Genomic DNA, 99,538 nt, shown 5'->3' on the forward strand with positions numbered 1-99,538 from the left:
TGTTGGACCAGGCTGGCCAGCGTCACGCGGTCCTCTGTCTGGAGCTGTTGATACCTTCTGGGTGGACTGCTTTGCATCTGCTGACCTTACTCGGTGGCAGGTGTTGCACTTCAGATTTGAATCCGCCCCTCTATTTCTGCACAAGTAGAAAGAGCCCCTTGCTTGAAAACGGGAGTCGATTGCGATTTCCTGGGCGACGACGCCTCGCCAGCGCGTCAGCGATGTATCCATCTGCCAGCTCGCTCCGCTGTTTCGCTTCGCCTAACCGGCCATCAGGCTGATTACCAGTGCGTTCGCAATATCGATGACGAACCCACATACCAAGGGCACCACAATGAACGCCTCGCGTGCCGCACCATGCTCCCGAGTCACCGCCGTCATGTTGGCGATGGCAGTGGCGGTAGATCCCAGCGCAATACCGCCGAAACCCGCGCACACCACGGCGGCTTGGTAATCCTTGCCCATTGCCCGAAAAACAATCAGCAAAACGAATGCGATGACCAAGGCAATCTGCACCAGCATCGCCGCCGTGATGAAGGCGAGCACGGGCTGCAGTTCCCAGAGCCTGAGTCCCATCAGCGCCATGGTCAGAAACAGGCCCAATGACATGTCGGAAACCAGGGCGATGCCTGGCTGCATGCTCGGCCAGTTCCATAAACGTCCGCGCCCACTTGGCCTCATCCAGTCGGCCGCCATGCGCAGGAGAATTCCGGCCAGCAGGCAGCCCACAAAGGCGGGCAGCGTGACGGCGGTACGCGCGACCAAGGCATTGATTCCGTATCCCAACATCAAGGCGAAGTTGAGCCAGAGCAATGCCAGCAGCAGGCCGTAGTAGTCCAGGCGGGCATGCTGCTCATCGCTGTGCAGTGTGCCAATTTCCAGGGCGCTGTCTCCGGAGGCTCGAAGCCGATGCCTGCGCATGAGCAGACTTGCGATCGGGCCACCGATGGTGCAGGCCGCGATCAGGCCGATCATATTCGCCGCCAACCCCAGTTCCTGCGCCTGTGCAATGCCGAGGGTTTCAACGAAGTAGTCGGACCAGGCCAAGGTGGTGCCCACGCCTCCGGTAAGGGAAATCGAACCCACCATCAGCCCGGCGCGCGGATCCAGCCCGAAGGCGCGGGCCGTCTCCATCCCGGCCAGGTTCTGCAGCACCATGAACCCGATGGCCAGCCCCGACAGGATCAGCAAGGGCCGTCCACCATGGCGCAGTGTGCGGGCGTCGGTACTCAGGCCAATAGCGGCAAAGAAGTACAGCAGAAGCGCGTCGCGCGCTTCCAGATCGAAACTGACAACGATCCCCATCCCGTAGTACAGGAGGAAGACAACCAAGGCGCAGGCCAGGCCGCCCACCAGGGATTCCGGGATGCTGTATCGACGCAAGATGCCCGAACGCGCTACCAAGCCCTTGCCAACGAACAACAGCAGAATGGCGAGCGTGAATCCATGGAAGGCATCGATCTTCATCGCACCTTCTCCCTGTCCAGGCCGGACAGCGCATGGTTGGCGGCGATCCACTCTTCATTGGTGGGTTCGATCGCCACGAGGACCTGGCTGTGGTCGGTGGAAATCGTCGCTGCGTGGCTGGCGTTGGCGTCGGTATCCAGGGCAATGCCCAGAAAGCCCAGCGCCGCACAGATGCGCTCGCGAATGAACGCATTGTGTTCACCGACACCCGCCGTGAACACCAACATGTCCAGACCGCCCAGCACGGCGACCAGGGCCCCGATCTCGCGCACGATGCGTCGCACGTAAAGGGCCAGTGCCAAGCGCGCTCGCTCCCCCGTTTCGCCTGCATCGTTCTCGTGCCCGACAATGACGCGCGGCTCGGCCGAGATTCCCGAAACGCCGAGCAGGCCGGACTCGTGATAGAGGACGCGCCCCACTTGCTCTAGTGAGAGCTTCTCGACTTCCATCAGGTAGAGCACCGCACCCGGATCGAGCGCGCCGGTGCGGGTGCCCATCATCAGGCCGTCAAGCGCGGAGAAGCCCATGGTGGTGGCCACGCTTTTGAGTCCTTGCATGGCGCACAGACTGGCGCCACTGCCCAAGTGGGCAACGACGGTGCGCCCGCACGCGGCGTCGCCATGGCGTTCGGGCAAGGCCACTGCCATGTACTCATACGACAGGCCGTGAAACCCGTACCGACGCAGACCGCGCTCCCATGCGGCATAGGGCAACGGCAGGATCTTCTCGACCTGGGGCAAAGTGTGGTGGAAGGCCGTGTCGAAGCAAGCCATCTGTGGCAGATCTGGCTGCTCCCGCAGCAGGATCTCCACGGCTTCGAGCGCGAATGGCTGGTGCAGCGGGGCCAGAGGAATGTAGCCCTTGAGGTCGGCCAGGACATTTGCGTCCAGGCGCACGGGCATGGAGTATTTGCTGCCGCCGTGGACGATACGGTGGGCGACCGTACCTACGTGGCGGCCGTCGAGCCGCCGGCTGACACGATCGCGGATGAGGCGCAGTGCGGCGCGATACGGATGTGCCGTGTCCAGTTCGATCGAGAACGGCGCAACTCCGGTCTCTCCGAAATCCGGGTTGGCGCCGCCGATTCCCTGCACCTTGCCATTCCACAATGCCTGACGCGGCAGTGGCGCGGCCGAGGAATCGAACACCGCAAACTTGATGCTGGATGAACCGCAGTTCAGCACAAGGATCAGTCCGTGTTCGCGGCGCCCGGAGCGGGCCATGGTGACGTCCATCAGGTCGTCCTCTCTGCGCGCCGTCCGCGCGACTTCGCCGAGGTGTGCGGGGGTGTCTGCTGTCTCATCGTCTTCAGACTCAGCGCGCCGTGTAGCCGCCATCGGCGATGAGCTGGGTGCCCACAAGGAAGCTGCTTCCTTCCGACAGCAAAAACGCCACGGCATGGGCGATTTCGTCCGATGTACCCAGACGACCGATCGGATGCAGGTCAACGGCCTTCTGGAGGGCCGATTCATCCAGGAAATCCAGGATGGGCGTACGCACGTAACCGGGATGAATCGAATTGATCCGGATTCCCTTGGACGCATAGGCCAGTCCTGCCGAGCGGGTCAGCCCGGTAACAGCATGCTTGGCTGCGACGTACGCGGGGTTCGCTGCGTCGCCCACCACTCCGAGGATGGAGGAGACGTTGACGATGGCGCCGCCTCCAGAGCGCAGGATGGCGGGAATCTGATGGCGCAGGCCATAGAACACGCCGTTCAGGTTGACATCGATCACCCGGCTCCAGGCGGCAGGGTCCAGTTCCCCCACAGGACTCTGGTCGCCACTGATACCGGCGTTATTGACGGCAAAATGAAGGTCGCCAAACGCATCGACCGCGCAGGCCACGGCAGCCTGGACCTCATCGATGCGTGCCACGTCGGCCACATTGGCCACGGCGTGGCCGCCCTCGGCGTTGATGAGACTGGTGACGCGCTGCGCATTGTCGGCGCTGACGTCCGAGACCACGACATTCAGACCGTTGCTCGCAAGAAGCCGGGCGATGCTCTCGCCAATGCCGGATCCTGCACCGGTGACCAGGGCTACGCGGCCAGAGAATGAATACTGCATGGTGTTTTCTCCAAAGGGGTGGTTAAGTTGCTAACAAGTCCGCTCAAGGGGGCGACAGCCGATAGTGATGGGCCAGCATCAGTGCAATCGCGCATGAGGCGATGCGCGTATCGCGCGAGTCGGCACGGCTGGTCAGAATGACCGGCACCTTGGCTCCAAGGACGATCCCGGCGCTGGCTGCTCCGCCCAGGAAGATCAACTGCTTGGCAAGCATGTTGCCGCTCTCCAGGTCAGGCACGGCGAGGATGTCAGCCTGCCCGGCGACCTCGGAGACGATCCCCTTGGTACGCGCAGCGGCGATGGAGACCGCGTTGTCGAAGGCGAGCGGCCCGTCGAGCAGGCCGCCAGTGATCTGGCCGCGATCAGCCATCTTGCACAGCGCCGCCGCGTCCAGCGTGGCCGTCATCGTCGGGCTCACCGTCTCGACCGCGGCCAGGATCGCGACCTTGGGTTCGCGCACGCCGATTACCTGCGCCAGCTCGATGGCGTTGCGGATGATGTCCGCCTTCTGTTCCAGAGTCGGGGCGATATTGATCGCCGCATCGGTGACGATGAACGGGCGCGGATAGGCCGGTGTCTGTAGCAAAAAGCAATGGCTGACCCGACGCTTGGTGCGCAACCCTGCCGCAGTCGAAACCAGCGCGGACATCAGCTCGTCGGTATGCAGGCTCCCTTTCATCAGGGCTTCGACTTCACCTGTGGCCGCCAGGGCGACGGCTTGCTGCGCGGCGGCGTGGCTGTGGGGTGCGTCCACAATGGCGACGTCGGCCAGATCCAGCCCGGCCTCCGCGGCGACTGCCTCCAGCCGCGCCTGTGGCCCGACCAGCACCGGTTCGATCAGTCCCGCATGGCGTGCTTCGAGCGCAGCGGACAGGCTGGGAGAATCGCAGGGGTGGACGACAGCCACACGAATCGGTTGCAAGTGCGCGACATGCGCCAGCAGGCTTTGCAGGCCTGTGCGGCCCTGCGCATCCGGGTGGATTTCCGGCAACACGGTGCGCGTTCGTTCCAAGCGTTCGGTGGGCGCCACGACCTCTACCTGGCCTTGGAAAACCGCTACCCCCTCCTGGTTGGTGCAGGTGCAGGCCAGCGTGACATGGTGGTTGGCCGTGTCCTTGCTGGTCACCTGCATCCGCACGGTCAGCCTGTCGCCGGGTCGAACGGCCCCGAGGAAGCACAGATTCTGGTTGACATAGCGGGTTCCAGGCCCCGGCAGGCGTGTGCTCAGCACAGCCGAGATCAGGGCGTTTGCACAAATGGCCTCCGTGGTGCCCCGAGCGCTTGAGGACACAGCAGGTTCTGGATCCACATCGCCCGATTGCAGCGCGAACATGTGGATGTCTTGCGACGAAAACGCGCGTTCGAGGCTGGCGCTGTCGCCGATGGCGATCTCGTCGAAGGTTCGGTTGCGCAGAACCTGCAATGCGTCGGCGGCGCCATCGACCGGTGCGGAGGACGTCGTCATTTGCCTTTCCCTCGCCGTGTTTGACTTGTCCGCGGGGCGGCTGGCGTCTTGGACACAGTTTTCTGCGTAGCAGTTTTCTTCTGAGGCGCCTTAGGCTTTGGAGAGGATGTCTTGGAGGTCGTGTTTATGGCCGGAGCGGAGGTGTCACTGGCGGAGCTCGGCATGGCTGGCGCCGCATTCGCATCCTCGACCGCAGCGGATGTGCCACTGGCAGAGCGTGGCATGGCGGTTGTCGACTTCGCGTCCACGACCGTAGCGGAGGTATCAGTGGCGGGACTTATCACGGCGGGCGCCGAAGCCGCCTGCGCCTCGCACGCCGCCCGCTTGAACAGGGTGGAAACCTGCTCCAGTCGGGTTTGCTCGTGTGCGGACAGCACATCACCGCTGCCAATCACCTGCACGATCATTCCCGCTACCTGTCGGATGTCCTCAGGCGCTATGCCGTTGAGCAATCCGGGGATGGCGGACACCATGGCGTCCTCATCGAGCCTCATGAGCAAAGCCTGCCGACGCACGAGGTGGCGGAAAGCCTGCATGTCGAAGTCATTTGTCAAATGAGGGCGCACCAGTTCCTCTGCGTGCCGAAAATGCCGTTCATCGGCCTCCCCACGCGCCGCGAGCACGAAGAACAGCGCCCGTATGGCGGCTTCGGTTATCCCGCCGTTGTGAATATCCGCTTCGAGCCGTGTCAACTCTTGCGCCAGATACTGGCGATGTTCGGGCGTCTCGCTAGGATGGGGTCGCGGCGGCGCATCGTCGTGCAGGCTCTGTCCTGTCATGGCCTGAACCAGCGGCAGGCTGTACAGCATGTCAAAGGCCTGTGCGTAGATTTGGTCGCGGCAATCACGGAATTGATCCAGCATCTGTTCGACGGCGGTGGAAAACTCCGTCTGCAGTTGCAGGAAAGGATTGGCCTCGGAGACGGTCTGGCGATGTTCGCGCACCTGTTGCGCCGCTTCTTGTACAGCGGCGGCCAGCGGGTGCCGATCGGACCACAATTCATAACCCATGCGCAGTGGATGCAGCGGCTCCAGCCACTTCGCCCCCTGATCCGTGACCAGGGCTCGGACCCATGGCTGCACGAAGCTGCGGTAGCAGGCCAGGTTGACCTCGGAGATCCGCGCAGCGGCGGCAAAACGGCGATCGCTCTCGGGATCGGGGCGAACGATCTCACGGATTTCATCGATGTTGCTGCGGCGAATCCGGGTCAGGTAGGCGTCACTGGCTGGTTCGCCTTCCTGGGCGTCGTCGTGATGCTCGTCGATCTGCATGTGGTGGATGCCGGCTGGCAGCACGTCGATGATGTCGATGTTGGCTGCGAACTCCTGGTGCTCTTTGCGCCCGACGCTCCCGGAGACGAAGATGCCCAGATGCCCGATGCTGTCATGGGTGGCGTAGACGATGGTCTGGTCATGTCCCACCACATCCAGGTCGTTGCGGTACAGGTCGGTGATCCAGCCCAGGGCCTGGGGCGGTGGAGTGATGTTGTCCCCATAGGAGCAGAACACCACGATCGGCGAGCGAATATTGCGCAGGTCAATGCGCACGCCATCGGACGTCACCAGTTGGGCCGTACTCAGCTTGTTGCCGATGAACAGGTTGTCGACGATGTACTGCATCTCCACGTCGTTCAGGAAGACGTGGCCGCCCCAGTACTTCTCGAACTGCAGGTGGCGCGGGCCTTCCGTGTCGACCTTGGCGTACAGGTTGTACTGTTTGCTCCACAGCGTATTGGCCGGGTCCAGGTTTTCAAAGTTCTGTACCAGCCAGGCACCGTCGAACCGGCCGGCGCCCAGATCGCTGGTCAATGCCGTCAACCAGCTACCGCCAGTGAGGCCGCCCGCGTAGCGCATCGGGTTATCACCGGCCCAGTAGGACAGCGGCGCGCCGGCTACGATGATCGGCCCGAACAGTTCGGGCCAGACGGCGGCTGCCATCAGGATCTGCCAGCCTGCCTGGCAATTGCCGATGACCGCAGGCTTGCCGCGGCTGTCGGGGTGCAGCTCGCCGACCTTGCGCACGAAGGCCGCTTCGGCGCGCATGACGTCTTCGACGGTCTGGCCGGGAACGGGATCGGGCAGAAAGCCAACGAAGTAGCAGGGATGACCAGCCTTGAGGGCCGCGCCGACCTCGCTATCGGGTTTGAAGCCGCCAATGCCTGGGCCGTGGCCCGCGCGGGGATCGACCACCACGAACGGCCGCTTCTTGGGATCGGCCGGCGCGTCGGCTGGCGGCAGGATGCGTACGAGGCCATAGTTGACCGGCTGCGGAAGGTCCAGCCCGGACATGATGACCTCGGAGGCGAAGTCGAGTACGTTCGGCGTCTGCTCCTGCAAATGCTCCAGGTACTGGTTGCCGCGTTGGCGGCGAACGTCGGCATACAGAATGGATCGCTGCCAGGCATCCACTGCATACTCGGTTGCCATCGCCGATAGTCGCAACGGGTCCCACAGCAACTGCCCCCAAGCGGCCGTTGGTGATGTCGTGGTGTCTTGATTCATGGCGATGGGCACTCCGTCTATGATGAAACTGAAAAATTGAATGAAAAGGGGCCGCAGGCACATCGTCTTGCCGGCCCTTCCTCACTCAGTACATGTGCTGGCCACCATTCATCGACACGTTGCTGCCGGTCATGAACCCCGCAGACTCACTGGCGATGAATGCCACCAGTGCGGCGATTTCCTCAGGCCGTCCCAGACGACCCACGGGAATACCGGCAGTCACTTGCTTGACCACTTCCTCCGACATGCTCGTCACCATCTTCGTATCCAGATACCCCGGCGAGACGGTGTTGACCGTCACGCCTTTGCGCGCCACTTCCTGTGCGAGGGCTTTTGTGAAGCCATGCATGCCGGCTTTTGCGGCGGAGTAGTTGGTCTGGCCGAACTGCCCCTTGGAGCCGTTGATCGAGGAGATGTTGACGATCCTGCCCCAGCCGCGTTCGAGCATGCCGTCGATGAATGGCCGGGTGACGTTGAAAACGGAGTCGAGATTGACCCGCAGGACCGCATCCCAATCGGCGTAGCTCAGCTTGCGGAACGTAGCATCACGCGTGATGCCCGCGTTGTTGACCAGAATGTCGATGTGGTGACCGTCTGCTTGAATGAGGCCGGCCAGCTCCTGGCAGGAGGCATGGTCGGCCACATCCGCGCCGTAGGCGGCGAAGTCGTAACCTTCGCCGGCTTGGGTTTTCAGCCACGCGCCAATGCTGGCATTGCCCGGCGAATGGACGATGAGCACGGTATGGCCCGCATCGTGCAAGGCCCGGGCGATGGCTTCGCCCAGGCCGCCGCTGCCGCCGGTGACCAGTGCAGTGCGTTGCTCAGCCGGCATTGCGACCACCTGTCTTGGCTGGTGCGTCCTTGTCCTGTGCCTTGGCCCACACCGCTCCCCATTGCTTGAAAATATCCTGGAACGGCAATATCGCATCTGCCTGGCCTACGGCCTGCGTGACCGATTTCTGCCAGTCCTGAATGGCTTGCTGCAGGCCTTGAGTGAAGGTGGTCTGATTCTTGATTGCGACTTGCGTTAGTGCCTGCGCGCCACCCATCTGGTGCTGAAACTGACGCCAGAAGGCCTGCGCGGGCAGCGTGGCCAACTCCTGCCAGTTCTGGGCCTTGAGCAGGCTTTCGATCTCAGTGCCGGACTCGGCAATGTTTTCGCTGCCCGCGCGCGTGGCGTTCTCCAGCCATTGCTGGCCGTTTTCCTGCATCAGGCGCTGCAGGCGCAGTTGCAGTTCCAGGTTCGCCTTGAAGAGGTTGAGGGGGATGGTTTCATTGCTCATGGTCAAACTCCTTGCTTGGGTTGAAATGCCCAATCGGGCGGTCAAACGATCAGGCCATCTGGCCGATCGTTTTGCGAAAGCGTGCCAGCGACAGGAAAAACAGCACCGCGCCGATCAAGGCCAGCGCCAGGAAGGGCTGCCACACCGTCTCCAGCCCCGCGCCCCGATAAAGGATGGCCTGGCTCAGTTCCACGAAATGGGTGGTGGGTGCGATCAGCATGATGTTCTGCACTATCTCGGGCATGCTTTCGCGTGGCGTGGTGCCACCCGAGAGCATCTGCAGCGGCATGATGGTCAGCATCATCAACATACCGAACTGCGGCATGTTGCGCGCCAGGGTGGCGATGAAGATGCCCATCGAGGTGGTGGCGAACAGACTGAGCGCTGCACCGGCGAAGAACAGCGCGATGGAGCCCTCGATGGGCACGCCCAGGACGCCGCGCACCATGAGGGTGAGCGACAGGAAGGAGGCGATCAGCACGACCAGGGCCATCGACCAGACCTTGGAGAGCATGATCTGCGCGGGTGTAACCGGCATCACCAGCAGGTGTTCGATGGTGCCGTGCTCGCGCTCGCGGATCAGTGCTGCGCCGGTCAGGATGATGGACAGCAGCGTGATGTGGTTGATGATCTGCACCACCGAGCCGAACCAAGCCTTGTCGAGGGCGGGGTTGAAGCGTGCGCGCAAGGCCAGATCCACGGGTGGCGCGTCGGTGCCGCGGTAACGCTTGACGAACTCATTGACTTCACCGGTGAAGATCTGCTGGATATAGCCACTGCCGGTGAAGGCTTGACTCATTCGGGTGGCATCGACATTGAGCTGCGCGGCGGGCGATCGCCCCGCCAGCACGTCACGCTGGAAGTTGGGCGGAATAACCAGGGCGAAGGTGTACAGCCCCGCGTCCATGCCCGGGTCCACGTCTCTATAGTCGATCATGGCCGGCTGGGTGAACTGCGGGGGGTAGAAGGCCGAGGCAACCCGCTGGGACAGCGCCGAATTATCCTCGTCGACGATGGCGATGGGCGCGTTGTGCAGCGTCTCCGGCATGGACGTGGCCGAGGTGTAGACCGACGCGGTGAACACATAGACGATGAGCACGAGCATCATCGGATCACGCCAAAGGCTCCACAGCTCCTTGACACCGAGGTCGTAGATGTTGGCAACGTTTCTTCTGCGCATCTCAGCGCTCCTGCTTCTTGAGTAGCAAAACGGCCGCACCGAGAATCACCGGAACCGACAGCAGCATCGACCACAACGGCCCCGCCAGATCGGCCAGGCCGAGCGCTTTGCTGAACACGCCACGGCTGATGGAGATCATGTGCGTGGCGGGGTAGATCTCGCCGATGAACTTGCTGGAGCCTTCAAGCGAGGACACGGGATCGATCAGGCCGGCGAACTGGGTGGCCGGAATGATGGTGCCGATCATGGCAAAGAACATGGCGGCGATCTGGCTGCGCGTGACGGCCGAGGCCAGCAGCCCCATGCCTGTCGCGGCGAAGGAGAAGATCAGCGCGGCCAGCGACAGGGTGAAGAAGCTGCCCGTGACCGGCACACCGAAGACGGTGACCGCGAGCAGGCTCATCAGCAGGAAGTTCACCATGGCCAGACCGACATAGGGCAGTTGCTTGCCAAGCAGGAACTCGATGCGCGTGACCGGCGTCACGTAGAGATTGGTGATCGAGCCCGTCTCCTTCTCGCGCACCACCGCCAGCGCGGTCAGCATCGCAGGCAGCATGAGCAGCAACAACGGAATCACCGCCGGCACCATGGCCGGCAGGCTCTTGACATCGGGGTTGTAGCGAAAGCGCGTCTCGACGCTGGCATTGCCGGCTGCGCTGGCGCCGCCACGCTCGCTGGCCTGTGCCAGCAGCCAGTGCTGGTGCATGCCCTGAACGTAGCCCTGGACGGTTTCCGCGCGTTGCGGCATGGCGCCATCGAGCCAGGCGCCGATCTGCACGTTCTGGCCCCGCAACACATCGCGGGCAAAGCCAGCGGGGATTTCGATGGCCAATGACAGTTCGCCGCTGCGCATGCGCCGGTCGAGATCCTCGTAATCGACGATAGGCGGGTGCTCTGTGAAGTAGCGCGAGCCGGCCAGGTTCAGCGTGTAGCTTTGGCTGAGCGTGGTTTGGTCGCGATCGAGCACCGCATAGCTCAGGTCCTCGACGTCCAAGGTGATACCGAAGCCGATCACGAACATCAGCAGCAGCGAACCGCCCAGCGCCAGGGTGGCGCGCACCGGATCGCGCTGCAGTTCCAGTGCTTCGCGCCACAGATAGCTGAGCATGCGGCGCAGGCTGAAGCCTTCAGCGTTGTGCCCGATGTGCTCAGTGTGTGTCGCTGGCGTCTGAATCGCCGTATTGGCGGCCTCGGTGGGGCCGGCGGGAGCGACCGTGCCGCCCTCGGCTTCGATGAGGTAGCCGATGAAGGCCTCTTCGAGGGTTTTAGCGCCGCGCTTCTCGACCAGCTTGGCGGGCACGTCGCTGTCGAGCACCTTGCCCGCATGCATCATTGACATGCGGTCGCAGCGTTCGGCCTCGTTCATGAAGTGGGTGGAAATGAAGACCGTCACCCGGTCGCGACGTGACAGCTCGATGAGCAGCCGCCAGAATGCATCGCGCGCTACTGGATCGACCCCGGAGGTCGGCTCGTCCAGAATCAACAGTTCGGGCTTGTGCACCATGGCGACTGCCAGCGACAGGCGCTGGCGTATGCCCAGAGGCAGGCTGGCCGGCAAGCTGTCGATGACTTCCACCAGGCCGAAGCGCTCCACCATCTCTTCGACGCGGCCCGGAATGTCCTTCGGGGGCACGCTGAACAGCTTGGCGTGCAACTCCAGGTTCTGGCGTACCGTGATTTCGCTGTAGAGCGAGAATGCCTGCGACATGTAGCCGACGCGGCGGCGGGTGTCCAAGTCATGCGGGTCCACCTCATGACCGAACAGCCAGGCTCGTCCCTCGCTCGCCGGCAGTAGCCCGGTGAGCATCTTCATCGTCGTAGACTTGCCGCAGCCGTTGGAGCCGAGGAAGCCGAAGATTTCACCGCGCCGGATGCGGAAGGACACGCTGTCGACGGCGACGAAGTCGCCGAAGCGCATGGTCAGCCCTTTGGCCTCGATGGCGATGTCGTCGGCGCCGTCTTCCGGCAAGGGAGGAATGACCACCGGTTTGTGCCCGCGCTTTTTCTCTTCTGGGAGCAGGCGGATGAACGCCTCTTCCAGGTTCGGGCTGCCTGTTCTTTCCAGCAACTCCTGCGGTGTGCCGGTGGCGAGAACCTTGCCGTCGTCGATGGCGGCGAGCCAGTCGAAGCGCTGCGCCTCGTCCATGTAGGCGGTGGCCACGATCACGCTCATGCCGGGGCGGTCGGCGCGGATGCGTTCGATCAGATCCCAGAACTGTGCGCGCGCCAGCGGATCCACGCCGGTCGTCGGTTCATCGAGAATCAGGAAATCCGGGTCGTGAATCAGCGCGCAGCACAAGCCCAGCTTCTGCTTCATGCCCCCGGAGAGCTTGCCTGCCGGACGTGCCAGGAATTTGAACAGGCCCGTGGCCTGGGTCAGCTCATCGATGCGCTGGCGGCGCTCGGGCGCGTCATGGCCGAACAGCCGCGCGAAGAATTGCAGATTCTCCTCGACCGAGAGCGTCGGATACAGGTTCTTGCCCAACCCCTGCGGCATGTAGGCGATGCGCGGGCACACCAGCTTGCGGTGGGCCTTGCTGGCCATGTCGCCACCGAGCACCTCGACCGTGCCTTCCTGGATGATGCGCACACCGGCCAGCAACGAGAGCAGGCTGGACTTACCCACGCCGTCGGGGCCGATCAGACCGACCATCCGTCCAGCGGGGATGTCCAGGTCAATGCCATCCAAGGCAATGACGTCGCGGTAGCGCAGTCTTACCTGGCGGACACTTGCAACGGTCGCGAGCTGCGCGCTGTGGCTCATACCTTACTCCGGCACACGAACGGAGAGGTTCTGAGGCCACTCGGCCTTGGCGTCGAGCTTGACCCAGGCTACGCCGGGCAGACCGGTCTTGACCTGGTTCAGGTGCTCACGCAGCAGCTCCTGCGAGATCTGTGCGCGCACGCGAAACATCAGCTTTTGTCGCTCACTGGCGGTTTCCACCGTCTTGGGGGTGAACTGCGCTGCGCTGGCGACGAAGGAAACGGTGGCTGGAATCACATACTCGGGCGCGGCATCCAGAATGATGCGAACCTCCGAACCCAGCGCAACGCGGCCGGCCACGGTTTCGGGCAGGAAGAAGGTGATGTACACGTCCGACAGATCAAGGAGGTTCAAGACACGTCCGCCCGCTCCAAGCACCTCGCCGGGTTGCGCGACACGCACCTGAACCCGTCCGTCGCGCGGAGACCGCAGTTCGCTGTCGCGGATGTCGGCTTCGATGCGGCTGATACTGGCCGTAGCGGCGGACACGCTGGACTGCGCGCCGACAAGCTGCGCCCTGGCGGCTTCGACCGCGGCGCGGGCAGCGGCGGCCTGTGCCTTGCTGGCCGCGAGGGTCGCCTGGGCGCCCCGTACGCGCGCCCGGTCATCGTCCAGTTCCTGGATCGAGGCGGCTCCCTCACTCGACAGCGTGCTGGAGCGTGTCAGGCGCCGTTGCGCGGCGTCCAGTTCCGACTCGCGCTGACCAACCAGAGCCAAGGCGGCAGTCACGTCGGCTTCACGCAGCGCCACCTGTGCCTGCGCCGCGGTCACCGAATGCTCAGCCTGCTGACGCATGGCCAGGGCCTCGTCGCGCTGCGCTTCCAGCGTTTCCAGCCGCATCTTGGCCAGTGGCTGGCCGGCTGTGACGAAATCGCCTTCACGCACCAGGATGTCTTCGATGCGGCCGGGAAGCTTGGTGGCCACGTCGATCTCGGTGGCTTCGATGCGGCCATTGCCGTTGACGAATCCTTCGCCCGGGCCGCTGTCGGTAAACCTCGTCCAGCTCCACCAGGCCAGCGCGGCAACAACCGCTGCAGCGAAAGCGACCAGGAGTTTTTTCTTGAGAGAGGGGGAGACAGTCATGGGTTCGGCGTGCCTTAACGGGTTGATGGGGTGGAAGCGGGAGTCGAGGCCGCACCCTGTGCCTCGCCGGCTGCGGCGAGGGTGCCGCCGCCGAGCGCGGCATACAGCGCCACTTGGCTGGACAGCAGCGCGCGGCGCGCCTGTACCAGTTGTTGCTGGGCTCCCAGCAGATCGCGTTGGGCATCCAGCACTTCCAAGAAGGCGGCCGAGCCGTTGTCGTAGCGCAACTTGGCCAGGCGTGCGCGTTCGCTTTGCGCTTCCAGGTTGGCTCTCTGGATCGTCAACTGCTCAGCCAGCCAGTGCTTTGCGCTCAGCGCATCGGCCACCTCGCGGAAGGCCGATTGAATGGTTTTTTCGTATCCGGCGACGGCGATGTCGCGGCGCACTTCGCTCAGCTCCAGATTGGCGCGGCGGCGCCCGCCATCGAAGATGGGCAGCGACAGGGTGGGCATGAAGGTCCAGGCGCGACTGCCGGAATCGAACAAGCCATTCAAGTCGGAGCTGGCCGTGCCGAAGCTGCCGGTCAGCGCAATGCGCGGCAAGAACGCCGCGCGGGCCGCGCCGATGTGGGCATTGCTGGCACGCAATTGGTGTTCGGCGGAAATGATGTCCGGGCGACTGACCAGCAGCTCCGAAGGCAGACCGGCCCGCAGCTCAGCCAGAACCGTCGTTTCATCGAAGGGTGCCTTGGCGGGCAGCGGGCCGGGATCAGCGCCTACCAGCAGTGCCAGGGCGTGCAGTTGCGTGGTGCGAGCTTGCTCAAGCTGCGTCAGCAGCGCCTGAGCTTGGTTCAGCAGGGTCTGGACCTGTGTGAGATCCAGCTTCGAGGTCGAGCCGACTTCGACGCGGCGCCGGAAAATGCGATAGGACTCCTCGCGGGTGGTCACGGTTTGCCGTGCGATCGCCACGCGTTCGTCGATCTCGCGCAGGCCAAGATAGCCGTCTGCCACCTGGGCGATCAGCGCCAAATGGACGGCCTGGCGAGCCGCGTCGGAAGCCAGCCAAGTTTGCAGGGCGGCGTCTTCCAGGTTGCGGATCCGACCCCACAGATCCAGTTCCCAGGTGGTCAAACCCACCTCGGCCCGGTACTCGCCGCCCACCTGCGATCGGCCCGACATGTTCAGGTCGCCAGGGACGCGCGCGCGTCCACCTTGGGCGCCCACGCCCATGGCAGGAAAACGATCCGAGCGCTGAATGCGGAATGTGGCGCTGGCTTCCTCGACGCGCAGCGCGGCCACGCGCAGGTCGCGGTTGTTTTCCAGCGCGGTCTCGATGAGGCGTTGCAGCAGGGGGTCGGTGAAGTACGCCTGCCAGGCAAGCTCTCCCGCGTGGGCGCCGTCGGTGCCTGATCCAAGATGCGCGGGCCAGGCTTCGGGCACGGGCAATGGCGGGGTGTCTGGCGCCGGAGCGAGCGACATGCAGCCGGTCAAGACGACGGCGCTCAGGGCCAACGAGGCAGCGCGCAATCTGAACGCGGGAAACAACGGGGAAGTTGGGAGCATGGTCACGTTCCGTACAGGTATCGGGCTGAAGAGGGTCTGGTCGCAGAGGAGGGAATGGCTGCCACCCCCGCAATGCGGGGTTCGTGGCTGGTGTCCGCAGGCCCTACTTTCTTGCTTGCAAGTGCTGTCAAGCCCACTTCATCTCCTTGTTGATATGTGCATCCCCGTGTTCCCCGGCTGGTTGATAGGGCGCTCTTCCTGTGTCGTAACCCGATGTGCCGGGTTCACTCGCGCCCTGTGTTGATCTGCATTGTGAAATCTGAAAACAAATCCCCTCAGATCTTTGAACAGAGCCTTTGAATGCCACCCAAGAAAGATGACGCGCCAGACAACAAGCGCCGCTACCTGTCCTCTGCCGCCAGGAAAGAGGAAATACTCGACGCGGCCCTGGTCGAATTCGCGGATCGGACATACAACGCAGTGTCGATGGAGCGCCTGGCGGAATGCGCGGGCTTGTCCAAGGCTGGCATCTATGCCCACTTCAAAAGCAAGGAAGAAATTTTTCACGCCTTGCTCGAACGTACGACGAAGCAGATTTGTGATTTCCAGGGCTGGCTCCCGGATGAGGATCTGACGTTGCCAGAGCTGGTAGATGTCTACCTGGATCGCCTGTACGCGACCTTCAGCTCCCCTGCCACGATGTCGATCTACCGGCTGCTTCTGGCCGAAAGCGCCCGAACTCCAGAGCTGGTGCAGCGTTGGCACAACGAAGTTGCGCTCGGGCTGAAAGAGCGGGCGCAGACCATCATCCACCGCAACATACGCCGAGGCGTCATTCGCCCAGGCGTCTTGACCGAACACTTCTTCCCGTTGGCGCTCGCGCCCGCAGTGCTGTGGCTGAGTTCCTCGATGCTGTCCAAGGGCAGTCCTTCCATCTCGCTGGTGCAGTTACGGGATGCGCACCGGCAACTGTTGCTTGAGCTTTTGCAGCCTCAATGAGCGGAGTGATGCACATAGTCCTGCGCGCCCTTGCAGGCTTGGCGATCGGCTTTGTGGTACTGCTGCTGACTGTGTGGGGTGCGCTGGCTCTGTGGCATCAGATGCCGGGACCTTCGGTGGTGCGATGGTTCGTCATTGCCATGTGGTCTACGTTGGGTGTGACCGTTGTCTTGTCGCGGGCGGGCTTGCTTGGGCGGCGCAATCGCAACATCGCCGGATTCGCATTTGTGATCGCAGCCGCCTCCCTGCTCATGTGGTGGGGGACGCTGCAGCCGTCACACCAGCGTGTATGGGCTGACGATGTCGCCCAGTTGCTGGAGGCCAGGATCGACGGCAACCATGTTCACCTGAATAATGTGCGCAACTTCCAGTGGCGCAGCGAAACCGACTACACCCCGCAGTGGGAGAGCCGCACATACGACCTGGATCGTCTGCGCAGCGCCGACTTGGTGCTTTCCTACTGGATGGGGCCGCACATCGCCCACACCCTGGTGTCGTTCGGCTTCGATGGCGGTGAACGCGTGGTGTTCTCGCTGGAAATTCGCAAGGAACGCCATGAGTCCTTCTCGGCGGTAGGAGGATTCTTCCGTCAGTTCGAGCAGGTCCTGGTGGCCGCCGATGAGCGCGACATCGTTCGCACGCGCAGCAATGTGCGAGGCGAGGACGTTTACCTCTATCGCTTGCAGATGAGTCAGGCGAATGTCCGCGCGTTGTTTCTGGAGTACCTGAGCGTGGCCAATGAATTGCAACGCACGCCGCGCTTCTACAACACGTTGACCAGCAACTGCACGACCATCGTATTCGAGCTGGCCCGGGTCATTGCGCCCGCATTGCCAATGGACTATCGCCTGCTGCTGTCTGGATATTTTGCGCGGTACGTCTACGACCTGCATGGATTGACGCCTGGCTATCGTTACGATGAATTGCAGGCACTGGGGCATATCAACGAACGTGCCCTTGCTTCCGATGTGTCAGAGGATGACTTCTCGATGTCGATTCGACAAGGCGTGCCAGGCATCCCTGCCAACGAGGTGAATCCATGAGGTTCCCGCAGGCCTGCCTTCTCATTGCATGCGCCGCTCTTGCTCCGCTGCTGCTGGGGGGCTGCTCGATCCTGCGCGAGTTCGGCCCAGTGGTTGAAGTTCATACGCTACCTGCCAGGGAGGCCATCGAACTCAAGCGCGGCGACATCCTGACACGTGGCAAGCTCAGCGATGCGACTGTCCAGACCATCAGGGTGGCGGCATTGGATGAGCAGGCATGCGCAAAGCCGATCTCCTCGGAGTGCGCGGAGGCCTTGGCTACCGTGACGGGGGTCGCCACGGATAGACGCCTGGCTGCACTGTCCGAACTATGGCTGGCGCAGGCTCAGGCCATGAAGCCCGGCTCAGCGCAGCAAGCCGCCTGGCTTGAGACGATTCGCTATGCCTATGCTTATCTGTTCCTTGGTGACCATACTCCGGGAGAGCGGGCCTTCGAGGATCGCCAGACCCAAGTGCGGGATTGGTATAACTATGCCGTCGAGCATGCGGCCACCGGCATGTTCGAAGTTCGGCAACAAATGCCGACGCAGTTGCCCGACCAGACCAGTTGGAACATTGCAGGCTGGGAACTGAAGCTGGATATGCGCGGCGCGCGCTTACCGGGCAGTACGGCGGTGCCAGCCGAACTCCTGCCAGCCTCGTCCCTGTCTTTCCGTGGATTGCGTAGCCTCTACCGGCGCGACGGCTTTGGCGCCGAGCTTGTGGCGGTCATTCCGGACGAGTCCCTGAGCGCCGCCCCAACTCGGGGTGGTCGCCCAGCGGCAAAACATGATCAGCAACCGCTGCCCTGGAGCGAGATGCCCGCGCCGTCCATGACGGTTCTGCTGCATCCCGACGGAGACAACTTGGACAGCGTGCTGCATGCTCGTACAGCCCGTCTGACGGTGCATGACCCCTATGTGGAATCGGCCATTATGCTGCGCGGCCAACGTGTGCCGCTGGCGGCCAATTTCACGGCCGGCTATGGCGTATGGCTGGCCCGTGCCAATTTCAACCGCCAGTCGCTGCGCAGCCTGCTCGGGCGCGAGGGTGGCATCGACCGCCCGCACGTCTACTTGATGCAGCCCTACGATCCGAACAGGCGGATCATCGTCATGCTGCACGGACTGGCCAGCAGCCCTGAAGCCTGGGTGGAACTCGCCAACGAAATCCTGGGCGATGAGGCCCTGCGCCAGCATTACCAGATCTGGCAGGTCTACTACCCGACCAACATGCCAGTCGCGTTGAACCACGCCATGATTCGCAGGGCGCTCGGGGATACGCTGACGCATTTCGACCCATCCGGCCAAGCGCCGGCGTCGTCCGACCTCGTGCTGGTGGGGCATAGCATGGGCGGGGTCATCGCGCGGTTGATGGTGTCGTCAACCGATCAATCGCTGGTGCAATTGGCTGCGGATCACAGTCGGTTGACGCCGCAGCAGATCAGGCGCATTGATCCCATGTTGCGCTTCGAGCCCTTCCCGAATGTCAGCAGTGCCATCTTCATCGCGGCGCCTCATCGGGGCACATCGGTCGCGGGTGGACGCCTGGGGCGCTGGATGGCGGGATTTATCCGCTTTCCCATTACGGTGCTCGAAGAACTCGCCCATACACTGGCACCCAATGCGGCCGCCAGCAGCCGTGAAAGCCTGGCAACCATTCCCAATAGCGTGAACAATCTCGACGAAAACGATCCGTTCGTGCGTACGGCGGCGGGCTTTCCCATCTCATCCCAGGTGCGCTATCACTCGATCGTGGCCCAAGCCAATTCCGAAGTGGCCCTCGATGATTCCGATGACGGTCTTGTGCCTTATCGCAGCGCACATCTTCCCGGCGCACAGTCCGAGAAAGTCATTATTTCGGGGCACAGCGTGCAACAGAGCGCGGCCGCGATACTGGAGATCCAGCGTATTCTGAGAGAGGACATGGCTCTGCGGGAAGCGCATTTACAGCCATAGACAACTGCCATCTGCTGTGCGCGGCCGAGCTGATTTCGGATTTCGTATGGGCGTAATGCATTCATCTGAATGCGCAAAGAGCATCAGACTTACTGTTGCCCGCTCGACGCTGGCACAGTGGGTCGGTGCGTGCGGCGCGCAACTGCAGCCGATGGTAAAGGCGCTGGATGACGAACTGCGTCGCCACGTGGTGCTGCACGCCCACGAGACGCCGATGCTCAAGCCCAAGCATCTTGGCGACGGCAAGGCGTACCCAACGTGATCCGCCGTCTGGCGGCGACCCAGCCCATGCTCGACAAAATCGTCGGCCACCAACGCCACATCGCTCAGGCCTACGGCATATCGATGGAGCATGCGCGCTGGCTGTTGACCACCGTGGCGTTCCACTGCCTTGCCGTGGCCGACACGGTGTACTCGGTCGCCGAACGGGAACCCGTCGTGGATGCAGACCGTGCGACGGAGGAAGCCGAGATGGAGGCCGAACTCAACAGGGCATGCACGCACTCATTGTTGGCATGCTGGCCTTGATGGATGCTGATGGCCTTTCAGGAGATAGTTGATCGTCGTTCTCGTTTGTGGGGGTTGAATGGAAATCCAGGGATGCCGTAATTGAGGAGCCTGGACGGCGTATCGTTCAGGAACAAACACGCACGGGCGGCCAGGCCCTGCCGTGGCTCGACATGACGGCCTTCCTGCGCGGGGCCATCGACCTTGCGCTAGACAACCATGCCAATGCGCCACGCAGCAATACGCAATGGGTGTTCTTCGACCGTGGCCTGATCGACGCGGCGGCAGCACCCCAGGCACTGGACGGCACTACTATTCTGGACACGATTGCCCAGTCGCATCGCTACCACTCGCGCATCTTTCTGGCCCCGCCGTGGCCTGAAATCTATGTGCAGGACGAAGAACGCCGTCACAGCATGGATGAAGCGCGGGCTGAATTCGAGCGGCTTCAGCGCACCTATCCAGCGCTGGGCTATGCGGTATCGCGGTTGCCCAAGATCAGAGTGGCGCAACGCGCTGACTTTGTGCTGGACACCTTGGCTAGCCGCTAACCTACCAAGGCGAACTCTACCGTATCTCACCGCCACGTAGGACTCCATGCTCAAATCTCTTGCGTAACTCTGAGATAAGGATTGTTGGGTGGTACTGCATCGAACAACCAATTCGCATCGATCAGCAAATACCCATGCAGCTTCCGGGACTTGCGCGGCCCGGTGACTTCACAGATCCAGATGTTCAAGCCGCTGTCGTGCTTTCGATGCAACCCCAGTTTCTCAAAGCGCTTCTGCACCCACTGCCAATCCGGCATCTTGTCCTGCCGTGCCAGCGTGCCGACATGAGGGTGCTCCTGGACGTAGCGCTGGAACACACCTGGGCTGACCAAGTAGGCCGTGTCATTCACGGAATGCACGAGCGCTTTTGCGTCGTTGATGATGAGCCGGCGCGAAGCAATTCCCTGTTTCAGCCACATCATGAAATGTTCGCCTGACGGGGGCGCTGCTGTTAGGGGTGGTTTAGCAGTAGATGGTGGTGGCGAAGGAAGCACTGCGGCAGTCGCTGGCATAGGAGTGCTGGGGTCTGCGGGGTAGCTTCTCTGTGCGACCGGCTCCACATCCTGCTCGGCACCAGGCGAGCCGCTCGTGCTCACCATTGCCAGCATGTCCTCCATGACATCGGACACGGGCTGGGCCTTAGGCGGTGAGGCGGTGACGGTACTACTGCCTTCCCAAGATGGAAGTTTCTGACCGTTCGGGGCTGCCTTCGCCATGGCCGCAGGCGGCATTTTCGGCGCCTCGGCGTCGTTTTCGGCGACTGCCGCGTCGATCGCTACCGTGCCTGCAAAAGGCGTCGGTCGCTCGCCAGATTCCCAGATCAGCGCAGGAGCGAGGCGCAACAGGGTGAACGAGTGGGACCAGCCGGTGGAACTGGTTATGGTCGCGCGCCAAATAGCCTTGCCGTCGGGCGCCGGCTGCAACATGCCGTGATCCTGGAGGACGTTGAACACCGCGGTGTTGTTCGCAGGGATGCCATCGACGCCTTGGGACAGCAGGTGCGCACGCAGTTTGTCCGAGACCGTTTTGCTCACCAGCCACAGGGCATCGTCGGTGAGCCAGCCATCGGAGGCTTCCGGCTGGTTCAGTTTCAACTGTTCCTTGAGCAGGTAGCGCAACCCGTCGAGCAGCTTGCGCTGCAGCGCGTGCTTGGGCGCAGCCATGGCGCGGGCCGGATCGCCGCCCAGCTCCTGGGCCACCGAGGCCCGGTCTGCCTGCACGACAAGTTCGCCCAGTACGCCGGCGTGCTCGTACTGCCCGGCCAGGACGTAGAGCAGTGGTGCCCACAGGGACGGATAGCCGCTGAGCCAGTCCAGGGCCTCACGGTCGAGCAGTTGGTGGTAGAGCAAACCTGTCGCGGCGCTGTGCAGGCGGTACTCGCGATCGTCGCGGTAGCGGAATCGGTATGGCTGGCGCAGCGGGCCGTGCCAAGGGTGCCAGATGCTGCCGTCGGCCAGCTCGACGTGCAGATCGACGGCGATCTTGCCGATGTCGTGCAGCAGCGCGGCGTAGGCGACGGCGGCGGTCCAGGCTTCGGACTGTGCCGCTTGGTCTTCGGGGCTGGCGCCGATGGGCAGCAGATGGGACTGCCGCAGTTTCAGACTGTAGGCGACGATTTCGAGGCCGTGGTCGAGCATGCCGCCCAGATAGGCATGGTGATGCGCCTCGGAGGCCGGGAAGGCCTGGACCAGCTCGGCGTAGCGTTCCAGGGGCGCTCGGTACAGCGTGGCGAATTGCCTGCGCGACAGCGAGGTGCGCTGCCAAATGTGCTCCAGCAGCTTCTGCCGGCGCGGGGTGGCCAGCAGCGATGCGGCCGACTCGGGCCGCATCAACCCTTTCGGGAGGACGGTGGCGGGTGCTGGCGGTGGCGCGCCGGCGACCGGGGGCCGTTTTCGCTGGAACAGGGAGAGCATGCGGGTGTCCTGTGGCGGGCCGACCGGGAGGCCTTTTTGCCTTTTCGAGGTAGGGCCTTTCCCCTTGCACCCCATTCCCTTGCCGTTTCGGCCCTTTGGCCTTTAACCGTTTCGGTATAGCGGGGCCTGGGTTGCGGTTCCAGCGTCAATGTGGAACCCGCACGAATGGATTGCGCGGCGACCAGCCGCTGGCCTCGGCCTATGCTGCGGAGACGCTGTTTTCGCCAGGTAGGTTGCTCTCTAGGCGTCAAAGTTGACAAATGCGACAAAGGCGACTAGAGTAAGTCCTGTCTCAAACCTACCTGGGAGATGACCATGCCCACCGCCATTGAATTCATTGCCGACCGTCTGCCGCGTGTCACCGTGGAGGATGTGCGCCGCTTCGCGGATACCGTCGAAATCCGGGATGCGCCGGCTTTCGCGGCCGAGTTGCAGGCGTTCATTCACGAGCGCGTGGAGGCGGTAAAGCTGCCAGCCAACCTCGAAGGTGAAACGGTGGAGCACGCCTTGAAGCGTAAGACGGCTGCGCTGCGCGCTGAGACGCGCTGGGCGCCGACTGAAACCGACGTCCAGCGAGGCCGCGCCGTGCTGCTGGAAACCTTCAACCAGCCGCACAACCTGCCGCCCGCGGAGTACGCCAAGCTGGCGGACAAGTCGCGCCAGCAGATCTACAAGGACATCCTCGCCCGTCGGCTGCTGGCGCTGAACGTGGGGCCGCGAGGCCAGAAACTGCCCGACTGGCAGCTCGACCCGGTGAAGCAGCAGTTGACCCAAACCGTGCTTCAGGAGGTCGAGGGCATCGACCCTTGGACGATCTACCGCGCACTGTCCGAACCGCTCGAAGGTTTGGGCGGCCGCTCGCCAGTGGATGCGGTGACGCATGGCACGATCGACGACGTGGCCGAGGCCGTGTTCAACGTGCTGGGCGTTCAGGTGCATTGAAGCGAGATCGCCATGAGCCACGAGCTGCCTTCGTTCCTGATCGATGCCGGTGAGCTGCTCCAGCATGTGAGCCGCGTCGTCTATCGGGGCAGCCCGCTGTACTATGGCCGCAGCAGCACCAATCGCTACGATGACCCGGCCCAGGCCTACGGGGTGCTCTACCTGGGGCGCGACCTGCCCACGGCGCTGATGGAGTCGGTGTTTCATAAGCACCAGTGGCTTGCGGACACGAAGCGCTCGATCGCGCTGAAAGAAGTCCAGAGCCGGATGGTGCGCGCAGTGGGCGTGATGGACGACGTGCTTCTGGCCGACCTCACGGCGCCGGGCGTCATGGCGGGCTACTTCGGCCTGAACCTGGAGCAGTTGGCCAGCCGCGACTACACGCACACGCAGCAGGTGTCGGCCCAGGTGCATGCGATGCTTGGAGATGACGGCCAGGTGCTGTTCGACGGGGTGCTCTATCCGTCGCGCAACAACTATCCCGCCAAGAGCATCGCGCTGTTCGAGCGTGCCAGCGCGAAGGTCAGTGTCATCGAGGACATCGATCTCGTTGACCATGTGGACTGGCCGCGTTTCGTTGCTACATACCGCATCGGCGTGGAGCCCGACCCTGGCCCGTTGGAACCGGATGACGAAGCGTCCTGAAGCAGCAAGAGAACACATTGAAGCCCTAAACAGAATGAAATGGACCAAACTGAAATAGGCATCCCTCAGCAGTAGGAGACGACCATGAACACCACGACTCGCACCAGCACCGCAGAACGCCTCGGCCGCGCCTTTGGCCGCGGATGGCGTGCCTACGCGCGCTGTGAACGGCGGGCGTCGAACTGGTTGGTTTCCAAGGGCATGCCGACGGCTGGAGCCACCGCGCTCGTGTGGATGGTTAAGCTGGCTGCGCTCGGGGTGCTGCTGTACACCACCTTCTGGCTGGCCCTGGTGATGGTGTGCGTCATGGTGGTTGCCTGGATGGCCCGCAACACCGACTTGGGCGAGGAGTTGCCCGAGCCAGAGTGGCGAAACGGACCAGCAGGATTCGGCCTATACACCTACGACGGTTTCCGCATTGATCCTCATGTCGAGGACGACTAGCAGCGATCACTTCTTCGACACTGCATTGATCGCAATGCTTCCTCCCCTTCCGCCAGCAGCCTTGGCATCTCCGGTGGCTCCTGCGAGGCCTTGCAACACGTTGCCGGCACGAACGCCCGCCCAAGCCAAGGCCATGATCCAGAACGTAGGCAGTACGATGAACATCGTGCCCGTGACAAACATCAGGAGCATGTCTCCGAAGGCGTTGTTCAGCCCCACCAGCGGGTCGAAGTTGGTGTGCGGCCGATTCCAGCCGAACCCCCAGCCATAGAGCGCATCCAGGATCGTCGAATCGATCCAGCGCGCAAGCTGAAACCAGAAGTCCGTGAAGAAGAGCGCGAACTGCACGACGCTGACGGTAACGACCGTCTTCAGATCGTAGGTGCCTACGACCAGCACAAGCGGGATGCAGATGACCAGCGCCATCTTGAGCAAGGCGAGGACCATGGGCAGAGACTGTCTCACGACGTCCATGGCGGGAAACGCGGCAATCGCGCCGACGGCCATCCCAACGTCTCCCGTGGCCCGCGTCACGATGTTCGGCAAGGTCTTGTCGATCTGGCCGCCATAGTCCGTATAGACGCTACCCTGGTTCAATTTCTGTTGCCGCGGTGACGCGATGGCGCGGATCACCGAGTCGTCCACCTCGGCCCTGCTCAGGAACCCGGCCCAGCCTGCCAGGCGATTCAACAGGTTCGGGTCCACCTGTCCCAGCAGGCGTGCCCGCAGGCCATTTCCGCCATCGGCCCACCACTGCCTGCAGGTCGGGTAGCCGCCACCGCTGCCCACCTGTGCAAGCCCCGCATCGCGGGTGCTGTCGTAGGGCCAGTCGTCGCGCGGCGTGCTTGAGCGGTAGGTGTCGTAGTAGCCGCCCGTGCCCGTGAAAAACCTCGACCCTATCCAGGTCACGTCGTGCATCTGCTGCTCATCAAGCTGAGGGCGCTGCATGAACAATTTGGCCCGCGCAGGCCCATAGCAATCCCGCGAGAAATCCGCTACTTCCTGAGCCAGTACCGGGTCGTCAATGCGGGTCGCGTCGATCTCCATGCGCATCTGCCGCAGGTCCGTGCCGCATGGGATCGCCGCCACCGAGGCGCTCGTGACGGCGCGCGAGAGCGCGTGCATGAAAGCCCACCAGACCGGCACCTTCGCCGACTGGTTGTTGATGGTGCTGAAGGACTGCGACCAGCCGGTATCCGTGGGCTGCGGCACGCTGACCTGGCACTGGGCCGAGCGCGAGCTGTCGTACTGGATGGTGTTGAGGTCCACGTCGATGAACGGGATGCCAGCGAACATCACCACCACGATGGCGACGAAGACCCGGTTCTCGATGCGCGCAGCCGAGAGCACGCCCTTGTTGCCTTCGTCGGCACCTTCCGCACGGGCCTTCAACCACTCCTGCACGATGATGGCGACGAACGGCAGCGCGAATACTCCGCTCGACACCAGCACCGCCCAGATGCCGTTGTTGACGATCCAGGACACCAGCGTCAGGTAGTACTCCAGGTAGTCGGTCGTAAAAAGCGTCATGGCGCGGCTCCCTCTTCAGCTCTGCATCAGCAGGCTGGCTTCCAGCGCCACGATGGCGACGACGCCGGCGATCTCGCTGCGCACCAGGCGTCGCCGCGCTTGCGCGTCTTCCTCGCGGGCCAGCAGCCGGCGGCGCATCCAGACCCAGCCATAGACCGTCGCGCCGTACAGGCACAGCCGCCACACCAGGAAGTAGCCCGCGCTGGCAGCCAGCCACCGCTCCCAGCCGGCAACGCTGCCGACGAGGTAGATGCCGACGAGATTGGCGCCCACGGCCGCGGCGATGATGACCACCGCCAGGAGCAGCGCCTTTGCCGCGCGCCGGCTGAAAAGCCAGCGCGGGCGCAGCCAGGCCGCGTTCATGGCGTGCCTCCCGGGTTGCCCCGCTGCAACCGATCGAGGCGGTCGGGCACCGGGTCGCCTTCGTAGATGCCGCGCGAGCCGGCCGCGCGCGTCCCGTGGCGCTGGATGATGGCCATGGGCGAGTTGTTCGCCAGTTCGCGCCGCAGTTCAAGTTCGGTCTTGAGGTTGCGGATCTCCTGATCGAGCGTGTCGCTCTCGTGGTTCACGGCCTCGACCGCCAACTGGTTGGCCGCCACGTTGGGTTCCTTCTTGCCGGTCAGCAGGGTCCGCTGGAGCAGCAATGCCTTCTCCAGCACGGACGACAACGCGACCTCGGACGCGAGACGTCGCGCCAGCAGGTCTTGGTCTGGCTCGTCGCGCAGCGCCTCGATGACGCCGCGTGTAATGGGCAGCGAGGTGCTGCCGGCTGCATGCAGGTTCTCGAACGTCGTGTTGCGCGTCCCAGAGACCAGTTCCTGCAAGGCCTCCAGCTTGGTCTCGTACTCCTCCTGGATCAGCGGCGTCAGCCCGACGCCAGGCACGGTCTCGGTCTTGGTGCAGGAATCACACGTGCGCTGTACCTGTTCCCCGAGAACCCGCGTCGCCCATTCGGTCGCCTGCTGCGGCGACGTCCAGGTCTGGCAGGACAGGCTCGCGCAACTGGCGGGCGCGATGGAGGACGTGTCAGTCACGCTGCGCCCGTTGACCAGGTTGTAGCCCGCCCGCGTCACGTCACCGACCACCCGGATGGCCGACTGGCCCGCGCCGCCGGCATTGCTGCCGCCCACCCAGGGCACGCCGTCGTTGCCGCGGCGCGTCTCGGCCTGCTCGATCGCCGATACGGCATCCGTGCTCGACACCGCATCGCGCAGCGCCATGCCTTCCGCCATCTGGCTCCATCCGAGCTGGCCGCCCGCCGTCTCGGCCATCTTCTCGGCCATCGCGCGACACGTCAGCTTGGAGCGGTCGAAATCCAGCCTCGCCTGCAGCACACCATTGGTCAGCAGGTTGTACAGCCCCGGATCGGCACGCTGGATGATCAGCGCCGGCAGCGATGCCACGGCACTGGTCGCGCTCTGGATCACGTTGCTCATGATCTGCTGGAACCCATTCGTGATCCCATTGAGCTGATTGCGCAGCGTGGTCTGGATGCTCATGTCGCCGCAGATGAGGTTGCTGTTCCAACCCAGGCCGACCCCGATCGAACGCATGCCAGCGGCGCGGCCCATGGACACCGCACTGCCACCGCCGATCGAGTACATGACCTCATCGCCGATGACGGGGCCGCTGGTCTGGAAGCCGGCCTGCGCCCACGCGAGGCCACAGACCAGGGCGAGCGCGCCGGCTAGCGCCGTGGGGCGCAGCGGGCGGCGAACCTTGGCGGATGGGTTCATCAGTTCAGGACGCTTCATCGCCGTACCCTCAATAGAAATCGACGCTGCCGAGGAACACCTGGCCCCGGCGTTCGCAGCACGCATAGGGCCGCCACAACGCCCAGGCGTAGTCGCCTTGTTGGGCCTGTGTCAGGAAGCCGTTGCGCGGGAAGACCGTGCAGGACGAGGACAGGACGGGCGTGAGTTCCTGCCACTTGCCGGTCGAGGCATCGCCCTCCATCAGCGCGCCGGCCGGCCAGTAGCCATCGCGGGAGTTGGCGAGCAGCGGCTGATAGACGTGGATCTGCCCGCGGCGCGTGACCACATCGCCGGCCCGTTGGGCCACCACGGCACCGGCCTTGTGGTCGTCCGTCTGGTGCAGGAAGCCGCCGCGCGGATAGACGTTGCCCCAGAGGTTCAGGGTCGAGCGCGCGCCGACCTCGCGCATGCCCGGGATCAATGCCTCCGGGTACACCATCTCCGGTACGTTGTAGCGCCAGGCCGGCGTGTCCAGCGTACTGAGCAGGTACGGCATGAAGGCCGTGCCTGCGCCCTCGCAGAAATAGCCCGAGGACGAGACGAACTGGTTGAACACCTCGACGCCGGGGTGGCCGATGACGTCCGCGTTCTTGAACTTCGCGAGATTGTTTTCGTGATCTTCATTGGTGGTGCCGTCCCCGCCGGCCTGGGCCGAAGGGTTGGGCGTGCTCATGGCGCGCACTTCGACCCAGGGGTTCTCGCCGGTGTTCGAGTAGGACGAAACCACCGCATCGGGGATGTAGTGCCTGACCTTGACGGACGTGCGCACCGTGCAGCCGGTCCAGGTGCAGTAGAGCCAGTAGCAGATACCCACCACCCGGTACTCCAGGCAATCGGGCGAAGCCACTGAACCCACGATGGTCGCCGTGTTCAGGGCGTAGCTGCCCGTGGCGCTGAGCAGCAGCACGGAGGTGACGGCAGCCCGCATGCGGCGCAGAAGGTCGAATGAGCGGATCACGGTTCGGCCCTCCGGTGCTGTTCGATGCGCGCGATGGCGCGGGCCACGTCAGGCTCGCCATAGACCACGTAGCGCTGATCCACCACGACAGCCGGAATGGTGGTGATGCCCAGGCTCCATGCGTCGGCAACGCCCTGGTATGCGGTGGCGATGCGACGCTGGAGGTCAGCGCCCCCCTGGCTCAGCCGGCGCTTCACGATGGCTGTTGCCTGTCCGGGATCGGCGGGCAGCGCCGCAGAAAGCTCCGCTTCGATCCGGGGCGCTTCATCCAGCTCGATCAGCTGCTCGCCACCCATGGTCCTGACCGGGTGACGGCTGTCGGTGATGACCACCACATCGGCGGCGAAGCTGGCCGGGCTGAACACGGCCAGGGAAGCCGGCAGCGCAACGGCCAGGCCAAGGGTTCGCCAGCCCGATGCGAACCTGGATGAAGATGCTGGCATGTCGAGCGCCCCCAAGAGTTGTCAAGGGCCATAGTCAAACGCCGAACGCCATGCGGCCCCAACAAACAATGCGCATCGCGGACTGCCCGCATACCTGCTTGTCTTGCGCCAATGAAAAGCGGAGGCCGAAGCCTCCGCGTGGATCAAGGAGCCGGTGCCATTGCTACAGCAGGCCGGATTCCGCAAAGGAGAACGGGGCACCCTGGCCGACGATGATGTGGTCCAGTACCCGCACATCGATGAGCGCCAGCGCGGCTTGCAGTTGCTGGGTCAGCATGCGATCCGCGCTGGACGGCTCGGAGACGCCCGAAGGATGCTGGTGGGCGAAGACCACCGCGGCGGCATTCAACTCCAGCACACGCTGCACGACGACACGCGGATAGACCGAAGTCGCGTTGATCGTGCCCCTGAACAGCGGCTCGTAGGCCAGCACCTGGTGCAGGCTGTCCAGGAACACAGCGGCGAATATCTCATTGGGCTCAGCGACCAGTTTCAGACGCAGGTAGTCCCGTACAGCGGCCGGTTGGCTGAGGCACGGTCCAGCTTTGAAGACCCGTCTCTCCAGCAGCACGATGGCTTGCTGGATGATCCAGTCCTCGTGTTGGGCAGCGATGGCGGAAAGCGACTCCAGGCAGGAGTCATTGACGGCGAAAGACATGGCGAACCTCCAGACGGTGAGATCGGAGGGCACTCGCCCTGGGAGGGCAAGCCCTCCTGGGGAACGAACAAGGTGCATCCATCACCGCGGCAGCGGTGATCGTTCGCGGCCAGGATGCGAGGCGAACGGGGTTGTGGTCAGCGCAGCGGACTGCGCCGTAGCCTTGAAGACCGGGGCTACCTGGGCATGTCGCCGACGACGTCGGCAGGCATTTCCGATGTGGGTGTGGCGGCGGGATCGCCGGCCGCGAGCATGTCCATGGCCGACAGCAAGGCATCGCCCTCGATCGGGCCCTGCAGCAGGATCGCCTTGCCGGTTTCGCGATCGTGCAGCCGCAGCGACGGCGTGGCGGTCACGCCGCTGTTCGTGGCTTCCGCAGTTTGGGTACGAATCGCCGCGTCGGGCCGCTCGCTCGCAATGCACTGTTCGATGGCTGGCGTCAGGGCGGGGTGGCGCAGGTCTTCGGGCAAGCCCTGGCCGTCGCTGTGTGTGTGGACATAGACCCACTCGACAGCCTGCCAGAAGGCGGGATGGCCGCCGGCTTCGCCCGCGCATTCCACCAAGCGCGCTTCGGCGGACGCGGCCGGCTCATGCGCGGCCAACGGCAGGTGGTGCCATTGCAAGGCCACGTCCGCATTGCCGGCTACCCAACGCTTGAGGACAGGGAAATAGGACCGGCAGAACGGGCATTCGAGGTCCGCGTAGAGCGTCAGCGTGAAACGACCTGCCGGGTTGCCCATCTGCCAAGGAGGCCCGGCCACCTGCGTCTCGCTGACAGGCGCCGAGGTTTGGGGCGTGGACTCGCCTGGCGAACGGGACACGAGCCAGATCAGCAGCAGCGCAACCAGCACTGCGCCTAACGCCCATGGCCAGCGGGCCCGCCAGCGCCGACGGCGGAACGCCTGGACCTGCATCGGAATGGATGAGCGTTTCTGTTCCATGGCGTTCTCCGGTGCACGGCAGATTCAGGGCAGGGCCAGGGCCGGCGACTCGATGCCGCGTGCCCGGTCGATCTTCTCGGCCACCTTGAAGGCGGCATCCAACTCGCTGACGCCGTGCTGCTGCATGAGCTGGTAGCGCTCGGCCTTCTCTTCGGGTTCGGTCTGCGCGAGCGCGAGATACAGGCTCGGCGGCACGGCGCGGAAGAGCACCTCCATGCTCTTGGAGAGGATGACGCCCTCGGTGAACTTGCCCGCTTCCTTGCGTGCCGAAAGCATCAGCGCCTTCTGCGCCGGCGAGAGTTCGCGGAATCGTGCGATCTTCTCCACCTCGTCCGGCGGCATCGACAGGCAGATCCACCACTCGATCATGTTGAGCATGGGCTCTGCGGCGCGCGGCAGATCGTCGATGTTTTGCGTCGCCAGCCAGAACCAGGCGCCCAACTTGCGCCACATTTTTGTAATTTTCACGACATACGGCGCGAGCAGCGGGTTCTTCGTGATGATGTGGCCTTCGTCGGTCACGTTGATGATCGGGCGGCCGAGATACTGGTCACGCTCCGCGATGTTGTTCACCGTGCTGATGAGGCTGATGTACGCGATCGAGAGCTGCGCGTTGTAGCCCTCACGGGCATAGGTCGCGAGATCCACCAGCGTGATGTCGGCCTCGGGCCACGGCGTGCCGTCGCGGTCGAACATCTCGCCGTCCGTGCCTTGGCAGAACATGTCCATCGCGTCCGCCATCTCCAGCAGCCGCACGCGCCGCATCTCGGGCAACGTCGGGTCCTGGCCGCGGGTGCGCAGCGCATTGCGCACGTCGCGCGTGAGCACCGTGCGCTTCTCGGCCACGCAGTGCTCGGCGGCGTCGAGGATGCACTGGCGGATCAGCGAGCGGTCGGCGCGCGTCATCCTGGCTTCCTCCTTGTCCTCGCCGCCAGTGATCATCAGCCGCGCCGTGATCTCCAGTTCGCCCAGCACGTCGCGCTGTTCGTCCGCCTCCATGGCTGAGGCATCGGGTGGCAGGTCTTCGTCCAGCGCATCGGCATCGAGCGTTTGCACATCGCTGGGCGTTTCGATCAGCCGGCGCGCGTCGGCGAACGGCGCTAGGCTGATGCCCGATCCGGGGGCCAGCTTGACCCGATTCACGGTCAGGCCCAGGCGCCTGGCGAAGTCGCTGAACAAGCCGAAGCTATTGCCGGCTTCCACGATGAAGAGGCGCGGCCGATAAATGGCCGTGACCTGGTTCAGCAGATTGTTGAGCGTGGCCGATTTGCCGGAACCCGTCGGGCCGAACAGGAACAGGTGGGCGTTCATCTGCCGGTCCAGGCGATTGAGCGGATCGAAGGTGATCGGCCCGCCGCCGCGGTTGAACATCGTGATGCCTGGATGCCCCGTACCCTGGGCACGGCCCCACACCGGCGACAGGTTTGCCGCGTGCTGGGCGAACATCAGTTGCGTGTACCACCGGCGCCGATCCTTGCCGGGGTTGTAGCAGCACGGCAGCCAGCGCAGGTAGCTGTTGAGCGGCGCCACCTCATCATCCTCTCGCACCGGCTGCAAACCAGCGTTGAGCATCACGTTCGCCAGGTCCAGGCCGCGCCGATCCAGTTCCGCCTCGTCGCGCCCGCGCAGGTAGAACGCCAGCGTGCCCCGGTAGAGCTTGTGCGCGCTGCCGATCAGCGAGCGGGCTTCATGCACGTCCTTGAGCGTCTGCTCCGACGCCAGCGTCTCGCCCACGGCCTTCTTCGCCAGGTGGTTCAGATCCGATTCCAGGACATCCTGGGGCGTGGCAACCATCGTGAGACAAAGCAAGGTGTCTTCCGGCATCTGGTCGAACAGCGTGTTGATCGCATCGCCCTTGCGGGTCTCGCCGGTTAGATGTCCCGTGCCGGGCGGCATGCGCAGCCGGTCGGTGATCAGCACACGGTGCGGCATGCCGTCGAAGTGCCAGGTGCCGTGCTCCGCGTCCGAACGTGGCTGGCTGAAGAAAAGCCGCTGGCTGAAATCCCGTCCGCTCGCCAGCTCGATCTCACCGTCTTCTGTCTCGTCGGGGTAGCGTGCCAGCGCATAGAAGCGTTCGCGATCCTCGACCCCAGGGCCGAGCAGCGTGGGACGCGGGTTAAACCACCGCAGTAGCCAGTCATGGACGTCGGCCGCGACCATGCGCCGGGCCTGGATGCCGGCGTTCGCCAGCCCGCCACACAGGCGATCACAGACGATGTTCAGCATCTGCTCGGGCGTCTGGCCGCGGCGGCTCGCCTGCCCGGTGGCCCGGCGATAGACGACCATGCGCACGCGCCGCGTCTGGCCGCGCCAACGCAGCCGCGTGACCACCGTGTCCTCGAACAGCCCGCCCGGCTTCGCTACCGCGCGCAGGTGGTGTCCGAAGAAGCGAAGGTAGAACTCGGTGAAAGCCGTATTGCGGGCGCGCGGCTGCACGTAGTCGCGCAGGGTCTGCATGTACTGGTCGAAGCTGGGTTCGTCCTGGGCGTAGAGCTGGAGTACCCAGGGGTTCTCGTCCAGTTCATCGAACGAGTCCTGGAGCGCGTTCTCCAAGGCGTCGCGGGCATGCGCGAGCCAGCCGGGTTCCCGGCCCTCGGTGCCCAGCGGCACCAGCTCGTAGAATGCCGCGACCGATTGCCCGTCTTCCAGCAGCATGGACTTCGAATCGGGCAGGAACTCCACCCAGGGCAGGAATTCCGCGAACGACGGCGCGACGTCGTACAGCGCCTGCTCGTCGGCCACGGTCGCCGGCCTGCGGCCATGGACCGCCGTGCCGGGTTCTGGGATGCCGGCCTGGCGCAAGGCCTCGACGTGGCGTTGCCAGCCCTCCGGCCGCTCGTCATCGCCTGCGCCGGATGCGGCCAGCTTCGGCGCGGCCGACTTGTGCCAGGGGAGTTTCCAGCGCATCAGTAGTCCTCCACGCGCTCGCCCGGCATGGCGTACTGCACGCGCTGGTACAAGGGAAAAACCGTCGTATAGCCCGGCACGGGCACCGGGTCCGTGCCTGCCAGGTGCGGGTACACGTACATCACCAGGTCGGGATTCGGCAGGCGCTGGAACTGGCGATAGACCTCGTTGCGCGCTGTGCGCGTGTAGCGCATCTGCTCGGCGGGCGCGGCCTGTACATCCATCTCGGTCAGCGGCCGGCGCAGGCTCTGGCGCGCGTCGAGCAATTGCCTGCGTGCCACCTGGCCGGCGCCACCGCCGCCGTCACCGGCGTTCTGCTGCCAGATGTCCATCATCGTGCTGTCGCCGTGGGGCAGCAGCTTTTCCTTGCTGGTGGCGCAGCCGCCGAGCACCGCGACGGCAAGGGCCAGCGCCAGGCCCTTATTCAAGTTCGAGAGCATGGCTTTCTCCTGCACGGTGATCGACCTTGCGACCTTCGGGATCGAAATCGATGGCGAGCGGCTTTTCGAGGTGGACGGCGACCTTTGCGCCGGGTTGGACATAGACGGCGGCGAAGGCCTGGCCGTACAACTTGTTCACCCAATCGGCCATGTCCCGAACGCCGCCGGCCAGGATGCGGCCCACGGCTTCGTTGCCCGAGATGCCGACGCTTCCGATGGAGCCATCGGCGCCCACGTAGGACATCTGACCGCTGTCGCTGTCGATGAGCGAGGCGACGCCGGCACCCGCCGCGGTGATCAGCGCCTGTGAGCCGAGGTACTGCTGGGCGTTGCTGCGCCGCTCTCCGCTGACGCAAGGAATGCCATACGGGTCGCTGATCCAGCCCAGGCCCCCACTTTGAGAGTTCTGCTGCTGGTTGTTCTGCTGGTTGCCGTCGCGGTCTTCGGGAATCGTCCGAATGGTCCCGTCATGGAACACAAAGGTGATGCTGCGCACCTGGCCGCGCACGCAAGAGAGCGTCCAGTCGCCCGAGGCCGTGCCGGAAAACACGGCGCCCGCCACGTCGGGAATGTCGATACCGTTTGCCGTGAGATTGTCGGGACCGACCAGGACTTTGAACGGATACGGATCGTTGACCGTACCGTCGATCGGCACGCGGCCGATCAGCGCCGTCATTGCCACCGATCCCATCAGCGTCGAGTTGGTCGGCACCGTATAGACCGGCTTGGCGCTCTTGACGCCTGCGGCGCGGGCGCCCGCGTTCGCCACGGTTTGTGCCGTGGTTTCCAGCGTGCTCTGCGCGGGGCCGAAGCTCGTCGGAAAGCTCATGCCGCCACCCGTGCCGCGACTGCCGTTACGCCCATCAGCGGGCTTCGCGTCGTCCGGCTCGACCCAGCGCACGCCGCCTTCCATGCCTGCCTCGTCGCCGTTACGCAGCCCCAGGCCCACGGGTAGATCGGCGTGGCCGCCGCCGCGCCCGCCGATGCCTTCCAGGCGCCGCTGCAGGTCGGCGAGCAGTCCCTCGGTCTGCTGGCGTTCGCTGGCTGCCTGCTGCTGGTCGCGGCGCAGGTTGGAGCGCTCGGTCTCCAGCGCCGAATTGATGCGCTGGTCGATCGAGTTCTCGCGTTGGCGCAGGCGCTGGTTCTCTTCGCGCTGGGACTTGTTGTCGGACAGCGCCGTCTGCAGTTCGGTGCGCAACTGCTTCACTTGCGCCACGAGCGTCGCCACGGTATCGCGGGGGGTATCGCCCTCGATGCCCAGCGCCTTCATCTCCTCCGGCGTGAGCTTGGCGCCGGCATCCGCAGCGGGCGGCGCCGACGAGCCTCCACCCGAAAACAGCCGGATGGCGACGAACAGCACCAGCAGGGCCACGGGGATCATTAACCACTTCAGGAGTCCGTTACTGCGCATGGCGGGCCTCCTTGTCGTCGGTGGCCTCGGCTTCGGGCTGCGGCAGATGCACGGCTGGGTCGAAGCGGTTGATCGCCGGCAGCAGCGATTGCGCGAGGCCGTGCCCCCGCGTCACCAAGTACAGGACGGTCGTGTCCTCTGGCGTCCCGCGCGGGCCGAGTGCTTCGTGCTGGAAGGTGGCGGTGAGGAAATCGCCCTGCAACACGCGCGGGTCGAGGGTGATCCAGCCGCCGCTGCTATTGGTGAGGCGCACGGCTGTGACCCACTGGTCTTCCAGACGCCACGAGGCGAGCGCAACTGCGCGCACCGGCAGCGTCGGCGCCAGCGTGCCGAGGTCGAGATCGCGGCGCAGGTTCACCCGCATGACGCCCGGCAGCGGCTCCACGGTGCGCAGCGGTGCGTAGAGGTTCTGCGCGGCGAAGCGCGTCAGCACGACCGGAACCGGGGTTTCACGCCGCGCTGCCCGCGCGCCTGCCTGGTCCTGGGCGCGCGCCGGGGCGTCGTCTGCTCCGTCGGCTTGATCGCCATAGCGCGTCGGGGCGCTGTCGCCCTCGACGATGCGCACCGGCTCCAACTCGGCTTCGCCGACCTTGGCCGGCTCGGCCGCGATATCGAGCAGAATCAGCGCGCCCGTGTCGGCATCCTGCAATTGCAGCCGTGTGGGCTCGATCGGCTCGCTCGCGCGCAGGTACACCGCGCCGCCCGCACTCTGCACCCGCAAGCGCTCGCCGACGCCCGCGGGCACGCCCACGCGGACGTTCCGGTTGATAAACACGACGCGCTCCTGCCCGACACGCAGGGGCACGGCCAGGGGCATGCGTTCCCAGCGAAGGATCTCCACGGCCTGGGCAAAAGGAGCCGAGGCGACGGCCAGCAGCCCCAGCAGTGCGAGTACAAGGTGTTTCATGGGGTTTCTCCTTGAGGCGCTTGCGGAGACAGGCCGCCAGGTGCCGGGCGCGACGGCTCCGGTGTGCTGATGCGCTGGGGCGCACCCTCGTAGCAGTCGAGCGCCAGGCCAAACGGATTGCGAGCGGGATCGATGTCCACTCGCGTGACTTTCACGGGGTAGCGCACCAAAGCCCGCTTGACTTGTTCCGCCCCGTAGTACTCGTCTGCGGTGATGTCCAGCGTCACCACCCAGTCGCGGTCGGACACCACGCGCACGCGCGCCGCGGGGTCGTCACCGTAGCCGCGACCGGGGATTTCGTAGATGCCGCGCACGCGCTGACGCAGCTCGCCCGTGGAGCGGCGATAGTCGTAGTCCGCCCGCAGGAAGGCCTGGCAGGATGGGGTGAGGTACGGCGAGAGCGTGTGGAGATTACGCGCATAGTCCTCTTCGCCATTCGTCGGCCAGCGGTTGAGGGTCTGAAACACGTAGAACGTGAACGCATAGACCGATTCGGGCGGCACTTCCCACCACTTGCGGGTACTGCCGGAGCGCAGATCAGGCGGGACGTGGATGGTCAGGTCGCGCGGAGCGCTCCACCAGCCGCCGCCCATGACCAGGGCGACGATGACCAGCGCGCCAGCACCCAGGCGAAGCGTCTTGATGTGCGCCTGCAGATGGGTGATCTCGTTCTTGAAGCGGCTCATCGTGCCCCCCTTGCAGCAGACCTTCGGGTGGTCCAGAAGCCGGAGCGTGAGATCAGCACATGGCCGCCCACCCAGCCCGCCACCAGCGGATAGCGCGTGGCGATGCGCCACTGGAGTTGCCGATACAGCCAGGTGTCGGGACGCCCACGCTTGAGGCGACGCAGGATGCCGCCCCCGATGAACACGCCGAAGGCCACGCCCAGCACGACGAACGTGGGCGCGAGCGCGATCGTGCGGAACACCCAAGACAGCGGCGCACCGACCAGCAGGCCGGCGGCGCCGGACAGGCCGCAGCAGATCCACAGCTCGTCGGCGGTGAGGCCGCGCACGACAACGGGATGGCGGTTGAGCCGGTGCGGAAGGAACGTGACCGTCCCGTCAGCACGGACGTGCTGCTGCTCGGACATACCGGCCTCGCCTTACAGGATGCCGGTGGCTTCGGTGAGCAGCCAGATGCCGATCACGAGCAGCACCGCGCCGATGGCGACCGTGAGGCCGAATTGGCCCCAGGTTTTGCGACCAGTGTGGATTTCCGCGTAGGTGCCGTAGGCGTGGTAGCACACGCCAATGAACATCGACGCCACAACCAGCAGGGCCACGAGCATGATGATGTCGTAGCCGTAGTTCCTGATCGTTTCCATGATGCCGTTGCCCGTGCCGCGGGTCGGGTTCTCCAGTTGCGGCAACCCCTGCGCGAACGACAGCGCGGGCAGCGCGGCGGCGCCCAGAGCCACGGTGGCGCGCTGGACAAAACGGGAAGTGAGGATGCGGTTTTGCATGGTCAGGCCTTTCAGGTCAGGAGAGGAGGAAGAAACTCAGGACGAGGTACATCGCGACGAAGCGGATGCAGACGCCGAGGAACTGGCGCTGGTTGAGGCGGCTCTCGGACCACCCCACGTAGGCCGTTCGGATGGCCCAGACGCCCCAGACGAGCAGGACCGCGAACACGACGCCGACCAAGACGGTCGCCATCGCGGAAGGCGCGATGCCGCTGTTGGCTTGAAATGCCGAGACCTGGGCGCCGTTCATGGCTTGGCCTCCGCGGTCGTCGGCGATGGCTCGACGGCCCGCTCGGTGCGGTAGTCGCCGGCCAGTTCGGCGGGGTCGCGCGGCTGAGCACGCGAAGGAAAGAGGTGCGCCTGGATGCCGGCGCGCACGCGCGCTAGGTCAGCCAGCAGCCGCGGGTAATCGAAGTGGTAGCGCTCGCCCGGCTGGACGGGAGCATGCGCGGCGCTGTCGGCGACGGTGCGCTCCAGCGCGTCGAGTTGGCGCAGCGCCGCGACCAATTCCTGGCGCTGCGCGGGGGGCTCGGCCAACGCCATCGGGGACTGGCCCAGCAGGAGGGCCGTCACGAGAAAAGTGGGCACGCCGCGATGCGCGGCACGCAGCCAGGTTGAAGCCACCATCGCGCCATTCCTGTGTGATCAGCAATGGCTCGATCGTGGAGATCAGGGCTGCTTTAGGCCGCAAACAATAGGAACCCGCGGATGACCGGATTTATGGGAGATATAGACTCCCCGATCGGGAAGTGACTCACTCAATACTCGCAAGCCCTATGTTCCTTCTGACGCTCACAGCACTCGCAGTCTTGGCGCTATTCGCGCCAACGTATTTCTGGCTCCTGTCCGAGCGGTGCTACTACTGGCGACATCCGATCGCATGGGTCTTTGACGATGCGATGGTGCAAGGCATCGAGATGCCTACGGAGGTCCTTCTTTCTCCACTGCCCAACAGCGACTTTTCTTGGCAAGGACAAAGGCGCCAGGCAGAGCAGCTACGCTTGCACTACGGGGTTCGTAAACTGAGTGGGCGCCAGCGCAGTGCGTTGATGTAATTCATGCTGACGCCGTTGGCAGACCCGAAGGGGTTACAGGTACTTCTTGAAACTGCCTGCGGTCAGGCTCACGGCCAGTCCCAGCAAGGCGGCGCTCGGCAGCAGGATCACCAGCGGATGCACCGAGATCGGCAGCGCCAGGTACGTGACCCAGGGCAGCACAGCCAGCGGCATCAGGCTGGCTTTCGCGCGGTGGTAGATGAAGCCCGATTCCCGGCCCGCACCGAAGCGCCGCACGTCCCTCCGCACTAGGCCGTCGATCAGGCCGACGAACGCCGCAGTGAAGATCAGCGGCAACGTGAGCACCAGGACCAGCAGGCGCACAAGGAAGGTCAGCGTCGTGAAGGCTGCGGCGATCAGGTAGCTCTCGGTCCAGACATAGGCCTGGCTGATGTAGTAGCGAAAGTTGCGTGTCTGCCCGTGGCTGGGTGCACGGGCGCGCTCGGCGGTCTGGCTCATGCGCTCCAGCAAGCCCGAGCGCACGAACACCCATTCGTATCCGGTATCCACCAGCTCGTGCGCCGTGCGCCCCGGTTCCTGCACGACCACGCTGCGCGTGAAGTGGTTGGACAGGTGCCCCAACTCGTACTGCAACATCTGCTGGGAGTGTCGCCAGCCCTCGTCCTTCCAGAACAGGTGCATTCCGACGCACTCCACGACAATGGAGAACAGCAGCGAGCCGATCAGCACCCCCAGCAGCCGGAACGGCAAGGTGATGGTGCCGACGATCAGGCCTTGGCGCTGGTTCTGCTCCCGCTGCGCGGTCGAGGCGGCATCCTTCATGGCGAGGCCTCATTGCCGGCGCTGTCGTCGGTGGCCACCGGGCCAGGTTCGGCCGCAGCGGCATCATCCAGCAGGTCGTCGGGCAAGGCCCCGTCCTGCAACGCCGGGGAACTGGTGAACTCCCACCACTGCGTGGCCTCGCTGTAGCTCTGGCGCATGTAGCCCGCCAGTTGTTGCAGATCCTGCGGCATGACCTCATCGGGGTCCGGTGCCGGCAGCGGCATGCGAACCTTCCAAAGCTGGCCGCCCTGCAACAATGCGAAACATTGGCCCTTGGGTAAGGCGACGACGTGCGACGGCTCGATCATCGGCACGCTGGACATGCTGATGCGGTCCTGCGTGTTGCTGGTGAAGTCCGTCGCGCCGCGGATGTCCGAGCTGTCGGTCGCGCCGGAGACGATGGTGGTCGTATAGACCTCGACCTTCGGCAATTGCCGGGTCAGCAGTTCGGCGGTGGCCGTCTCCCTGACCCTCAGCATGAACAGATTGTTGAAATTGCCAATCACTTGACCCGCTTTGGCGCGGTTCCCGATACGGGCCTCGATGTCCGAAAGCGTCTGCGTGTACGCGGTGACCTGCAGACCGGCGCCGCCGCCTTTGTTGATCAGCGGCACGAACTCGTCACCCATCAGTTCATTGAATTCATCCGCGTGGACGTTGATCGGCACGCGCGTGCCAGCCGATGCGCCCGGCAGGCCGTCATCGATCCCGTGCTTGTAGATATGGCCTGCCACCGAAACGAGATCGCTGAACATCGAGTTGCCGACCGCTGCGGCGACCTCGGCATCGGATAGCGCGTCCAGGCCCACATAGACGACTGCGCGCTTTCGGATGACCTGCATCCAATCGAAGATCGGGCGCGGGTCGGCCAGGTCGGAATAGTTCGGGGCCAGGAGCTGCGCGATCTTGCCGCTCGTGAGCTTTTCCAGCAGAGGCAAGAGGCTGGCGACGATCTTGTCGAAATACGTCTTGTCGTACCGCACGGCAGAGCGCAAACCGTCCAGCACAGGGTCGTAGTTGCGGGCTTGTGACAGGTACTGCTCCAGCGCCACCACGCGCTTCTCGCGCCCAATCATGTTGCGCGGGATGTTCTTCTCGTTGAGCTTGGCCTCGATCTGGACGATCACCTCCCAGGCTTTGGGCTCGGTCTTGGCGAAGTAGTGCTGGGCGTACTCGATGAACAGCGCGTCGATGTTGATGACGTGCCGCTGGATCAGCATGTAGTCCGGGCGCTGCCCCAGTTCCACCAAGGCGCGGGCAATGATGTTGACGAAGCGCCACGCGAATTCCCTGAAGGCTGCGCTGTTGCCTTCGCCGGAGAGCTGCCCCGCGATGCGGGTGGCGACTTCCGAGATGCGACCGAATCGGCCTACGGCGTTGTAGCGTGCCGAAATGTCCGGCCACCCCAAATGGAAGACATAGAACTCGCCTTCGCGGCCCGCGCGCTTGGCCTCGACATACATCCGCTTCAGGAGATCAGCATCTCCTTTGGGGTCGATGACGATCACGACCTCGTGTTCGCCCGCGGCGTTCCTCCGGCGGATGTCTTGAGTGACGAAGAGTTCGGCCAAACGTGTTTTGCCCACCCTTGTCGTTCCCAAAACCAAGGAGTGGCCCACGCGCTCACCCAGCGGCAGGCTGACGTCCACCTCGTCGGGTTCGATGCCGTGCAGGCGCGGCAGGCCGCCCACTGGCGGCAGCGGCCGCACCGGATTGAAAGGCACGTCCCAGCCGGTGAGTTTCGATAGCCGGGACAGCGGGAACGGCGCGAACTCCAGCCGTTCCTCCAGGCGCCGGGCCAGCCGATAGGCCGGCGTCGGCTCGACGTAGCGCCGAAACTCTGGCCGGTACGTCTGCATGAGCCTATGGGTGTGTTTCTGCTCCCACAGAAAGCCGCGTCCCACAAACAGACGTTGCTGGCTGACCGGCACGTCCTTGCTGGTCATCACGTAGCGCGGCAGGCGACGGATGTTGCGCCGGTAGCGCAGGATGACGCGGGCATCGCGGTAGCGGATCGCGCCATAGGCTCCGAACGCCAGCGCGCTGCCGACACCCATGGCGGGGCTCAGCGCGAGCGACCACGGGGCCACCAGGGACAGAAACGCGGCGCCTGCACACGCCGCGACGGTATATAGCTCCACCGCTGGGCGAAGCAGAACCTCGACCGGCTGTTTCCCCGACATGGCTTCATTGCTCGATGCCGGTGGCCGTGACTAGCGCCGGGTAGTGCCGCAGGCCCAAGCGCTCGGCCAAGTCGTCGCCGGACACGGGTGCGAGGGGGACGCCGGGCACCCGTGTGCGCAGCCGCGCCAGGCCCTGAACGGTCTCGACGTTGACCACCAGACCGACCGCGCCGCGCTCGCGCAATGAGGCTGCATGGCGGTGCAACCAGGCCTGGGAAGCCTCGTCGTCGCCCACGACCACGAAGGGACGCAGGCCCGGGGCTTCGATCACCCGCCGCGTGACGGTGCCGGGCGTGAGCTTGGTGCTGCGCACCGGCAGCATCGCGGCCTCGTCCGCCGGCGTGGCCGGGATCTGAGGCGTCGGGATCGGCGACCGGGCCGGAGCGTTGGCGCGCGGCTGGAGGTTCAGGGATTCGTAGTACGGTAGCGCCGACGTGCCGCCACGGTCTTCGACCACGATCAGCGGCTCGCCGGCACGCGAGACCAGCGGCAGACCCGCCAGCAGCACGAGCAGGCCCTTTGCCGCGAGATGGGCCAGATGGGATTTCGTCATGGGGAGGTCTCCTGGCGCGCGGCGAGGACCGCGGCGGTTGCGCGCGCGCCCTGCACGCGCGCGAGGTGGCGGGACACGCTGCGCCGATAGCGGGCGGCGGGCTCGCCACCCGCGGGGCGGTGGTAACGGCCGATCGCCACCAGCCAGTCCTCGCCGGGGGTGTGCTGTTCTTTCAGGATCTCGGCGGCGATGGCGAGATTGCGGTACGGGTCGAGCAGATCGCATGCGCTGGCGTAGCGCTGCTGGTGGTAGCCGAGGTTGATCTGGCCCAGACCCGCGTCGATGCGCGTGTTCGGCGTGGAGCGCATGGCCTGCTGCAAACCGGCGCAGGCGTCGGCGCGGGTCGCATAGCGGCGCGATTGGCCGGCGACGTTGAGGGACCACGGCCACGGGACGATGCGCTCGTTGCGCCGGATGCCGCTCTCCTGCAAGGCCACGGCGTAGAGCACCGTCGAGGGAATGCCCGCGCGCTGGGCGGCAAGCTGGTAGGCCGGTGGCGGAACCTCCTGCGCCTGGGCGGCGCAGGCGCAGAGGCCAGCAGCGAGCACCAGAGCGCGCAACGGCGCCGTCAGGGTTGGCGCTGCCATTGGCCGTTCACTTCGCGCACGACCGCAGGCAAATCGCCGGGCAGGCCCAGCGACAGCCAGCGGCCGCCGTCGTGGTTGAGCGTGATGCTGCCGCTACGCACCCGTGCCGCGTCGATCTGTGCGCGCTTGGCCCAGTCGCGGATGCGCGCGTCGTCCTGGCGGCTGCCGACCATGTACAGGTCGAACTCGGTACCCGAGGATTGCAGGCGCTGCACGAGCTGTCCGCAGGCCACGCAGCCGTCCTTGACGAACACTGCCATGCGGCCGCTGCCGCGCACTGCGCCGGCGCTGGGCTTGTCGTCAGGCAGGTTCACCCGTTGCATGTCGGGGTTCAGGCGCTGCCAGGCTTCGTCATAGGCACGTTGATAGGCAAGCAGCTTCTCGACGCGGCGCGCTTCGATTTGCACCTGCAGTTCTGCGTAGCGCCGCCGTTCCTCGTCGGTGCGGGCCTCGATACCCAGGGCGGACAGCGGGTCCAAGTTGGGCGAGTAGATGCCTAGCGGCCCGTCCATCAACTCGCGATAGCGCGTCCATTCCTGCGGTTGCAGGCCCCACCCGCTTGCTACCTGGTCGCCCGGGGTTCGGGTGACCAGCGGACGCTCCTGGCTCTGCGCATTGCGGGCCGGGGCGGTGGCCGGCTGCTGCGCCCAGGCGGGCAACTGGGCGGATGCCAGCAGGAGCGCGGAAAGGATGATCGACGGCTTCATGTGGTGTGCTCCGGTCAGGGAATCGCCACGCGACGGGTCTGGTCGCCGGCCTGGAACACGGCGGTGTTGCCCTCAATCGCCTGTAAGCGCCACGGGCCGAGCGCATCACCTGGCAGCAGCACCTGAAGCTGGTCGGGCGTGAAGTCCGCGCTGCTCGGCGCGACGGACACGCTGCGCTGGCCAGCGCGCAATTCGGCGCCGACGACGCGGAACGGAAGCGGCGGCGGTTCGGGCTTGGCGGCGGCCTTGCCCGATGCGCGCGGCTGGGCGGGTGCGGCGGCGCGCGGAACGGGCGCAGCGGTCTGGCGCGCCTTGATCTGCTCGACCTCCGCGCGCAGCGCCTGAAGGTCGTCGGCAGCGGCATAGCCGCTCAGCGTTTTCTCAACCTGGGCTGCGCGTGCTTCCAAGACTTGGCGGGTGTCTTTGAGGTCTGCCGCCGTTGCGACGGCCGGACGCTGCTGGATGGCCTCGATCGACTCGACCAGGCCCGCCGACCGGGCTTCCAGGCGTTGCAGGCGGGAATCGAGCCGTTCCTGGTCGGCCTGGTCGTTCATGGTCTGGTAGCCCAAGGCTACGAAGACGCTGAGGCCGATCAGCCAGAGCCATAGAAGGCTCTGCACCACCACGGCGGCGGCCGGGCGCCGGGAAGCCTGCGGGGCGTTCATGGCTGGCCTCCCGAAACCGAAGGCTCCAGCGGGAACGTCTGCACCGCCTCGGCGGCGGGTGGCTCGGATGCGGGTTCGATAGCCGCGCTGTCGCCGGGGCGCTCGAAGCAAATCTGCCGTGCGCGATCATCCGCGTGCAGTTCCCAGGCCGGGCCAGCCAGTGTGAGCAGCGCATCGCGCAAGGTCATGGGGCCGAGGTGCAGGTGCGCCGCCGGCAGCGGCAGCGCATACAGCTCGATTACCGCGTGCGCCGTCTGGCACAGGCCGTAACCGCTGCGCTTGAGTACATGCCGCAGCCCATCGCCGACGGTGGCGCGGGCATCTTCGGGCATGGATACGTCGATGGTCTGCAACAGCAGGTCCCGCTGCGCCGCCGTGGGCGCTAGCTCGACCAGCGTGTAGCGACCGTAGCGCACAACGGGGATGTACTCGGGCGTCTCGGGTTCGGGCGCGGCCGAGACTTCCTCGATGGCATCAGGCGCGGGCGGCGCAGTCGTCGTCGCGCAGCCGCCAGCCAGCACCGACCAGAGCAGGCCGAGGACTCCCGCCAGCAGGCGGCGTTCGGGATGGTGAAACCAAGGTGGAGAGGGGCACATAAGCTCGGCGTCCTGAAACATCGAGCCCTCACCATCGCCGCTAAGGCCGGGGGCAGCAGCAAACAATGCGAACCACGCTGCGTCCGATTTGCCGACATAAAAAAACAGCCACGTCCACGGAAACCGTGGGCGTGGCTGCTAGGTGGGAACAACAGAAAGCCGGCGGCGCTAGGCCGGCGATGGCGTAGGGATCAGGCGGCGACCAGTTGTCGGGCCAGGGCGACTTCGACGGAATCACCGTCCTGATTGAGCACATCCAGCCCGGATTCGGGCACATCGCCCGAGGTGGACTGCGAGACCATGATCTTCTTGGCCATCAGCTCAAGGCAGGTCATCTGCGAGGAGCCGGCGTAGCCGAGGTAGATCACGCGCACGGACAGCTTCTGCCCGATACGCCAGGAGCGGCGTGCTGCCTGTTGGAGCGAGTACACGTTGTAGCCCGACTGCATGAACACGATCGTCGGAAACTCCAACAGGTCCAATCCCGTCTTGACAAGCTCGGGGTTGGTGATGAGCACGTCGATGCCACGGTCCAGCTGCTCGGCGATCCAGTCCTCGCGGCGGCTGGCGTCCACGCTCGCGCGCAGCACCGCCACCTTGAAGCCTTCCTGCTCCAGCAGCACCTTCAGGCGCGACGTGGTGTCGCGCGTGCCGGTATAGACCGTGTAGGCCAGGACCTTGCGGCCCTGCGCCTTCTCCTCTTTGCAGATGTCGATCAGCTCGCGCTCTTTCGGCGTCACCTCGAACTCGTTGAACTGAGCCGGAACGAACGCCAACGTGTTGCGCGTGCGTGGATGCACCACGGTCTCCGACCGGAAGCAGCAATCCGGCCAGGCCAGCAGCACGTTGAGGACCACGCCCAGCAGGGTCGTATCGCGTCGCGCCAGAGCCTGTTTCAACTCCGCGGTCAGCCGACCCGCCAGGTCGCGGTAGGCCGCGGCTTGCGCCGTGTCCATTGCGACTTCACGGAACTCTTCGTCATACGGCGGAAGCACGTTGCCGCCGATGTCTCTGAGCTTCAGGAAGATCGTGAACGGCAGGATGCAGCGCAACACGCCCTTGGGGCCGAAGCCTGGGGCCTTGACCGTTCTGACACTGACTTTCGTGCCTTTCGCGGTCTTGTGCGCCGTGCCGGTGCTCTCGGAATAAATGTCCTTCAAGACCCCGTGATCGCGCATGAACGCCATCGCGGCCGAGGTCATGCTGCCGCTCGTGGTCGGGCGGTAGCCGTCTTCGATCATCCGCCCGGGAAGGGCTCGGAACAGCAGGTAGAACAGATCGTCGCCGTAGCCGCCCATCAACGTGCCTGTCAGCAACAAGGTCTTGCGAGCCTTCGCTGCCAGCACGCCCATGGCCTGGCCCTGGGCGCTGCCGCCGTTCTTGTACTCGTGCGCCTCGTCGGCGATGAGCAGGTCGAACATGCCTTGCGGCAGGTAGCGCTTGATGAATTCGGACGGCTGATAGCCGCCCTCGCCAAAGCCGAACTCCATGTTGGCCATCGCACGTTCCATGCGCGTGGCTTGACGGTCGGAAAATACCAGCTCGCCGCTGCCGTCCATGAGGTTGATGAACTCATGCACGTTGTCTCCCAACATGGAGGCGAGGAAACCATCACCGAAGCGTTTCATGAGCTTCTGCGCGGTGACTTCGCCGATCGTCGGGATGCGCTTCAAGGCTTTGAGAACGGCCGAGGACTGATCGCTGCCGGACAGACTTCTCGGGCGGATCAGCGTCCACAGGGGCGCGGCGCAATGGCTGCACTTCCTGCGATACTCCTCGGCTTCGAGCGCGACTGGGTTGACCGGCTCGCCGTCGAGGTCGGTGATGACCGTGCCGCAGTCAGGGCACGCTGCCACGTCGCCATGGCGGGTGCGTCGCGTGGTGAAGACGGGCTTCCAGTGGAATCCCATCCGCATCCTGACGCGCCCCAGGACAAAGAACTCCTGGCCTGTGGGCTGCACACCCAACTGCTCGCGCAGCTTGATGAGCTTGACCAGCGTGTCCGGGCCGTTGAGCACCCAGACCTTTGCGCCCGCCACCGTCTCCTGGATCTCGCGCCGCCACTTGTAAACCAAATGGGGTGGCGAGAGAACTAAGGTTCGGCGGTAGCCTTCGGCGTTGAGGACTGCGGCCGTGGCAATACCGACGGTCGTCTTGCCGCAGCCCATTTCGCCATTGACGATCGCGGCGCGTTCGCCACGGTCGATCAGCAGCTCTGCGGCGGCATGGACGACTTCGGCCTGAGCTTGGAACAGCTTGCGCTTGAGGCTGGCGACGACGAGTTGGCGATGCGCCTGCGGTTGGCCGGCATAGACCGGTGGGTTGGCGCGGTTGAGCGAGTCGAGCAGTTCGTCGCCGAACTCACCAACGAAATCCTGAAGGCTCAGGGTCAGAGGGGATGATTCCGCATCGAGCAGTTCGCCCTGCACGGGCGTCGCGTCAGCGGCAGTGGTGTCGAGATCGAGGGACATGGTGATGCTCCAAAGAAAAATGGGGCATGCACCACCCCCAACAGGGCAATGGCATGCCCCAGGGTGGGAAGATCAATCGGCACACGGCCGACGGTGGATGGAAAACGCAGGCGCTGGCGGCCTACTGGTGAAACGTGCTCAGTCTTCGGACGGCAGCACGATGGATGTGAGATGGCGTTCCGCATCGGTGACGATGCGAATGCACAGCGCACGATGAATCACGTAGTGCGATTCCAGCAAAGCACCCGATTGAAGTGCGATGCCGTTGGCTTGCCACTGCCTGTCGCTGACGTCACCCCAGTCGCCACGGACATGGCGACGGAAGTACGGAATCGGGTCAAGACGACCGGCGCGGACCAGGCGGTCGATACCTTCGCTGAGGATGAGTGCACCTACCGGAAACAGCAGGTCCTGGCAGTAGGTTTCGATATGTCGGGATGCCATGGAGTCCTCCTTGATGGATTCATTGAGCCACGACGCCCCTAGCGGAGTGAAGTGGCTCCGTCAGGTGACTGGGATGACGATGGGTGACTTCAGATCATGTCGCGCTCTTCGGGAAGCTGGACCACCGTGGTCTGGTGGTCTTCGCTGGTCTTGACGATCAGAACCAGCTCGGGCGTGATCCGGTAATAGGAGATCATCAGGTTGTCCTGTTGGAGTGCGACGTCGTTGGCCTGGCGGGTGGCTTTGTCGATCTCGCCCCAGTCACCGCGTACATGGCGCTGGACATAGGTCAAGGGGTCGATCAGGCCTTTGCGGGCCAACCAATGCACCTTCTCGCTCAACTTCAGCGAGCCCGGTGCGAACAACGGTTGCTTCTGCGGCGCGGGCCGCTTGAACAGATTTGGGAACATGGTGTTTCTCCTTCGATGTGGTACAGCAGGACAGCAGCGCGTCCGGTGGATTAACGAATGGTCAAGACGTCGCCCCGTGTCGGGGAGCCAGGCGTCATGTCCCACGCGCGGATGACAGGTACGAACTTGTCGGTGAGGATGCGGGTCTCGGCGATGGAGCCGTCTTCGCGTTCGGTGAATTCCCGCTGGAGCGTCTTGTCCTTGTGGGTGTCACCTTTGACGACGAGCACGCGCCCCGTCTTGGAGCGCACAACCCCCGAGATCGCGCCTGCGGCCAGAGCCAGGGCGAGATGCCAGTGGGACAAGGCCCGCGCCGGTGGACGCAGCGACTGCTGCGCGGCCCCCAGGTGCGTGTCCCGCGACGGCCAGAGGCCTTGCAGCCTGCCAACCTCGTCGGCGAACTGCTTGGGCTCCATCGTCACGCGGAAGAAATGCTCCGGCTCGGCCGGACTGGCGGGGACGATGTACGGCAGGAACGGCCATTCGCTCGGCAGTTCGTCGGCTTCGATCTCGCCTTGCCCAACCTGCAGCAGCAGATTGCGCACGGCCTTGACGCCATCCGAGGCCTGCTCGCGCTGGCGCACCCGCCGGCCGAAGATCACCACTTGCTTGAACTGCGTCTCCACCGCTCGGTAGATGCGCAGGTCGGTGTAGTGGCGCGTCAGCCAGCCGACCAGCTCCGCGTCGAGCACGTAGCCGGGGACGATGAAGACCAGCACGCCGCCGTATTGCAGCAACGACAAACTGCGCTGGTAGAACAGTTTTTCGAGGCGGGCACGACCCTGGCCCTGATAGCCGATGTTGCCGTTGACGTCCTTGGACAGGTCGCCATACGGCGGGTTGAGCCAGAGCAGTCCGAACGACTGCTTGGAGACCATCGTGTCCATCAGGTCCGCGTGCAGGCAGTGATCGACCAGGCCGCGGGCATGGCGTGCCCGCTCCGCGTCGAACTCGACGGCGAACGCCTTGGCCTGCTCGCGCCCGAGGGCGTGGGCGGCTTCGGCGATCGCCACGCCTTCGCCGGCGCAGGGATCGAGGATGCACATCGGCCCGTCGCTGGGCATCAGTGCGTTGAGGGCTCTTTCGAGCGTGGGTTCATCAGTCGGGAAATACCCGTTCTTCACGAAATTGCGGGCAAGCCGCGGGAACATGAGGGCCATGGAAGTCTCCTGGTTGGCGGGGATGAAAGACGGAAGCACGCCAAGGCGTGCCTCCGAGGGTGGGTCAGGCCGCTACCACTTCCGGCGTCCAGATCTTGGCCGGGTATGGATAGGCGGTGAGCACGTCACTGCGGATCAGAGAGCCCAGCGCCAGGGTCAGCGTCGGCACGTCGATGGCGAGCCGATGGCCTTCCAGCGGCCCGAGGGCGAACGGAAGGCGGCCCAGCATCTCGCGGCTTTGCAGCAGTTCCAGCACGGTCTCGCGCCAGTGGTCGAGCAGCGGCAACGGGCACGTGTCCCGTACCAGCGTCCACAGGCGGTCGAGCCGGTGGGCGCTGTCGCGTGGCAGCAATGCCAGCGCGCTGGCGTTGGCCTTGTCGGGCTTGACGCAGCGCCGGTCGAACAGCCACACGTTGGACAGCGAACCGAACAGCGTTCGCCGGTAGGCGCGCGTGATGCGCTTTTCCAGGCGATCGACGTTGCCGATGAACACCGGGACGCTGCCGCCTTGGTCGGTGATGACGTGAAACTGGTCCAGTCCCTGCTCGTCGCGCCCGAGGGTCAGGCGAGCGAGGAACTGCTGGACGGCGGTGTCCCGCGCCCAGATCGACAGGAAGATCAGGTTGCCCTGGTCGTCGCCGACGCAGGCGTCGGCCATCACATCCGGGCATTCGTCGATGCGGTACAGCGTGGTGGAAGAAGTGTGTGCGGGCATGGTGGTGTCCTCGGATGAACGGGAACAGCACCGCCCGCTGGGGCAAGTGCTGCCCCTGGGGGTGGAAGAAAACCGCTCAGTCCGGCTCGAACTGCCGGGTGTGCGGGTTGAAGTGAAGCGCCTCGTCCACCGCGGTGATCGGCGTGAAGCCGTCCAGGTAGATGTTGTTGAGGTACTGGTCGCGGTAGGTCAGTGCCTGCCGCGCCTGTTCCTCGGTGAGGCCGTTGCTGATGAAGTACTCCAGCATCTCCTCGTCGGAGGACACTTCGTCGTTGGACAAACTCCCTTCAACGAGTGCCAGCAGCGAGGGGGAGAGCGCAGCCAGGATCAGGTCCATGTCGGTTCCTCCTGGCTCAGACCATCAGCGTTGCGGCGGGTGCCGTGACAGCCGTGGGTGTGCGTCGCCGAGCGTGGTAGGCGCGAACGCCTGCACGCCATTCGGCAGACTGCTCCGGTGCAAGGTCCAGATAGGACAGCGGGCACGAGTAGTAGTACGGGTGCATGGACTCGTCCAGCGGCTTGTAACCCCACTGGGCGCCGTTGCGTTCAAGCAGATCGCAGCGGATGTAGCGCAGGGACTGGCCGGGCGCAAGATCACGATGCACGCCTTCGACTTTGGCGGTCATTTCGACCACGGACCACAGCACGTTGCCGCGCAGTGTGTGGGCGATGACCTTCGCGCTTGCGCGCTCGGTCTCTTGCGGTGCGGTCAGTTCCGCGATCAGCTCGGACCGCGATTGGTGAGAGAAATACCAGCCCATGAGAGGCCTCCTGAAAAAGTAGAGCCGGAGGCCTCCCCCGCGGGGAAGAACCCCCAGCGAGTGGTGGAATGCCGCGTGTGCGGCGATCAAACCCAGTGCGGCCTATGAACCGCATCCGGCCGGGCAGCAGCCCAGTTCGATGCCATGCGAGCAATAGCCGTTTGCGGCATTCCAGTCCTGGGTTTCCTGCCGTTCGGCAGGCGTTGCGTAATCCCATTCCTGAGCTGCGATTTCTAGCGCTTGAACGCGCTGGTCATCCGGCAATCGGCTGGCGTGCGTGTCGATCTCCGAACTGAAGAGCGTCACGTAGTGGTCGTAGGACAGGCCGCAGCCACGCTGGGCGTGTTCAGCAGCCGTCCTGCAAAGAGCCCGCCACACGGTTTCATCCAGCGTTGAACGGGGGGTATCGCAAGCGATGGTGGACATGATGAAGACCTCCAGAAGAAAGCCGGGGCCTCCCCCGCATGGGGAAGGAACCCCGGCGGGTGGATGAAGAACACCGCGGATGCGGCGTCTGCGATCACGCAGGTTGCAGTTCGGCCTGGCGGCTCCATTCCTGCGTCTTGAAGTCCAGCGCGTAGCCCAGTTCGCCCAGGCGGGCGATCTGTGTGCGCAGGGCGCGGCGGTCGATGGTTGAATCCAATTTCACGGACTCGCCCAGCGGCCACAGCAGGCCGAACAGCGCGGCGTCGCCGTCTTCGATGCTGCCAGGGGCAGCGGTCGCGGCGGGCGGTGGCGCATCCACGCCGAAGGGCGTGGTATCGACCAGCGGGTCAGCGGACGCCTGTACGGGTGCAGGTTTGGCGGGCCTGGACGTTCTGGCGGGCTTGGCCGGCGTTGCCGCAGGCTGCGCCCCCAGCTCTTCATCGAGTGGATCGACGTCCTGGGTGGCGAAGCTGCGGGCTTCGTCGCGGCTCAGTTTGTCGATGCCGTTGAGCGTCATTCCGTCCAGGTTGGCGCGGATCTCGAACCGCATGCCGTCGCCGACCGGATAGGACTTCGGAAAGATGTAGCGGATGATGAATTCCCCGTCGTATTTTCCTTCGGGGTACTGCTCCAGCTCCGCATCCTTGACCGCGAACTTGCCGATGGGGGTGACAAGGCGGCCAACGGTGAACGGGCCGTTCTTGCCGCGTATGGTGCGCAGCGTGAGCTGGCCCGGAACAATGATGGGCGATACCGATTGCTCGGGCGCCGATGTGGTTGCCATGTTGGTTCTCCTGATGACGAATAGCGGGCCGCCGACGGCGCCCGGTGGATGAGAGGAAATGGACCTCACCCGAGCTGGGCGAGGTCCGCTTGGCATCACGCCTTGAGCTGGCGCATGCCTTCGGCCAGCAGCCACAACGCCCGGTTCAGGCGCAGGTTCTGGTCGATTCCTTGCACCGGACGGGTGCGTTGATTGCGGCCATTGGCCGAGCGTCCATTCAGTCCCCCTTTGACGAGGTTCTCCTGGACGCGGTTGAAGACGGCCCACAGGTCGTTCTTGCGATCGTCCCAGCGCCTGGGCGCCAGAAGTTGGCTCTCCGTGACAGGGGTGGACTTGGCCGGGTCGTCGTACTTGAGTGCGAGCGCGGAATTCGCAAAGATTTCCGCTTCGCCCTCATCGAGGGTGATGGTGCGCATCGCATCGCGCGCGTCCTGCACGCGCTCGAAGCCTTCGAGAACCTCGTAGGCGCCTTCGATCACCTGGCTTGCCACGTCGCCCTTGTGAGGAACGCGGATGTCGGCGGTGGTGTCACCGCAGACCAGGCCGTTGTGGCAGACGAACCGGAACATGCCGGCAAGCATCTGGTAGCTGCTCGTGCCGTCGTGGCTGTTGAGCAGGATGATCTCGTTCGCCTCATCGCCGTTGATCTGGCTTGCATGGCGAAGTCGGATGAGATGCTTGGTGTACTCGCGCCGATCCTCGTTGCGCACGCGCGTCTGGCACACCATGAAGGGCTCGAAACCCTCCTGGCGCAACCTGGTCAGCACGACCGAGGTCGGTATGTAGGCATACCGATCGGACCGGCTCCCATGTGGAGCGTCGGCAAAGATCGAGGGAACAACGGCACGAATACGGTCGTCCGAGAGTGGGCGATCGGAGCGCAGGATCGGGGATTGCGGAGCAAAACGGGATGCCAGAGACATGGCTGATCTCCTTTGAGAAATGCGGTAACCGCGCGGTCGTGTGACCACGCGGGACTCGGGGGATGAAAAGACGCAAGCACCTTTGGCGTCTTGGGGACGCGGCGGATGCTGGGGAGGAGAAGCGACAAGGCCCCATGAGGGGCCATGCCGGATCAAAACGAAGCGACCAAGGCCGGCTCCTGCTCCTCGACTTCACCCTCGGGCTCGCGCTCGGCGGACTCGACGGGTAGGTCGGAAACGGCGTCGGCGGCAGTGTCGATGGCGTTGTCGGCTTCGGGCGCGGGTGCGTCCTCCACCGTTGGCGCCTCGGCTTGCGCTTGGCTCATCGGATAGACCTGGGTGCCATCGATCTTGATCAGACCGATGTGGATCAGCGTCGACTCCAGGCTTGCGGCCGGTGCCCCAGCGTGCTCGCCCTTGGTACGGATGTACGGATCGATCTTCATATCGTTGAGACGGAAGGCGATCAGCACCTTGCGATCCCCTTCGATGGCCTGCACGCATCGGCGAACCAGATGCTCGGCCCCGGGGGTGGCGACGATCGTGTCGAAGTACCGATATTCCGGTTCATCGACAGGTCCGGCCAATGCGGCGATGGAGCACGACAGGAACGGATCGCCATCCTTGGGGGTGACGTCCTTCGGACGGTTGAGGTAGCCGATGCCACGGGTAATCAGCTCATGCTGCTCGATTGAAGCCAGTTCGGCCCGCTCGATCGGCTCGGCCTTGAGCAGTCGCGCCTTGAGGGACGCGGCGGCCTTGCCCTGGTTTTCGCCCTTGTCGCGGATGTACGCATCGCCCCAGAGGTCGCCAAGGCGGAAGCGCACCAGCGGGCGCTGCTTGGGATCGTCAACGCCGATGTAGCGCTGAACGAGCTTCTTGGCCTCGGCACCCGAGACCTTGACATCGAAGTAGCGGTAGCTGGGGTCCCTGGCGGGGCCGACCAATGCGGCGATGGTGCATGCCAGGAAGGGCTGCGCACGGCGGCCGCCCCTGACGGGCACTTCACGGACACGCTGGATGTAGCCGATGCCCGATGTGTGGAGGTCGAAATACGATTTCTCGTTGGACGTGGTGTTCATGGTGAATCTCCATTGGGAAAAGCGGAGACACACCGAGCCCACGCATGCGGGGAAAGGTGCGTAACCCCGCGGTGGGTTGATAAGGCGAAAGCATCCACCACCAGAGACTGGTGGCCGCTCGCGTATGGATGCGGTGCGAGCTGGCTCGGTCACGCAGTGGAAACTGCGCCGCAACCTCGAAGACCGATGGTTGCCTGGCATGTCGCTGACAACGTCAGCAGGCATGGGGTCAGCATGGGCGGCCCTTGCGCGCGCGGCAGCAATCAATTGGCATCCGGGTGTTTCCCTTTGTCCACGCAGCCCGGTTCAGCGCAAAAGAAAGCCCCCGGTGCGGGGGCTGCGAGGGGCGAGCGTCAGTTGCCGCTCTATGCGGGAGGAACCACCTCCAGTGACAAATGTGTGGCGGTGGCCGACAGCATCAGGTCGTCTGCGGTGTGCAGAATGCGCGTGAATACGCCGTCCTTCGGGTCGAAGTACTCCGCGAAGTCGTCGCCGCCCAGTTCGGCGCGCGCCAGTTCCCACCAGTCGTCGAACGGGTCGGTATCCGGGTTGCAGCCGACGGCATAGGCCAGCAGCTTCACACGCCCATCCGGGCGTCGCTCTCCCTGCTCGGCGAGGAAGTACACGCCCTGGTCCTTGACCAGGATGACGCGGCATTGACCAGCGATCGCCTCGGTCAGCACAGGCCGCAGGTCGGAGCCTTTGAATCGCAGTGACATGGTTGAAATCTCCTGTGTGGAATAGAGAAAAGGCCCTCCACCCGGATGGATAGAGAGCCTGTGGGGCACATGGCCAATGGGCTGAAACGACGTGAGGGAGCCTCGTGTCAGCCGAAGAACCCCCAGGATTCGGTTCCCAGGGTCATGCCGGTACCGCCTGGCGCTGCCGGGTAGCCTTGGCGTCGATCACGCTCACATCGATCACGCTCACATCGATCAGGCGCCAACGTCCGTCGTCGACGAGTCGCTCCAGCACTTCGCCGAGCATGTCGAAATACACCTCGTCATGCCGATCGAGCAAATCGCCGTCGCGGTGTAGCTCCACCACATAGGTGTCGCCGCCTCGCTCGTACAGCACCGTCACCCGGCCCTCGAACTTCGCGGTCGAGACCGTAAAGCTGATCGCAGGAGGTGTCTCGACGATCTTGGAAGGCTTGGGATCGACCCAGGTGAAGTCCCGGGCTCCCGCATCGACCAGCATGTGGGTGATGCGCCGGAAGCCATCGGGCGCCGGCATTTCCTCCAACTGCTGGATGAGCTGGCCCAGTTCCATGCACTGCGGCTCGGGGATGGGCAGCTTGGCCGGCGCAGAGCCGAGGATGTGCGTCTTGACGGTGTAGGGAACCCCGTCGGACGTCATCTCGGTGCGCTCTTCCGGGGTGTCCGCGCGCAGCCCATCGAAACGGCGCCGTGCGTAGGGTTGGACATGCACCTTGGCACCTTCGTCGGGGACGGTGGTCACCAGCTTGGAATCGAGCACAGCGAATTCGCTGGGCTTGAGCTTGACGACGATGGCGTCGTCAGTGATTGCGACTACCTTCCCGTCGAAGGACTGGGGGTCGATGGCGAAGCCCCATGTCGAAGACTGCGGCTGATCGTCGAACACGCGGTACTTGAACGACCGCACGTTGCGGGGCACGTGGCCTGCGACAAGCGAAGGCATCATGGATTTGATGAGGGAACGGTCCATGGAGAATCTCCTTGAGAAAGAAACAAGGGATTCCCCGCCCGCAAGGGAGAGGTCCCTTGTGGGTGGCGTGGATGGACGCGGTACGTCCGTGGAAAACATCGACCAGCACGGTTTCCCGTGCTTGCAGCCTTGAAGGTCTCGGCTGCCTGGGCATGTGTCGGCAACGCCGACGAACATGGGGGAAGAATGGCCCGGGAGTAAGCGGCCCGCCCGCAGGAAACGGCACCCCGCCGTACCCGCTTTACAGCGCTCCGGGCAAGAAAAAGCCCCTCGAAAGGGGCTGGAGATGTCAGGCTTCGTACACGAAGTAGTGTTCGCGCTGACGCGGGAAAAACACGTGCTTCCACGTGTCGCCGCTTGTGTTGCCACCGTCGAACACGACCATTTCGTAGTCGTCAATGTCGGTGTCCGCCAGATCGGCGCTGTCGATATGGCGCATGTGCAGCGTGCCGCTCATGCGCTCGAACACCAGAATCTGGCCGATGGCGTCGTTCTGGCTCATGGCGTTAACGCAGGCTCCAAGCTGATTCTCGAAGTCAGGCGTAGGCGAGATGAGATCGGGGAACATGAGATTGCTCCTATGGAATTGAACCGGCCCAGCTCCTGGTGGGAGGCGGGCTGGCATGTGGGGGATAAAGGGGAAGGCTTGCGCGTCGCGCGTCTGCTAGATCTCGGCCAGTGGCAGGCCCAGTAGCGCGGGTGCGTCAGCATCTAGGATGAGGATGCGTACATCGGCCTGGCCGGCCAATTCAAGGATGTTCGCCAGGTCGTCAGGCATGCCCTTGTCCCGGTGCTCCTGCCGAAGCTGCTCCGCACTGATGCCCTCGGCATACTCCAGGTTCTTGTCTGTCCAGGGCGTGGAAATCAGCTTGACGCCGATCGCCGGGCTGTATGGAACCCGGAAGGCGATGAACAGAAAGGCCTCCGGCGTCGCAAGGTCCGCTAGGCTGGCCAGGTACTGGCCGGTTTCCTGGCTGATGTGCGCGCTGCTGATTTCCCAGCATCGGCTGTAATAGCCGGTCTCGAAACTCAACCGCTGCACCACGTCTCGCGCGGCCTCGGCCGAATAGGTATCACCGACGTGGACCGGGCGACCGTCCAGGTCGTCGCCATGGATGGCATAAACCACCGCACCCACCACGCCTTCGCCGCTGACGCCTTCAATGGCATCGCATTCGGCCATCAGTTCGGCACTGACAGGCACAGTGCCATTCCTGACCACCGCGAAGTCGCTGGTGACGATGCAGGGGGAAGAAACCAGCTCCTCCTCGGAGAGGTGCTGTTGGCTCGCGTGGATGTTTCGCCACACATGCGGGCTTCCGTCTTCGTAGCTGATGCACAGCGTTCGGACGATTTTCAGATTCCAGTAGCCGCGTACAAAGGGGTTGGGATTCTGGGTCATAGGATTTCTCCAGATTGAATAATGGAGCCAATCCCCGCCACCGGGAACTGGACCCCGGTGGGTTGAAAGTCGAAAAAGCGTCAGGCGGCACTGATCGATGGCTTTGGACCAATCGGCGCTGGCTGACGGAGGGAAAATTGAGGGACATGGCCTGGTGGGCGCATGTCCCTCATGGGGTGGCGAACGACAAGGTGGTGATATTCCGGAAGCCGGCTCACCAACCGCTGTAGTTCACCAGCAGGTCGGCGATGACCTTGCGGCGTTGCAGATCGAGACCGTCGAAGTCCGACAGTCCTTGGAAGTGGCAGCGCTTGAGCATGGCACCGCCCTCGCGCGCGTTGTAGAAGCTGAACATGGCGGACAGGAACATGCGTTCTCCGCTGCTCAGGACGCCGAGAGCGTCGTTGGCACGCAGCATGTCGGGACGCAGATCCCACTTGCTCTTGGCCTGGTTCAGGCCTTCGCGTGTGCCGTCGCCAAACCATTGCGGGCCAGCGATCTCGACACCGCGCTTCCAGGCCTCGAAGAAGGCTTGGGGCGCGGCGGCGAAATGCTGCTCTTCCCACATGATCTGATCGACGACTTCCTGTGGCAAAAGCTGGTTCATGACGTGATTCCTCCAGTTGGATCAGGGCGTGGCGAGCTGGGACCAGCCGCCTCTTTCGAGGGCACGTTGAGCCGCGACATAGCTGCGGAAGTACTCGCTGGATTCCCGCGAAACGGGACCTTCGGTATCGTGCGTGCCGATGTAGTGGCCGGCGGCGCTATGCAGGACTTCGAGCGGCAGGAACTTGCCGCAATGGATCAAGGCCAACTGGCCGAAAGAGGCTTGCTGGGACATGGATGGGCTCCTTGGAGAAGCGGGGGCCTTGTCCCTCACGGGATGGCAGCTCCCGCATGCGGTTGAGAAAAAGCATCGGCGTCACGAGGACGCGCGTCCGCAGACTCGATGCGATAGCGGACTGGCGGGTGGCGCGGAGAGAATCCGCGGCAGCCTGGAAACCCTGGCTGCTGGCATGGTGCTGACGGATCAGCGACACATGCACGCAGCTTCGTGAGCGAGTCGAGCCACGTCAGCCGGAAATCGGCACCTGCTACAGCCCCTATTGGCGAACGTGGAAAAAAGAAAGCCCCGCAGCAAGTGCGGGGCTATCAGGACGGGCAGGCGATGCTGGATCAGCGAGGCTTGTCGCCCAGCACATGCTGCTTCCATAGGGCGAATGCTTCATCCGGTGCTAGCTCTGCAAGGATGACGATGGGCTGGCCCTGACGGGCGCGCAGCGATGCGAAATACGCCGGCCTGTCTGCGATGGCCTTGAGCTTGATGCCCTTGAGGAACAGCAGCTTGCCGTCTTTGATGAACAGCACCTTGTTGCCGACGTCGCGGTTGAATGCGGTGCGCAGCTTGCGCTCGGCGTACATGGCACCGGCCAGTTGATCGACGAGGAAGTCCAACGTAATGTCGATGATCAGCGGCTCTTCGTCCTCTCGTTCGAGGTCGAGCGAGGCCGGCGGAAGGCTCCTGGTGAATTCCTCCGCCTGGGCCAGAAGCGCGATCTGGCCTTGTAGCGCACGCACGAATGTCGATCCGCCATGTCCGTCGTTGCGGGCCTCGGCAATGGGAATGCCGTCGAATTCGACAATGGCGGTGAAGCACAGCGTTTCCTCGCTGGCGAAATCGGCCACCTTGAGATTATTCAGCGTGATGCGGTCTTGTTGGGTAATGGTTTCCATGGGAAGTCCTGAGTATCGACCGGGTGACGACACGCCCCTGACGGGACGCGGCATTCGTCCCGTGGGTTGGAGAAAGGAGGCATCGATGCCCCGGTGGGCAGCGTTCGCCGGTGGATGCCGGGGCGAACTGGCGGGTGGCGCGGGTGGAACCCACGGCAGCCTGGACACCCTGGCTGCTGGCTGCTGCCGACACGTCGGCAATGCAGAAGGAAGAATGGCGTGGCCGGTTGGCTGCGTCGTGCATCAATCCGATGCGCTCGATCCCGTCTTTTGCAGGCACTGCACCAGCCGCTGACCCAGCCACGCGACGCAGGGCACGGCCATGGAATTGCCGATCGCCTTGTAGCGCGGGGCGTCTGCGGCGGGCTTGCCGCGATAAGGGACCAGGGTGTAGTTGTCGGACATGCCTTGCAGACGTTCGCATTCCACGGGCATCAACCGCCGCACCCGCCACTGCGACCAATCCCCCGGGCCGGGTTCATTCCAGTCGTAGCGGAAATGCGCCTCGCAGTCGGGAGCCAGCACATAGGGCTTGTTCGCGCCGCCGTCGCAAGTGCGCAACGCCGCCGCGACGCCGCCGCCAAGCTCGGCGGCAAGACCCTGCCGACCCCGCAGGGCAATGCAGGCCACCGTCGGCACCCCATAGCCCGGCTTGCCGTTGGACAGGACGGTGCAAGCCACCTGCCCATGGCCCGACTCGAAGCGCACTTCGCCGCGATTGTTCTGCGCGAAGGCGATAGCCGGCACGACACCGGCGTTCGCATGGCTGTTGCGATGCCCACCAGCACGTAGCGTCGGCGTCAGATCCATCGTGGCATCCGCGCCGCTGCCCTGGGCGGTGAAGGCGATGATCGGCACACCTTTGCCCGTACCGTCCTCGCTGCTGCCCTTGCCGCCGTTGGCGGTGTCGAGGGTGTGGCTGATGCTGCCGGCGAACGACTGCACCATGAACGTCTCCGTGCGGATGTCATGCTTGGGGCCAGCCGCCATCAGGCATGCAGCCACATCGACAGGGCCGATGCCTCCGCTGAATCCGAACGTCGTCGTGACCTTGCCGTAGGGCTGCTTCAGTCCAGCAAATCCTGCGTATCCGCCTGCTGCTTCAGTACCAGATCCAGCAACACGGGCAGCTTCTTGCCACGGCGCGCTGCCCGCAGAAGAATCCCCGTGCAGGCCTGCGCGCTCAAAAAGTACTTCGACGGGATCGAGGCCATCTCCACCACTTGCCACAAGAAACACACGCTTGCGGCGTTGGGCGACGCCGAAATATTGAGCGTCGAGCACGCGCCAGGCGATGCGGCGCCGGGGTCCAGACACACAACCTGCGTGCGCCCATTTTTGCCCTGGCGGTTCGAGCGCACGGCTTTCTCCGGCCAGTGCTCCCAGGAAATGCCCGAAGGCGTTGCTGCGGTCGTTGAGGACGCCGGGGACGTTTTCCCAGACGAGCGTGGCCGACGTGCGGCCGTCTTGGTAGCGGGTTTGGTCGATGGCATTAGCTAACTCCACATAAGCAAGGGTCAAGGCTCCGCGCGGGTCATCCAGTCCCCTGCGTGCACCGGCAACGCTGAACGACTGGCACGGCGTGCCGCCGACCAGGATGTCGGGGGCCGGCACAGTGCCGGCGCGAACCTGGTGGGCGATCGAGGTCATGTCGCCCAGGTTGGGCACGCGCGGATAGTGGTGGGCGAGCACGGCGCTCGGGAACGGTTCGATCTCGGCGAACCACGCGGCTTCGAGGCCGAGCGGCTGCCATGCCAGGCTCACTGCCTCGATGCCGCTGCACACACTGCCGTACAGCAGCGGCGCGCAAGGTTGAGGGTGCATGTCGTCTCTCCTGTTCGTGTGGCCCAGGCCAATGGCCGGACCGGGACGTTGATGGGCAGGAGAAAGGCGCCGAAGGCCCTGCGGCCTTCGGCTCGGGAGGAAAGAGGAACCACCCGTGGGCTGATTGGCAGGCCCGGTCGTCGCTAGAACCGTCTGCTCTCAGCAATCACACCCGACCCATGTCGTGGCTGGGGCCGGCATCGTCTGGCGCACATCCGCGCACAAAGGGAGCCCGTTTTTGCACCGGCGGGCACCGGCACCGATTACCGCTGACCACGAAGGGTCTCCCGGTGGCTCGTGTAGGCTGGCAAGCCACCGGGAGACCCTTCGCAGAGGGCGGAAGAAACGCAGATCAACAGAACGCGCGTGGTGCGGCTCGCGGAGAAGCTACCTTCAGGTCCCGCGGCCGGGGACGGCCAGGCGGGACGCGCACACGGATCAAGAAGGCGTTGCGCGCTGGGCGTCCCGCAGGGCATGCGGGACACGGGCCACGCCGCCGAAGGCGGGCACGGCTCACGGGGAACGGGGTCGGTCAGGAGCCTTTGCGGCCGCTACGGCGCGGGCGCGAGGCGCCGCGCTTGGAGCTGCCGGATTCGACCGGCAGCGTGCCTTTGCAGTCCGGGTAGCGGCTGCATGACCAGAACGGGCCGCTCTTGCCGCTGCGCTGGCGCGTGGGTGCGCCGCACTGCGGGCATGCCGGCCCTTGGGGAACCTTGATGGACAGGGACGCGCTGCCGTACTGCGCGATCAATTGCGAAATCCATGCGGCCTGCTTGCCGATGAACACGTCCAAGGTGAGCTGGCCGGCTTCGATCATGTCGAGCGCCTGTTCCCAGATGGCGGTGGTGCCAGGGTCGGCAATCGCCGCAGGCACGGCATCGATCAAGGTGAAAGCCGCGTCCGAGGCGCGGATGGCGCGCCCCTTCTTCACAAGGTAGCCGCGGGCGATCAGGCCGCCGATGATGTTGGCCCGCGTCGCTTCGGTGCCGATGCCAACCGTATCCTTGAGCTTCTGCTTCAGGCGGGGATCGGACACCAGCTTGGCGACGCCTTTCATGGACTTGACCAACTCGCCTTGCGTGTACGGTTTGGGCGGCAGCGTCTTGAGTGCCTTCAGATCGAGGTCGGCCACCTGGCATGCCAGGCCCTCGCGCAGCGCCGGTAGCACCTGGGCGCGGGCCGCAGTGTCGCTCTCGCCATCAGCGTCGTCGGTCTGCGGCTCGGTCAGTACCTGGCGCCAGCCCGGGATGACAACCTGCTTGCCGGTAGCCGCCAGATTCTGCCCGCCGCATGACAGCTTGGCCACGGTGCGGTCGAACTCGTGGTGAGGGAGGAACTGCGCCAGGTAATGCGACCGGATGAGCCTGTACACGGCCAGTTCCTTGTCACTCATGGCGGAGAGGTTCGCCGGTTCAAGCGTCGGAATGATGCCGTGGTGGGCCGTGACCTTGCCATCGTTCCAGGCGCGCGAGCGCTGCGAACGGTCGAGCTGGCCCATGATCGGGTGCAGCGAGGGATCGGTTTTGAGCAGGCTGTCGAGAACGGTGGGCACTTCGGCAAACATGCTCTCGGGCAGATAGCCGGAATCCGAGCGCGGGTACGTCGTGGCCTTATGCGTCTCGTACAGGGCTTGGGCGATCTCCAAGGTTTCCTGCACGTCCAGCCCAAGTTGCTTGGAACACACTTCCTGCAAGGTGCCCAGGTCGAACGGCAGCGGCGGGCCTTCGCGCACGCGCTCGGTCTCGACCGATACGACCTGGGCGCTGCCGGCGGCGCGGATCTGCTGCATGGCCTGCTGTGCGACCGGCTGCTGCAGGCAGTGGCCTGCGTCGTCGGTGCAGGCATCGGGTGGCACCCATTGCGCGTTGAAAGCCTGGACACCTGCGGACAGGGACACGACGATGGCCCAGTACGGCACGGACACGAAGGCTGCGATCTCGCGGTCGCGGTCCACGACGAGCTTGAGCGTCGGGGTCTGGACGCGGCCGACTGACAGCACGCCGTCGTAGCCGGCCTGCCGCCCCAGCACCGTGAACAACCTACTGAGGTTCATGCCCACCAGCCAATCCGCACGAGATCGCGCCAGCGCCGAGTGGTACATCGGCAGCGTCTCGGCCGAGGACCGCAGCTTGCCGAGGGCGGCGCGGATCGACGCATCGTTCAGCGCCGACAACCACAGCCGCTCGATTGGCCCGCGGTAGCCGCACAGGTCGATGATTTCGCGAGCGATCAACTCGCCCTCGCGGTCGGCATCGGTGGCGATGACTAGTTGGGTCGCCTTCGCCAGGAGCGCTTTGACGACCTTGAATTGCGTGGCGGTCTTCGGTTTGACCTCGACCCGCCAATGCTGGGGAATGATGGGCAACTGCTCGATGGACCAGCGCTTCAACTGTTCGTCGTAGGCTTCCGGTGCTGCAGCCTCTACGAGATGGCCGATGCACCAGGTGACCGTGACGCCGGAACCGTTGAGGCAGCCTTCACCGCGTTGCGTGGCGCCAAGAATCCGGCCAATGTCTTTGCCCTGGGAGGGCTTCTCGCACAAGAACAGCCGCATATCCGTCCATCCGATTCCCGTGGTTCATGAGTTGCTGGAATCGAGGATGCCGAGCACCACTGAGGGCAGCAGCAAACAAGCCGCATGCGGTGGCGACCGCTTTCACGGGATGAAATGGCGTGTGCGGGGACGACGCGTGGCCGGAAGTGTGCGGGTCGGGAGCCGCGATTTCCGGGAGCGCGTGGAACTCGGTGGACGTTGGTGGAGCTATCCCCTGGGGATAATTCGCAGCGCATGGAGGGCGGCGAAGCACTGCAGCAGCCGCCCTCCATGTAGGGTCACTTCCTGCGCTTCGTTTCCTTCGGTGCCGCTGGTTCCTGGGTGGCCTGGGGCTTCGGCTCTGCCTCCTGTGGCTTCGGGCTGAGGGTCACGGACTCGATGCGGTACGGCAGGATGCCGACACTGCGCGCGTTGACCTGCCAAGTCTCACGCGGCTGATCTTCGTTGTCCGTCCAGGGGTCGCGCTCCATGCGGCCGACGACCAGCACCCGCATGCCCTTCTGGTAGAGCTGCTGCCAGCGGTCGGCGTCGTGGTGCCAGAGTTCCACCGGCGCCCAGAAGCCGCCGCGGTCCTCGAACTCGCCGCCTTTGGTGGGAACGGGGTTGTCGAAGTACACGTTCAGCCGGAGCAACCGGCGAGGATCGTCGTTGCCGTTGGGGAATTCGCGGTACTCGGGAGGCGAGCCGATGTTGCCCTCGCCGATGAATTGTGTGCTCATGTTGATATCTCCGTGGTGGTTGAAATACCCGTGCCTGGTTGGACTCGGGCGCGTGCTCGGCTGGCTGGCGCAATCACCGATCACGCACTGCGACAGGAACGGACGCGAGCCGGCGCAGGTAGGTGTTGTCCGCCTGCGCGGCCTTGCTGGCGCATTCCTGTGCTTGCCTGCCCAGGGTGTGCAGCAGGCTGATCTGCATGTTCAGCGTGATGCGCTGCAATTCGATTGTGTGCAGGTCGTGCAGCAGGTTGACCGGCGTGCTGGGGCTGGCGATCAGTTGCCGCCACAGGGCCACGCCCATGGCCGATCGATCATGCTTGCGCCAGCGAAGAAAGGCCGTGCCTGCGCCAGTGGTCTGCTGGGCCAGCTCGACGGGAAGCAGGTGGAAGGGATGCCCGCACGCCTGTGGCAGCACCTGTCGCTGCGCCAGGGCAATCAACTCGTCGCGCATGGCGAAGCACTGGCTGGCCCAGGTCTCGAAGTCCCCCTTACCTTTAAAAGGCTTTAAAAGGCCTTTTAGAGAGGCCGCGTGTTCCAGCCGCATGAAGGCTGGCTGTTCCAGACCACGGAAGTAGCGAGGTTCGCGGTTCGGGTCGCTCATGCCTGTTCGTCCTCGCCGGTGCTGGCCTCGGCCGGATCGGCGGCAGTGCCTTCGTCGCTGGGAGGTGCGGCTGCGGAAGCGCTATCACTGCGCTGTTGTAGGCCGCGGCGCACGACGGGCGGCGCAAACTTCGAGCGGCGAGTGCCTTCGAGCACGTCCTGCGGCAGGTCGCCGAACTTCTCCAGCGCCGCCCGCGCTGCGGCGTTCTTGGCCGCGAAGTCGTCGCGGGTGCATCCCGAGTAGCGGTACTGCTGGGCCAGGCTGAACAGGCTGCGCAGCGTGTGGGCACCTTCGTTGAGCCAGCGCTCCAATGTCGAGCGATCGATCAGCGCGGTGTGATGGGCGAGGATCAGCTTGCGGGCGATGTCGTCATAGTCGGCCAGGAGATAGACCGCGGCAAAGCCAAGTTGCGCGTTCACGAACAAGGGGAGCTTCACCGGTTGCACGTTGAGGTTCTCGCCCAGGCTCAACGCCGCAGGCACGCCGGCCAATGCCTGGTCCACCTGCTCGCGCAGCGATTGCAACGTGGTCTTGGCCTGGTCGAGCTTTTCCTCGATGCGCAACATCCACCAGTCGCTGTAGGGGTCGTCCTGCTCCGAGCCGCGCTTCATCTTGTTCATCACGGCGATGTAGCCGTTCAGGCCGACGATGCCGGGTCGCCCTTCGGTGGCGGCGCGGCCATGCCAGATGCGCGAGGCGTGGTGGGTGTGAAGCGTCAGCGACATCGCGCTGCGCAAAGAGCCGAGATTGAGTTGCAAAGGTTCGTTGGTTGCCATGGTGTCCGCTCGCTTGGGAAAAGGAGCGGTCAGGATCGGCATGCAGCGGAAGGCAGTCAGTCAACAAACCGAAATGAACTGGTCCCCGGTTGTCGTGGTGGTGGCGGCCCGCAATGCGAGCTATCCCCAGGGGATAGCTCCATCAAACGCCACAGAGCGCTGCTCGCGCAGATGGTGGGTGCGCTCAGGAACCGGACGCTACTGCAGCACCGTGGACAGAAGCACCCAGCCTGTGTCTTTCGGTGTTACGCCTTGCATCACATCTATCCCCAGGGGATAGCTCTACTGACGGCCACGGGCGTCTGCTTCACGCCCTTGTCGCTCGTCGCGCTCAGCTACTGCGCAGAAGGTCGCGCAGCCGGTCGATGTGCTGCCGGGCTACCTCGGGCGGAACTACATTGCGCGGTGGCTCAGGCGGTGCATCTCGTGCAGGGGCAGGTGGCGGTGCTGACCCAGCTTGCCTGGCCCATGCGTTGAACTCGCCACGGATGGCACGTTGGATGATGCCGAACAGGTAGCCTGCCGGGTTGCGGATGGTGCTGCCACGACAGCGATCCGCCCATTCGTCCAGCACTGCCTGGCGTAGCGGGGCATCGACCTGCTGCAATGCCACCATGGCGCCGGCCTGCTGCTCTTCCTTCAAGTTGAGGAAGCGATCAGGCAGACGAACTCCCGGCATTGCGCGCACCTGCCCACGCTCACGCGCGGTAGTACGTACTTCATTAATACGACTACTACGTACAGTACGGTCCTGCTTCGGATTCCGAAGAGCGCCGTCTGACGCGGGTTTCGGCCCTGCTTCGGAATCCGAAGAGGGCTGATCAGAATTCCGAAGAAGGCTCGGCGCCCCTTCTTCGGAATCGTGAACCGTGTCCTCCTGTGGATAACTCTCCTGCGACCCGATGCCCTGGCTTGCGAGGCGTTCGGCAAGGACCTGCAGCCGCGAGGGCAGCATGCGGCCAGACAGCAACGGGTCTTCGGCGATCTCCTTGAGCGTGTGCAAGCCCACGACCTGAACGGCCCTCGCCGAATGGCCCAGGGTGTGGCTGACGAGCTGCAAGTAGTCCGGGTCGAGCTGCATCGCCTCGAACGGGGTCAGGGGCTCGTCGTGCAGGACGTAGAGGTTGCCGAGGATGCGTCCGCTCTTGGGGTCGCGCCTGCGGCGCACGAGACTCAACCAGCGCGTCAGGCGCAACAGCGTCAGCGCCCGTGCCACGGTCTCGTGGGAGGCTTGTCCGGCGCAGGGCGTTGACGCGAGCCACGGGCGAAGTTGCTCATACGTCGGAAACGCAGTGACGCCATCCTCGTTGAGCATCATCCGGAAGACTTGCCAGGCATTGCGTTCAAGTGGCGTCAGGCGTCGGTCGAGGAACAGCCGTCGCGGCACGCTCTCGTGCCGATTGCCACTGAACAGAAAACCGTCGCCAGTTGCGGGCACAGGAGACGTTGCGGATGCGGGAGCCGGCTCGGGCGCGGGCGGGCGAGGTTTCGGCGCAAGGTCGTTCAGTGCGCTGTCGAACAGATCAGCGAGGGCGACGGGGCCTTGGCGTGGTGCTCGTGGTGCAGCGTCGTCCACGGCCATGATTCAACCCAGTCCCTGATCGATCCAGTTCTTGATCGCAGCCCAGACCACCGACAGCGGCAGCTCCATGCCTTCGGCGAGGTCCATTGCCGCATCAAGAACCGAGGTCTCATCCTCCAGCTCGACGTTCCTGCTGCTGGTCACGGCCTTCCAGCGCCGCCACAGCTCGGTGTCCTGCTCCTCGTCCAGAACCGGATGGCGCCCCTTGCGTTTGGGCAGGCCGAGAACTTCGCGCCGAAGTGCGACTTCCTGATGTGTCAGCCCGTAGAAGCGGCTCACCATTTCGGTACTGGCACCCAGGCGCAGCATGCGATCGACGGTGGCGATCTCCTTCTCCACGTCCTGCGCCTGTTTGAGCAATCGCCGGAGCACTTCCCGGTTCACCGAGACAGAGCACCAGGAGACGTTGGCATTGGCCAGCACGCTGATCAGCGCCGGATGCTTGAGCGCATCCAGCTCTTCCTCGCCGAACCCCATCGCCTTGCAGCGACGCAGTTGCCCGTTGCGTAGGTCGTAGAGTGCCTGCGCGATGACGGCCTGGTTGAGTGGGTTCGGTGCGGACATGCAGGCCTCCCTCGCTCAGATCCCAGGACCGACAGCGCCGGCTTCCAGATCCAGCAGGCGCCGGGCCAGCCGCAGCAGACGAAACAGCTTGACCAGCGCGGTGTCGCTCAATCGCCGGGCCCCGCCGTCACGACGTTGACCCTGGCCGTGCAACAGCGCTGGCAGGTCTGTGATGAGTTGCCCGCTGTCCAAGCCGACGCCGGCTGGCTGCTGACCGGCCAGGGAAACCAGTAGTGCGAGCACGGCGCGTGCGAGCGGCGACGAAGCCTGGGCTGGGGCACGACACGTGAACCCGATGCCATCAGAACGATCCTCGACACACGCGTCCAGGTCGGCCTCGCCCGCGATCTCGCGCGCGAACTGCGCGATGTGGATGCGCAGGCGGTCGGGTGTGTCGAGGCCAGGGTCGATATACCAGATGTCCGAGATGGGATAGAGGCCACCGGCCTGCACGGGAATCGACTGCAAGACGTTGGCCGAGAAGTCGGGCGGCAGCGCATCGCCCAACTGGTCGGCGACCATGCGCTGGATGGACTGGAGCCGCTCCGTCGTGGGTGCCGGAGAGATGATGTGCTCGTCAAGCAGACCGCCATTCGCTGCCGCAGGGCTGGCTGCGGATGCCTCGCTCGGGGCCCCATCGTCCCGGGGCCTTGTCGGCGCGTCGGCAGAGTGGCCCGCAGAAGGTGCAGTTGTAGTGGGGGGCGGTGCCGGTTCGATCGGCGGCCGTGCGATGGCCCCAGGCTCGGGCAATGCCGGCGGCGCCGATGGCGGGGTTGGGTCGCTGACCAGGGCGCGGTGGCGGCTCTCGGATTCGGTCAGGTCCAAGGCGAGCACGTCGTAGTCGATGCCCAGCAGCTCGGACATCTGACCGATCAACTCGTCCTGCACACGCGGCGGCGAGAACTCGTCGGGCTGGACATCAAATTGCGACAGCGCCTCCAGAAAGAAGCTGTCGAAGTCCAGCGGCAGGGAGCGGCCTTTGGCATAGTGCTCCCACGTGCGTTCGCTGGCTTTGCGCATGACCGACAGCCGCTCGACCTGGTGGCGGCCGAGGCCCCCGTATAGGACGGTCGGGATCGCGGGCAGCAGGTAGCGCACCGCGTCAGCCATGCGGCTGATGTGCGACTGCTGGACTGGGAAGCCGTCGGCGGCCAGGCGGCGGGCCAGCTCGGACTGGCTCAGGGTGGTGCCGCTTTCAGCTTCATAGAACTCGCGGGCTTTCTCGACGCCCAGGGCGCGCTCGATGAACGTGAGGCCGCCGCGTAGTTCGTTCTCGGCGAGGTGCCCGGTCAGGGCGACGATCTCTCCGCGCGCAGGCCACGGCCGGAACAGGCACGATATGCGGAAGAAGCGTTCGTCCTTGGTCTCCGCCCAGAGTTCACGCAGGATCGCCAGCCTGGTGTTGCCGCCGTTGCGGATGATGTAGTGCGCCTCGCCAGGACGGCGTGTGATCGCTGGCGCCGCGTCCAGGCCGCGCTCTCGGATGGAGGCCTTGATTTCATCGTAGGCCGAGTTGCGCTTTTTGCGGGGGTCGTGGTCGTAGGGCCGCAACTGGTCCAGCGTCACGACCATCGGCGTGTCGGCGATCGGGTCGCTCAAGGCCGTGGCCGATGGCCCACTGCGCTCGAACCCGGCGGCAAGCAGCTTGCCGGCCATGTCCTGGGAGGTCATCTCAGCCATGACCACATCCCTCGGCGTTGACGGCCCGGGCCATGCGGGCCTCGCGCTCGGCGCGGCGGATCTGTGCACGGGCGTTGAGATCCGCCCGGTAGTCGCTCGCTGTTGAGCTGGTGTAGATGGTGGCGCAGCCGGCCTTGGTGAACTTGAGGTGTCCGCCACGTGTGCGCTTGACGTGCCAACCTTCGCTCACAGCAAACTCGATCAGGGCGCGCAGCCGCTTGTGGCCACGGGCCAATTCATGTGCGTTCGCCATGCGACCTCCCGGTTTCAATAGAACGTGGAGGACGGCCGGAAACGTGGGCAAATCTGTCTTGCCATTGAGGGAACAATTCGCCAGCGAGCGCGCGCATGGTGTCGAGCGCGGCGGGCGCAACTCTGCCCGGCGGCTGGCGATGCTCGACGCGATGCACCGGCAGGCCGCGGGTTGCGGCGCGCGGATAGGCCTCGATGGCCGGCACGTCGGTGCCCAGCACGCATATGCCGGCATGGTCCTGGAACAGGTCGCGCAGCGCCTGCTGGATCATCCGTGCATTCGCGGACACGGGGTGGACGCGATTGATGAGCAGGTGCAGGGATGGCGGTTCGATGCCGAGGTGCCGGTATGGCGCGATGTCCTCCAGCAACTGCATGGTGCCGCGTCGCAGTTCGCGGGCAGCGAGAATTTCCGGGGTCACGGGCGACAGCGCCAGGTCAGAGGCGAGCACCGCCATCTCCAACAGCACCGAGCGTGCACCCTGGGTGTCGATCAGCACCAGGTCATAAAGCGGCGCCAGCGCCGGCAGCAGGTGCCGCAGTCTCAGGCGTCCGTCTGGCGCGTGCAGTAGCAACGTGTTCAGTTCACCCCGGTGATCGTTCGAGAGCACCAGGTCCAGGCCCGCGATGATGGTGCGGGACACCAACTGATCGAGGGCGCGTTCGTTGAACGCCAGCAACTCATAGATACCGCCGGCAGCGCGGTGTGCCAGCTCGTAATAGGACGACAAGGTCGGCTGCACGTCGAGATCGAGCAGCAGCACACGCAGCCCCGCGTCCGCGGCGAGGCCGCCGAGGTTGGCGGCCGTAGTCGTCTTGCCTACGCCGCCTTTCGTTGAAATGATGGATACGACCTGCATGGCGCTCTCCGTTTGGCGATGGGAAAATCGAGGGGGAGCGGGTCAGGTCCGGTTGTTGAGGCGTTCGGCGATCCACTGGTCGATCTCGACCGAATCCCAGCCCACGGCGCGCACGCCCAGGCGCAACGCCTGCGGAAACTGGCGCTTCTTCATCAGGTTGTAGATGTGGGCGCGTTTGAAGCCGGACTTCGCTTCAACTTCATCGAGCCGCAGGATGCGGCGCTCGTGCGGTGGCAGTACAGGTATTTGCGACATGGCGGTCACTCCTGAACGCTCAGTGGCGTTTGTTGGCGTGACCTCTATTCAATAGACATGGCTGCGGAAAAACATTGCAAATGCAATCTCCGCGACTGCACATACAAGATGGAAGAATTCACGCGGCTGCGCTACGGACATTCTTCCTGGCATTGGCGAACTTGCCGTTCAAGGTTCGCTCCGTGATGCCCATGGTGCCGCCATAGTGGGCGAGCAATGCGGTGACGATGGCCTCCTGCGTCTTGAAGCTGGAGTACGGCACGCCGGATGGGGATTGGCTCAGCATCAGCGTCAGCATGCCGCCGATGATGTTCAGGTATGTAGTTTCCGCCCGATCACTGATCACGCACTGCTTGGGAGCCAGCAGTACGGCGGACTGCTTTAGCAAGACTTCGTGTTGCTGTTGCAGTTCGCGCATCTCGCGTCGGCTATGGTCCAGCGCGGCCTGCAGAGCCAGCCGTTCCAGCAGGATTGCCTGTCCTGTTTCGATGGTGATGAAGGGATGCACCATGCGCTCGCCCCGACTGAACAGAAATCCCGGCCGATGCTCGGGATAGTGGGTGCGCATCCACCGCTTCAGATCGACATGGCGGACGGTCAGATCGGGTGAACTCACCAGATCTGGGTCATTAAGCGTGATCCCGTTCTTGCCGAAGGGCAGTTCGGCGTTGAGGATACCGTCGTAGATGCGTTCCGAGTACAGCCGACACTCGTTCCATCGCGGGCAGTCCAACATCTGCGGCAGACAACGCGGTGATGCGATCGATGCGACGATCACCGCCTCGTACCGCAACAACCCAGCCCACCGTATGGCAGCTTCGATGGGACGATAGAACACCTTTGATAGTGGTGGCTCCTTGTGCATGTTTTCGTCTCCTTTCGGAAGCGCTACGTCACCGGCTCCTTTCTTGCCCCGCCAAGGGGCTGTTGTGTCGTTATGCCTGTGGTTGATGCCTGGGGCGATGCCCTGGAACATGGACAGAAGAGATCATGGCACCCGTCACAGGTGGTTCTCTCTTGCTCGATGTGCAAGAATTGACCAGTTGCCGGCCCGTCGAGTAACAAGGAAGAAGCACGCTCGACAATGGCGCTCACGGTGCCAGCGTCATGGGGTGCGTCAAGCCCATCAAGACCGATTCGATATGGTCTGATATCCCCACGGTTTCACAAGGCGCACGGGATTGCATCCGCTGCTCCACGTCTAGAGGGACTTGGAGAAATCCGCGCATGTCATGCTTGTTTCGGCATCCTGATATATCGACATAGCATCTACGGGCTAAGCCACGCGGCTGGCTTCCACTGTGGGACAGCCGTCCTCGCATCGCTTCTCGGGATGCATTTCAGTTCCATCAAGCAGGCGGGGCGCTTACGACGCCCACAGCCAGCGACGGGGGCTATGTCGGCTTTGTCCAGCGCAGGTCGAATACCCAGGTCCTCTTCCGCTCGTCCCTTTTTTAGTGCGCTGACTTGGCGACGTCCAAGGTGATCTCGCCGTTCTGTTAAGAAGTGGACTTTGCCTGCCATGCTCGTGGTAAAATACCGAAGGTTTTATTGGAATTCCGTTCCTGTGCGCTCGGACTGGGTTCTAGCTTTTTAATTCAATACTTTGGTCTGACCATGACCCGTACTGCTTCGACCAACATCGCTCTGTGGTGGCGCTTCCAATAGGAAGCGGCATGTCGTTGCGGTCTTGACCGCACCTTGCCGCCGTACCGGCAGGCAAGGTTTCAAGAAGGCTTCCCGGCACGGCGGCTCCAAGATTTGAGGAGATTGCCCGATGCCCTTAGCATCCCAACCCCGTCGTCGAACTGATGCCCCGCGCGCTGCGCCGCCGTGGGGTACAAGCTTGCCCGTCTTGTCTGCGCACTTGTCCCAGCCATGCCGGCGCAAACGCTTCCTCGGCACACCGCGTTGGCGCACTCTGCGGCTTCACTCAAAACCCGTTGCTACCCTGTGCCAGCACTTGCGTGCGCTTCCTCCATCGCAATCGATCGCCGATGTGTGTAATGAAGTGTGTAATGGGGTCCGTGTGTAATGAAAATATTCAATAAAATCAAGGACTTAAAATCATGAGACTCCTGATGGTCGACAACTACGACTCCTTCACCTTCAACATCGTCCAGTATTTCGGTGAACTGGGCGCCGACGTCGAGGTGTTCCGCAACGACGAGATCACGCTGGAGGGCATCACCGAGCGCGCGCCCGACCGCCTGGTGATCTCGCCCGGCCCCTGCTCGCCGGCCGAAGCCGGCATTTCGGTGGCGGCCATCCGGCACTTTGCCGGCAAGCTGCCCATTTTGGGCGTGTGCCTGGGGCACCAGAGCATTGGCGCGGCTTTTGGTGGCGACATCGTGCGCGCGCAGCAGCTCATGCACGGCAAAACCAGCGTCATCACCACCACACAAGAAGGCGTGTTTGCTGGCTTACCCGCGCAGTTCACCGTCAACCGCTACCACTCGCTGGCCATCCGGCGCGACACTTGCCCAGACGTGCTCAAGGTCACGGCCTGGACCGACGACGGCGAAATCATGGGTGTGCGCCACACCGAACTCGACATCGAGGGCGTGCAGTTCCACCCCGAATCCATCCTCACCGAGCACGGTCACGCCATGCTCAAGAACTTTCTGGAGCGCGCATGAAAACCGTCGATCTCAGGAGCGACACCGTCACCCAGCCCACCGCTGCGATGAGTGAGGCCATGATGGCCGCGCCCTTGGGCGATGACGTGTTTGGTGACGACCCCAGTGTCAACGCGCTGCAGGACCACATCGCCGCCATCACCGGCAAGGCCGCCGCGCTGTTCATGCCCACGGGCACACAGAGCAACCTTTGCGGCATCCTGGCCCACTGTGGTCGGGGCGACGAATACATCGTCGGCCAATTGGCCCACACCTACCGCTACGAAGGCGGTGGTGCGGCGGTGTTTGGCAGCGTGCAGCCGCAACCTTTGGCGCAAGACGCGGGCGGCCAAATGGCCTTGGCCGACATCGCCGCCGCCATCAAACCCAACGACCCCCACTTTGCGCAGACCCGGCTGCTGTGCCTGGAGAACACTTGGAACGGCCAGCCCATGCCGGACAGCTACCTGGCGGCCGCCACCCAGCTGGCGCGTGAGCGGGGACTGGCCACCCACCTGGACGGCGCCCGGGTGTTCAACGCCGCTGTGGCCACCGCAGCACCGGGTCAGTCGGCACGTGCCCGCGTGCGGCAGATCGCAGACCACTTCGACAGCCTGTCGGTTTGCTTCAGCAAGGGCCTGGGTGCGCCGGTCGGCTCGGCCCTGTGTGGCTCGCGCGAGTTGATTGCCCGCGCGCTGCGTGTGCGCAAGATGGCGGGTGGCGGCATGCGCCAGGCGGGGTTGCTGGCAGCCGCCGCCCACCATGCGCTGGACCACCACGTGGACCGACTGGCCGATGACCATGCGCTGGCCCAGCGCCTGGCCGACGGTTTGCGCGGCATCGATGGCCTGAGCGTGCGATCGGCGCAGACCAACATCGTGTTTGTGGACGTGGCCGATGGACGTGGCCCGGCCTTGCTGGAGCACCTCAAGGTCCGCGGCGTGCTGGCCACCGGCCTGATTGGCCTGCGTTTTGTCACCCACCTGGATGTGGATGCCGCCAGCATAGACCATGCCATCGAAGTGGTGCGGGGCTTTTTTGCCGGCGCCGGCCCATCCACCGCCCACGCGCAAACGCCGAGCGGCGTGTACTGAGCGCCCATCGCCATTTCCCATGCCAGACACGTCCCAATTGCTTTTGTTCATTGCGGCCGGCTGGCTGCTCAACCTCACGCCCGGGCCCGATGTGTTGTGCATCGTCAGCCATTCGCTGCGCAATGGCGCCCGCGCGGGCGTCGTGGCCGGCCTCGGCGTCACCGCCGGCTGCTTCGTTCACATCTTTGCCGCCGCGCTGGGGGTGGGGGCGCTGATCGCGGCTTCGGCCACGGCATTCACGGTGCTCAAGTGGGTGGGCGCGGCCTACCTGTTTTACGTCGGCGCCAAGCTCTTGCTGTCGCGCGGTGGTGGCAGTCCGCTGGGCGCTGCTGTGGCCACCGGTGCCGTGCCGCAGGCGCCTGCCGATCTGTGGCGCGTGTTCCGCGACGGTTTTTTCACCAACGCGCTCAACCCCAAGGTGGCGCTGTTTTTCCTGGCCTTTGTGCCGCAGTTCATCGCCCCCGGCACCACCCACACCACCTGGGTTTTCCTGGCGCTGGGCGTGTTGTTCAACGTCAACGCCATCCCGGTCAACGTCGGGTGGGCGCTCGTCGCGGCCTGGACAGCACGTCGAGCCACCGCAGTGCAACGCAGCCTGGCGGTGCTGGACCGTGTGGCTGGCGCCCTGTTCATCGCGTTTGGGCTCAAGCTGGCTTTGTCCAGCCGCCCTTGATCCTTTTTTCTTCTCTCACATTGGAGACCGCCATGCCCATCACCCCACAGGAAGCGCTGCAGCGCACCATCGAACACCGCGAAATTTTCCATGACGAGATGCTCAAGATCATGCGCATGATCATGAGCGGTGAATGTTCGCCTGTCATGATGGCTGCGCTCATCACCGGCTTGCGTGTGAAGAAAGAAACCATCGGCGAGATCACCGCCGCCGCGCAGGTGATGCGCGAATTTGCCACCCAGGTGCACGTGGCCGACAAGCGCCACCTGGTGGACATCGTGGGCACCGGCGGCGATGGCTCGCACACTTTCAACATTTCCACCTGCTCGATGTTTGTGGCGGCGGCGGCGGGCGCCAAGGTCAGCAAACACGGCAACCGGGGCGTGTCCAGCAAGTCGGGCAGCGCCGATGTGCTGGAGAGCCTGGGCGTGCACATCAATCTCTCGCCCGAGGCCATTGCCCAGTGCATCGCCGAGGTGGGCATCGGCTTCATGTTCGCGCCCAACCACCACCCGGCCATGAAAAACGTGGCGCCGGTGCGCCGCGAGCTGGGCATCAAGACCATCTTCAACATCCTGGGCCCGCTCACCAACCCGGCCAGCGCGCCCAACATCCTGATGGGCGTGTTCCACCCCGACCTGGTGGGCATCCAGGTGCGCGCGATGCAGCGCCTCGGCGCTGAGCACGCGGTGGTGGTCTATGGCCGCGACGGCATGGACGAGGTGTCGCTGGGCGCGGCCACGCTGGTGGGTGAGCTCAAGAACGGCGAGATCCGGGAGTACGAGATCCATCCCGAGGATTTCGGCATGACCATGGCCAGCAACCGATCCATCAAGGTGGAGACGCCCGACCAGTCGCGCGACATGCTGCTGGGCGTGTTGGGTGGCGAGCCCGGCCCGGCGCGCGACATCGTGCTGCTCAACGCCGGTGTGGCGCTGTACGCGGCCAACGTGGCGGCCGACATCCAGGCCGGCATCGCGCTGGCGCGCACCGCCATCGACAGCGGCGCGGCCAAGGCGCGGCTGGAACAACTGGTCGTCAAGACCCACGCATTGAAAGCCTGAACACCATGTCCGACATTCTTGAAAAAATCGTCGCCGTCAAGCGCGAGGAAATCGCCGCCGCCCAGCGCAAGAAGCCGCTGGAGATGGTGCGCGCCGACGCCGAGAGCCGCCTGCTCACGCGCGATTTCGAAGGCGCCCTGCGCACCAAGATCGCCAAAGGCCTGCCGGCCGTGATCGCCGAAATCAAGAAGGCCAGCCCCAGCAAAGGGGTGATTCGCGAGGACTTCATTCCTGCCGACATCGCCCAGAGCTATGCCGAACACGGTGCGGCCTGCCTGTCGGTGTTGACCGACCGCGACTTCTTCCAAGGCAGCCCGGATTACCTCAAGCAAGCCCGCGCCAGTTGTGACCTGCCGGTACTGCGCAAGGACTTCATGGTGGACGCCTACCAAGTCTACGAGGCCCGGGTGATGGGGGCCGACTGCATCTTGCTGATCGCCGCTTGCCTGGACGACAAGCAAATGGCGGAGCTGGAAGCCCTGGCCCATTCGCTGGGCATGGCGGTGCTGGTGGAGGTGCACGACGGCGCCGAGCTGGAGCGGGCGCTCAAGCTCAAGACCCGGCTGCTGGGCATCAACAACCGCAACCTGCGCACCTTTGAGGTGTCGCTCAGCAACACGCTGGACCTGCTGCCGCGCGTGCCGGCGGACCGGCTGCTGATCACCGAGTCGGGCATCTTGACAGGCGCCGACGTGAAGACCATGCGCGATGCCGGCGTGCACGCCTTCCTGGTGGGCGAGGCCTTCATGCGCGCCCCCGATCCGGGCGCTGCCTTGGCCGACGTTTTCCAGATGAAGGCCTGAGCGTGGGGCAATCCGAGCTGTTTGAGCAGCCCGCTGTGGCGCTCGACCGCTTGTTGGCCTGGGCGCCAGAGGCGTGGGCGTTGGCGCCCGACTGGCGCCCGGTCACCGAGGTGTTTTTTGCCAACGCCGCCGGACAGGCGTTGGGGCGGTACCTGACGGCTCGGCTGGACGCGGGCGCCGTCATCTATCCGCCTCAGCCGTTGAGGGCGCTGGCGCTCACTTCGCTGGACGACACCAAGGTGGTCATCCTCGGTCAAGATCCCTACCACGGTCCGGGGCAGGCCGAAGGGCTGGCATTCTCGGTGGCTGCCGGTGTTCGCTTGCCGCCCTCGTTGCGCAACATCTACAAGGAAATGGCCCGCGAGGCTGGCCAGCCCTTTGTGCCGCCTGTGCACGGTTCGTTGCTGCATTGGGCGCAGCAGGGCGTGTTGTTGCTCAACACCTGTTTGACGGTGGAGCAGGGCGCAGCCGGCAGCCACGCCGGCCAAGGCTGGGAGGTGCTGACCGACACCCTGATCGACCGGCTCAATGGCCACGAGCGGCGCAAGGTGTTTTTGTTGTGGGGTGCCCATGCGCAGGCCAAGGCGGCCCGCATCGACGCCACACGCCACCACGTGTTGTGTGCCAACCACCCGTCGCCCCTGTCGGCCTTGCGCCCGCCTGTGCCCTTCATTGGCTGCGGGCATTTCGCCGAAACCAACCGATTTCTGACCGAGGCTGGCGAACGCCCTGTGCAATGGTTGCCCGAAAGCCTAAAAACCGTGGCATAATCTATGGCTTGCCGTGGAGGGGTGGCCGAGTGGTTAAAGGCAGCAGACTGTAAATCTGCCCGCTTATGCGTACGCTGGTTCGAATCCAGCCTCCTCCACCATCAGTATTTCGGTGCGCGATGGCGCTAGAGCGATTTTGGGAAGTGGTGCTTGTGCTGTGTGCGCAAGCTCGGCGGGAGTAGTTCAATGGTAGAACCCCAGCCTTCCAAGCTGATGACGCGGGTTCGATTCCCGTCTCCCGCTCCAGTGTTGTCACGTGTCTGACGCGTTGGTGTGTGCAAATATGCGGTCGATGTGACTGTATTGCCCTTGTGGCTCAGTGGTAGAGCACTCCCTTGGTAAGGGAGAGGTCGCGGGTCCGATTCCCGCCAAGGGCACCAAGAATACCGTTGTAAGTTTTGTATTTCGGCATTTTTTGAACCGGAGCTGAAAAATGGCAAAAGAGAAATTCGAGCGGACCAAGCCGCACGTGAACGTTGGCACCATTGGTCACGTTGACCACGGCAAGACCACCCTGACCGCCGCCATCACCACCGTGCTGGCAGCCAAGTTCGGTGGCGCGGCCAAGGCCTACGACCAGATCGACGCGGCTCCGGAAGAAAAGGCCCGTGGCATCACCATCAACACCGCCCACGTTGAGTACGAAACGGCCAACCGCCACTACGCTCACGTGGACTGCCCCGGCCACGCCGACTACGTCAAGAACATGATCACCGGTGCCGCCCAGATGGACGGCGCCATTCTGGTGTGCTCGGCCGCTGACGGCCCGATGCCCCAGACCCGCGAACACATCCTGCTGGCCCGCCAGGTGGGCGTGCCTTACATCATCGTGTTCCTGAACAAGTGCGACATGGTGGACGACGCCGAGCTGCTGGAGCTGGTCGAAATGGAAGTGCGCGAGCTGCTCTCCAAGTACGACTTCCCTGGCGACGACACCCCCATCGTGCAAGGTTCGGCCAAACTGGCGCTGGAAGGCGACAAGGGCCCCCTGGGCGAAGAAGCCATCATGAAGCTGGCCGACGCGCTGGACACCTACATCCCCACGCCTGAGCGCGCTGTGGACGGTGCCTTCCTGATGCCTGTGGAGGACGTGTTCTCCATCTCGGGTCGCGGCACCGTGGTGACCGGCCGTATCGAGCGTGGCGTGGTCAAGGTCGGCGAAGAAATCGAAATCGTCGGTATCGCCGACACCCAGAAGACCACCTGCACCGGCGTGGAAATGTTCCGCAAGCTGCTGGACCAGGGTCAGGCTGGCGACAACGTCGGCATCCTGCTGCGCGGCACCAAGCGCGAAGACGTGCAGCGCGGTCAAGTGCTGTGCAAGCCCGGCTCCATCAAGCCGCACACCCACTTCACCGGTGAGGTGTACGTGCTGTCCAAGGACGAAGGTGGCCGTCACACCCCGTTCTTCAACAACTACCGTCCGCAGTTCTATTTCCGCACCACCGACGTGACCGGCTCCATCGAGCTGCCCGAAGGCAAGGAAATGGTGATGCCTGGCGACAACGTGTCGATCACCGTCAAGCTGATCGCCCCGATCGCCATGGAAGAAGGTCTGCGCTTCGCCATCCGCGAAGGCGGCCGCACCGTGGGCGCCGGCGTGGTGGCCAAGATCATTGCCTAAGGAGAGTCCGCATGTCTTCCAAGCAAAAGATCCGCATCCGCCTCAAGGCTTTCGATTACAAGCTGATCGACACCTCGGCCGCTGAAATCGTGGACACCGCCAAGCGCACCGGCGCCATCGTCAAGGGCCCCGTGCCCCTGCCGACGCGCATGAAGCGTTTCGACATCCTGCGTTCGCCGCACGTCAACAAGACGTCGCGCGACCAGCTGGAAATCCGCACTCACCAGCGCCTGATGGACATTGTCGACCCGACCGACAAGACCGTTGACGCACTGATGAAGCTGGACCTGCCGGCTGGCGTGGACGTCGAGATCAAGCTGCAGTGATGTGGCTTTGCAAGCTCTGCTGAAACGCAGGGCTTGCAGAAATCCAGTTCGCGGGCTATACTCGCGGGCTTTCCCGGGGTTTACCCTGGGGAGTGTGATTTGGATGTGCACCAACGGCCGCGTCAAAACGTGCGGTTGGTAGCGTCATAAACCGTGCTTGGTGTCTTAGGGCGCCAAACACACCATCAGCCCCGGCAGTCATGAGATGGCCGGGTCTTGAACATCAGCCCCGGCCAATTGAAGTCGGGAACGGAGAAAACGATGAGTCTTAGCAACTCCCTCGGGTTGTTGGGTCGCAAGGTGGGCATGATGCGCCTGTTCAACGAGGATGGGGACGCTGTTCCTGTCACCGTGCTGGACGTGTCAAACAACCGCGTGGCACAAGTCAAAACCCAAGCCAACGACGGCTACGATGCGCTGCAGGTCACCTTTGGTGCCCGCCGCGCTTCGCGCGTGACCAAGCCTGCGGCTGGTCACCTGGCCAAAGCCGGTGTCGAAGCCGGTGAAATCCTCAAAGAATTCCGTGTCGCTGCCGACGTGGCTGCCCAGTACCCCGCGGGTGCTGTGGTGCCTGCAACGGCTGTGTTTGCCGTGGGCCAAAAGGTCGATGTGCAAGGCACCTCGATCGGTAAAGGCTTTGCCGGCACCATCAAGCGTCACAACTTCAGCTCGCAGCGCGCGTCGCACGGCAACAGCCGTTCGCACAACGTGCCTGGCTCCATCTCCATGGCGCAAGACCCCGGTCGCGTGTTCCCTGGCAAGAAGATGACCGGCCATATGGGCGATGAGACCGTGACCGTGCAAAACCTGGACGTGGTTCGCATCGACGAAGCCCGCCAGTTGCTGCTGGTCCGTGGCGCTGTCCCCGGCTCCGACGGCGGTTTTGTGACCGTCCGCCCGGCCATCAAGGCCAAAACCAACAAGGGAGCGAACTGATGCAAGTCGAACTCCTGAACGAACAAGGCCAGGCCGCGTCCAAAGTGGACGTGCCCGAGACCGTGTTTGGTCGTGACTACAACGAGTCGCTGATCCACCAGCTGGTGGTGCAGTACCAGGCCAACGCGCGCCAGGGTACCCGTGCCCAGAAGGACCGCGAGCAGGTCAAGCACTCGACCAAGAAGCCGTTCAAGCAAAAGGGCACGGGCCGCGCTCGCGCCGGTATGACGTCCTCGCCGCTGTGGCGCGGGGGTGGTCGCACCTTCCCGAACAGCCCCGACGAAAACTTCACCCAGAAGCTCAACAAGAAGATGTACCGCGCCGGCATGGCGTCCATCTTCTCGCAGCTGGTGCGTGAAGGCCGTCTGGCCGTGGTCGATTCCATCAAGCTGGACTCGCCCAAGACCAAGCCCCTGGCTGCCAAGTTCAAGGCCATGAACCTGCAATCGGTTCTGGTCATCGCCGACGAAGTCGATGAGAACCTGTACCTGGCTTCGCGCAACCTGCCCAACGTGCTGGTTGTCGAGCCGCGTTACGCCGATCCGGTGTCGCTGGTTCACTACAAGAAAGTGATCGTGACCAAGGCCGCCATCGACAAGCTCAAGGAGATGTTCGCATGAGCACGACCTCTTTTGATGAAGGGCGCCTGATGCAGGTGCTGGTGGCACCGATCGTGTCCGAAAAAGCGACCCTGGCCGCCGAGAAATCGAACGCCATCCTGTTCAAGGTGCTGCGCGATGCGACCAAGCCCGAGATCAAGGCCGCTGTGGAAATGATGTTCAAGGTCAAGGTCGACGCCGTTGCCGTTCTGAACCAGAAGGGCAAAACCAAGCGTTTCGGCAAGACCGTGGGTCGCCGCGACCACGTGCGCAAGGCCTATGTGACCTTGGCCGCTGGTCAGGAACTCAACTTTGGTGGGGAGGGCGTCTGATCATGGCCGTCGTCAAACTCAAGCCGACATCGCCCGGTCGCCGTGGCGTCGTCAAAGTCACGCGTGATCACCTGCACAAGGGTGACGGTTACGCGCCGCTGCTGGAACCTCAGTTCCAGAAGGCCGGCCGCAACAACAACGGTCACATCACCGTGCGTCACCGTGGCGGTGGCAACAAGCACCACTACCGCGTGGTCGATTTCGTGCGCAACAAGGACGGCATTCCGGCCAAGGTTGAGCGCATCGAATACGACCCGAACCGCACGGCCCACATCGCTCTGGTGTGCTACGCCGACGGCGAGCGCCGCTACATCATCGCCCCGCGTGGCGTTGAAGTCGGTGCAACGTTGTTGAGCGGCTCGGAAGCGCCGATTCGCGTGGGCAACACCCTGCCGATCCGCAACATCCCCGTGGGTTCGACCATCCACTGCATCGAGCTGCAAATCGGCAAGGGCGCACAAATCGCCCGCTCCGCTGGCGCCTCGGCTGTGTTGCTGGCCCGCGAAGGCATCTACGCCCAGGTGCGCATGCGCTCGGGTGAAGTGCGCAAGGTCCACGTGGACTGCCGCGCCACCATTGGTGAAGTCTCCAACACCGAGCACAGCCTGCGTCAGCTGGGCAAGGCCGGTGTCAAGCGTCACATGGGCATTCGCCCGACCGTTCGCGGTGTCGCGATGAACCCGATCGACCACCCGCACGGTGGTGGTGAAGGCCGCACCGGTACCGGCATGCCGCCGGTGGATCCGTGGGGCAACCTCACCAAGGGTTACCGCACCCGCAACAACCGCCGCACACAGTCCATGATTGTGTCGCGTCGCAAGAGCAAATAAGGAGTGACGAGATGACCCGTTCTCTCAAGAAAGGTCCCTTTGTTGACCATCACCTGATGGCCAAAGTGGAAAAGGCTGTGTCCACGAAGGACAAGAAGCCCGTCAAAACCTGGTCGCGTCGCTCCATGATCTTGCCCGAGTTCATCGGCCTGACCATTGCCGTTCACAACGGCAAGCAGCACGTGCCGGTGTACATCACGGACCAGATGGTGGGCCACAAACTCGGCGAATTCTCGCTGACGCGCACCTTCAAGGGCCACCCTGGCGACAAAAAAGCCAAGAAGTAAGGATCAACCATGACTACTGAAACCCGCTGTGTCGTCCGCGGCGTGCGCCTGTCGGTGGACAAGGGCCGTCTGGTGGCTGACCTGATTCGTGGCAAGAAGGTCGACCAGGCCCTCAACATCCTGACGTTCACGCAGAAAAAAGCTGCTGGCATCGTCAAGAAGGCCCTGGAATCCGCCATCGCCAACGCCGAACACAATGACGGCGCCGACATCGACGAGCTGAAGGTCACGACCATCCACGTCGAACAAGGCACCACGCTCAAGCGTTTCTCGGCCCGCGCCAAAGGCCGTGGCAACCGCATCAGCAAACCCACCTGTCACATCTATGTGACGGTTGGCAACTGAAGAGGTCACTGGAACTATGGGACAAAAAATCAACCCCACAGGCTTCCGCCTGGCCGTTTCGCGCAACTGGGCAAGCCGCTGGTACGCGAGCAACCGTGACTTCGCCGGCATGCTGGCCGAAGACATCAAGGTGCGCGAGTACCTCAAGGGCAAGCTGAAGAACGCCGCTGTGTCGCGCGTCATCATCGAGCGTCCCGCCAAGAACGCACGCATCACCATTTACTCGGCACGTCCGGGCGTGGTGATCGGCAAGAAAGGCGAAGACATCGAGAAGCTGAAGAAGGACCTGAGCGCCAAGCTGGGCGTGCCGGTCGCGGTCAACATCGAAGAAGTGCGCAAGCCTGAAATCGATGCCAAGCTGATCGCCGACAGCATCACGCAGCAGCTCGAAAAGCGCATCATGTTCCGCCGCGCCATGAAGCGTGCGATGCAGAACGCCATGCGTCTGGGTGCCCAAGGCATCAAGATCATGTCGTCCGGCCGCCTGAACGGCGCCGAAATCGCCCGTTGCGAGTGGTACCGCGAAGGCCGCGTGCCTCTCCATACCCTGCGCGCCGACATCGACTACGGCACGTCCGAAGCAGAAACCACCTACGGCATCATCGGTGTCAAGGTGTGGGTCTACAAGGGCGACACCCTGGGCCGCAACGACGCCCCTTCGCTGGACAGCACCCCGCGTCCTGAAGAAGAGCGCCGCCCGCGTGGTCCGCGCCGTGACGGTGCCCGTCCTGGCTCTGACCGCCCCGGCCGTGGCGCACCGCGTCGCACCGGTGCCCCTGCCGATGGCAGCGACAAACCCGCCGAAGCCGCTGCTGGCGAGGCACGACCCGCCGTTAAGCGCGTTCGCAAAGACGCACCCGCAGGGGCACCTGCGGACGGCAAAGGAGAATAAACATGCTGCAACCTGCACGTCGCAAGTACCGCAAGGAGCAAAAAGGCCGTAACACCGGCGTTGCCACCACTGGCAACTCCGTGGCCTTTGGCGACTTCGGTCTCAAATCCACCGACCGCGGCCGTTTGACCGCGCGCCAGATCGAATCCGCTCGTCGCGCCATTTCGCGTCACGTCAAGCGTGGTGGCCGCATCTGGATCCGCGTGTTCCCGGACAAGCCGATCTCCAACAAGCCTGCCGAAGTCCGTATGGGCAACGGCAAGGGTTCGGTCGAGTACTACGTGGCTGAAATCCAGCCCGGCAAGGTGCTTTACGAAATCGTGGGTGTGCCCGAAGAGCTGGCCCGTGAAGCGTTCAAACTGGCAGCCGCCAAGCTGCCCCTGCGCACCACGTTCGTGACGCGCATGATTGGCCAGTGATCAGGAGAACACAGATGAAAACTGCTGAACTGCGCCAAAAAGACGTTGCCGGCCTGCAAGCCGAGGTGAAGGAGCTGCAAAAGGCCCACTTCAACCTGCGCATGCAAAAAGCCACGCAGCAACTGAGCAACACGAGCACCCTGCGCAGCACCCGCCGCGCCATCGCACGTGCCAAGACCATTCTTGCTGAAAAGCAAGCCGCCAAGTAAGGAGTGACCATGACGGAAGCTAAAACATCCCTCAAGCGCACCTTGATTGGCAAGGTGGTGAGCGACAAGCGCGCCAAGACCGTGACGGTGTTGGTCGAGCGTCGCGTGAAGCACGAGCTGTATGACAAGATCGTCGCCAAGTCGAGCAAGTACCACGCGCACGACGAAAAGGGCGAGTACAAGACGGGCGACGTGATCGAGATCACCGAAAGCCGTCCGCTGTCCAAGACCAAGAACTGGGTCGCCACGCGCCTGGTTCAAAAGGCCGGTCTGGTTTAAGCCCACAGGTTTTCACCTATTGGGCTGCACCCAGCAGCAACTCAAAAAACGACCGACAATCTCGGTCGTTTTTTGTTTTTGGGCCTGCACCAATGCGGCGCCCTGGGACAGAGTCAACCCGGCCACAGGCCATTCACCCCGAGGAGCATTCTCATGATTCAGGTAGGCGACAAACTTCCCGCAGCAACGCTGATGGAGTACGTGGAAGTCGAAGGCAATGGCTGCAGCATCGGCCCCAACCCGGTGGACGTGGCCAAGGCCACCGCTGGCAAAACCATCGCCCTGTTTGCACTGCCCGGCGCCTTTACGCCCACTTGTTCGGCCAAACACGTGCCCGGTTATGTGGAGCAATTCGACGCGTTCAAAGCCGCGGGTGTGGACGAAATCTGGTGCGTGAGCGTGAACGACGCCTTTGTGATGGGTGCCTGGGCGCGCGACCAGAAGACCGGCGACAAGGTTCGCATGCTCGGCGATGGTGACGCGGCGTTTGCCAAGGCCACCGGTCTGACGCTCGACCTGACGGGCAAGGGCCTGGGGTTGCGCAGCAACCGCTATTCGATGCTGGTGAAAGACGGCGTGGTCAAAACCCTCAACATTGAAGGCCCGGGCAAGTTCGAGGTGAGCGACGCCGCGACTTTGTTGGCGCAGGCCAAAGCCGCCTGATTTCGGGTCAGCACAACCTTGCGGCCGCGTGCCCCCTGGGGTCACGCGGCCGTTTCATTTGAGGTCGGCTTTGAGGTAGTGCGCCCCGGCCAGGGGGTTGTGGTAGTAGGGTGCCACCTCCGTGAAGCCCAGCTCCAGGTAGAGCGCGCGGGCGGCTTCCATGTCGTCGAGGGTGTCCAGCAGGATGTGGTCGTACCCGGCCTGGCGCGCGAGCATGAGGGTGCGTTCGGCCAGTTGCCTGCCCAAGCCAAAACCCCGGAACATGCGGCGCACATACAGGCGCTTCATTTCACAGGCATTGGGGTAGTCGCTGCCCAGCAGGGGCCGGAAAGCGCAGCAGCCGGCGGGCTCACCATCCACCTGTGCCACCAACAGCCCACCCAGGGGCTCCGCGTAGTCGCCTGGCAGGCCGGCAAGCTCTTGATCAAAGTTCTGAAAACACAGATCGATGCCCAGGCTTTGCTGGTACTCAAGAAACAGCATGCGCGCAATGACCAGGTCGGACGGCGTCTGCGCGGGCTCGATCTGCGTCTGGGAGGCGGTCGGCTCAGACATGGCACGACTATACGACAGCACAAAGAGGCAGCGTCAGCCCGCGCCCAGACCGTGAACCAGGTAGGCCACAGTGGACGCCAACAGCGCCAGCACCGCGCCGAGCCAACGCTGCGCAGCCCCGTCGCGGGTAGCGGGTGAGGGCAGCGGGGCGGCTTTGTCACCATGCAACATGGGGCCGATCAAGTCTTGTCGTTTGCCAAACTGGTAAACCAGGATGGCCACCACGTGCAGCGCGACCAGGCCAAGCACCAGCCATTGGCCCAATGCCTTGTGGAAGTCGGTCGCCTGGCTCACCGTGCTGCCATCCACAAAACGCACCAAGGGGCCAAAAAAAGCGATCTCGTCGTCGCTCATGAGGCCGGTACCGACCTGAAGTGACAAGGCAGCGAGGAGCGCAAAAACGGACAGCGCACCCAGTGGCGAATGCCCCATCTGGTGCTCGGCAGGGGCCTGGCCACGCAGGTAACGCCAGAGTGCGCGCGGGCCGTAGACAAAGTTGCTGAAACGCGACCAATGGCCGCCGACGAAGCCCCACAACACGCGGAACAGCAGCAAGGCCAGCACCACATGACCCAGGCGGAGGTGCCAGACCATCCAGTTGCCACCGACCTTGGCCGTGACCACCATGCCGATGACGGCGGCTGCAAGAAGCCAGTGAAACGCCCGGGTGGGCAAGTCCCAGACACGAACAGTGTGCATTCCCGTGCTCCTTTGTTGAGGTGCAGACCGCGCTCAGCGGAACCAATAATTGACGGATATGATCATCGCAGAGGTCAAGCTTGTTGACACGTCCTCTGCCACCCTCCCACCGCCTGAAGGAAAACCATGAAACTTGCCGTCACCACCGCGCTGGCCGCCGCCACCTTGGCCGTCTCGCTGCCTGCCGCCGCCCAGTTCCAAAAGCCCGAAGACGCGGTGAAATACCGCCAGAGCGCCTTGTCGCTCATGGGCACCCATTTTTCGCGGCTGGGCGCAATGGCCAATGGCCGTGTGCCGTTTGACGCGAAGGTGGCGCAAGACAACGCCGCGTTGGTGGAGACGTTGAGCAAGTTGCCTTGGGCCGGGTTCACGCCCGACACGGAAAAGCTCCGAACCAAGGCCAAAGCCGACGTCTGGAAAGACGGGGCCAAGTTCAAGCAGGCTCAGGACAACATGATGTCCGAAGTGGCCAAACTCAACACCGTGGCCAAAACCGGCAACCTCGACCAGATCAAGGCCGCCTTTGGCAACGCAGCGGGCTCTTGCAAAGCCTGTCACGACGCCTTCCGGGAGTGAGCATCAAGCCTGCGCCAGCAGTTTTTCAACCAGCTGGTGCAGAGCGTCAAACTCGGGCTCGCCCACATACCGTTTGACGATGTTGCCCTGTTTGTCCACCAGGTAGGTGGTGGGCGTGAGCTTCACGTCCCCCCAGGCCTTCGCCACTTCACCGGTGTTGTCCAGTGCCACTTTGAAGGGCAACTGGCGGGTTTGCGCGAAGTTGTTGACCCATTGTGGCGGGTCGTAGCTCATGGCAACCGCCACGGTCTCGAAGCCACGGTCTTTGAACTTGTTGTGTGTGGCCACCAGGCTGGGCATTTCCTTCACACAGGTCACGCAGGTGGTGGCCCAGAAATTCACCAGCACCACTTTGCCCTTGAAGCTGGCGGTGTCCACCGTGTTGCCATCGAGCAGCACAAAACGCGAGGCCGGCGCTTGCTCCTGCGTTCCGCAACCCGCCATGCCCAACAAGCCCAGCGACATGCCCGCCCACGCGGTGGAGGCAACAAAACGGCGGCGGGATGGCGGGCGACGGTTCATGGTGGAGGCAGGAGCGGGGCGGAGGGACAAACGGAACGCGGGGCAACACACGTGTGGCGCTTACCCGCAGGGAAATGGATGCCGATGGGGCGGGAAAGTTCAGCGCAAGGCTAACATGCCACTTTTTGCCCGCAAAGCGGGCGCCTGCTTCACGGAGTGTCATGCGCGGTTCGAGTTTCTGCCTGGGTTGTCTGACCTTGTGCCTGGTGGCGTGCAGCCCCACGTTCAACTGGCGCGATGTGTCGCTGGCCGGTGCGCCGCTGCGGGCGCAACTGCCCTGCAAGCCCGAGCGCGCCGAACGCCAAGTGCCCCTGACCGCCGCCGGCACAACGCTGCACCTCTTGAGCTGCGAAACCGGGGGACTCACGTTTGCCCTGGCCTGGGCCACGCTGGCGCCGCAGGACAACCCATCGGCGGTCTTGGACAGTTGGCAACTCGCGGGCTGGGCCCGTTTGCGCCAGACGCAGGCCGCCGCCGACACGCCCCCGGCTGGCTGGACGGCCTGGCCGATGCCGCTGGCGGGCGCACAAACCCTGCGGGGCTGGCAAGGACAGGGGCTGGACCACGAAGGCCGCACCGTGTCGGCCCGACAGGTGTACTTCGCTCACGGGGCGGTGGTGTACCAAGCGGCGGTCTACGGCTCCAGCAACGACCCAAGCGTTGTGGCCCCGTTTTTTGAGGCTTTGCGCCTGCCCAGTACGCCATGAGTGCACCATCGACCGCATCGGACAAAGGCAGCTTGCCCATCGCCACGGCGGTGCTGGTGTTCCTGTCGTTTGCGCTGGCTTACTTTTTATCTGCCCTGGTGCGGGCGATCACGGCCACCCTGTCGCCGACGCTGAGCGCCGAATTCGCCCTGCAATCCAGCGACCTGGGCCTGTTGGCCGGGGGGTATTTTTTGGGCTTTGCGCTCACGCAACTGCCCCTGGGCAACTGGTTGGATCGCTTCGGGCCCAAACGCGTCATCCTCGGCTTCCTGTCCTTGGCCGTGCTGGGGGTCATCGCGTTTGCGCTGGCGGGGCAGTTTGCCACCCTGCTGGCGGCGCGGGTGCTCACCGGCATGGGCGTCAGCGCGTGTCTGATGGCGCCCCTGACCGGCTTTCGCCGTTGGCTGACGCCCGCCGCCCAGCTGCGTGCCAATGCGTGGATGCTCATGACTGGGTCGCTGGGCATGCTGGCCTCCACCTTGCCGGTGCAATGGCTGATGCCGGTGGTCGGCTGGCGTGGGCTGTTCTGGGGGTTGGCGGTGCTGATTGCGTTGGCCATGTTGGTGCTGGCCTGGGCCGTGCCCCGCTGGGACACCGCCGAGGCCCATGAGGCGGACGGACACGCGCCCGCGCCGCCGGGGTATGGCGCCATCTGGCGCAACCGGTTTTTCCAGCGCATGACACCGATCGGCTTTTTCTGCTATGGCGGCATGGTGGCGGTCCAGACGCTGTGGGCGGGGCCTTGGATGGTCCGGGTGTCGGGCTTCAGCGCTGCGCAGGCCGCGCAAGGTCTGTTTTGGATCAACGCCTTCATGCTGGTCACATTCTGGGTGTGGGGGTTGGTCAACCCGGCGCTGGTCAGGCGGGGGCTGAGCGCGCCGCGCCTCATGGCCTTGGGCATGCCGCTGAGTTTTGTGGTGCTGCTGGCCAACATCGTGCTGGCCGAAGGCGTGGGCTGGCTGGGCTGGGCGCTGTACTGCGTCAGCTGCACCTTTGTCACGTTGTCGCAGCCGGCCGTCGCGTTGGCTTTTGTGCCTGCGCTGGCCGGGCGGGCGTTGTCGGCTTACAACTTGGTCATCTTCAGCGGTGTGTTTGTGGTGCAGTGGGGCATTGGGCTGTTGGTGGATGCTTTTGCGCAGGCGGGTTGGTCGGTGACGGCGTCCTTCCAGGGCGCTTTTGTGGTGTACCTGGTTTGCTGCGTCTTGTCCTACCTTTACTTCTTGGCGGTCAAGGCAGAAGGGCGTGCGCCCACCCCCGTGCGTCAACCCCTGGGCCAAGCCCGATAAACTGCGTGCCATGAACGGCATCCTCATCATCGCCCACGCGCCGCTGGCTTCGGCATTGCGCAAATGTGTGCTGCATGTGTTTCCCGATGCCGCCGACGCCGTGAGCGCGCTGGACGTCATGCCCAATGTGCCGCCTGAAGAGTCGCTGGCGCAGGCCCGCATGCTGATGGCCCAGCTCGGCACCCCGCAAACCCTGGTGGTGACCGACGTGTTTGGCGCCACCCCCTGCAACGTGGCCAGCAAGCTGGTGGACGGCATACGCTCGCGGCTCATCGCCGGGGCCAACCTGCCCATGCTGCTGCGCACGGTGTCCTACCGCCACGAATCCCTGGAGGCGTTGGTGACGCGAGCCGTGGCCGGTGCCACGCAGGGCGTCATCCAGGTGGCCATCACCGCGCCGCACCACCAAGTCAGACGACAAACCCATGATCAAGACCACCGCGACCATCAGCAATAAGCTCGGCCTGCACGCCCGGGCCTCGGCCAAACTCACCAAGCTGGCCGGCAGTTTTCCCTGTGAGGTCTGGATGTCGCGCGGCGACCGCCGCGTCAACGCCAAAAGCATCATGGGCGTGATGATGCTGGCCGCCGGCATCGGAACGCAGGTCGAAGTCGAAACGTCGGGCGCCCAGGAGCAGGAAGCCATGGACGCAATTCTTGCGTTGATCAACGACAAGTTCGGAGAAGGCGAGTGACGTTTTCTGTCCACGGCCAGGCGGTTTCGCGCGGCATCGCCATCGGGCGGGCGGTGCTGGTGGCGTCCAGCCGGGTGGACGTGGCGCACTACTTCGTCACGGCCGAGCAGGTCGAGCGTGAGATCGAGCGGGTGCGCGCGGCCCGCAATGTGGTGGTGGACGAGATCACCCGCATCCGCGAAGGGCTGATCGAAACCGGCACCAAAGAGGCACACCACGAACTGGTGGCCCTGCTCGAAGTGCACCTCATGCTGCTCATGGACGAGCAGCTCACGGCCGGCGTCAAACACTGGATCGTGGAGCGGCATTACAACGGTGAGTGGGCGCTCACCACGCAACTGGAGGTGATCGGGCGCCAGTTTGACGAAATGGAAGACCCGTACCTGCGTGAGCGCAAGGCCGACCTGGAGCAGGTGGTCGAGCGCATCCTGCGGCAGATGCGGGGCGAGGGCTCACCGGTGGCCGCACCGCCGCCAGCGGCCCGGCGCAGCTCGCAGCAGGAGTTGTTGCTGGACGACACCCTGGACGTTCCGCTGGTGCTGGTGGCGCACGATTTGTCGCCGGCCGACATGCTGCAGTTCAAGCAGAGCGTGTTCGCGGGTTTCATCACCGACGTGGGCGGCAAAACCTCGCACACCGCCATCGTCGCGCGCAGCATGGACATCCCGGCGGTGGTGGGTGCGCGCAGCGCCAGCCAACTCATCCAGCAGGACGACTGGGTCATCATCGACGGCGATGCGGGTGTGGTGGTGGTCGATCCCTCGCCCATCGTGCTGGCCGAGTACGGCTACAAACAGCGCCAGGGTGAGGTCGAACGCGAACGCCTGAGCCGGCTGCGGCACACGCCGGCGGTCACGCTGGACGGTCAGAAGATCGAGCTGCTGGCCAACATCGAACAACCGTCGGACACGGCCACCGCGCTGGCCGCAGGTGCGGTGGGCGTGGGGTTGTTCCGCAGCGAGTTCTTGTTCATGGGCCGCAACGGCCACCTGCCCGACGAAGACGAACAGTACCTGGCCTACAAAGCAGCGGTGGAAGGCATGCACGGCCTGCCCGTCACCATCCGCACCGTGGACGTGGGCGCCGACAAGCCGCTGGACCACATCCGCCGCGCCGACGACCACCTCAACCCCGCCCTGGGCCTGCGCGCCATCCGCTGGAGCCTGTCTGAGCCGGCCATGTTCCTGGCGCAACTGCGTGCCATCCTGCGCGCGGCGGCCCACGGGCAGGTGCACATCCTCATTCCCATGCTGGCGCATGCGCACGAAATCCGGCTCACCCTGGCTTTGGTGCAAAAAGCGCGCGAACAGCTGGATGCACAAGGTGTGGTGTACGGCCCGGTGCAACTGGGCGCCATGATCGAGGTGCCGGCGGCTGCCCTCACCGTGCCCATGTTCCTCAAACACTTCGATTTTTTGTCGGTGGGCACCAACGACCTCATCCAGTACACCCTGGCCATCGACCGGGTGGACGAGGCCGTCGCCCACCTCTATGACCCGCTGCACCCGGCGGTGCTGCAGTTGTTGTCGCGCACCATTGCCGAAGGCCGCGCGCAGGGCAAGCCCGTGAGTGTGTGTGGCGAAATGGCGGGCGACGTGACCATGACGCGGCTGTTGCTCGGCATGGGCTTGCGCAGCTTTTCCATGCACCCGTCGCAGGTGCTGGCCGTCAAGCAGCAGATTTTGCGCAGCGACACGCGCAAGCTTGAAGCCTGGGCGCAGCGCCTGCTGGCCAGCGACGAGCCGTCCGAGCTCCTGAACGAATAAGGGCTGCCCTCAGCCCTTGGCCCGGGTGCCCACGATGGCCGCGCCCACGATCAGCACCGCCGCCGCCAGCACATGCAGACCCGGCGTTTCGCCCCGGGCGGTGAGCAGCAACAGCGTGGACAGCAGTGGCGTGATGAACGACAGCAGCCCGATCTTGCGGGCATCACCGCGCTTGAGGGCTGCGTCCCACAGGAAAAACGCCGCGCCCAGCGGGCCCAGGCCCAGCACCACCAGACGGGCGAGATCGCCTCCTGTCAGCGTCACCGGCGGTTCCAGCCACACATGGCAGGCCAACGACAACAACCCGGACACCAGCGCAAAACTGCCAATGGCCGCCGTGGGAAAAGCCGCCACCCGTTGTGTCAGCAACGAGTAGCTGGCCCAGATGAAGGCCGAGCCCAGCGCCAGCACGTAGCCCCACTGCAGACCACCGCCCTGCAGCGCATCCACCTTGCCGCCCACGATGGCCAGCGCCGCGCCGGCAAAACCCACCAGCGCCGCCACCACGTGCACCACCCGCAGGCCCACGCCGGGCAAAAACACCGGCGCCAGCACCACCATGCCCAGCGGCCAGAGGTAGTTGACCAGGTTGGCCTCCACCGGCGGCGCGTGGCGCAGCGCCAGGAACAGCAGAAAGTGGAAGCCGAACAGGCCATAGACGCCCAGGGCCAAGGTGGGCAAGGGCACCCGCCATTGACGCCAGTCAAAGCGCGACAGCGGCAAGGCGATGACACTGCCCACCAACAAGGCGAGGCCGGTCAAGAGAAAGGGGGGGAGGTGGGTCAGCGAGGCACCCAAAGCGGCCAACGTGCCCCACAAAACGATGGCCCCCAGGGCCAGCAGGTATGCGTGCATGGGGCGGGAGCTTAACCGGTCGCTTTGCAAATTCTTGTTACACTGAATTTCACATGTCGTGCCGCCGGTGCGTGTGTCAAAATTGTCACTTTATGTTCGTGCCTGCTCAATGATGGGGTGGGCATCAGGCTCGCACGCATGAAGCTTCCGGAAAATTCGATGTTGTCTGACGATCCGATCCTGGAAACCGCCGCCGAGGCGCCCAGGGATGACGCCTTGCTCGCCTGCCTGCTGCTGGTGGCCCGCACCCATGGCGAGTCGCTCACGGCCGACGGGGCGGTGGCCGGGCTGCCGCTGGAAGGTGGCAGGCTGACCCCCTCGCTGTTCGAGCGGGCTGCGGCCCGTGCCGGCCTGAGCAGCCGGGTGGTGGCGCGGCCGTTGCGTGATTTGCAGCCGGCCCTCTTGCCGGCCGTCGTTTTGCTGCAGGACGAACGCGCCTGTGTGGTGCTGGCCTGGTCCGACGACCGAACGCACCTCAAAGTCGCCTACCCCGAACTGGCCGACGCGCCGGTGGACGTGCCGCTGGACGATTTGCAGGCGCAGTACATGGGCGTCACCATTTACGCCCGACCCAAGCTGCGCTTCGATGCGCGCACGCCCGTGGTGCGGGAGGGGCGCAGCGGCCACTGGTTCTGGGGCGTGATCGCCGAAAACCGCGCGCTCTACCGCGACGTGCTGCTGGCCGCGTTTCTGGCCAACACCTTTGCGCTGGCCATGCCGCTGTTCACCATGAACGTGTACGACCGCGTGGTGCCCAACAACGCCATCGACACCCTGTGGGTGTTGTCCATTGGCCTGGTGCTGGTGTTGATCGGTGATCTGGTGCTGCGCATCATGCGCAGCAAATTCGTGGACTTGGCCAGCAGCCGGGCCGATGTGAAGCTGTCGGCCTTCATCATGGAGCGGGTGCTGGGCACCCGCATGGAGCAGCGCCCTGCCTCGGCAGGCTCGTTTGCCTCCAACCTGCGCGCTTTCGAATCGGTGCGCGACTTCATCGGCTCGGCCACGGTGGTGGCTTTCATCGACCTGCCGTTTGCGCTGATCTTTTTTGTGGTCATCGGCTGGATCGCCTGGCCCATGCTCATCCCGCTGGTGCTGGGCGCGCTGGTGATGCTGTTGTACGCCCTGGCGGTGCAGGGCCGCATGCACGAGCTGGCCGAAACCACCTACCGCGCGGGCGCCCAGCGCAACGCCACGTTGATCGAGGGTCTGGTGGGTTTTGAGACCGTCAAGGCCCTGGCGGCCGAAGCGCCCATCCAGCGCAAATGGGAAAAAAGCGCTGCGTTGCTGGCCCGTGTGGGCGCGCAGTTGCGCCTGCTCTCCAGCAGCGCCAGCTACAGCTCGGCCTTTGTGCAGCAGGCCATCAACCTGGCCATCGTGGTGTTGGGTGTCTACCTGATCAGCGAGCGCGCCCTCACCATGGGCGGTCTGATCGCATGCACCATGCTGGCGTCGCGCGCCATGCAGCCGGTGGGTCAGGTGGCGGGCCTGCTGGTGCAATACCACACGGCCGCCACGGCGCTCACCTCGCTCAACGAGATGATGAAGAAGGACGTGGAGCGACCCGAAGGCAGCACCTTCATCAGCCGGGGCAGCCTCAAAGGGGCGATCGAGTTCCGCGACGTCGCCTTCACCTACCCCAACCAAACCGCACCCTCGCTGCGTGGCATCAACCTGCGCATCAAGCCGGGTGAAAAAGTGGCCATCCTGGGGCGCATCGGTTCGGGCAAAACCACGCTGGAAAAGTTGATCCTGGGCCTGTATCAGCCCAGCAGCGGCGCCGTGCTGGTGGACGGCATCGACCTGCGCCAGCTCGACCCGGCCGAGCTGCGCCGCCAGATCGGCTACGTGCAGCAAGACGTCATGCTGTTTTATGGCAGCCTGCGCGACAACCTCACCATGGGGGCGCCTCTGGCCGATGACGCGGCGGTGGTGAAAGCCGCCGAAATCGCCGGCCTGCTGGGCTTGGTGAACGCCCACCCGCAAGGGTTTGACATGGTGGTGGGCGAGCGCGGCGAGTCGCTCTCTGGCGGGCAGCGCCAGAGCGTGGCCATTGCGCGCGCCGTGATCAACGACCCACCCATTTTGCTGCTGGACGAGCCCACCGCATCGATGGACCATTCCAGCGAAGAAGAGCTGAAAAAGCGCCTGCGCGAGTTTGCGGCATCCAAAACCGTGTTGTTGGTCAGCCACCGCACGTCCCTGCTCGATCTGGTCGACCGCATCATCGTGATGGACGGTGGGCGCATCGTGGCCGATGGACCGAAAGAGCAGGTCATCACGGCGCTCCGGCAAGGCCGCATCGGAAAGGCTTGAGCATGTCTGAAATGGGCGAAAAAGGCTTTGAACGCCTGGGCAAACTGGGCGCCGCTGGTGGCAAGGTGGGCAACCCGGTGTTTGGTGGCGTCATCAAGCGGCTGGCACCACGCAACGACAACGTCGAGGTGCGCGACTGGGCCGGCGATGCCGACTGGGCGCAGCTGCAACAAGAGCCGCTGCGGGCGCGCCTGCTGCTGCGGGTGGCGGCCACGGTGCTGGTGTTGCTGATCGTCTGGGCGGCATTCGCCCAGGTGGACGAGGTCACCCGGGGCGAGGCCAAGGTGGTGCCCACCAGCCAGGTGCAAATCCTGCAAAGTGTGGACGGCGGTGTGGTGGAAAGCCTCAATGTGCGCGAAGGCGATTTGGTGGACGTGGGGCAGGTGCTGCTGCGCGTGGATTCCACGCGTTTCGAGTCCAGCGCCAGGGAGAGCCAGTCCACCCGCCAGTCCTTGCAGGCCAAGGCCCTGCGTCTGGAAGCGCTGACACGCAACACCAGCTTCAACCCGCCGGCCGACCTGGTCAAACAGGTGCCCGACATCGTGGCCCAGGAGCGCATGCTGTTCGAGTCCAGCCGCTCCGAAATGGCGGCCCAGTTGTCCATCGCACAAAACCAGCTGACACAGCGCCAGAACGAGTTGCGTGAGGTGCAGGCGCGGCGCGAGCAGGCCGATCGGGGGCTGGAGTTGACGCAGAAGGAACTCAACGCCACCAAGCCCATGGTGGCCACGGGGGCGGTGTCCGAGGTGGAAATCCTGCGCCTGGAGCGCGAAACCGCCCGCCTGCGTGGCGACCGCGACCAGGCCGCTGCGCAAATCTCGCGTGTGCAGGCGGCCATCCAAGAGGCGCAGCGCCGCATAGAAGAGGTGCAGCTCACCCGGCGCAACCAGTTCAGCGCCGAGTTGTCCGAGACCATGAGCCGCCTGTCGGCGCTGCGCGAAGGCGGGGCCGCGCTGGACGACAAGGTCAAGTACGCCGAGATCAAGTCGCCCGTGCGCGGCACCGTCAAGCGGCTGCTGGTCAACACCGTGGGCGGCGTGCTGCAGCCCGGCAAAGAGGTGGTCGAGATCGTGCCGCTGGACGACGCGCTCATTCTGGAAGCGCTGATCGCTCCGAAGGACATCGCTTTTCTGCGTCCCGGCCAGATGGCCATGGTCAAGTTCACGGCCTACGACTTCGCGATTTACGGCGGCCTGGAGGCCGACGTGGTCAGCATCGGCGCCGACTCGGTGGTCAACGACAAGGGCGAGGCGCACTACGTCGTTCGCGTCAAGACGCGCAAGCCCAGCCTGGGCGAGAACCTGCCCATCATCCCGGGCATGGTGGCGCAGGTGGACGTCATGACCGGCAAAAAAACCATCCTCTCCTACCTGTTCAAGCCGGTGTTGCGCGCCAAGGCCAACGCCCTGTCGGAGCGCTGAGCCAGACCGCGCCCCACCATGGAAAACCGCACATGAGCACATCGCACTTTTTGTCGAACGCCCAAACCCAGCCGCCGGTGCTCCCGACGGACCGATGGCAACAGGCTTTTCCGCTGGGCCAGTGGGGCGACTGGAGCAAGATCAGCCAATACAGCCAGGCGGGTGACGTGGTGTGGATCAGCACCGCCTACCCGTTGTGGCTCGACGTCATTGCCCAACTGCTGCAGGCCGAACCCAAGCGCCTGGTGGTCGCCCTGAGCGCCGCACCCGACCAGACCGAAGGCCTGCGCGCCATCAACGCCGGTGCCCGCGGCTACTGCCACCTCTACGCCGTGCCCGAGCTGCTGCAAGAGGTGGCACGCGTGGTGCAGCAGGGCGGCCTGTGGGTGGGGCCCGAGCTGGTTGATCGCATCGTCGCAGCCACCCGCGACCTGCTGGCCCGCTCATCGGCGGCCGATCAGATCCCCGCGCCCGACCTCTCCGCCTTGTCCGCGCGCGAAGCCGAGGTGGCGCACGCCGTGGCGGCGGGCAAATCCAACCGCGAAGTGGCCGAACAACTGTTCATTTCCGAGCGCACCGTCAAGGCCCACCTGGGCGCGGTGTTTGAAAAACTCGGTGTGCGCGACCGCCTGCAACTCGCCCTGCGCTTGTCTGGCCGGGCGGCCACCCGCGCAGCCCCCAAACCGCTTTGAGGCCGCTTTGTCATGATGCACATCCAGCGCGACGCCCGAGGCGACATCATTGGCCTGCTCCAGCGACCGCTGACTGAACCCGAAGCCGCCAGCGGCCAATGGCTGCCCGCCGACCCCGCCGACCCCGCCGTGGCCATCTTCGCCCGCCGCCTGGCCGAGGCCGCCGATCACAACCCCCTGGCGCTGACCGACGCCGAACTCGCCCGGGTCACCGAAGACCTCATCGACGTCCTCATCGACCGCGCTGTCATCCAGTTCACCGACCTGCCCGTGGCCGCACAAAACAAGCTGCTGCAGCGCCGCCAAACCCGCGCCCGCCTGGCCAACCGCCTCGACCTGCTCGGCAGCGACGACATCATCTGAGCCCCAGCCCGCCCGCCGGCCGCCCAGCGCCGGGCGGTGCGCGGTAAAAAGGTCAGAAAAAATTGAAATTTGTACCTTGGTCCAATAGTTAACAAGGGTTAACAAGGCGTAACCTCTCTTCACTGTTTCCAACATTGGAGAGATTTCATGGCACAAGTAGTTTCCATTCGCGGCACCGCCTTCGTGGTGGGCCTGGACGGCCAGACCCGCCCCCTGAAAGTGGGCGACAAGATCCAAAAAGGCGAAACCATCGTCACCAGCGCAGGTGGCGGCGTGGAACTGGCCATGGACGACGGCCGCCCCCTGAGCCTGGGCGCCCAACAAACCGTCAAGATCGACGAATCCGTCACCGCCACCGCCCGACCCACCCCCGCTGAAGGCAGCGTCAGCGGCGGCACCATCGACACCGTGATCCAGGCCCTGGACCGCGGCGATGACCTCACCGAAGAACTCGAAGCCACCGCAGCCGGCCCAGGCGCCGGCGGTGCAGGTGGCGAAGGCAGCGGCTTTGTGCGCCTGCTGCGCATCAGCGAAGGCGTGGACCCGCTGGCGTTTGACTTCGAAACGGGCTTGAACGACATTCCGCCTGGCTTGGAGCCGGCTGCCGAAGTGGTTGCTGCTGTGGAGCCTCCACCCGTGGCGCCCCCGCCCCCGATTGCACCGCCTCCCCCTGTGGCGCCTCCGCCGCCAGTGGCACCGCCGCCTCCAGTGGCGCCCCCGCCACCCGTGGCCCCTCCACCTCCGGTTGCCCCGCCTCCGCCTCCCGTTGAGCCGCCACCGCCCGTGACACCGCCTGCCGTCGAGGCGCCTTTGGCGGTAGTTTTGGAGGAAGAATCTGTGCGCTCGGGTGAGGCTGGCTTCATTGGTAACAATGAAGATGAAGTGCCTGTGCCTTTGAGCAACTCCACTTCAGGCAATCTCTTATCTTCCGTCGGCGGATCGCTCACTGGCATTCAGCTCGATGGCTTCGGCACAGTGCCCATTCCTCCGGGCGGCATCACTTTCTACTTCGACGCGAACCGCAACCCCATCCCTGTTGGGCCGGGCGGCGAACAAGGTACGCCTAAGAACGCTGCAGTGGTCGTATTTATCAGCCCCACCGGCGAATACATCATCACGGTGATTGACAACGTCAACAACACAGTTCCGGGTACGCAAGAAGAGGCTGACGCGCTCAACGGCAATCTTGTTCTTGTTGGCACGGCTGGCAATGGTGCGGCGCTGACTGCGCCGGTCACCATCACGATCCAGGACGACGTGCCCGAAGTGCAGCAGGTTGAAGGGCAGAACAAGGTTTTGAAAGCTGATCTGGAAGAGGAGTCCGTGGTCAAGGCCGACAAGGTCATTGGTAACAACGAGACCAACGACAACTTGGGTGCTTCTACGACAACGGGCAGCCCTGGGGTGCTGCAGAGCATGAAGGGTGTCGTGAACTGGGGCGCTGACGACTTTGGCAGCGTGACCGGTGTGAAGGTGGGCGAGGCAGCGGTCAGCCCTGTCAGTGCTGGCGGCTCGGTGACGATTTATTTCGATGCCAACGGTAACGTGACAACGGTCCCTGCCAACTATGCGGCCAACTTGGTGGTGTTTGCCAATGGCAACTACGAGCTCAACGTCACGGCGGCGATGAAGCATGGTGCCAACGATGGTGGCGTGGCCTCTCAGGAAAACTGGCTGAACCTGCCGACCATCACGTTTACGGGCGTGGATGGTGATGGTGACGAAGTGAGCGTGGGCTTGGCTGCGCGCATCCAGGACGACGTGCCCGAAGTGCAGCAGGTTGAAGGGCAGAACAAGGTTTTGAAAGCTGATCTGGAAGAGGAGTCCGTGGTCAAGGCCGACAAGGTCATTGGTAACAACGAGACCAACGACAACTTG

General features: G+C 64.3%; 108 protein-coding genes and 3 tRNA genes. 42 read left to right on the forward strand and 69 right to left on the reverse strand.

Features of this window, described 5'->3' with window-relative positions:
• Window positions 1-261: 261 nt before the first annotated feature.
• The 11 genes from gltS to ACFQPB_RS00055 all read right to left on the reverse strand — a co-directional run bounded on the left by gltS (window position 262) and on the right by ACFQPB_RS00055 (window position 15,312).
• A complete protein-coding gene (gene gltS, locus ACFQPB_RS00005) occupies window positions 262-1,467 on the reverse strand; it encodes a sodium/glutamate symporter (protein ID WP_107220001.1) in 1,206 nt (401 codons plus the stop codon).
• Window positions 1,464-2,702: an acetate/propionate family kinase gene (locus ACFQPB_RS00010; RefSeq protein WP_247736282.1), complete on the reverse strand. Its 1,239-nt coding sequence runs from the start codon at window positions 2,700-2,702 to the stop codon at window positions 1,464-1,466. Before ACFQPB_RS00010 ends, gltS begins: the two co-directional genes overlap by 4 nt.
• A gap of 79 nt (window positions 2,703-2,781) precedes the next feature.
• Window positions 2,782-3,534: an SDR family NAD(P)-dependent oxidoreductase gene (locus tag ACFQPB_RS00015; protein ID WP_247736283.1), complete on the reverse strand. Its 753-nt coding sequence runs from the start codon at window positions 3,532-3,534 to the stop codon at window positions 2,782-2,784.
• 43 nt (window positions 3,535-3,577) lie between these two features.
• Window positions 3,578-4,999: a bifunctional enoyl-CoA hydratase/phosphate acetyltransferase gene (locus ACFQPB_RS00020; RefSeq protein ID WP_247736284.1), complete on the reverse strand. Its 1,422-nt coding sequence runs from the start codon at window positions 4,997-4,999 to the stop codon at window positions 3,578-3,580.
• Entirely contained in the window at window positions 4,996-7,500 is a 2,505-nt protein-coding gene (locus ACFQPB_RS00025) for a DUF3141 domain-containing protein (protein WP_382218861.1), read from the reverse strand. Before ACFQPB_RS00025 ends, ACFQPB_RS00020 begins: the two co-directional genes overlap by 4 nt.
• Window positions 7,501-7,585: 85 nt before the next feature.
• Window positions 7,586-8,332 (reverse strand): acetoacetyl-CoA reductase, encoded by a 747-nt coding sequence (gene phbB, locus ACFQPB_RS00030; protein WP_068679679.1) that lies wholly within the window; start codon window positions 8,330-8,332, stop codon window positions 7,586-7,588.
• Complete coding sequence (locus tag ACFQPB_RS00035) at window positions 8,322-8,783, reverse strand: phasin family protein (protein ID WP_044396478.1); 462 nt, start codon at window positions 8,781-8,783, stop codon at window positions 8,322-8,324. The genes phbB and ACFQPB_RS00035 overlap by 11 nt, the downstream gene beginning before the upstream one ends.
• Window positions 8,784-8,832: 49 nt before the next feature.
• A complete protein-coding gene (locus tag ACFQPB_RS00040; RefSeq protein WP_382218863.1) occupies window positions 8,833-9,963 on the reverse strand; it encodes an ABC transporter permease in 1,131 nt (376 codons plus the stop codon).
• 1 nt (window position 9,964) lies between these two features.
• Window positions 9,965-12,727, reverse strand: a complete 2,763-nt coding sequence (gene rbbA / locus ACFQPB_RS00045) for a ribosome-associated ATPase/putative transporter RbbA (protein WP_382218865.1) — start codon at window positions 12,725-12,727, stop codon at window positions 9,965-9,967.
• A 3-nt stretch (window positions 12,728-12,730) separates the two neighbouring features.
• A complete protein-coding gene (locus ACFQPB_RS00050) occupies window positions 12,731-13,810 on the reverse strand; it encodes an HlyD family secretion protein (protein ID WP_054667827.1) in 1,080 nt (359 codons plus the stop codon).
• A gap of 14 nt (window positions 13,811-13,824) precedes the next feature.
• The gene (locus tag ACFQPB_RS00055; RefSeq protein WP_054667826.1) at window positions 13,825-15,312 is read right to left on the reverse strand and encodes an efflux transporter outer membrane subunit; all 1,488 of its coding nucleotides are present in this window, start codon (window positions 15,310-15,312) and stop codon (window positions 13,825-13,827) included.
• Between the two features lie 300 nt (window positions 15,313-15,612).
• On the opposite strand from ACFQPB_RS00055, the gene ACFQPB_RS00060 reads away from it, so the two are divergent.
• From ACFQPB_RS00060 to ACFQPB_RS00085, 6 genes are read left to right on the forward strand one after another with little or no spacing between them, the layout of a single operon-like run.
• The gene (locus ACFQPB_RS00060) at window positions 15,613-16,251 is read left to right on the forward strand and encodes a TetR/AcrR family transcriptional regulator (RefSeq protein ID WP_068679673.1); all 639 of its coding nucleotides are present in this window, start codon (window positions 15,613-15,615) and stop codon (window positions 16,249-16,251) included.
• Window positions 16,252-16,259: 8 nt separating this feature from the next.
• Window positions 16,260-17,294: an Lnb N-terminal periplasmic domain-containing protein gene (locus ACFQPB_RS00065; protein WP_382218867.1), complete on the forward strand. Its 1,035-nt coding sequence runs from the start codon at window positions 16,260-16,262 to the stop codon at window positions 17,292-17,294.
• The gene (locus ACFQPB_RS00070; RefSeq protein ID WP_018715741.1) at window positions 17,291-19,231 is read left to right on the forward strand and encodes an esterase/lipase family protein; all 1,941 of its coding nucleotides are present in this window, start codon (window positions 17,291-17,293) and stop codon (window positions 19,229-19,231) included. Before ACFQPB_RS00065 ends, ACFQPB_RS00070 begins: the two co-directional genes overlap by 4 nt.
• A 55-nt stretch (window positions 19,232-19,286) precedes the next feature.
• Window positions 19,287-19,493, forward strand: coding sequence for an IS66 family transposase (locus ACFQPB_RS00075; RefSeq protein ID WP_199917100.1), 207 nt, complete (start codon window positions 19,287-19,289; stop codon window positions 19,491-19,493).
• A complete protein-coding gene (locus ACFQPB_RS00080) occupies window positions 19,490-19,759 on the forward strand; it encodes a hypothetical protein (protein ID WP_003050070.1) in 270 nt (89 codons plus the stop codon). The genes ACFQPB_RS00075 and ACFQPB_RS00080 overlap by 4 nt, the downstream gene beginning before the upstream one ends.
• 47 nt (window positions 19,760-19,806) lie before the next feature.
• On the forward strand, window positions 19,807-20,289 hold the full coding sequence (locus tag ACFQPB_RS00085; RefSeq protein WP_013520789.1) for an AAA family ATPase: 483 nt from the start codon (window positions 19,807-19,809) through the stop codon (window positions 20,287-20,289).
• A 50-nt stretch (window positions 20,290-20,339) separates the two neighbouring features.
• On the opposite strand, the gene mobH is transcribed toward ACFQPB_RS00085, so the two are convergent.
• Window positions 20,340-22,202: a MobH family relaxase gene (gene mobH, locus ACFQPB_RS00090; protein ID WP_003050081.1), complete on the reverse strand. Its 1,863-nt coding sequence runs from the start codon at window positions 22,200-22,202 to the stop codon at window positions 20,340-20,342.
• 315 nt (window positions 22,203-22,517) lie between these two features.
• Here mobH and ACFQPB_RS00095 point away from each other — a divergent pair, with 315 nt between their 5' ends.
• The 3 genes from ACFQPB_RS00095 to ACFQPB_RS00105 all read left to right on the forward strand — a co-directional run bounded on the left by ACFQPB_RS00095 (window position 22,518) and on the right by ACFQPB_RS00105 (window position 24,233).
• Window positions 22,518-23,144 carry a hypothetical protein gene (locus ACFQPB_RS00095; protein ID WP_003050085.1) on the forward strand — a complete coding sequence of 209 codons (627 nt, stop codon included), beginning with the start codon at window positions 22,518-22,520 and terminating at the stop codon, window positions 23,142-23,144.
• A gap of 12 nt (window positions 23,145-23,156) precedes the next feature.
• Entirely contained in the window at window positions 23,157-23,789 is a 633-nt protein-coding gene (locus tag ACFQPB_RS00100) for an RES family NAD+ phosphorylase (protein WP_003050087.1), read from the forward strand.
• Between the two features lie 84 nt (window positions 23,790-23,873).
• Complete coding sequence (locus tag ACFQPB_RS00105) at window positions 23,874-24,233, forward strand: DUF3742 family protein (protein ID WP_003050090.1); 360 nt, start codon at window positions 23,874-23,876, stop codon at window positions 24,231-24,233.
• 6 nt (window positions 24,234-24,239) lie between these two features.
• On the opposite strand, the gene ACFQPB_RS00110 is transcribed toward ACFQPB_RS00105, so the two are convergent.
• The 53 genes from ACFQPB_RS00110 to ACFQPB_RS00370 form a co-directional block, all read right to left on the reverse strand.
• A complete protein-coding gene (locus ACFQPB_RS00110; RefSeq protein WP_087747801.1) occupies window positions 24,240-25,763 on the reverse strand; it encodes a conjugal transfer protein TraG N-terminal domain-containing protein in 1,524 nt (507 codons plus the stop codon).
• A gap of 15 nt (window positions 25,764-25,778) precedes the next feature.
• Window positions 25,779-26,126: a hypothetical protein gene (locus ACFQPB_RS00115; protein ID WP_003050094.1), complete on the reverse strand. Its 348-nt coding sequence runs from the start codon at window positions 26,124-26,126 to the stop codon at window positions 25,779-25,781.
• Complete coding sequence (locus ACFQPB_RS00120) at window positions 26,123-27,517, reverse strand: integrating conjugative element protein (protein ID WP_003050095.1); 1,395 nt, start codon at window positions 27,515-27,517, stop codon at window positions 26,123-26,125. Before ACFQPB_RS00120 ends, ACFQPB_RS00115 begins: the two co-directional genes overlap by 4 nt.
• 10 nt (window positions 27,518-27,527) lie before the next feature.
• On the reverse strand, window positions 27,528-28,475 hold the full coding sequence (locus ACFQPB_RS00125) for a TIGR03756 family integrating conjugative element protein (protein WP_003050097.1): 948 nt from the start codon (window positions 28,473-28,475) through the stop codon (window positions 27,528-27,530).
• Window positions 28,472-28,918 carry a TIGR03757 family integrating conjugative element protein gene (locus ACFQPB_RS00130; RefSeq protein WP_087747799.1) on the reverse strand — a complete coding sequence of 149 codons (447 nt, stop codon included), beginning with the start codon at window positions 28,916-28,918 and terminating at the stop codon, window positions 28,472-28,474. Before ACFQPB_RS00130 ends, ACFQPB_RS00125 begins: the two co-directional genes overlap by 4 nt.
• A 163-nt stretch (window positions 28,919-29,081) precedes the next feature.
• A complete protein-coding gene (locus ACFQPB_RS00135) occupies window positions 29,082-29,576 on the reverse strand; it encodes a JAB domain-containing protein (RefSeq protein WP_003050103.1) in 495 nt (164 codons plus the stop codon).
• A gap of 176 nt (window positions 29,577-29,752) precedes the next feature.
• Entirely contained in the window at window positions 29,753-30,517 is a 765-nt protein-coding gene (locus tag ACFQPB_RS00140; RefSeq protein ID WP_003050104.1) for a DsbA family protein, read from the reverse strand.
• Between the two features lie 24 nt (window positions 30,518-30,541).
• Window positions 30,542-33,424 (reverse strand): conjugative transfer ATPase, encoded by a 2,883-nt coding sequence (locus ACFQPB_RS00145; RefSeq protein ID WP_247735630.1) that lies wholly within the window; start codon window positions 33,422-33,424, stop codon window positions 30,542-30,544.
• Window positions 33,424-33,864: a TIGR03751 family conjugal transfer lipoprotein gene (locus tag ACFQPB_RS00150; RefSeq protein WP_003158644.1), complete on the reverse strand. Its 441-nt coding sequence runs from the start codon at window positions 33,862-33,864 to the stop codon at window positions 33,424-33,426. Before ACFQPB_RS00150 ends, ACFQPB_RS00145 begins: the two co-directional genes overlap by 1 nt.
• Window positions 33,845-35,275 carry a TIGR03752 family integrating conjugative element protein gene (locus ACFQPB_RS00155; protein WP_247735631.1) on the reverse strand — a complete coding sequence of 477 codons (1,431 nt, stop codon included), beginning with the start codon at window positions 35,273-35,275 and terminating at the stop codon, window positions 33,845-33,847. The genes ACFQPB_RS00150 and ACFQPB_RS00155 overlap by 20 nt, the downstream gene beginning before the upstream one ends.
• The gene (locus ACFQPB_RS00160) at window positions 35,265-36,182 is read right to left on the reverse strand and encodes a TIGR03749 family integrating conjugative element protein (protein WP_247735632.1); all 918 of its coding nucleotides are present in this window, start codon (window positions 36,180-36,182) and stop codon (window positions 35,265-35,267) included. The genes ACFQPB_RS00155 and ACFQPB_RS00160 overlap by 11 nt, the downstream gene beginning before the upstream one ends.
• On the reverse strand, window positions 36,179-36,868 hold the full coding sequence (locus tag ACFQPB_RS00165; protein ID WP_247735633.1) for a PFL_4703 family integrating conjugative element protein: 690 nt from the start codon (window positions 36,866-36,868) through the stop codon (window positions 36,179-36,181). The genes ACFQPB_RS00160 and ACFQPB_RS00165 overlap by 4 nt, the downstream gene beginning before the upstream one ends.
• Complete coding sequence (locus ACFQPB_RS00170; RefSeq protein WP_003158639.1) at window positions 36,865-37,275, reverse strand: TIGR03750 family conjugal transfer protein; 411 nt, start codon at window positions 37,273-37,275, stop codon at window positions 36,865-36,867. Before ACFQPB_RS00170 ends, ACFQPB_RS00165 begins: the two co-directional genes overlap by 4 nt.
• A 12-nt stretch (window positions 37,276-37,287) precedes the next feature.
• The gene (locus ACFQPB_RS00175) at window positions 37,288-37,647 is read right to left on the reverse strand and encodes a TIGR03745 family integrating conjugative element membrane protein (RefSeq protein ID WP_009876604.1); all 360 of its coding nucleotides are present in this window, start codon (window positions 37,645-37,647) and stop codon (window positions 37,288-37,290) included.
• A gap of 16 nt (window positions 37,648-37,663) precedes the next feature.
• Window positions 37,664-37,897 (reverse strand): TIGR03758 family integrating conjugative element protein, encoded by a 234-nt coding sequence (locus tag ACFQPB_RS00180; RefSeq protein ID WP_003050225.1) that lies wholly within the window; start codon window positions 37,895-37,897, stop codon window positions 37,664-37,666.
• Window positions 37,894-38,274 (reverse strand): integrative conjugative element protein, RAQPRD family, encoded by a 381-nt coding sequence (locus ACFQPB_RS00185; RefSeq protein WP_247735634.1) that lies wholly within the window; start codon window positions 38,272-38,274, stop codon window positions 37,894-37,896. The genes ACFQPB_RS00180 and ACFQPB_RS00185 overlap by 4 nt, the downstream gene beginning before the upstream one ends.
• 461 nt (window positions 38,275-38,735) lie before the next feature.
• Window positions 38,736-39,485: a TIGR03747 family integrating conjugative element membrane protein gene (locus ACFQPB_RS00190; RefSeq protein ID WP_247735635.1), complete on the reverse strand. Its 750-nt coding sequence runs from the start codon at window positions 39,483-39,485 to the stop codon at window positions 38,736-38,738.
• A complete protein-coding gene (gene traD / locus ACFQPB_RS00195; RefSeq protein ID WP_247735636.1) occupies window positions 39,482-41,668 on the reverse strand; it encodes a type IV conjugative transfer system coupling protein TraD in 2,187 nt (728 codons plus the stop codon). The genes ACFQPB_RS00190 and traD overlap by 4 nt, the downstream gene beginning before the upstream one ends.
• 4 nt (window positions 41,669-41,672) lie before the next feature.
• Window positions 41,673-42,221, reverse strand: coding sequence for an integrating conjugative element protein (locus ACFQPB_RS00200; RefSeq protein ID WP_247735637.1), 549 nt, complete (start codon window positions 42,219-42,221; stop codon window positions 41,673-41,675).
• On the reverse strand, window positions 42,218-42,808 hold the full coding sequence (locus ACFQPB_RS00205; RefSeq protein ID WP_247735638.1) for a transglycosylase SLT domain-containing protein: 591 nt from the start codon (window positions 42,806-42,808) through the stop codon (window positions 42,218-42,220). The genes ACFQPB_RS00200 and ACFQPB_RS00205 overlap by 4 nt, the downstream gene beginning before the upstream one ends.
• Window positions 42,790-43,515 carry a TIGR03759 family integrating conjugative element protein gene (locus tag ACFQPB_RS00210; protein ID WP_066126875.1) on the reverse strand — a complete coding sequence of 242 codons (726 nt, stop codon included), beginning with the start codon at window positions 43,513-43,515 and terminating at the stop codon, window positions 42,790-42,792. Before ACFQPB_RS00210 ends, ACFQPB_RS00205 begins: the two co-directional genes overlap by 19 nt.
• A 14-nt stretch (window positions 43,516-43,529) precedes the next feature.
• Window positions 43,530-44,180: a hypothetical protein gene (locus ACFQPB_RS00215; protein WP_247735639.1), complete on the reverse strand. Its 651-nt coding sequence runs from the start codon at window positions 44,178-44,180 to the stop codon at window positions 43,530-43,532.
• Window positions 44,177-44,776 (reverse strand): PFGI-1 class ICE element type IV pilus protein PilL2, encoded by a 600-nt coding sequence (gene pilL2, locus ACFQPB_RS00220; protein ID WP_247735701.1) that lies wholly within the window; start codon window positions 44,774-44,776, stop codon window positions 44,177-44,179. The genes ACFQPB_RS00215 and pilL2 overlap by 4 nt, the downstream gene beginning before the upstream one ends.
• 191 nt (window positions 44,777-44,967) lie before the next feature.
• The gene (locus tag ACFQPB_RS00225; protein ID WP_247735640.1) at window positions 44,968-47,247 is read right to left on the reverse strand and encodes a helicase-related protein; all 2,280 of its coding nucleotides are present in this window, start codon (window positions 47,245-47,247) and stop codon (window positions 44,968-44,970) included.
• Window positions 47,248-47,385: 138 nt separating this feature from the next.
• On the reverse strand, window positions 47,386-47,691 hold the full coding sequence (locus ACFQPB_RS00230; RefSeq protein WP_247735641.1) for a hypothetical protein: 306 nt from the start codon (window positions 47,689-47,691) through the stop codon (window positions 47,386-47,388).
• Window positions 47,692-47,780: 89 nt separating this feature from the next.
• Window positions 47,781-48,101 (reverse strand): methyltransferase, encoded by a 321-nt coding sequence (locus tag ACFQPB_RS00235; RefSeq protein WP_100773606.1) that lies wholly within the window; start codon window positions 48,099-48,101, stop codon window positions 47,781-47,783.
• 50 nt (window positions 48,102-48,151) lie between these two features.
• A complete protein-coding gene (locus ACFQPB_RS00240) occupies window positions 48,152-49,285 on the reverse strand; it encodes a DUF6094 domain-containing protein (protein WP_256490839.1) in 1,134 nt (377 codons plus the stop codon).
• A gap of 40 nt (window positions 49,286-49,325) precedes the next feature.
• Entirely contained in the window at window positions 49,326-49,976 is a 651-nt protein-coding gene (locus ACFQPB_RS00245; RefSeq protein ID WP_009876587.1) for a hypothetical protein, read from the reverse strand.
• 76 nt (window positions 49,977-50,052) lie between these two features.
• Window positions 50,053-50,313, reverse strand: coding sequence for a hypothetical protein (locus ACFQPB_RS00250; protein ID WP_100773603.1), 261 nt, complete (start codon window positions 50,311-50,313; stop codon window positions 50,053-50,055).
• A gap of 16 nt (window positions 50,314-50,329) precedes the next feature.
• Window positions 50,330-50,737: a hypothetical protein gene (locus ACFQPB_RS00255; RefSeq protein ID WP_247735643.1), complete on the reverse strand. Its 408-nt coding sequence runs from the start codon at window positions 50,735-50,737 to the stop codon at window positions 50,330-50,332.
• Between the two features lie 102 nt (window positions 50,738-50,839).
• Window positions 50,840-51,163 carry a hypothetical protein gene (locus ACFQPB_RS00260; RefSeq protein ID WP_247735644.1) on the reverse strand — a complete coding sequence of 108 codons (324 nt, stop codon included), beginning with the start codon at window positions 51,161-51,163 and terminating at the stop codon, window positions 50,840-50,842.
• Window positions 51,164-51,257: 94 nt separating this feature from the next.
• Window positions 51,258-51,947: a DUF3275 family protein gene (locus ACFQPB_RS00265; RefSeq protein WP_247735645.1), complete on the reverse strand. Its 690-nt coding sequence runs from the start codon at window positions 51,945-51,947 to the stop codon at window positions 51,258-51,260.
• A 95-nt stretch (window positions 51,948-52,042) separates the two neighbouring features.
• Window positions 52,043-52,870 (reverse strand): DUF932 domain-containing protein, encoded by an 828-nt coding sequence (locus ACFQPB_RS00270; RefSeq protein ID WP_011871441.1) that lies wholly within the window; start codon window positions 52,868-52,870, stop codon window positions 52,043-52,045.
• A 152-nt stretch (window positions 52,871-53,022) separates the two neighbouring features.
• Entirely contained in the window at window positions 53,023-53,952 is a 930-nt protein-coding gene (locus ACFQPB_RS00275) for a DUF3577 domain-containing protein (RefSeq protein WP_247735646.1), read from the reverse strand.
• Window positions 53,953-54,317: 365 nt separating this feature from the next.
• A complete protein-coding gene (locus ACFQPB_RS00280; RefSeq protein WP_247735647.1) occupies window positions 54,318-54,671 on the reverse strand; it encodes a DUF3085 domain-containing protein in 354 nt (117 codons plus the stop codon).
• Window positions 54,672-54,813: 142 nt separating this feature from the next.
• On the reverse strand, window positions 54,814-55,641 hold the full coding sequence (locus ACFQPB_RS00285; protein WP_247735648.1) for a GTPase: 828 nt from the start codon (window positions 55,639-55,641) through the stop codon (window positions 54,814-54,816).
• A 289-nt stretch (window positions 55,642-55,930) separates the two neighbouring features.
• Window positions 55,931-56,209, reverse strand: a complete 279-nt coding sequence (locus tag ACFQPB_RS00290; protein ID WP_247735649.1) for a uridylate kinase — start codon at window positions 56,207-56,209, stop codon at window positions 55,931-55,933.
• A gap of 96 nt (window positions 56,210-56,305) precedes the next feature.
• Window positions 56,306-57,043: a DUF5983 family protein gene (locus ACFQPB_RS00295; protein WP_247735650.1), complete on the reverse strand. Its 738-nt coding sequence runs from the start codon at window positions 57,041-57,043 to the stop codon at window positions 56,306-56,308.
• Window positions 57,044-57,257: 214 nt separating this feature from the next.
• Window positions 57,258-57,650: a hypothetical protein gene (locus ACFQPB_RS00300; RefSeq protein ID WP_247735651.1), complete on the reverse strand. Its 393-nt coding sequence runs from the start codon at window positions 57,648-57,650 to the stop codon at window positions 57,258-57,260.
• Window positions 57,651-57,671: 21 nt separating this feature from the next.
• On the reverse strand, window positions 57,672-57,884 hold the full coding sequence (locus ACFQPB_RS00305; RefSeq protein WP_247735652.1) for a hypothetical protein: 213 nt from the start codon (window positions 57,882-57,884) through the stop codon (window positions 57,672-57,674).
• Window positions 57,885-58,219: 335 nt separating this feature from the next.
• Complete coding sequence (locus ACFQPB_RS00310; RefSeq protein ID WP_247735653.1) at window positions 58,220-58,777, reverse strand: hypothetical protein; 558 nt, start codon at window positions 58,775-58,777, stop codon at window positions 58,220-58,222.
• Between the two features lie 243 nt (window positions 58,778-59,020).
• Window positions 59,021-60,601 (reverse strand): DNA cytosine methyltransferase, encoded by a 1,581-nt coding sequence (locus ACFQPB_RS00315; protein ID WP_247735654.1) that lies wholly within the window; start codon window positions 60,599-60,601, stop codon window positions 59,021-59,023.
• A gap of 532 nt (window positions 60,602-61,133) precedes the next feature.
• The gene (locus tag ACFQPB_RS00320; RefSeq protein WP_247735655.1) at window positions 61,134-63,155 is read right to left on the reverse strand and encodes a DNA topoisomerase III; all 2,022 of its coding nucleotides are present in this window, start codon (window positions 63,153-63,155) and stop codon (window positions 61,134-61,136) included.
• 278 nt (window positions 63,156-63,433) lie between these two features.
• Window positions 63,434-63,874 carry a single-stranded DNA-binding protein gene (locus ACFQPB_RS00325; RefSeq protein WP_023106357.1) on the reverse strand — a complete coding sequence of 147 codons (441 nt, stop codon included), beginning with the start codon at window positions 63,872-63,874 and terminating at the stop codon, window positions 63,434-63,436.
• Between the two features lie 73 nt (window positions 63,875-63,947).
• Window positions 63,948-64,475, reverse strand: a complete 528-nt coding sequence (locus ACFQPB_RS00330; protein ID WP_247735656.1) for a DUF3158 family protein — start codon at window positions 64,473-64,475, stop codon at window positions 63,948-63,950.
• On the reverse strand, window positions 64,472-65,251 hold the full coding sequence (locus ACFQPB_RS00335; RefSeq protein ID WP_247735657.1) for a PFL_4669 family integrating conjugative element protein: 780 nt from the start codon (window positions 65,249-65,251) through the stop codon (window positions 64,472-64,474). Before ACFQPB_RS00335 ends, ACFQPB_RS00330 begins: the two co-directional genes overlap by 4 nt.
• Window positions 65,252-65,582: 331 nt before the next feature.
• Window positions 65,583-66,833, reverse strand: coding sequence for an STY4528 family pathogenicity island replication protein (locus tag ACFQPB_RS00340; RefSeq protein ID WP_247735658.1), 1,251 nt, complete (start codon window positions 66,831-66,833; stop codon window positions 65,583-65,585).
• A gap of 3 nt (window positions 66,834-66,836) precedes the next feature.
• On the reverse strand, window positions 66,837-67,397 hold the full coding sequence (locus ACFQPB_RS00345; protein WP_073664028.1) for a DUF2857 domain-containing protein: 561 nt from the start codon (window positions 67,395-67,397) through the stop codon (window positions 66,837-66,839).
• Between the two features lie 15 nt (window positions 67,398-67,412).
• Window positions 67,413-69,077, reverse strand: coding sequence for a ParB family protein (locus ACFQPB_RS00350; protein ID WP_247735659.1), 1,665 nt, complete (start codon window positions 69,075-69,077; stop codon window positions 67,413-67,415).
• Window positions 69,070-69,330, reverse strand: coding sequence for a hypothetical protein (locus ACFQPB_RS00355; RefSeq protein WP_247735660.1), 261 nt, complete (start codon window positions 69,328-69,330; stop codon window positions 69,070-69,072). Before ACFQPB_RS00355 ends, ACFQPB_RS00350 begins: the two co-directional genes overlap by 8 nt.
• Window positions 69,314-70,189, reverse strand: coding sequence for a ParA family protein (locus tag ACFQPB_RS00360; protein ID WP_247735661.1), 876 nt, complete (start codon window positions 70,187-70,189; stop codon window positions 69,314-69,316). The genes ACFQPB_RS00355 and ACFQPB_RS00360 overlap by 17 nt, the downstream gene beginning before the upstream one ends.
• 42 nt (window positions 70,190-70,231) lie before the next feature.
• Window positions 70,232-70,444: an AlpA family transcriptional regulator gene (locus tag ACFQPB_RS00365; RefSeq protein ID WP_009876569.1), complete on the reverse strand. Its 213-nt coding sequence runs from the start codon at window positions 70,442-70,444 to the stop codon at window positions 70,232-70,234.
• Window positions 70,445-70,562: 118 nt separating this feature from the next.
• Complete coding sequence (locus ACFQPB_RS00370) at window positions 70,563-71,309, reverse strand: hypothetical protein (protein WP_247735662.1); 747 nt, start codon at window positions 71,307-71,309, stop codon at window positions 70,563-70,565.
• 1,204 nt (window positions 71,310-72,513) lie between these two features.
• Here ACFQPB_RS00370 and ACFQPB_RS00375 point away from each other — a divergent pair.
• The 22 genes from ACFQPB_RS00375 (at window position 72,514) to ACFQPB_RS00480 (ending at window position 85,207) form a co-directional block, all read left to right on the forward strand.
• Window positions 72,514-73,083, forward strand: coding sequence for an anthranilate synthase component II (locus tag ACFQPB_RS00375; RefSeq protein WP_382218885.1), 570 nt, complete (start codon window positions 72,514-72,516; stop codon window positions 73,081-73,083).
• Window positions 73,080-74,156 (forward strand): low-specificity L-threonine aldolase, encoded by a 1,077-nt coding sequence (gene ltaE, locus ACFQPB_RS00380; protein ID WP_382218887.1) that lies wholly within the window; start codon window positions 73,080-73,082, stop codon window positions 74,154-74,156. The genes ACFQPB_RS00375 and ltaE overlap by 4 nt, the downstream gene beginning before the upstream one ends.
• Window positions 74,157-74,175: 19 nt before the next feature.
• Window positions 74,176-74,829 carry a LysE family translocator gene (locus ACFQPB_RS00385; protein WP_382218889.1) on the forward strand — a complete coding sequence of 218 codons (654 nt, stop codon included), beginning with the start codon at window positions 74,176-74,178 and terminating at the stop codon, window positions 74,827-74,829.
• Window positions 74,830-74,861: 32 nt separating this feature from the next.
• Window positions 74,862-75,893 (forward strand): anthranilate phosphoribosyltransferase, encoded by a 1,032-nt coding sequence (gene trpD, locus ACFQPB_RS00390; protein WP_382199690.1) that lies wholly within the window; start codon window positions 74,862-74,864, stop codon window positions 75,891-75,893.
• 5 nt (window positions 75,894-75,898) lie between these two features.
• The gene (gene trpC / locus ACFQPB_RS00395; protein ID WP_382218891.1) at window positions 75,899-76,696 is read left to right on the forward strand and encodes an indole-3-glycerol phosphate synthase TrpC; all 798 of its coding nucleotides are present in this window, start codon (window positions 75,899-75,901) and stop codon (window positions 76,694-76,696) included.
• Between the two features lie 2 nt (window positions 76,697-76,698).
• Entirely contained in the window at window positions 76,699-77,466 is a 768-nt protein-coding gene (locus ACFQPB_RS00400) for a uracil-DNA glycosylase (protein WP_382218893.1), read from the forward strand.
• 15 nt (window positions 77,467-77,481) lie between these two features.
• Window positions 77,482-77,567: transfer RNA gene (locus ACFQPB_RS00405), tRNA-Tyr, on the forward strand.
• A gap of 71 nt (window positions 77,568-77,638) precedes the next feature.
• A tRNA-Gly gene (locus tag ACFQPB_RS00410) sits at window positions 77,639-77,712 on the forward strand.
• A gap of 59 nt (window positions 77,713-77,771) precedes the next feature.
• A tRNA-Thr gene (locus tag ACFQPB_RS00415) sits at window positions 77,772-77,846 on the forward strand.
• A gap of 53 nt (window positions 77,847-77,899) precedes the next feature.
• Complete coding sequence (gene tuf / locus ACFQPB_RS00420) at window positions 77,900-79,090, forward strand: elongation factor Tu (protein ID WP_382218895.1); 1,191 nt, start codon at window positions 77,900-77,902, stop codon at window positions 79,088-79,090.
• 11 nt (window positions 79,091-79,101) lie between these two features.
• On the forward strand, window positions 79,102-79,416 hold the full coding sequence (gene rpsJ, locus ACFQPB_RS00425; RefSeq protein ID WP_068174613.1) for a 30S ribosomal protein S10: 315 nt from the start codon (window positions 79,102-79,104) through the stop codon (window positions 79,414-79,416).
• 261 nt (window positions 79,417-79,677) lie between these two features.
• Window positions 79,678-80,352, forward strand: coding sequence for a 50S ribosomal protein L3 (rplC, locus tag ACFQPB_RS00430; protein ID WP_382202682.1), 675 nt, complete (start codon window positions 79,678-79,680; stop codon window positions 80,350-80,352).
• On the forward strand, window positions 80,352-80,972 hold the full coding sequence (rplD, locus tag ACFQPB_RS00435) for a 50S ribosomal protein L4 (RefSeq protein ID WP_382202683.1): 621 nt from the start codon (window positions 80,352-80,354) through the stop codon (window positions 80,970-80,972). Before rplC ends, rplD begins: the two co-directional genes overlap by 1 nt.
• The gene (rplW, locus tag ACFQPB_RS00440; RefSeq protein WP_382202685.1) at window positions 80,969-81,283 is read left to right on the forward strand and encodes a 50S ribosomal protein L23; all 315 of its coding nucleotides are present in this window, start codon (window positions 80,969-80,971) and stop codon (window positions 81,281-81,283) included. Before rplD ends, rplW begins: the two co-directional genes overlap by 4 nt.
• A gap of 2 nt (window positions 81,284-81,285) precedes the next feature.
• Window positions 81,286-82,113 (forward strand): 50S ribosomal protein L2, encoded by an 828-nt coding sequence (gene rplB / locus ACFQPB_RS00445; RefSeq protein WP_382202686.1) that lies wholly within the window; start codon window positions 81,286-81,288, stop codon window positions 82,111-82,113.
• Window positions 82,114-82,124: 11 nt separating this feature from the next.
• Entirely contained in the window at window positions 82,125-82,400 is a 276-nt protein-coding gene (gene rpsS / locus ACFQPB_RS00450; protein ID WP_382202688.1) for a 30S ribosomal protein S19, read from the forward strand.
• A gap of 9 nt (window positions 82,401-82,409) precedes the next feature.
• Window positions 82,410-82,745 (forward strand): 50S ribosomal protein L22, encoded by a 336-nt coding sequence (rplV, locus tag ACFQPB_RS00455; protein WP_382202690.1) that lies wholly within the window; start codon window positions 82,410-82,412, stop codon window positions 82,743-82,745.
• 16 nt (window positions 82,746-82,761) lie between these two features.
• Window positions 82,762-83,637, forward strand: a complete 876-nt coding sequence (gene rpsC / locus ACFQPB_RS00460; protein ID WP_382202692.1) for a 30S ribosomal protein S3 — start codon at window positions 82,762-82,764, stop codon at window positions 83,635-83,637.
• A 2-nt stretch (window positions 83,638-83,639) separates the two neighbouring features.
• On the forward strand, window positions 83,640-84,056 hold the full coding sequence (gene rplP / locus ACFQPB_RS00465) for a 50S ribosomal protein L16 (protein ID WP_342133598.1): 417 nt from the start codon (window positions 83,640-83,642) through the stop codon (window positions 84,054-84,056).
• A 14-nt stretch (window positions 84,057-84,070) separates the two neighbouring features.
• The gene (gene rpmC, locus ACFQPB_RS00470) at window positions 84,071-84,265 is read left to right on the forward strand and encodes a 50S ribosomal protein L29 (RefSeq protein ID WP_382202694.1); all 195 of its coding nucleotides are present in this window, start codon (window positions 84,071-84,073) and stop codon (window positions 84,263-84,265) included.
• 9 nt (window positions 84,266-84,274) lie between these two features.
• Window positions 84,275-84,544 (forward strand): 30S ribosomal protein S17, encoded by a 270-nt coding sequence (rpsQ, locus tag ACFQPB_RS00475; RefSeq protein WP_382202696.1) that lies wholly within the window; start codon window positions 84,275-84,277, stop codon window positions 84,542-84,544.
• Between the two features lie 153 nt (window positions 84,545-84,697).
• Entirely contained in the window at window positions 84,698-85,207 is a 510-nt protein-coding gene (locus ACFQPB_RS00480; RefSeq protein WP_382202698.1) for a peroxiredoxin, read from the forward strand.
• Window positions 85,208-85,261: 54 nt separating this feature from the next.
• On the opposite strand, the gene ACFQPB_RS00485 is transcribed toward ACFQPB_RS00480, so the two are convergent.
• Window positions 85,262-85,690 carry a GNAT family N-acetyltransferase gene (locus ACFQPB_RS00485; RefSeq protein WP_382219484.1) on the reverse strand — a complete coding sequence of 143 codons (429 nt, stop codon included), beginning with the start codon at window positions 85,688-85,690 and terminating at the stop codon, window positions 85,262-85,264.
• 105 nt (window positions 85,691-85,795) lie between these two features.
• On the reverse strand, window positions 85,796-86,461 hold the full coding sequence (locus ACFQPB_RS00490; RefSeq protein ID WP_382218897.1) for a cytochrome b/b6 domain-containing protein: 666 nt from the start codon (window positions 86,459-86,461) through the stop codon (window positions 85,796-85,798).
• 126 nt (window positions 86,462-86,587) lie between these two features.
• Here ACFQPB_RS00490 and ACFQPB_RS00495 point away from each other — a divergent pair, with 126 nt between their 5' ends.
• Entirely contained in the window at window positions 86,588-87,037 is a 450-nt protein-coding gene (locus ACFQPB_RS00495) for a c-type cytochrome (RefSeq protein ID WP_382218899.1), read from the forward strand.
• Between the two features lie 3 nt (window positions 87,038-87,040).
• On the opposite strand, the gene ACFQPB_RS00500 is transcribed toward ACFQPB_RS00495, so the two are convergent.
• Window positions 87,041-87,559 (reverse strand): peroxiredoxin family protein, encoded by a 519-nt coding sequence (locus ACFQPB_RS00500; RefSeq protein ID WP_382218901.1) that lies wholly within the window; start codon window positions 87,557-87,559, stop codon window positions 87,041-87,043.
• Window positions 87,560-87,720: 161 nt separating this feature from the next.
• Here ACFQPB_RS00500 and ACFQPB_RS00505 point away from each other — a divergent pair, with 161 nt between their 5' ends.
• The 5 genes from ACFQPB_RS00505 to ptsP are packed head-to-tail and all read left to right on the forward strand — an operon-like array spanning window position 87,721 to window position 92,013.
• Complete coding sequence (locus ACFQPB_RS00505) at window positions 87,721-88,266, forward strand: hypothetical protein (RefSeq protein ID WP_382218903.1); 546 nt, start codon at window positions 87,721-87,723, stop codon at window positions 88,264-88,266.
• Window positions 88,263-89,552, forward strand: a complete 1,290-nt coding sequence (locus ACFQPB_RS00510) for an MFS transporter (protein WP_382218905.1) — start codon at window positions 88,263-88,265, stop codon at window positions 89,550-89,552. Before ACFQPB_RS00505 ends, ACFQPB_RS00510 begins: the two co-directional genes overlap by 4 nt.
• 10 nt (window positions 89,553-89,562) lie before the next feature.
• Window positions 89,563-90,009: a PTS sugar transporter subunit IIA gene (locus ACFQPB_RS00515; RefSeq protein WP_382200765.1), complete on the forward strand. Its 447-nt coding sequence runs from the start codon at window positions 89,563-89,565 to the stop codon at window positions 90,007-90,009.
• Complete coding sequence (locus tag ACFQPB_RS00520; RefSeq protein WP_382218907.1) at window positions 89,978-90,247, forward strand: HPr family phosphocarrier protein; 270 nt, start codon at window positions 89,978-89,980, stop codon at window positions 90,245-90,247. Before ACFQPB_RS00515 ends, ACFQPB_RS00520 begins: the two co-directional genes overlap by 32 nt.
• Complete coding sequence (gene ptsP, locus ACFQPB_RS00525; protein WP_382218909.1) at window positions 90,244-92,013, forward strand: phosphoenolpyruvate--protein phosphotransferase; 1,770 nt, start codon at window positions 90,244-90,246, stop codon at window positions 92,011-92,013. The genes ACFQPB_RS00520 and ptsP overlap by 4 nt, the downstream gene beginning before the upstream one ends.
• 9 nt (window positions 92,014-92,022) lie before the next feature.
• On the opposite strand, the gene ACFQPB_RS00530 is transcribed toward ptsP, so the two are convergent.
• Entirely contained in the window at window positions 92,023-92,868 is an 846-nt protein-coding gene (locus tag ACFQPB_RS00530) for a DMT family transporter (RefSeq protein WP_382218911.1), read from the reverse strand.
• Between the two features lie 138 nt (window positions 92,869-93,006).
• Between ACFQPB_RS00530 and ACFQPB_RS00535 the strand changes: the two genes are divergently transcribed.
• The 5 genes from ACFQPB_RS00535 to ACFQPB_RS00555 form a co-directional block, all read left to right on the forward strand.
• On the forward strand, window positions 93,007-95,184 hold the full coding sequence (locus ACFQPB_RS00535) for a type I secretion system permease/ATPase (RefSeq protein ID WP_382218913.1): 2,178 nt from the start codon (window positions 93,007-93,009) through the stop codon (window positions 95,182-95,184).
• Between the two features lie 2 nt (window positions 95,185-95,186).
• Entirely contained in the window at window positions 95,187-96,605 is a 1,419-nt protein-coding gene (locus ACFQPB_RS00540) for an HlyD family type I secretion periplasmic adaptor subunit (protein WP_382218914.1), read from the forward strand.
• Window positions 96,606-96,637: 32 nt separating this feature from the next.
• Window positions 96,638-97,297 carry a LuxR C-terminal-related transcriptional regulator gene (locus ACFQPB_RS00545; RefSeq protein ID WP_382218916.1) on the forward strand — a complete coding sequence of 220 codons (660 nt, stop codon included), beginning with the start codon at window positions 96,638-96,640 and terminating at the stop codon, window positions 97,295-97,297.
• Window positions 97,298-97,309: 12 nt separating this feature from the next.
• A complete protein-coding gene (locus ACFQPB_RS00550; protein WP_382218917.1) occupies window positions 97,310-97,660 on the forward strand; it encodes a hypothetical protein in 351 nt (116 codons plus the stop codon).
• A gap of 147 nt (window positions 97,661-97,807) precedes the next feature.
• Window positions 97,808-99,538 (forward strand): retention module-containing protein (locus ACFQPB_RS00555; protein WP_382218919.1); only part of this gene is annotated, 1,731 nt, incomplete at its 3' end.

This window comes from Hydrogenophaga atypica (genome assembly GCF_042665215.1).
Taxonomy (GTDB): Bacteria; Pseudomonadota; Gammaproteobacteria; order Burkholderiales; family Burkholderiaceae_C; genus Hydrogenophaga; species Hydrogenophaga defluvii_A.

Excerpts from the sequence above, each read along its gene's own strand:
- ACFQPB_RS00050 (WP_054667827.1), bottom strand. The coding sequence starts at position 13,810 with ATGACTGTCTCCCCCTCTCTCAAGAAAAAACTCCTGGTCGCTTTCGCT.
- mobH (WP_003050081.1), bottom strand. The coding sequence starts at position 22,202 with ATGCTCTCCCTGTTCCAGCGAAAACGGCCCCCGGTCGCCGGCGCGCCA.
- ACFQPB_RS00270 (WP_011871441.1), bottom strand. The coding sequence starts at position 52,870 with ATGTCTCTGGCATCCCGTTTTGCTCCGCAATCCCCGATCCTGCGCTCC.
- rplP (WP_342133598.1), top strand. The coding sequence starts at position 83,640 with ATGCTGCAACCTGCACGTCGCAAGTACCGCAAGGAGCAAAAAGGCCGT.
- ACFQPB_RS00550 (WP_382218917.1), top strand. The coding sequence starts at position 97,310 with ATGATGCACATCCAGCGCGACGCCCGAGGCGACATCATTGGCCTGCTC.
- gltS (WP_107220001.1), bottom strand. The coding sequence starts at position 1,467 with ATGAAGATCGATGCCTTCCATGGATTCACGCTCGCCATTCTGCTGTTG.
- ACFQPB_RS00285 (WP_247735648.1), bottom strand. The coding sequence starts at position 55,641 with ATGGACCGTTCCCTCATCAAATCCATGATGCCTTCGCTTGTCGCAGGC.
- tuf (WP_382218895.1), top strand. The coding sequence starts at position 77,900 with ATGGCAAAAGAGAAATTCGAGCGGACCAAGCCGCACGTGAACGTTGGC.
- ACFQPB_RS00235 (WP_100773606.1), bottom strand. The coding sequence starts at position 48,101 with ATGTTCCCAAATCTGTTCAAGCGGCCCGCGCCGCAGAAGCAACCGTTG.
- rpsC (WP_382202692.1), top strand. The coding sequence starts at position 82,762 with ATGGGACAAAAAATCAACCCCACAGGCTTCCGCCTGGCCGTTTCGCGC.
- ACFQPB_RS00200 (WP_247735637.1), bottom strand. The coding sequence starts at position 42,221 with ATGACGAAATCCCATCTGGCCCATCTCGCGGCAAAGGGCCTGCTCGTG.
- ACFQPB_RS00250 (WP_100773603.1), bottom strand. The coding sequence starts at position 50,313 with ATGGACCTGATCCTGGCTGCGCTCTCCCCCTCGCTGCTGGCACTCGTT.
- ACFQPB_RS00060 (WP_068679673.1), top strand. The coding sequence starts at position 15,613 with ATGCCACCCAAGAAAGATGACGCGCCAGACAACAAGCGCCGCTACCTG.
- ACFQPB_RS00015 (WP_247736283.1), bottom strand. The coding sequence starts at position 3,534 with ATGCAGTATTCATTCTCTGGCCGCGTAGCCCTGGTCACCGGTGCAGGA.
- ACFQPB_RS00210 (WP_066126875.1), bottom strand. The coding sequence starts at position 43,515 with ATGAAGCCGTCGATCATCCTTTCCGCGCTCCTGCTGGCATCCGCCCAG.
- ACFQPB_RS00160 (WP_247735632.1), bottom strand. The coding sequence starts at position 36,182 with ATGAAACACCTTGTACTCGCACTGCTGGGGCTGCTGGCCGTCGCCTCG.
- ACFQPB_RS00360 (WP_247735661.1), bottom strand. The coding sequence starts at position 70,189 with ATGCAGGTCGTATCCATCATTTCAACGAAAGGCGGCGTAGGCAAGACG.
- ACFQPB_RS00300 (WP_247735651.1), bottom strand. The coding sequence starts at position 57,650 with ATGAACCAGCTTTTGCCACAGGAAGTCGTCGATCAGATCATGTGGGAA.
- ACFQPB_RS00505 (WP_382218903.1), top strand. The coding sequence starts at position 87,721 with ATGCGCGGTTCGAGTTTCTGCCTGGGTTGTCTGACCTTGTGCCTGGTG.
- ACFQPB_RS00130 (WP_087747799.1), bottom strand. The coding sequence starts at position 28,918 with ATGCCAGCATCTTCATCCAGGTTCGCATCGGGCTGGCGAACCCTTGGC.
- ACFQPB_RS00305 (WP_247735652.1), bottom strand. The coding sequence starts at position 57,884 with ATGTCCCAGCAAGCCTCTTTCGGCCAGTTGGCCTTGATCCATTGCGGC.
- ACFQPB_RS00495 (WP_382218899.1), top strand. The coding sequence starts at position 86,588 with ATGAAACTTGCCGTCACCACCGCGCTGGCCGCCGCCACCTTGGCCGTC.
- ACFQPB_RS00110 (WP_087747801.1), bottom strand. The coding sequence starts at position 25,763 with ATGACGCTTTTTACGACCGACTACCTGGAGTACTACCTGACGCTGGTG.
- traD (WP_247735636.1), bottom strand. The coding sequence starts at position 41,668 with ATGTCGGGGAAACAGCCGGTCGAGGTTCTGCTTCGCCCAGCGGTGGAG.
- ACFQPB_RS00095 (WP_003050085.1), top strand. The coding sequence starts at position 22,518 with ATGCCCACCGCCATTGAATTCATTGCCGACCGTCTGCCGCGTGTCACC.
- ACFQPB_RS00225 (WP_247735640.1), bottom strand. The coding sequence starts at position 47,247 with ATGTCCCTCGATCTCGACACCACTGCCGCTGACGCGACGCCCGTGCAG.
- ACFQPB_RS00040 (WP_382218863.1), bottom strand. The coding sequence starts at position 9,963 with ATGCGCAGAAGAAACGTTGCCAACATCTACGACCTCGGTGTCAAGGAG.
- ACFQPB_RS00260 (WP_247735644.1), bottom strand. The coding sequence starts at position 51,163 with ATGTCCACCATCGCTTGCGATACCCCCCGTTCAACGCTGGATGAAACC.
- ACFQPB_RS00535 (WP_382218913.1), top strand. The coding sequence starts at position 93,007 with ATGAAGCTTCCGGAAAATTCGATGTTGTCTGACGATCCGATCCTGGAA.
- ACFQPB_RS00275 (WP_247735646.1), bottom strand. The coding sequence starts at position 53,952 with ATGAACACCACGTCCAACGAGAAATCGTATTTCGACCTCCACACATCG.
- ACFQPB_RS00215 (WP_247735639.1), bottom strand. The coding sequence starts at position 44,180 with ATGAACGCCCCGCAGGCTTCCCGGCGCCCGGCCGCCGCCGTGGTGGTG.
- ACFQPB_RS00345 (WP_073664028.1), bottom strand. The coding sequence starts at position 67,397 with ATGTCCGCACCGAACCCACTCAACCAGGCCGTCATCGCGCAGGCACTC.
- ACFQPB_RS00310 (WP_247735653.1), bottom strand. The coding sequence starts at position 58,777 with ATGGAAACCATTACCCAACAAGACCGCATCACGCTGAATAATCTCAAG.
- ACFQPB_RS00480 (WP_382202698.1), top strand. The coding sequence starts at position 84,698 with ATGATTCAGGTAGGCGACAAACTTCCCGCAGCAACGCTGATGGAGTAC.
- ACFQPB_RS00340 (WP_247735658.1), bottom strand. The coding sequence starts at position 66,833 with ATGGCCGTGGACGACGCTGCACCACGAGCACCACGCCAAGGCCCCGTC.
- ACFQPB_RS00545 (WP_382218916.1), top strand. The coding sequence starts at position 96,638 with ATGAGCACATCGCACTTTTTGTCGAACGCCCAAACCCAGCCGCCGGTG.
- ltaE (WP_382218887.1), top strand. The coding sequence starts at position 73,080 with ATGAAAACCGTCGATCTCAGGAGCGACACCGTCACCCAGCCCACCGCT.
- rplD (WP_382202683.1), top strand. The coding sequence starts at position 80,352 with ATGCAAGTCGAACTCCTGAACGAACAAGGCCAGGCCGCGTCCAAAGTG.
- ACFQPB_RS00355 (WP_247735660.1), bottom strand. The coding sequence starts at position 69,330 with ATGGCGAACGCACATGAATTGGCCCGTGGCCACAAGCGGCTGCGCGCC.
- ACFQPB_RS00065 (WP_382218867.1), top strand. The coding sequence starts at position 16,260 with ATGCACATAGTCCTGCGCGCCCTTGCAGGCTTGGCGATCGGCTTTGTG.
- ACFQPB_RS00140 (WP_003050104.1), bottom strand. The coding sequence starts at position 30,517 with ATGGAACAGAAACGCTCATCCATTCCGATGCAGGTCCAGGCGTTCCGC.
- pilL2 (WP_247735701.1), bottom strand. The coding sequence starts at position 44,776 with ATGTGCCCCTCTCCACCTTGGTTTCACCATCCCGAACGCCGCCTGCTG.
- ACFQPB_RS00365 (WP_009876569.1), bottom strand. The coding sequence starts at position 70,444 with ATGTCGCAAATACCTGTACTGCCACCGCACGAGCGCCGCATCCTGCGG.
- ACFQPB_RS00155 (WP_247735631.1), bottom strand. The coding sequence starts at position 35,275 with ATGCGCAGTAACGGACTCCTGAAGTGGTTAATGATCCCCGTGGCCCTG.
- ACFQPB_RS00170 (WP_003158639.1), bottom strand. The coding sequence starts at position 37,275 with ATGTCCGAGCAGCAGCACGTCCGTGCTGACGGGACGGTCACGTTCCTT.
- ACFQPB_RS00490 (WP_382218897.1), bottom strand. The coding sequence starts at position 86,461 with ATGCACACTGTTCGTGTCTGGGACTTGCCCACCCGGGCGTTTCACTGG.
- ACFQPB_RS00295 (WP_247735650.1), bottom strand. The coding sequence starts at position 57,043 with ATGACCCAGAATCCCAACCCCTTTGTACGCGGCTACTGGAATCTGAAA.
- phbB (WP_068679679.1), bottom strand. The coding sequence starts at position 8,332 with ATGCCGGCTGAGCAACGCACTGCACTGGTCACCGGCGGCAGCGGCGGC.
- ACFQPB_RS00075 (WP_199917100.1), top strand. The coding sequence starts at position 19,287 with ATGCATTCATCTGAATGCGCAAAGAGCATCAGACTTACTGTTGCCCGC.
- ACFQPB_RS00515 (WP_382200765.1), top strand. The coding sequence starts at position 89,563 with ATGAACGGCATCCTCATCATCGCCCACGCGCCGCTGGCTTCGGCATTG.
- ACFQPB_RS00350 (WP_247735659.1), bottom strand. The coding sequence starts at position 69,077 with ATGGCTGAGATGACCTCCCAGGACATGGCCGGCAAGCTGCTTGCCGCC.
- ACFQPB_RS00020 (WP_247736284.1), bottom strand. The coding sequence starts at position 4,999 with ATGACGACGTCCTCCGCACCGGTCGATGGCGCCGCCGACGCATTGCAG.
- trpC (WP_382218891.1), top strand. The coding sequence starts at position 75,899 with ATGTCCGACATTCTTGAAAAAATCGTCGCCGTCAAGCGCGAGGAAATC.
- ACFQPB_RS00290 (WP_247735649.1), bottom strand. The coding sequence starts at position 56,209 with ATGTTCCCCGATCTCATCTCGCCTACGCCTGACTTCGAGAATCAGCTT.
- ACFQPB_RS00385 (WP_382218889.1), top strand. The coding sequence starts at position 74,176 with ATGCCAGACACGTCCCAATTGCTTTTGTTCATTGCGGCCGGCTGGCTG.
- ACFQPB_RS00120 (WP_003050095.1), bottom strand. The coding sequence starts at position 27,517 with ATGAAGCGTCCTGAACTGATGAACCCATCCGCCAAGGTTCGCCGCCCG.
- ACFQPB_RS00335 (WP_247735657.1), bottom strand. The coding sequence starts at position 65,251 with ATGGCAACCAACGAACCTTTGCAACTCAATCTCGGCTCTTTGCGCAGC.
- ACFQPB_RS00370 (WP_247735662.1), bottom strand. The coding sequence starts at position 71,309 with ATGCACAAGGAGCCACCACTATCAAAGGTGTTCTATCGTCCCATCGAA.
- ACFQPB_RS00510 (WP_382218905.1), top strand. The coding sequence starts at position 88,263 with ATGAGTGCACCATCGACCGCATCGGACAAAGGCAGCTTGCCCATCGCC.
- ACFQPB_RS00145 (WP_247735630.1), bottom strand. The coding sequence starts at position 33,424 with ATGCGCTGGAAACTCCCCTGGCACAAGTCGGCCGCGCCGAAGCTGGCC.
- rplW (WP_382202685.1), top strand. The coding sequence starts at position 80,969 with ATGAGCACGACCTCTTTTGATGAAGGGCGCCTGATGCAGGTGCTGGTG.
- ACFQPB_RS00500 (WP_382218901.1), bottom strand. The coding sequence starts at position 87,559 with ATGAACCGTCGCCCGCCATCCCGCCGCCGTTTTGTTGCCTCCACCGCG.
- ACFQPB_RS00245 (WP_009876587.1), bottom strand. The coding sequence starts at position 49,976 with ATGCCCGCACACACTTCTTCCACCACGCTGTACCGCATCGACGAATGC.
- rplV (WP_382202690.1), top strand. The coding sequence starts at position 82,410 with ATGACTACTGAAACCCGCTGTGTCGTCCGCGGCGTGCGCCTGTCGGTG.
- ACFQPB_RS00115 (WP_003050094.1), bottom strand. The coding sequence starts at position 26,126 with ATGAACGCGGCCTGGCTGCGCCCGCGCTGGCTTTTCAGCCGGCGCGCG.
- ACFQPB_RS00320 (WP_247735655.1), bottom strand. The coding sequence starts at position 63,155 with ATGCGGCTGTTCTTGTGCGAGAAGCCCTCCCAGGGCAAAGACATTGGC.
- ACFQPB_RS00180 (WP_003050225.1), bottom strand. The coding sequence starts at position 37,897 with ATGAACGGCGCCCAGGTCTCGGCATTTCAAGCCAACAGCGGCATCGCG.
- ACFQPB_RS00025 (WP_382218861.1), bottom strand. The coding sequence starts at position 7,500 with ATGAATCAAGACACCACGACATCACCAACGGCCGCTTGGGGGCAGTTG.
- ACFQPB_RS00035 (WP_044396478.1), bottom strand. The coding sequence starts at position 8,783 with ATGAGCAATGAAACCATCCCCCTCAACCTCTTCAAGGCGAACCTGGAA.
- ACFQPB_RS00205 (WP_247735638.1), bottom strand. The coding sequence starts at position 42,808 with ATGGCAGCGCCAACCCTGACGGCGCCGTTGCGCGCTCTGGTGCTCGCT.
- ACFQPB_RS00315 (WP_247735654.1), bottom strand. The coding sequence starts at position 60,601 with ATGCACCCTCAACCTTGCGCGCCGCTGCTGTACGGCAGTGTGTGCAGC.
- ACFQPB_RS00375 (WP_382218885.1), top strand. The coding sequence starts at position 72,514 with ATGAGACTCCTGATGGTCGACAACTACGACTCCTTCACCTTCAACATC.
- rplC (WP_382202682.1), top strand. The coding sequence starts at position 79,678 with ATGAGTCTTAGCAACTCCCTCGGGTTGTTGGGTCGCAAGGTGGGCATG.
- ACFQPB_RS00010 (WP_247736282.1), bottom strand. The coding sequence starts at position 2,702 with ATGGACGTCACCATGGCCCGCTCCGGGCGCCGCGAACACGGACTGATC.
- rpmC (WP_382202694.1), top strand. The coding sequence starts at position 84,071 with ATGAAAACTGCTGAACTGCGCCAAAAAGACGTTGCCGGCCTGCAAGCC.
- ACFQPB_RS00105 (WP_003050090.1), top strand. The coding sequence starts at position 23,874 with ATGAACACCACGACTCGCACCAGCACCGCAGAACGCCTCGGCCGCGCC.
- ACFQPB_RS00175 (WP_009876604.1), bottom strand. The coding sequence starts at position 37,647 with ATGCAAAACCGCATCCTCACTTCCCGTTTTGTCCAGCGCGCCACCGTG.
- ACFQPB_RS00540 (WP_382218914.1), top strand. The coding sequence starts at position 95,187 with ATGTCTGAAATGGGCGAAAAAGGCTTTGAACGCCTGGGCAAACTGGGC.
- rpsJ (WP_068174613.1), top strand. The coding sequence starts at position 79,102 with ATGTCTTCCAAGCAAAAGATCCGCATCCGCCTCAAGGCTTTCGATTAC.
- ACFQPB_RS00165 (WP_247735633.1), bottom strand. The coding sequence starts at position 36,868 with ATGAGCCGCTTCAAGAACGAGATCACCCATCTGCAGGCGCACATCAAG.
- ACFQPB_RS00530 (WP_382218911.1), bottom strand. The coding sequence starts at position 92,868 with ATGCACGCATACCTGCTGGCCCTGGGGGCCATCGTTTTGTGGGGCACG.
- rpsQ (WP_382202696.1), top strand. The coding sequence starts at position 84,275 with ATGACGGAAGCTAAAACATCCCTCAAGCGCACCTTGATTGGCAAGGTG.
- rplB (WP_382202686.1), top strand. The coding sequence starts at position 81,286 with ATGGCCGTCGTCAAACTCAAGCCGACATCGCCCGGTCGCCGTGGCGTC.
- ACFQPB_RS00135 (WP_003050103.1), bottom strand. The coding sequence starts at position 29,576 with ATGTCTTTCGCCGTCAATGACTCCTGCCTGGAGTCGCTTTCCGCCATC.
- ACFQPB_RS00150 (WP_003158644.1), bottom strand. The coding sequence starts at position 33,864 with ATGCTCTCGAACTTGAATAAGGGCCTGGCGCTGGCCCTTGCCGTCGCG.
- ACFQPB_RS00230 (WP_247735641.1), bottom strand. The coding sequence starts at position 47,691 with ATGGCATCCCGACATATCGAAACCTACTGCCAGGACCTGCTGTTTCCG.
- ACFQPB_RS00185 (WP_247735634.1), bottom strand. The coding sequence starts at position 38,274 with ATGGTGGCTTCAACCTGGCTGCGTGCCGCGCATCGCGGCGTGCCCACT.
- ACFQPB_RS00100 (WP_003050087.1), top strand. The coding sequence starts at position 23,157 with ATGAGCCACGAGCTGCCTTCGTTCCTGATCGATGCCGGTGAGCTGCTC.
- ACFQPB_RS00520 (WP_382218907.1), top strand. The coding sequence starts at position 89,978 with ATGATCAAGACCACCGCGACCATCAGCAATAAGCTCGGCCTGCACGCC.
- rbbA (WP_382218865.1), bottom strand. The coding sequence starts at position 12,727 with ATGAGCCACAGCGCGCAGCTCGCGACCGTTGCAAGTGTCCGCCAGGTA.
- ACFQPB_RS00280 (WP_247735647.1), bottom strand. The coding sequence starts at position 54,671 with ATGTCACTGCGATTCAAAGGCTCCGACCTGCGGCCTGTGCTGACCGAG.
- ACFQPB_RS00055 (WP_054667826.1), bottom strand. The coding sequence starts at position 15,312 with ATGCTCCCAACTTCCCCGTTGTTTCCCGCGTTCAGATTGCGCGCTGCC.
- ACFQPB_RS00265 (WP_247735645.1), bottom strand. The coding sequence starts at position 51,947 with ATGGCAACCACATCGGCGCCCGAGCAATCGGTATCGCCCATCATTGTT.
- ACFQPB_RS00330 (WP_247735656.1), bottom strand. The coding sequence starts at position 64,475 with ATGAGCGACCCGAACCGCGAACCTCGCTACTTCCGTGGTCTGGAACAG.
- ACFQPB_RS00485 (WP_382219484.1), bottom strand. The coding sequence starts at position 85,690 with ATGCTGTTTCTTGAGTACCAGCAAAGCCTGGGCATCGATCTGTGTTTT.
- ACFQPB_RS00255 (WP_247735643.1), bottom strand. The coding sequence starts at position 50,737 with ATGGGCTGGTATTTCTCTCACCAATCGCGGTCCGAGCTGATCGCGGAA.
- rpsS (WP_382202688.1), top strand. The coding sequence starts at position 82,125 with ATGACCCGTTCTCTCAAGAAAGGTCCCTTTGTTGACCATCACCTGATG.
- ACFQPB_RS00325 (WP_023106357.1), bottom strand. The coding sequence starts at position 63,874 with ATGAGCACACAATTCATCGGCGAGGGCAACATCGGCTCGCCTCCCGAG.
- trpD (WP_382199690.1), top strand. The coding sequence starts at position 74,862 with ATGCCCATCACCCCACAGGAAGCGCTGCAGCGCACCATCGAACACCGC.
- ACFQPB_RS00190 (WP_247735635.1), bottom strand. The coding sequence starts at position 39,485 with ATGAAGGATGCCGCCTCGACCGCGCAGCGGGAGCAGAACCAGCGCCAA.
- ACFQPB_RS00070 (WP_018715741.1), top strand. The coding sequence starts at position 17,291 with ATGAGGTTCCCGCAGGCCTGCCTTCTCATTGCATGCGCCGCTCTTGCT.